This window comes from Paenibacillus donghaensis (genome assembly GCF_002192415.1).
Lineage (GTDB): Bacteria > Bacillota > Bacilli > Paenibacillales > Paenibacillaceae > Paenibacillus_AQ > Paenibacillus_AQ donghaensis.
The window spans coordinates 1,095,759-1,211,101 of record NZ_CP021780.1 but is presented as its reverse complement, the minus strand read 5'-3'; the positions used below and the strand labels follow the sequence as shown (position 1 = coordinate 1,211,101).

General features: G+C 48.2%; 110 protein-coding genes, 2 pseudogenes and 1 riboswitch (2 of these 113 cut by a window edge). Of the genes and pseudogenes, 33 read left to right on the top strand and 79 right to left on the bottom strand.

Features of this window, described 5'->3' with window-relative positions:
- Together yidC and B9T62_RS04965 are read right to left on the bottom strand one after the other, a co-directional pair.
- Positions 1 to 22 carry the beginning of a membrane protein insertase YidC gene (gene yidC / locus B9T62_RS04970; RefSeq protein WP_087920136.1) on the bottom strand. The gene continues 821 nt to the left of window position 1, outside the view, so 22 of the gene's 843 nt are visible here — the first part of the coding sequence; its start codon is at positions 20 to 22; the stop codon falls past the left edge of the window.
- Positions 23 to 395: 373 nt separating this feature from the next.
- A complete protein-coding gene (locus B9T62_RS04965; RefSeq protein ID WP_087914249.1) occupies positions 396 to 851 on the bottom strand; it encodes a helix-turn-helix domain-containing protein in 456 nt (151 codons plus the stop codon).
- A gap of 101 nt (positions 852 to 952) precedes the next feature.
- Here B9T62_RS04965 and B9T62_RS04960 point away from each other — a divergent pair, with 101 nt between their 5' ends.
- The 5 genes from B9T62_RS04960 (at position 953) to B9T62_RS04940 (ending at position 4,914) form a co-directional block, all read left to right on the top strand.
- Entirely contained in the window at positions 953 to 2,515 is a 1,563-nt protein-coding gene (locus B9T62_RS04960) for a recombinase family protein (protein ID WP_245864343.1), read from the top strand.
- 13 nt (positions 2,516 to 2,528) lie between these two features.
- Positions 2,529 to 3,539 carry a YheC/YheD family endospore coat-associated protein gene (locus B9T62_RS04955; protein ID WP_245864342.1) on the top strand — a complete coding sequence of 337 codons (1,011 nt, stop codon included), beginning with the start codon at positions 2,529 to 2,531 and terminating at the stop codon, positions 3,537 to 3,539.
- 201 nt (positions 3,540 to 3,740) lie between these two features.
- Positions 3,741 to 4,031: a hypothetical protein gene (locus tag B9T62_RS04950; protein WP_087914247.1), complete on the top strand. Its 291-nt coding sequence runs from the start codon at positions 3,741 to 3,743 to the stop codon at positions 4,029 to 4,031.
- A gap of 109 nt (positions 4,032 to 4,140) precedes the next feature.
- Positions 4,141 to 4,452 carry a hypothetical protein gene (locus B9T62_RS04945; RefSeq protein ID WP_087914246.1) on the top strand — a complete coding sequence of 104 codons (312 nt, stop codon included), beginning with the start codon at positions 4,141 to 4,143 and terminating at the stop codon, positions 4,450 to 4,452.
- A 228-nt stretch (positions 4,453 to 4,680) separates the two neighbouring features.
- Complete coding sequence (locus tag B9T62_RS04940) at positions 4,681 to 4,914, top strand: ferredoxin (protein ID WP_087914245.1); 234 nt, start codon at positions 4,681 to 4,683, stop codon at positions 4,912 to 4,914.
- 206 nt (positions 4,915 to 5,120) lie between these two features.
- Here the strand turns inward: B9T62_RS04940 and B9T62_RS04935 are convergent, their stop codons facing one another.
- The 9 genes and pseudogenes from B9T62_RS04935 to B9T62_RS04895 all read right to left on the bottom strand — a co-directional run bounded on the left by B9T62_RS04935 (position 5,121) and on the right by B9T62_RS04895 (position 16,309).
- Positions 5,121 to 6,023 (bottom strand): M56 family metallopeptidase, encoded by a 903-nt coding sequence (locus B9T62_RS04935; RefSeq protein WP_245864544.1) that lies wholly within the window; start codon positions 6,021 to 6,023, stop codon positions 5,121 to 5,123.
- 37 nt (positions 6,024 to 6,060) lie between these two features.
- Positions 6,061 to 6,399, bottom strand: a pseudogene (locus B9T62_RS04930) (BlaI/MecI/CopY family transcriptional regulator); the annotation flags it as partial.
- 334 nt (positions 6,400 to 6,733) lie between these two features.
- Entirely contained in the window at positions 6,734 to 7,447 is a 714-nt protein-coding gene (locus B9T62_RS04925) for an HAD family hydrolase (protein ID WP_087914243.1), read from the bottom strand.
- 192 nt (positions 7,448 to 7,639) lie between these two features.
- Positions 7,640 to 7,897 carry an AbrB/MazE/SpoVT family DNA-binding domain-containing protein gene (locus B9T62_RS04920; protein ID WP_169834328.1) on the bottom strand — a complete coding sequence of 86 codons (258 nt, stop codon included), beginning with the start codon at positions 7,895 to 7,897 and terminating at the stop codon, positions 7,640 to 7,642.
- Positions 7,898 to 8,190: 293 nt separating this feature from the next.
- Positions 8,191 to 10,305, bottom strand: a complete 2,115-nt coding sequence (locus B9T62_RS04915; RefSeq protein WP_087914242.1) for a glycoside hydrolase family 36 protein — start codon at positions 10,303 to 10,305, stop codon at positions 8,191 to 8,193.
- A 380-nt stretch (positions 10,306 to 10,685) separates the two neighbouring features.
- Positions 10,686 to 11,045 (bottom strand): helix-turn-helix domain-containing protein, encoded by a 360-nt coding sequence (locus tag B9T62_RS04910; protein ID WP_087914241.1) that lies wholly within the window; start codon positions 11,043 to 11,045, stop codon positions 10,686 to 10,688.
- 341 nt (positions 11,046 to 11,386) lie between these two features.
- Complete coding sequence (locus tag B9T62_RS04905; protein ID WP_087914240.1) at positions 11,387 to 12,703, bottom strand: ABC transporter substrate-binding protein; 1,317 nt, start codon at positions 12,701 to 12,703, stop codon at positions 11,387 to 11,389.
- A gap of 122 nt (positions 12,704 to 12,825) precedes the next feature.
- Positions 12,826 to 14,487, bottom strand: coding sequence for a response regulator transcription factor (locus B9T62_RS04900; RefSeq protein ID WP_087914239.1), 1,662 nt, complete (start codon positions 14,485 to 14,487; stop codon positions 12,826 to 12,828).
- Entirely contained in the window at positions 14,480 to 16,309 is a 1,830-nt protein-coding gene (locus B9T62_RS04895; protein WP_087914238.1) for a sensor histidine kinase, read from the bottom strand. Before B9T62_RS04895 ends, B9T62_RS04900 begins: the two co-directional genes overlap by 8 nt.
- A 186-nt stretch (positions 16,310 to 16,495) precedes the next feature.
- Here B9T62_RS04895 and B9T62_RS04890 point away from each other — a divergent pair, with 186 nt between their 5' ends.
- On the top strand, positions 16,496 to 17,386 hold the full coding sequence (locus tag B9T62_RS04890; RefSeq protein ID WP_087914237.1) for a carbohydrate ABC transporter permease: 891 nt from the start codon (positions 16,496 to 16,498) through the stop codon (positions 17,384 to 17,386).
- Between the two features lie 8 nt (positions 17,387 to 17,394).
- Positions 17,395 to 18,222 (top strand): carbohydrate ABC transporter permease, encoded by an 828-nt coding sequence (locus tag B9T62_RS04885; RefSeq protein WP_425436677.1) that lies wholly within the window; start codon positions 17,395 to 17,397, stop codon positions 18,220 to 18,222.
- A gap of 425 nt (positions 18,223 to 18,647) precedes the next feature.
- Here the strand turns inward: B9T62_RS04885 and B9T62_RS38685 are convergent, their stop codons facing one another.
- From B9T62_RS38685 to B9T62_RS04860, 6 genes are all read right to left on the bottom strand, one after another.
- Complete coding sequence (locus B9T62_RS38685) at positions 18,648 to 18,968, bottom strand: hypothetical protein (RefSeq protein ID WP_157685446.1); 321 nt, start codon at positions 18,966 to 18,968, stop codon at positions 18,648 to 18,650.
- A gap of 53 nt (positions 18,969 to 19,021) precedes the next feature.
- Complete coding sequence (locus B9T62_RS04880; protein ID WP_245864542.1) at positions 19,022 to 20,068, bottom strand: CapA family protein; 1,047 nt, start codon at positions 20,066 to 20,068, stop codon at positions 19,022 to 19,024.
- Between the two features lie 42 nt (positions 20,069 to 20,110).
- A complete protein-coding gene (locus B9T62_RS04875; RefSeq protein ID WP_087914235.1) occupies positions 20,111 to 20,578 on the bottom strand; it encodes a YfbM family protein in 468 nt (155 codons plus the stop codon).
- Positions 20,579 to 20,656: 78 nt separating this feature from the next.
- Positions 20,657 to 21,316: a class I SAM-dependent methyltransferase gene (locus B9T62_RS04870; protein WP_087914234.1), complete on the bottom strand. Its 660-nt coding sequence runs from the start codon at positions 21,314 to 21,316 to the stop codon at positions 20,657 to 20,659.
- 99 nt (positions 21,317 to 21,415) lie between these two features.
- Complete coding sequence (locus B9T62_RS04865) at positions 21,416 to 22,354, bottom strand: aldo/keto reductase family protein (protein ID WP_087914233.1); 939 nt, start codon at positions 22,352 to 22,354, stop codon at positions 21,416 to 21,418.
- Positions 22,355 to 22,493: 139 nt separating this feature from the next.
- A complete protein-coding gene (locus B9T62_RS04860; RefSeq protein ID WP_245864341.1) occupies positions 22,494 to 22,694 on the bottom strand; it encodes a DUF4177 domain-containing protein in 201 nt (66 codons plus the stop codon).
- Positions 22,695 to 23,139: 445 nt separating this feature from the next.
- On the opposite strand from B9T62_RS04860, the gene B9T62_RS04855 reads away from it, so the two are divergent.
- Positions 23,140 to 23,484, top strand: coding sequence for a PadR family transcriptional regulator (locus B9T62_RS04855; RefSeq protein WP_087914231.1), 345 nt, complete (start codon positions 23,140 to 23,142; stop codon positions 23,482 to 23,484).
- Positions 23,481 to 24,425, top strand: a complete 945-nt coding sequence (locus B9T62_RS04850; protein ID WP_087914230.1) for a permease prefix domain 1-containing protein — start codon at positions 23,481 to 23,483, stop codon at positions 24,423 to 24,425. Before B9T62_RS04855 ends, B9T62_RS04850 begins: the two co-directional genes overlap by 4 nt.
- A gap of 370 nt (positions 24,426 to 24,795) precedes the next feature.
- Here B9T62_RS04850 and B9T62_RS04845 read toward each other — a convergent pair whose 3' ends face one another.
- A complete protein-coding gene (locus tag B9T62_RS04845; protein WP_087914229.1) occupies positions 24,796 to 25,260 on the bottom strand; it encodes a ferritin-like domain-containing protein in 465 nt (154 codons plus the stop codon).
- Positions 25,261 to 25,438: 178 nt separating this feature from the next.
- On the opposite strand from B9T62_RS04845, the gene B9T62_RS04840 reads away from it, so the two are divergent.
- Positions 25,439 to 25,969: an MATE family efflux transporter gene (locus B9T62_RS04840; protein WP_087914228.1), complete on the top strand. Its 531-nt coding sequence runs from the start codon at positions 25,439 to 25,441 to the stop codon at positions 25,967 to 25,969.
- On the opposite strand, the gene B9T62_RS04835 is transcribed toward B9T62_RS04840, so the two are convergent.
- The 3 genes from B9T62_RS04835 to uxuA all read right to left on the bottom strand — a co-directional run bounded on the left by B9T62_RS04835 (position 25,930) and on the right by uxuA (position 29,725).
- Entirely contained in the window at positions 25,930 to 26,502 is a 573-nt protein-coding gene (locus tag B9T62_RS04835; protein ID WP_087914227.1) for a TetR/AcrR family transcriptional regulator, read from the bottom strand. The genes B9T62_RS04840 and B9T62_RS04835 overlap by 40 nt on opposite strands.
- Before the next feature lie 527 nt (positions 26,503 to 27,029).
- Complete coding sequence (locus tag B9T62_RS04830) at positions 27,030 to 28,649, bottom strand: mannitol dehydrogenase family protein (protein ID WP_087914226.1); 1,620 nt, start codon at positions 28,647 to 28,649, stop codon at positions 27,030 to 27,032.
- A complete protein-coding gene (uxuA, locus tag B9T62_RS04825; RefSeq protein ID WP_087914225.1) occupies positions 28,646 to 29,725 on the bottom strand; it encodes a mannonate dehydratase in 1,080 nt (359 codons plus the stop codon). Before uxuA ends, B9T62_RS04830 begins: the two co-directional genes overlap by 4 nt.
- A gap of 175 nt (positions 29,726 to 29,900) precedes the next feature.
- Here uxuA and B9T62_RS04820 point away from each other — a divergent pair, with 175 nt between their 5' ends.
- On the top strand, positions 29,901 to 30,554 hold the full coding sequence (locus tag B9T62_RS04820; RefSeq protein ID WP_087914224.1) for a GntR family transcriptional regulator: 654 nt from the start codon (positions 29,901 to 29,903) through the stop codon (positions 30,552 to 30,554).
- 253 nt (positions 30,555 to 30,807) lie between these two features.
- On the opposite strand, the gene B9T62_RS04815 is transcribed toward B9T62_RS04820, so the two are convergent.
- The 13 genes from B9T62_RS04815 to B9T62_RS04755 all read right to left on the bottom strand — a co-directional run bounded on the left by B9T62_RS04815 (position 30,808) and on the right by B9T62_RS04755 (position 43,200).
- The gene (locus tag B9T62_RS04815) at positions 30,808 to 31,848 is read right to left on the bottom strand and encodes a hypothetical protein (protein WP_087914223.1); all 1,041 of its coding nucleotides are present in this window, start codon (positions 31,846 to 31,848) and stop codon (positions 30,808 to 30,810) included.
- A gap of 1 nt (position 31,849) precedes the next feature.
- Positions 31,850 to 33,061, bottom strand: coding sequence for a zinc metalloprotease (locus B9T62_RS04810; protein ID WP_087914222.1), 1,212 nt, complete (start codon positions 33,059 to 33,061; stop codon positions 31,850 to 31,852).
- A gap of 27 nt (positions 33,062 to 33,088) precedes the next feature.
- Entirely contained in the window at positions 33,089 to 34,441 is a 1,353-nt protein-coding gene (locus B9T62_RS04805) for a radical SAM/SPASM domain-containing protein (RefSeq protein ID WP_087914221.1), read from the bottom strand.
- Positions 34,438 to 35,103 (bottom strand): ABC transporter ATP-binding protein, encoded by a 666-nt coding sequence (locus tag B9T62_RS04800; RefSeq protein ID WP_157685445.1) that lies wholly within the window; start codon positions 35,101 to 35,103, stop codon positions 34,438 to 34,440. Before B9T62_RS04800 ends, B9T62_RS04805 begins: the two co-directional genes overlap by 4 nt.
- Before the next feature lie 2 nt (positions 35,104 to 35,105).
- Entirely contained in the window at positions 35,106 to 36,953 is a 1,848-nt protein-coding gene (locus tag B9T62_RS04795; RefSeq protein WP_087914219.1) for an ABC transporter permease, read from the bottom strand.
- 21 nt (positions 36,954 to 36,974) lie between these two features.
- Complete coding sequence (locus tag B9T62_RS04790) at positions 36,975 to 38,462, bottom strand: phytoene desaturase family protein (protein WP_087914218.1); 1,488 nt, start codon at positions 38,460 to 38,462, stop codon at positions 36,975 to 36,977.
- A gap of 16 nt (positions 38,463 to 38,478) precedes the next feature.
- Entirely contained in the window at positions 38,479 to 39,228 is a 750-nt protein-coding gene (fabG, locus tag B9T62_RS04785) for a 3-oxoacyl-[acyl-carrier-protein] reductase (protein WP_087914217.1), read from the bottom strand.
- Positions 39,221 to 40,306 carry a beta-ketoacyl synthase N-terminal-like domain-containing protein gene (locus B9T62_RS04780; protein WP_087914216.1) on the bottom strand — a complete coding sequence of 362 codons (1,086 nt, stop codon included), beginning with the start codon at positions 40,304 to 40,306 and terminating at the stop codon, positions 39,221 to 39,223. The genes fabG and B9T62_RS04780 overlap by 8 nt, the downstream gene beginning before the upstream one ends.
- Positions 40,303 to 40,743 carry a 3-hydroxyacyl-ACP dehydratase FabZ gene (fabZ, locus tag B9T62_RS04775; protein ID WP_087914215.1) on the bottom strand — a complete coding sequence of 147 codons (441 nt, stop codon included), beginning with the start codon at positions 40,741 to 40,743 and terminating at the stop codon, positions 40,303 to 40,305. Before fabZ ends, B9T62_RS04780 begins: the two co-directional genes overlap by 4 nt.
- 38 nt (positions 40,744 to 40,781) lie before the next feature.
- Positions 40,782 to 41,228, bottom strand: coding sequence for an acyl-CoA thioesterase (locus tag B9T62_RS04770; RefSeq protein WP_087914214.1), 447 nt, complete (start codon positions 41,226 to 41,228; stop codon positions 40,782 to 40,784).
- Positions 41,221 to 42,429 carry a beta-ketoacyl-[acyl-carrier-protein] synthase family protein gene (locus B9T62_RS04765; RefSeq protein WP_087914213.1) on the bottom strand — a complete coding sequence of 403 codons (1,209 nt, stop codon included), beginning with the start codon at positions 42,427 to 42,429 and terminating at the stop codon, positions 41,221 to 41,223. Before B9T62_RS04765 ends, B9T62_RS04770 begins: the two co-directional genes overlap by 8 nt.
- Positions 42,422 to 42,712 carry an acyl carrier protein gene (locus B9T62_RS04760; RefSeq protein ID WP_087914212.1) on the bottom strand — a complete coding sequence of 97 codons (291 nt, stop codon included), beginning with the start codon at positions 42,710 to 42,712 and terminating at the stop codon, positions 42,422 to 42,424. Before B9T62_RS04760 ends, B9T62_RS04765 begins: the two co-directional genes overlap by 8 nt.
- A 101-nt stretch (positions 42,713 to 42,813) precedes the next feature.
- Positions 42,814 to 43,200 (bottom strand): DUF6608 family protein, encoded by a 387-nt coding sequence (locus tag B9T62_RS04755; RefSeq protein WP_157685443.1) that lies wholly within the window; start codon positions 43,198 to 43,200, stop codon positions 42,814 to 42,816.
- 220 nt (positions 43,201 to 43,420) lie between these two features.
- Between B9T62_RS04755 and B9T62_RS04750 the strand changes: the two genes are divergently transcribed.
- Complete coding sequence (locus B9T62_RS04750; protein ID WP_087914210.1) at positions 43,421 to 43,747, top strand: hypothetical protein; 327 nt, start codon at positions 43,421 to 43,423, stop codon at positions 43,745 to 43,747.
- A 63-nt stretch (positions 43,748 to 43,810) separates the two neighbouring features.
- On the opposite strand, the gene B9T62_RS04745 is transcribed toward B9T62_RS04750, so the two are convergent.
- Positions 43,811 to 44,749, bottom strand: a complete 939-nt coding sequence (locus B9T62_RS04745) for a ketopantoate reductase family protein (protein WP_087914209.1) — start codon at positions 44,747 to 44,749, stop codon at positions 43,811 to 43,813.
- 175 nt (positions 44,750 to 44,924) lie between these two features.
- Between B9T62_RS04745 and B9T62_RS04740 the strand changes: the two genes are divergently transcribed.
- Positions 44,925 to 45,518: a TetR/AcrR family transcriptional regulator gene (locus B9T62_RS04740; RefSeq protein ID WP_087914208.1), complete on the top strand. Its 594-nt coding sequence runs from the start codon at positions 44,925 to 44,927 to the stop codon at positions 45,516 to 45,518.
- A gap of 41 nt (positions 45,519 to 45,559) precedes the next feature.
- On the opposite strand, the gene B9T62_RS04735 is transcribed toward B9T62_RS04740, so the two are convergent.
- Positions 45,560 to 47,056 (bottom strand): MFS transporter, encoded by a 1,497-nt coding sequence (locus tag B9T62_RS04735; RefSeq protein ID WP_087914207.1) that lies wholly within the window; start codon positions 47,054 to 47,056, stop codon positions 45,560 to 45,562.
- Positions 47,057 to 47,190: 134 nt separating this feature from the next.
- Between B9T62_RS04735 and B9T62_RS04730 the strand changes: the two genes are divergently transcribed.
- Positions 47,191 to 48,042, top strand: coding sequence for a MerR family transcriptional regulator (locus tag B9T62_RS04730; protein ID WP_087914206.1), 852 nt, complete (start codon positions 47,191 to 47,193; stop codon positions 48,040 to 48,042).
- Here the strand turns inward: B9T62_RS04730 and B9T62_RS04725 are convergent.
- The gene (locus B9T62_RS04725) at positions 47,945 to 48,733 is read right to left on the bottom strand and encodes a hypothetical protein (protein WP_087914205.1); all 789 of its coding nucleotides are present in this window, start codon (positions 48,731 to 48,733) and stop codon (positions 47,945 to 47,947) included. The genes B9T62_RS04730 and B9T62_RS04725 overlap by 98 nt on opposite strands.
- 254 nt (positions 48,734 to 48,987) lie before the next feature.
- Between B9T62_RS04725 and B9T62_RS04720 the strand changes: the two genes are divergently transcribed.
- Entirely contained in the window at positions 48,988 to 50,655 is a 1,668-nt protein-coding gene (locus B9T62_RS04720) for a ribonuclease J (protein ID WP_087914204.1), read from the top strand.
- Positions 50,656 to 50,791: 136 nt separating this feature from the next.
- Positions 50,792 to 51,424, top strand: a complete 633-nt coding sequence (locus tag B9T62_RS04715) for a LysE family transporter (RefSeq protein WP_087920132.1) — start codon at positions 50,792 to 50,794, stop codon at positions 51,422 to 51,424.
- A gap of 389 nt (positions 51,425 to 51,813) precedes the next feature.
- On the opposite strand, the gene B9T62_RS04705 is transcribed toward B9T62_RS04715, so the two are convergent.
- Entirely contained in the window at positions 51,814 to 52,032 is a 219-nt protein-coding gene (locus B9T62_RS04705; protein ID WP_087914202.1) for a hypothetical protein, read from the bottom strand.
- A gap of 293 nt (positions 52,033 to 52,325) precedes the next feature.
- Here B9T62_RS04705 and B9T62_RS04700 point away from each other — a divergent pair, with 293 nt between their 5' ends.
- Positions 52,326 to 54,110: a glycoside hydrolase family 13 protein gene (locus B9T62_RS04700; protein ID WP_245864340.1), complete on the top strand. Its 1,785-nt coding sequence runs from the start codon at positions 52,326 to 52,328 to the stop codon at positions 54,108 to 54,110.
- Positions 54,111 to 54,213: 103 nt separating this feature from the next.
- A complete protein-coding gene (locus B9T62_RS04695; protein ID WP_087914201.1) occupies positions 54,214 to 54,735 on the top strand; it encodes a DUF3231 family protein in 522 nt (173 codons plus the stop codon).
- Between the two features lie 113 nt (positions 54,736 to 54,848).
- Here B9T62_RS04695 and B9T62_RS04690 read toward each other — a convergent pair whose 3' ends face one another.
- On the bottom strand, positions 54,849 to 56,237 hold the full coding sequence (locus B9T62_RS04690) for an amino acid permease (protein ID WP_087914200.1): 1,389 nt from the start codon (positions 56,235 to 56,237) through the stop codon (positions 54,849 to 54,851).
- A 329-nt stretch (positions 56,238 to 56,566) separates the two neighbouring features.
- On the opposite strand from B9T62_RS04690, the gene B9T62_RS04685 reads away from it, so the two are divergent.
- Positions 56,567 to 57,151, top strand: coding sequence for a sugar O-acetyltransferase (locus tag B9T62_RS04685; protein ID WP_087914199.1), 585 nt, complete (start codon positions 56,567 to 56,569; stop codon positions 57,149 to 57,151).
- Between the two features lie 84 nt (positions 57,152 to 57,235).
- Here the strand turns inward: B9T62_RS04685 and B9T62_RS04680 are convergent, their stop codons facing one another.
- Entirely contained in the window at positions 57,236 to 58,642 is a 1,407-nt protein-coding gene (locus B9T62_RS04680) for a PTS transporter subunit EIIC (protein ID WP_087914198.1), read from the bottom strand.
- A gap of 256 nt (positions 58,643 to 58,898) precedes the next feature.
- On the opposite strand from B9T62_RS04680, the gene B9T62_RS04675 reads away from it, so the two are divergent.
- Positions 58,899 to 60,098 (top strand): enolase C-terminal domain-like protein, encoded by a 1,200-nt coding sequence (locus B9T62_RS04675; protein WP_087914197.1) that lies wholly within the window; start codon positions 58,899 to 58,901, stop codon positions 60,096 to 60,098.
- A gap of 17 nt (positions 60,099 to 60,115) precedes the next feature.
- On the opposite strand, the gene B9T62_RS04670 is transcribed toward B9T62_RS04675, so the two are convergent.
- Positions 60,116 to 60,823: a GntR family transcriptional regulator gene (locus B9T62_RS04670; protein WP_087914196.1), complete on the bottom strand. Its 708-nt coding sequence runs from the start codon at positions 60,821 to 60,823 to the stop codon at positions 60,116 to 60,118.
- 119 nt (positions 60,824 to 60,942) lie between these two features.
- Here B9T62_RS04670 and B9T62_RS04665 point away from each other — a divergent pair, with 119 nt between their 5' ends.
- The gene (locus tag B9T62_RS04665; protein ID WP_087914195.1) at positions 60,943 to 61,425 is read left to right on the top strand and encodes a PTS sugar transporter subunit IIA; all 483 of its coding nucleotides are present in this window, start codon (positions 60,943 to 60,945) and stop codon (positions 61,423 to 61,425) included.
- An 83-nt stretch (positions 61,426 to 61,508) separates the two neighbouring features.
- Here the strand turns inward: B9T62_RS04665 and rpsN are convergent, their stop codons facing one another.
- Together rpsN and B9T62_RS04655 are read right to left on the bottom strand one after the other, a co-directional pair.
- Positions 61,509 to 61,778: a 30S ribosomal protein S14 gene (gene rpsN / locus B9T62_RS04660; RefSeq protein ID WP_087914194.1), complete on the bottom strand. Its 270-nt coding sequence runs from the start codon at positions 61,776 to 61,778 to the stop codon at positions 61,509 to 61,511.
- Between the two features lie 85 nt (positions 61,779 to 61,863).
- Positions 61,864 to 62,208 (bottom strand): annotated as a pseudogene (locus tag B9T62_RS04655) (metal ABC transporter ATP-binding protein); the annotation flags it as partial.
- 233 nt (positions 62,209 to 62,441) lie between these two features.
- Between B9T62_RS04655 and B9T62_RS04650 the strand changes: the two are divergent.
- A complete protein-coding gene (locus tag B9T62_RS04650) occupies positions 62,442 to 63,428 on the top strand; it encodes a permease (RefSeq protein WP_087914192.1) in 987 nt (328 codons plus the stop codon).
- A gap of 27 nt (positions 63,429 to 63,455) precedes the next feature.
- Here the strand turns inward: B9T62_RS04650 and B9T62_RS04645 are convergent, their stop codons facing one another.
- From B9T62_RS04645 to B9T62_RS04595, 11 genes are all read right to left on the bottom strand, one after another.
- A complete protein-coding gene (locus tag B9T62_RS04645) occupies positions 63,456 to 64,958 on the bottom strand; it encodes an ABC transporter ATP-binding protein (protein ID WP_087914191.1) in 1,503 nt (500 codons plus the stop codon).
- Complete coding sequence (locus B9T62_RS04640; RefSeq protein WP_245864339.1) at positions 64,955 to 65,665, bottom strand: energy-coupling factor transporter transmembrane component T family protein; 711 nt, start codon at positions 65,663 to 65,665, stop codon at positions 64,955 to 64,957. Before B9T62_RS04640 ends, B9T62_RS04645 begins: the two co-directional genes overlap by 4 nt.
- Complete coding sequence (locus B9T62_RS04635) at positions 65,650 to 67,389, bottom strand: ABC transporter ATP-binding protein (protein ID WP_087914189.1); 1,740 nt, start codon at positions 67,387 to 67,389, stop codon at positions 65,650 to 65,652. Before B9T62_RS04635 ends, B9T62_RS04640 begins: the two co-directional genes overlap by 16 nt.
- Positions 67,382 to 69,217, bottom strand: a complete 1,836-nt coding sequence (locus B9T62_RS04630; RefSeq protein ID WP_087914188.1) for an ABC transporter ATP-binding protein — start codon at positions 69,215 to 69,217, stop codon at positions 67,382 to 67,384. The genes B9T62_RS04635 and B9T62_RS04630 overlap by 8 nt, the downstream gene beginning before the upstream one ends.
- A gap of 24 nt (positions 69,218 to 69,241) precedes the next feature.
- Positions 69,242 to 69,841, bottom strand: coding sequence for an MptD family putative ECF transporter S component (locus B9T62_RS04625; protein ID WP_087914187.1), 600 nt, complete (start codon positions 69,839 to 69,841; stop codon positions 69,242 to 69,244).
- A 179-nt stretch (positions 69,842 to 70,020) separates the two neighbouring features.
- Positions 70,021 to 71,013, bottom strand: a complete 993-nt coding sequence (locus B9T62_RS40490; protein WP_087914186.1) for an AraC family transcriptional regulator — start codon at positions 71,011 to 71,013, stop codon at positions 70,021 to 70,023.
- 249 nt (positions 71,014 to 71,262) lie between these two features.
- Positions 71,263 to 71,868, bottom strand: coding sequence for an ABC transporter ATP-binding protein (locus B9T62_RS04615; protein WP_087914185.1), 606 nt, complete (start codon positions 71,866 to 71,868; stop codon positions 71,263 to 71,265).
- Positions 71,859 to 72,686 carry an ATP-binding cassette domain-containing protein gene (locus B9T62_RS04610; RefSeq protein WP_087914184.1) on the bottom strand — a complete coding sequence of 276 codons (828 nt, stop codon included), beginning with the start codon at positions 72,684 to 72,686 and terminating at the stop codon, positions 71,859 to 71,861. Before B9T62_RS04610 ends, B9T62_RS04615 begins: the two co-directional genes overlap by 10 nt.
- 11 nt (positions 72,687 to 72,697) lie before the next feature.
- Complete coding sequence (locus tag B9T62_RS04605; RefSeq protein WP_087914183.1) at positions 72,698 to 73,534, bottom strand: ABC transporter permease; 837 nt, start codon at positions 73,532 to 73,534, stop codon at positions 72,698 to 72,700.
- Position 73,535: 1 nt separating this feature from the next.
- Complete coding sequence (locus tag B9T62_RS04600) at positions 73,536 to 74,504, bottom strand: ABC transporter permease (RefSeq protein ID WP_087914182.1); 969 nt, start codon at positions 74,502 to 74,504, stop codon at positions 73,536 to 73,538.
- Between the two features lie 24 nt (positions 74,505 to 74,528).
- Positions 74,529 to 76,181 (bottom strand): ABC transporter substrate-binding protein, encoded by a 1,653-nt coding sequence (locus B9T62_RS04595; protein WP_087914181.1) that lies wholly within the window; start codon positions 76,179 to 76,181, stop codon positions 74,529 to 74,531.
- A 239-nt stretch (positions 76,182 to 76,420) separates the two neighbouring features.
- On the opposite strand from B9T62_RS04595, the gene B9T62_RS04590 reads away from it, so the two are divergent.
- A complete protein-coding gene (locus B9T62_RS04590) occupies positions 76,421 to 77,335 on the top strand; it encodes a TIGR03943 family putative permease subunit (protein WP_087914180.1) in 915 nt (304 codons plus the stop codon).
- 130 nt (positions 77,336 to 77,465) lie between these two features.
- Here B9T62_RS04590 and B9T62_RS04585 read toward each other — a convergent pair whose 3' ends face one another.
- Positions 77,466 to 78,368, bottom strand: coding sequence for an ArsR/SmtB family transcription factor (locus tag B9T62_RS04585; RefSeq protein WP_087920130.1), 903 nt, complete (start codon positions 78,366 to 78,368; stop codon positions 77,466 to 77,468).
- 151 nt (positions 78,369 to 78,519) lie between these two features.
- Here B9T62_RS04585 and arfA point away from each other — a divergent pair, with 151 nt between their 5' ends.
- Positions 78,520 to 80,028 (top strand): arabinosylfuranosidase ArfA, encoded by a 1,509-nt coding sequence (gene arfA, locus B9T62_RS04580; protein WP_211296412.1) that lies wholly within the window; start codon positions 78,520 to 78,522, stop codon positions 80,026 to 80,028.
- A 160-nt stretch (positions 80,029 to 80,188) separates the two neighbouring features.
- Here arfA and B9T62_RS04575 read toward each other — a convergent pair whose 3' ends face one another.
- The 3 genes from B9T62_RS04575 to B9T62_RS04565 all read right to left on the bottom strand — a co-directional run bounded on the left by B9T62_RS04575 (position 80,189) and on the right by B9T62_RS04565 (position 85,070).
- Positions 80,189 to 82,030 carry an ABC transporter substrate-binding protein gene (locus B9T62_RS04575; protein ID WP_087914178.1) on the bottom strand — a complete coding sequence of 614 codons (1,842 nt, stop codon included), beginning with the start codon at positions 82,028 to 82,030 and terminating at the stop codon, positions 80,189 to 80,191.
- A gap of 75 nt (positions 82,031 to 82,105) precedes the next feature.
- The gene (locus B9T62_RS04570; RefSeq protein ID WP_087914177.1) at positions 82,106 to 83,614 is read right to left on the bottom strand and encodes an ABC transporter permease; all 1,509 of its coding nucleotides are present in this window, start codon (positions 83,612 to 83,614) and stop codon (positions 82,106 to 82,108) included.
- A 16-nt stretch (positions 83,615 to 83,630) separates the two neighbouring features.
- The gene (locus B9T62_RS04565; RefSeq protein ID WP_087914176.1) at positions 83,631 to 85,070 is read right to left on the bottom strand and encodes an ABC transporter permease; all 1,440 of its coding nucleotides are present in this window, start codon (positions 85,068 to 85,070) and stop codon (positions 83,631 to 83,633) included.
- Between the two features lie 137 nt (positions 85,071 to 85,207).
- Here B9T62_RS04565 and B9T62_RS04560 point away from each other — a divergent pair, with 137 nt between their 5' ends.
- The 3 genes from B9T62_RS04560 to B9T62_RS04555 all read left to right on the top strand — a co-directional run bounded on the left by B9T62_RS04560 (position 85,208) and on the right by B9T62_RS04555 (position 87,915).
- Positions 85,208 to 86,950 (top strand): ABC transporter ATP-binding protein, encoded by a 1,743-nt coding sequence (locus B9T62_RS04560; protein ID WP_087914175.1) that lies wholly within the window; start codon positions 85,208 to 85,210, stop codon positions 86,948 to 86,950.
- Positions 86,951 to 87,335: 385 nt separating this feature from the next.
- Positions 87,336 to 87,485, top strand: coding sequence for a hypothetical protein (locus B9T62_RS38680; RefSeq protein WP_157685442.1), 150 nt, complete (start codon positions 87,336 to 87,338; stop codon positions 87,483 to 87,485).
- On the top strand, positions 87,478 to 87,915 hold the full coding sequence (locus tag B9T62_RS04555) for a hypothetical protein (RefSeq protein WP_087914174.1): 438 nt from the start codon (positions 87,478 to 87,480) through the stop codon (positions 87,913 to 87,915). The genes B9T62_RS38680 and B9T62_RS04555 overlap by 8 nt, the downstream gene beginning before the upstream one ends.
- Here the strand turns inward: B9T62_RS04555 and B9T62_RS04550 are convergent.
- The 6 genes from B9T62_RS04550 to B9T62_RS04525 form a co-directional block, all read right to left on the bottom strand.
- Positions 87,885 to 88,379 (bottom strand): DedA family protein, encoded by a 495-nt coding sequence (locus B9T62_RS04550; protein ID WP_087914173.1) that lies wholly within the window; start codon positions 88,377 to 88,379, stop codon positions 87,885 to 87,887. The two genes, B9T62_RS04555 and B9T62_RS04550, sit on opposite strands and share 31 nt — an antisense overlap.
- A 7-nt stretch (positions 88,380 to 88,386) precedes the next feature.
- Positions 88,387 to 88,911: a CDP-diacylglycerol--serine O-phosphatidyltransferase gene (pssA, locus tag B9T62_RS04545; RefSeq protein WP_087914172.1), complete on the bottom strand. Its 525-nt coding sequence runs from the start codon at positions 88,909 to 88,911 to the stop codon at positions 88,387 to 88,389.
- Between the two features lie 35 nt (positions 88,912 to 88,946).
- A complete protein-coding gene (locus B9T62_RS04540) occupies positions 88,947 to 90,698 on the bottom strand; it encodes a sensor histidine kinase (RefSeq protein ID WP_087914171.1) in 1,752 nt (583 codons plus the stop codon).
- A complete protein-coding gene (locus B9T62_RS04535; RefSeq protein ID WP_087914170.1) occupies positions 90,695 to 91,378 on the bottom strand; it encodes a response regulator transcription factor in 684 nt (227 codons plus the stop codon). The genes B9T62_RS04540 and B9T62_RS04535 overlap by 4 nt, the downstream gene beginning before the upstream one ends.
- A gap of 218 nt (positions 91,379 to 91,596) precedes the next feature.
- Positions 91,597 to 92,700 (bottom strand): GerAB/ArcD/ProY family transporter, encoded by a 1,104-nt coding sequence (locus B9T62_RS04530; protein WP_087914169.1) that lies wholly within the window; start codon positions 92,698 to 92,700, stop codon positions 91,597 to 91,599.
- 115 nt (positions 92,701 to 92,815) lie between these two features.
- Positions 92,816 to 93,682 (bottom strand): NADPH-dependent F420 reductase, encoded by an 867-nt coding sequence (locus B9T62_RS04525; protein ID WP_087914168.1) that lies wholly within the window; start codon positions 93,680 to 93,682, stop codon positions 92,816 to 92,818.
- Between the two features lie 207 nt (positions 93,683 to 93,889).
- On the opposite strand from B9T62_RS04525, the gene B9T62_RS04520 reads away from it, so the two are divergent.
- Positions 93,890 to 94,501 carry a TetR/AcrR family transcriptional regulator gene (locus B9T62_RS04520; RefSeq protein WP_087914167.1) on the top strand — a complete coding sequence of 204 codons (612 nt, stop codon included), beginning with the start codon at positions 93,890 to 93,892 and terminating at the stop codon, positions 94,499 to 94,501.
- A 237-nt stretch (positions 94,502 to 94,738) separates the two neighbouring features.
- On the opposite strand, the gene B9T62_RS04515 is transcribed toward B9T62_RS04520, so the two are convergent.
- Positions 94,739 to 95,629 carry a LysR family transcriptional regulator gene (locus tag B9T62_RS04515; protein ID WP_087914166.1) on the bottom strand — a complete coding sequence of 297 codons (891 nt, stop codon included), beginning with the start codon at positions 95,627 to 95,629 and terminating at the stop codon, positions 94,739 to 94,741.
- A 172-nt stretch (positions 95,630 to 95,801) separates the two neighbouring features.
- On the opposite strand from B9T62_RS04515, the gene B9T62_RS04510 reads away from it, so the two are divergent.
- The gene (locus B9T62_RS04510; RefSeq protein ID WP_087914165.1) at positions 95,802 to 96,596 is read left to right on the top strand and encodes an SDR family oxidoreductase; all 795 of its coding nucleotides are present in this window, start codon (positions 95,802 to 95,804) and stop codon (positions 96,594 to 96,596) included.
- Positions 96,597 to 96,625: 29 nt separating this feature from the next.
- Complete coding sequence (locus tag B9T62_RS04505) at positions 96,626 to 96,982, top strand: nuclear transport factor 2 family protein (protein WP_087914164.1); 357 nt, start codon at positions 96,626 to 96,628, stop codon at positions 96,980 to 96,982.
- A 193-nt stretch (positions 96,983 to 97,175) separates the two neighbouring features.
- On the opposite strand, the gene B9T62_RS04500 is transcribed toward B9T62_RS04505, so the two are convergent.
- The 5 genes from B9T62_RS04500 to tnpA form a co-directional block, all read right to left on the bottom strand.
- Positions 97,176 to 97,745 carry a manganese catalase family protein gene (locus B9T62_RS04500; RefSeq protein WP_087914163.1) on the bottom strand — a complete coding sequence of 190 codons (570 nt, stop codon included), beginning with the start codon at positions 97,743 to 97,745 and terminating at the stop codon, positions 97,176 to 97,178.
- 59 nt (positions 97,746 to 97,804) lie between these two features.
- The gene (locus B9T62_RS04495) at positions 97,805 to 98,071 is read right to left on the bottom strand and encodes a spore coat protein CotJB (RefSeq protein ID WP_087914162.1); all 267 of its coding nucleotides are present in this window, start codon (positions 98,069 to 98,071) and stop codon (positions 97,805 to 97,807) included.
- Positions 98,052 to 98,300, bottom strand: a complete 249-nt coding sequence (locus B9T62_RS04490; RefSeq protein WP_087914161.1) for a spore coat associated protein CotJA — start codon at positions 98,298 to 98,300, stop codon at positions 98,052 to 98,054. Before B9T62_RS04490 ends, B9T62_RS04495 begins: the two co-directional genes overlap by 20 nt.
- A gap of 207 nt (positions 98,301 to 98,507) precedes the next feature.
- A riboswitch (guanidine-I (ykkC/yxkD leader) is annotated at positions 98,508 to 98,607 on the top strand.
- 225 nt (positions 98,608 to 98,832) lie between these two features.
- Positions 98,833 to 99,888 (bottom strand): RNA-guided endonuclease InsQ/TnpB family protein, encoded by a 1,056-nt coding sequence (locus tag B9T62_RS04485; protein WP_087914160.1) that lies wholly within the window; start codon positions 99,886 to 99,888, stop codon positions 98,833 to 98,835.
- Positions 99,889 to 100,044: 156 nt separating this feature from the next.
- Positions 100,045 to 100,443 carry an IS200/IS605 family transposase gene (tnpA, locus tag B9T62_RS04480; RefSeq protein WP_087914159.1) on the bottom strand — a complete coding sequence of 133 codons (399 nt, stop codon included), beginning with the start codon at positions 100,441 to 100,443 and terminating at the stop codon, positions 100,045 to 100,047.
- A 109-nt stretch (positions 100,444 to 100,552) separates the two neighbouring features.
- Between tnpA and B9T62_RS04475 the strand changes: the two genes are divergently transcribed.
- The gene (locus B9T62_RS04475; RefSeq protein ID WP_087914158.1) at positions 100,553 to 100,867 is read left to right on the top strand and encodes a DMT family transporter; all 315 of its coding nucleotides are present in this window, start codon (positions 100,553 to 100,555) and stop codon (positions 100,865 to 100,867) included.
- A gap of 214 nt (positions 100,868 to 101,081) precedes the next feature.
- Here the strand turns inward: B9T62_RS04475 and B9T62_RS04470 are convergent, their stop codons facing one another.
- The 5 genes from B9T62_RS04470 to B9T62_RS04450 all read right to left on the bottom strand — a co-directional run bounded on the left by B9T62_RS04470 (position 101,082) and on the right by B9T62_RS04450 (position 107,311).
- Entirely contained in the window at positions 101,082 to 102,443 is a 1,362-nt protein-coding gene (locus tag B9T62_RS04470; protein WP_425436636.1) for a hemolysin family protein, read from the bottom strand.
- A gap of 18 nt (positions 102,444 to 102,461) precedes the next feature.
- Positions 102,462 to 103,598, bottom strand: coding sequence for a radical SAM/CxCxxxxC motif protein YfkAB (gene yfkAB / locus B9T62_RS04465; protein WP_087914156.1), 1,137 nt, complete (start codon positions 103,596 to 103,598; stop codon positions 102,462 to 102,464).
- Positions 103,599 to 103,767: 169 nt separating this feature from the next.
- On the bottom strand, positions 103,768 to 104,871 hold the full coding sequence (locus tag B9T62_RS04460) for an HD-GYP domain-containing protein (RefSeq protein ID WP_087914155.1): 1,104 nt from the start codon (positions 104,869 to 104,871) through the stop codon (positions 103,768 to 103,770).
- A 102-nt stretch (positions 104,872 to 104,973) separates the two neighbouring features.
- Positions 104,974 to 105,801, bottom strand: a complete 828-nt coding sequence (locus tag B9T62_RS04455) for an undecaprenyl-diphosphate phosphatase (RefSeq protein ID WP_087914154.1) — start codon at positions 105,799 to 105,801, stop codon at positions 104,974 to 104,976.
- Between the two features lie 70 nt (positions 105,802 to 105,871).
- Positions 105,872 to 107,311: a bifunctional metallophosphatase/5'-nucleotidase gene (locus B9T62_RS04450; RefSeq protein WP_087914153.1), complete on the bottom strand. Its 1,440-nt coding sequence runs from the start codon at positions 107,309 to 107,311 to the stop codon at positions 105,872 to 105,874.
- Positions 107,312 to 107,481: 170 nt separating this feature from the next.
- Between B9T62_RS04450 and B9T62_RS04445 the strand changes: the two genes are divergently transcribed.
- Positions 107,482 to 108,186: a molybdenum cofactor biosynthesis protein MoaE gene (locus tag B9T62_RS04445; protein WP_087914152.1), complete on the top strand. Its 705-nt coding sequence runs from the start codon at positions 107,482 to 107,484 to the stop codon at positions 108,184 to 108,186.
- 86 nt (positions 108,187 to 108,272) lie between these two features.
- Complete coding sequence (locus B9T62_RS04440) at positions 108,273 to 109,307, top strand: HD-GYP domain-containing protein (protein ID WP_087914151.1); 1,035 nt, start codon at positions 108,273 to 108,275, stop codon at positions 109,305 to 109,307.
- Positions 109,308 to 110,222: 915 nt separating this feature from the next.
- Here B9T62_RS04440 and B9T62_RS04435 read toward each other — a convergent pair.
- The 4 genes from B9T62_RS04435 to B9T62_RS04420 form a co-directional block, all read right to left on the bottom strand.
- Positions 110,223 to 111,515: an ABC transporter substrate-binding protein gene (locus B9T62_RS04435; RefSeq protein ID WP_087914150.1), complete on the bottom strand. Its 1,293-nt coding sequence runs from the start codon at positions 111,513 to 111,515 to the stop codon at positions 110,223 to 110,225.
- A gap of 3 nt (positions 111,516 to 111,518) precedes the next feature.
- Complete coding sequence (locus B9T62_RS04430; protein ID WP_087914149.1) at positions 111,519 to 113,261, bottom strand: sensor histidine kinase; 1,743 nt, start codon at positions 113,259 to 113,261, stop codon at positions 111,519 to 111,521.
- Between the two features lie 85 nt (positions 113,262 to 113,346).
- Entirely contained in the window at positions 113,347 to 115,005 is a 1,659-nt protein-coding gene (locus B9T62_RS04425) for a type 2 periplasmic-binding domain-containing protein (RefSeq protein ID WP_087914148.1), read from the bottom strand.
- A gap of 29 nt (positions 115,006 to 115,034) precedes the next feature.
- Positions 115,035 to 115,343, bottom strand: the 3' end of a protein-coding gene (locus B9T62_RS04420; RefSeq protein WP_087914147.1) for a carbohydrate ABC transporter permease. The gene runs 561 nt beyond the window's last position; 309 of the gene's 870 nt are visible here — the last part of the coding sequence; its start codon lies off the right edge, out of view; it ends in the stop codon at positions 115,035 to 115,037.

Below are 115,343 nucleotides of genomic sequence, written 5' to 3'. Positions count from 1 at the left end.
GGAGCAACAAAATCTTTTTCATCGTTGTCCTCCCTAATTGAAAGTATGGAATATCAATGTGGGGAAGGACCATTGTCGTCTTCATCAGGTGCTTCTCTTCGTCTGGCGATACGTACTATCCACCGCTGAATGCTGTTGGGTTGCGACAGTCTTACAGCCACAAACCAAGTTGAACCGACTGCAGCAATTTCATGACCCCAGTGTATCTCTTGTAAAGAAAAATAGGTGAATGGAATTAACACTAAGGAAGAAATGAGAGCGATCGAGAATGCCAATTGGACCAAGTCATAAAAATGCTCCAGTCAAGTTCACCTCCGCATGAGCCCTATTGGAAAAATTTGAATAATGATCATACGTTAGAAAAACTGTGTGGTTTCACTAAAGTAGCTATCAATTTAATCGCGGTATAGATCATTACGATTAACGAGTTCCATTTCAACAGCATCGTTGAATATAGATTTTTCCAGAATTGAGGCCTCGGCTTTGGCAGGAGGACTTTTAAATTGATTTTTGGGAATACGGATGTCCCTACTATTTTGACTGGTCCGTTCCCACACAATTTTATTTTGTTTAATCCATTTGTAGACTGCTTTATCCGTCACATTGAAGCGCTCAGCAACCTCTTGGACTGTGTAGTACTCGTTAGATTGGAGCATATCTTTTAAGGCTGGAGTGATTTCAACACGATGTTTCAAGCGAATTTCCGTGCTTCCTTTTCTCAGTACACTGCTTGACGGAATAATGACAGAAGACTTTAAAATGGACTGTGCATTGTGAATGTCTTGAGCAGTAACATCACCCGACTCAACCTTCTTCAGAAAGTGAAGCAAATTATCTTTAACCTTTGACATAAGACCATAATTCAACCTATTGGAAAGTAGTATTTAGTGGTTTTTTCATGCCCATCCCCGTATAATACATCCATAAATATTATCCTTATAACCTAAAGGGGATGTACATATTGGATGTAGCTCTATACTTGCGAAAATCCAGATCAGATGAAGACGCCGAACGGCGCGGCGAAGGTGAAACCCTGGCCAAACATAAGGCAGCCCTACTCAAACTTGCCAAGCAACTAAAATTAAATATCATTCGCATCCGCGAAGAGATTGTCAGCGGTGAAACCTTAGTCCACCGTCCAGAAATGCTGCAGTTATTAAAAGAGGTCGAATCTGGCGAATATGATGCTGTCCTGGTTATGGATATTGACCGTTTGGGGCGCGGCAATATGCAAGAGCAAGGATTGATCCTGGAGACGTTCCGCTCAGCCAAGACTAAGATTATAACTCCACGGAAGACCTATGATTTGATGGATGAATTTGATGAGGAATACAGTGAATTTGAAGCCTTTATGGCCCGTAAAGAACTCAAGATCATTACCCGCCGTATGCAAGGAGGCCGGAAGCGTGCTGCAGAGGAAGGAAATTTCTTGGGAACTCGTCCTCCATACGGATACTTAATTGAGAATCTCGCTGATGGCCGTGGTCGCACTTTAACCCCCCATCCGGAACAAGCTGATATTGTAAGACAAATCTTCTCTTGGTATACCCATGAAGACCCGGAGCAACAAAAGGGGGGCAGTAAAATCGCCTCAGAATTAGAACGACTAAAAATCCCCTCTTATAAAGGGGGTAGTTGGTCAGCGTCTTCTGTCTTAACCATTCTTAAAAACGAAGTATACATCGGAAGAATTCAATGGGGAAAGAAAGAACTTAAGAAAAGCAAGGATGGAAGCAAACGCCGCACCTCACGGCATAGGAGCCGCGATGAGTGGATTGACGTCCAAGGTAAGCATAAACCTATTATCGAAAACGAAACCTTCCTAAAGGCTAACCAGAGGCTCTCAGAGCATCATCATTCCCCACATCAATTCGATATGGACGGCAAACCACGCATGACCTCGGCATTGGCTGGCCTTGTAAAGTGCTCCGAGTGTGGAATGACCATGGTTTATCGCTCATACACCAATCAAACTGCTCATTTTCGCTGCAGTACCGTTGGTTGTCCTACACGCAGCAGCCGTTATGATTCAGTGGAGGCCAGAATCGTTGAAGGACTTGAGATTTGGCTGAACGATTATAAGATCAAATGGGGAAAACGAAATCATACCACACCGCAGAGCGAGCTCAAGCTAAAAGAACGAGCGATAGCCTCATTACAAATCGAGCTGAGAGAACTGGAAAACCAAAGAGGGAAATTGTTCGATTTCTTAGAAAGAGGAATTTATACCGAAGAGGTATTTATGGAGAGATCACAAGATGTCTCCACACGAATAACAGTAACCAGTGAAGAAATCAGCAAGATTCAAAAGGATCTGGATCTGGAACTGACCCGGAAAGAAGCAAGAAGCAAAATTATCCCTATTGCAGAATCTGTAGTGAAGTCGTACTACCAGACAGACAATCCCATGAGCAGAAATGCATTATTGAAATCCGTACTGAACAAAGTAATTTATAAAAAAGGACCCGGCCAGTATAAAGAGCAGTTTGAGCTGTTCCTGCACCCACGTCTATGATGCATGTGTTATTGTGTTCACCCCAGCTGATGTCCATCCTAGCAAAGAGCAGATCCATGCGCTGATATATGATCCGAAGAGCGGCAAATGGTCGCGCAAGTGGCGCTCCTTCCCGCATATGATCTATGACCGCTGCCGCATCCAGCGCAGCTCGCGTTTCCAGCAACTGCTGCGGTTCCGCGAGCGCTACAAGGATCTGGTGTTTCTGAACCGGCCGCTGCGCAACAAATGGACGATACACCAGACCTTCTCGCAGAAGACCCGTTTCCGCCAGCATATGCCGGAGACGCTGCTCTACCATTCCTCTGTCGATCTGCAGCGGATGCTGAAGGCCTATCCTGTGATCTATATCAAGCCGATCAACGGCACCGGCGGACGCGGCATTCTGCGGATTGAACGGCTGCGAGTGGGCAAGGGCGGCTATGACATCCAGGGCCGCCGTCAGGACCGCCGGATCATCGCGCCGCGCAAGGTGTCGCAGGCCCGGCTGGAGGGCATAGTGCGGCAGTGGTGCATCGGCGGACGTTTCCTGGTCCAGCAGGGCATCCCGCTGCGACTGCCGGGCGGGCGGTTCCACGACTACCGCATGCTGGTGCAGAAGAACGGCCACGGAGTATGGGAATTCACCGGAATGGCAGGACGGGTCGGCGCTGCCCGCAGCGTTACCTCCAATCTGCATGGCGGCGGCCATGCCGTTCGGGCCGAGATTCTGCTGAAGAAATGGCTGGGCAGCGCCGAGAAGTCGGACCGGGTCATCAAGAACGCCGAGAAGCTGGGGCTGGAGGCCGCTGCTTATCTGGAGGACAGCTTCAGCGCCTTATGCGAGCTGGCGCTTGACCTTGCGATCGACCGCGAGGGACGGATCTACGTGCTGGAGGTAAACCCCAAGCCAGCCCGCGAGGTCTTCGCCCGCGCCGGCGATGGCGGCACCTACCACAAAGCGTTGATCCGACCGCTGGAATATGCGCTGTGGATGTACAACAACAAGAACACACCGAGCTCTGCCAAAACGACCGAGGAATAACACGGGATATGCTTCTATTCCTACTGCGGCACTGGTTAGATTGCAAGCTATACTGCAGCGAAGAATACAGTTGGCAGCGGCTACGCCGCAACAATAAATAACCCACTCCTGCTTAAGGAGTGGGTTATTTATATATACGCTGGACCCTTCACCAGTAATGGATTATATTAGATTCCAAATATACCCACTGGAGGTTGTGACATGTTTTTCTTTCTGATTGTTGTAGTCGTCCTATTCTCAGTCCTCTTTATCTTCAAAGATGAGAAGCAGGAGCTATTGAGAAATTTCTCGCTCTTGTCCGCCGCACTCTCCATTATCCTATCAATCCTGCTGCTCAATTCAGCTCTTTCCAGTCAAGGCGCTTCCGGCTTTCAATATTTAGACTATTTGGAAGTAGACGCGGTCAATGTATTCAAGTTGATTCAGAGCTTCATGTGCGTAACCTTAATCTCACTCGTGATTTATTTCTACACACTTACCAGAAGGCCATAACTCTACTCACCCGCTTGTTGGCAACTATCCCATCCCTTTTGGTTGCGAACATCAATTAGATGCGAAAGTGCATCTAATTAGCGGTTTTTCTCCGTTTTGGAGGAAATAGATGCAAAAAGGCATCTATTTTCGGCATATGAGCGAATCAGGCTTGGTTTACTCGAAATTAGTTGCAGAATTGCACTTATTCGCCTGCTTACGGGAGTTTCAGCTGAATTTAGTTGCACTTTCGCATCTAATTGCTCCGACGTTCCAGGACAACCCACCAAATCCTTGCTGGACTGCGGCAGGCTTCCTCTACTTCCTCTGTGCGCATAGGTTAATCAGGACACGGATTGCTGAGCTGCTGCCCGCATGGAATCCAGAAGCTCTTGCGATTATCGAGCTTTATTTCCGAACATCACAACAGTTGGCCATGTAAAAGCATAATCAATCCATTCATGTAACCGTCAACAGATTTTATATGTTAGATTACATGACGCGATTCGTGAATCAATTGTTAAATCGCACATTTTTCATTGAATTTAAAGAGCTGAGAGATGTAAAATAGCACCAGACGATATCAACCTCTTCGCGGAAAGTCATGTTAGTTAAAAACAATCAATCGAGGGTATTCGTATGTTCATCCATATTGCAGAGGAGAGATCCAATGAATAACTATGCCAGTGTTAACCAGGACGACTGCATCTCATGCGGCGCCTGCAACTCCGCAGCACCCGACATTTTCGATCTGGACAACAGCGGGATTGCCGGAGTCATTTATGAAGGGGACAGCAACCGTGGTGTCACCGCCATTGCGGCAGACCTGCAGGAGGAGTTGCAGGAAGCCTACGACAATTGCCCTACCCAGTGTATCCAGCTCGCTGCAGCACCTTTCGCCTAAAACGTTACCGTTGCTCTCCACAGGGCAGGTCTATCTCAGCACACACAAACGGATGCCGTCCTCTGGAAGAGGCGACATCCGTTTCTGCAAAAAATAGAAGGATGAACTATGGTGCGAAACATAAAATTCTTATATTTGCAATAAGCACCCCTCCGTAAGGACAAGAAGGTCGCTTTTTACGTTTATACCATTGGAAAGATCGTTCATTACACTCGCTTGAAGTTGAGGCTGTTGTATTCGTTTCCAATCCTAAGGCATATTGAACGTTGCTGTCCTTGTTGTTTTATCCCACCCGACTTTAACGCCAAGTACTTCAGCAAGCTCTCTGACGTTTCACCGTACAATCTTCGGTTTTCCGTATCCATTTCCTGAACGACTTTTTCATCACAAGACAGTTCACAAAGCGTATTTATCTGTTTACTGAGCGCATAAGCTGCCGGATTAAACCAGTGAACCGAATTCACAATAAGTACCAGAAGCTTCACAAGCAGATCACCGCGCTTTAAATGAACGAGCTCGTGGGATAGGATCATGGAAAGCTCTTTTTCCCCAAGCTTCGTATCCGGCAGTACAACTATTGGTTTCCACAAACCCATAACCATTGGCGTTGTTGCATTAGCACTTACAATAACCTTTGCAGGGCATTGCAACGTATCACATATCCGGCTTTCTTGTAAGAGCGAACGTTTAAATGCCCGATACTTATTGATATTTACAACAAGAAAGATAGTGGTTCCAACAGCCCAAATTATAGTTGAAAACACAATAACTTCCTTTATGTTATCAAGCCGTAACAGATAGTCAAACTGTTGTTTCATAAATGAGCTGCTTGTTGCCGTTGGCTCCATTGAAGTGCCGTGTACATATGGTTCCGCAATCGTTCCTGATTCCAGACTTGTGCCTGTGTGAGGCAAGACAGAACGTATCAAAGGGATAAGCCTGATTATAATCTCTGAACCGCCAAGAAGAAAAAATACAGAAATCAAGCCAGTATAATAATGCCATGTCTGAGAAAACACTTTTTGCGTGACAGGCTTTATACTGTTTTGCAAAATCCAAATGATCGTTCCTACGAATGACGCAATGACAAGGGACAAGACTAAGGCCATCATTACTTACCTTGCGGACAAACCACTCTTTTAATTCCGCTATGTCATCAGGGCTGAGTTCAGCATCATCAACCAGAGCAGCAATTAAATTTTTTACTTTCCCATTGTATAAGCGACTAAGAAAAGTTTGGGTTTCGCACTTCTTGTACTCAAGTAATGTCAAAACAGGAACGTAATAGTTCACCTTACCGCTCATTGATTTTGTCAAAAAACCTTTTTCAATCAGGCGTTTTAGCATGGTCGACAAGGTTGACGTTTTCCAGCCTTTGCTTTTGAAAATATCCAGGAGCTGGTTAACCGTTACGGACGTTGCTAATCCCCATATCACCTCCATGACTTCCATTTCTGTTTCAGACAGTCTTCCTAATTTTTTCATTGGGCGCGCACCTCTGATCATCATTGCGACAACTTGTCGTACGTAAAATATACGACATGTTGTCGCAACAGTCAATAAGTGATTATCTCTTCTCATCTTTGTATGCTTAAGCTCCAAGATTTGCAGTGAATTTGAAATCGATTTCGAAGCTTTTGAACTAAACGTCGCTCACCTGAAGGAAGTGATACACCCAAAAAAAACGACATTTCATTCGGAAATCTTAGAATGAATGTCGTCTTTTTTGATGTGTTCACTTCCTGCTATCTGTGAAGACCATGTTTTTCAGTGACCGTACCTAAGGAGAGGTGCTTCCTCAATGCTCTCTCAGCCAAGATTACTCCGCGTTGTCATACAACTCAATCAGCTGATCAAAAGCGGTAATGATCCGGTCTGAACCCTTCAGCTCATCCTGGCGGCCGAAGCCGGCATAGGCGCAGCCGATCACCGTCTGGGCGTTCCCTTTGCCTGCCTCTACGTCAGAGGAGCGGTCGCCGACCATCCAGGCATTGGAGATGCCGTGGTTATCCAGCAGCAGCCGCACCAGTTCTGTTTTGGTTGCTGTGCCCTGGCCTCCGGCACTGTACAATCCCTCGAACAGCTCCTTCAGCTCATGTACTACCACAATGCTGTGGATATAATCCTCCAACCCATTGCTGGCTACGAACAATTTCACCCCGCGTTCCTTCAGTGCGCTCAGCGTCTCGACAACCTGCGGATACAGCAGCGTACCGCCTGCTTCCAGCCCTTCTACCTCCAGCTTCAGCAGCAGCTCGTCCGCCCGGCGGTGTACCGCTTCATCTGCCTCAGGCATCACATTCTTCCAGATGTCCGCCAGCAGCATTCCGAGACTGCCCAGAATCCGTTCTTCCGGCGGCGTTGGCCCTTCATAGAGCTTCTCCTCGCGCAGTACATCGAACATTTTGTGATAAGCAGGCAACAGCAGGCTTTCGGTCTGGAACAGCGTTCCATCCATATCAAAAATAATAGCCTGCGGCTTCTTAAGCTCTGAAGTATTGCCAGGTGCAACGTATCCTATCCCATGATTCATCTGTGAATCCCTCCCGTTTATGGTTCTGTCACATCCACTATGATATATGATACCTCTTTGCCATGTCCATGCCGCGGATTCCAATAGGATTTCTCCTGAACCCAGGATATGACAAAGGACCGTACGGCAAACACGTAATGTGTATGCTGTACGGTCCTTTATTCATGTACTCCAGAATTCGGCGTTTGAAAATTATATCTGGTCGAAGCTGGAAATCAGCTCATCCAGGACATCCTTGCTGACCATTTTGCCTTTGAAGCTGATCAGGTTCTCTGCGCTTCCGGAGAAGATACAGGTAGGTTCATATTTTCTGAGAATGATCTTCTCTCCATCCACAAAAATCTCGAGCGGGTCTTTTATGTCAATTCCCATCGTTCTGCGCAGCTCAATCGGAATTACGATACGTCCCAGTTCATCCACTTTTCTTACAATACCTGTTGCTTTCATCATTGTACATCCTCCCTTGAAATAATGCTTATATGCTCATTCGTGTTAAATGATATAAAAGCTTCTATAAAGTAGTAATGATTACCTCATATCTGCATTGTAAAGTGCTATTTCTTTCCTGTCAATTTTATTTCTACAGATTATGATATTAATCGACAATATTTTCAGGCATAAAGAGTCCTAATTCGACAAAAAAACCACCCTTATTCAGATGCCCGGTAAGACTTGGCATCCTATAAGAGCGGTATTCCGAACCAGATGCACAGAAACTTCTGCACAGACGCACACTCCTGTAACTAAAGCTGCAGTTCAAACATCCTGGCCACCCGGCCCGGAGGCAGCGACACCGTCAGCACGCCTTCATCCTGGCTCCATGACCATTCCGAGTCATGCGCCTGCGGATACGCACAGCTGACGGTCGGCATCTGCCCCTGCAGCTCCGGCAGCGGCAGCCGGAGGCCCGCCGCTTCGCCTGCCGCGCGCCAGACGGCTACGTAGCGCTTCTTGCCGCGGCGCAGGCCGAAGCTGACCCATTCGTCGCCGCTGCCCGGCAGGCCCAGCGGCCAGAACGGCATCGCCTTGGGAATGTCGCCGCGAATGCGGCGGTAGACGTCCAAGGCTTCCTTGACCAGGGCCCGGCGCTGCGGGCTCAGCTCGGCCAGATGCCCGCTCTGATGCACGCGCAGCAGCAGGGCATTGACCATGTTGAAGATGACCTCCTCGTCATCTCCTTCACGCAGCGGGTAGGACCACACCGCTGACTGCTCCGGCGTCAGCGCAGCAGGTGATGCCGCTGCAATCGCCGCATACTTCACATAGTCCTCCTGATCGCTGGTGGACTGGATGCTGTGGCGGCTGAGCATGGCATAATCCATCCGCATGCCACCGCTGGAGCAGTTCTCGATCACTAAGTCGGGATAACGGGCGAAGATGCTGTCCAGCCAGGCCAAGTAGGCGCGGTTATGCTGCAGCAGCCCGTCGCCGAAGCTGTCCGCAGCGGTTTCCGTGCCGATTCCGGCGTTGATGTTATAATCCATCTTAATATATCCGACACCATACTCCTCCACCAGCCGCTGGATTACACCGTTGGCATGCCGGATGACTTGCGGATTGCGGAAGTCCAGCTGGTAGCGGCTGCGGTCCTTGACCCGGACGCCATGGCGCATGAAGAACCAGCTGTCATCCGTCTCCGCCAGCTTGGGACTGTTGATGCCCATCACCTCCAGCTCCAGCCACAGTCCCGGAATCATTCCCTTGACGCGGATGATATCCAGCACATATTTGATGCCTTCCGGGAATCGCTCCAACGACGGCTCCCATTCTCCTACACCGTCCCACCAGTCTCCCGGCGCATACCAGCCCGCATCAATGCAGAAATACTCACAGCCCACCTCAGCGGCGGCATCAATCAGCGGCAGCAGCTTCTCCGTAGTCGGCTTGCCCCACAGGCAGTTCATGTAGTCGTTGAAAATAATCCGCAGCAGCTCGTTGTCCTCATTCGGCCTGCGGATGAGCCGGCGGTAGGCGGTCAGCTGTTCCGCCGCCTGCTGGAAGCCTCCTTCCACCGCTCCGACAGCTACCGGCACGGCTGTGAACACAGCGCCGGGGGCCAGCTTCAGCCACCAATGGTTGTCATGCTCGGTGGGGCCGCTGGCCAGCAGCGTCAGCTGGTCATACTGGTCCGTCAGCTCCCAGTGCCAGGAGCCGTTATGCTCGATCTGCCAGAACAGGCTTGTCCCCTGCTCCTTGTTGCTGAGCACTGCCATCGGCAGCAGCTCTGCCGCCGACCAGGAGCCGGTATTGCTGCAGGCAATCCGTTTGGACCCGCGGTCCGACAGATGGGACATGCCCAGCTCCGGCAGGCTGTACGTCTTCCACTGCAGCTCGCTCTGCCAGCCGCTGTGGGCCAAGGTCACCTCAATCTTGCTGCTGCGGTCAGCGCTGCCCTCCTTGTCTACACCGGTCAGGGCAAAGGAGGAAATATACTCCACCGCTACCGCAGTCTCCCCTTCATTGCGCAGCTCCGTCCAGCAGCGGACCAGCTGTACGCCGCTGTAGAACTGGAAATGCTGCACAGCCGTGATCCCGGTGAGCGGATCACTCAGCGCCACCTCCAGCTTGCGGCCGAGCGTGTTCCTTCCGTCGCTGTGCCCGGTGTATCTCATTCGCAGCCCCGGGTAGGACGCCCGGTGCGTGCGGCCGTGGTATTCGTCGCGGTCCTCCCCGGACAGCTGCAGCTCCAGCAGCCGGAACCCCGGCTTGTTTTTGTCCGCAATGTGCGCTGCGACCAGTGGCTGCGCAGCGAAATGCAGCAAGCGCACATCCTGCTCTCCGGTCACCTCTATAACCAGATACAGCCCATTCTCGGCAATTTCGATCCATTGTACCTTTTCCTGCTTCCCATTATTCATCTGTTCGGCCTCCTGCCATCAATTCATTGTAGAGTCAAACAAGGTTACTGTTTAAGTCCCCGAGAGGAGTTAGACGGACGCGCTTGTTACGTTCGGAGCAATTAGATGCGAAACTGCAACTAAATTCAGCCGAAACGTCCATTAGCAGGCAAATAAGTGCAAATCTGCAACTAATTTCGAGTAAATCACCCCTGGAACGCTCAAAAGTCTAAAATAGATGCGTATTCGCACTTATTTCCTCCAAAACGGAAAAAATCGGTTAAATAGATGCAGTTTCGCAACTAATTGTTCGGCTCCCTAAAGATGGAACAGAATCTGCGTAAATCTTTTTATAAGGAGTCCAAGTGCTGCCGAATACCCCCGCTTTATGCTTTCATCGGCTAGTTCGATTTGGTCCTGTAAGCGGGGTTGGCTTTTTTTAAGAGTTCACGCAGCAGTTCGATCTCCAGATCCTTTTCGCCCAGTAGCTTAATGGCGGTATCCATCTTCGTCTCCAGGTCTTGTACGCGTTTGGCGTCTTCAATCTGTTCATGGACGGACAAGGGGGCTTCTTCCCCAAAACGTTCCTTGTAGAACTTCACCCAATTCGTAATCGTGCTGGGGGAGACGGAATACTTTCGGGCCAGGTAAGAGAGTTTGATTCCATTCATCGCTTCTTGGGCAACTTTGATCCTCTGTTCGTCGTATAACTTGTTGCTTTTCATCGGCTCCACTCCCTCTTCTTTAGTGTCCTCTTGCATGTCAAGGACTCCACTTCGATTAGGGGCTTAAGAGAAAACAGAAAAAATCTGCCAATTAGATGCACTTTCGGTTACTACTTAGAACCCGGGTCATTCCATATAGATTGGAGCGTTCTAAGTCCAAACGTAGGTGGCTATGGGGAAAATCTACCGTTAACTCCTAGCTTGTGTTCGGTTTTCATGACGTATAGGGTTCCAATTAGAACTTATCAAACCAACCCCGGCGCTGAGTGCTCTAGTGCTCGAGTCTTCCCCTCATGCCACAGCGTAAGCAGTAACCTAAAAAGGCGGCTCTCCAGTAATCTTACTCTGGAGACCGCCCGGAATCTATACAGATTATCTTATTGTGTAGCCGATCCGAACTGAATCCAGGCCTTTTGAATCTCATCGATGGCCTGTGCCTTGGTTTTGCTGCCGCCGATGTAAGCCTGCATCAGCTCACCAAACTTCTGGTGGAACGTATCCAGCGAATAGTTAACGGACAGATCGCCAGATTTCTCCGTCTTCAGCAGCTCCTCCATTTCCTTCGGCATCTGCAGGTCAGGCATCGGGGCATCCTTGATCGGAGGAATGACCTTCGCTACCGCAGAGAACCAGTTCTTGCCGTACTCGGAGGTATAGAGCCAGTTGAAGAATTCAATCGTTTCCGCAGCCACGGCGGAATCCTTGTTGATCCGGAGCGCCTGGTCGGCACCGGTAATAATCTGCGACTGCTCGGCCTTCTCGCTGACAGGGTAGCCCATGATGCCCAGGTCAAAGTCGGGAGTGATCTTTTTGATCGCTTCTTCATCCCATGCGCCTTTGCCCGTCATAAATGCGGTTTTGCCAAGCGCAAAGTCACTGACCTCTGCATTGCTGTCGCGCTCCAGCGGTTTGTCGGTTCCGTATTTGACGGTAGTGTCAATGAAGCTGAAGAAGTTATCGTTCAGCACCGGATGATCCTGGAACGTGGTTTTTCCGGCGATGAAATCCGCCACCAGTGTCTTGGCGTCTGATCCTGCATCTGCTGCCGCCGCATCCACAAAGTGCTGGAAGATATGCTTCCAGACCCACCACTCTTTATAAGCGTTCGCGAACGGGGTGATCCCCTTGGCTTCAAGCTTCGCAATGGTATCGTCCAGTTGAGCTGTAGTCTTCGGCAGCTCGCTGATTCCGGCGTCCGTCAGCAGCTTCTTATTGTACATCAGTACGAACAGGTTGCCCTTAATCGGCAGTCCCAGCACTTTGCCGTCACTGGAGCTCATGTTGGCGCGGACCGCGTCGGTCATGGCCGCCGCCAGCGGCTCATTCGTCAGATCGGCGCTGTATTCGGCGAAGGTATCAATATCTCCGCCCGCCGTGGTCTGGAACACATCAGGCGTGCTGCCTGCAGCAATTTTCGATTTCAGCACCGTATTATAGTCAGCCTGCATAATCTCCAGATTGATCGACACATTGGGTTTGACCTTCTTGTATTCGGCAATATACGCATTAAATGCATCCGTGTATTCGGGAGAAGCCGTGAACATATTAATTGTGACTGGTTTGCCTTCCTCCGCCGCACCGCCCGCAGCTGCGTTGCCACCGGCTGCCGGCTCCGCATTATTGCCGCCGCAGCCTGCCAATAACCCGCCGAATAGCACCAGGCTTGCAGACAAGGCCATAACTCTTTTCAACATGGTGTTGCCCCCTTTTTTTCCTGTATCATGTGGTCCTGGTGCTATTCTAAATAAATTGTATCCGGATAAAAATGTACATAAGTAATCATGTAAGGGTAAAAAAGTGTGCTGATGTAATCGCTTTATTCTCCGTTCTTCGGCAGCTGGCTGCGGTATTCGGAGGGAGAGCATTCATAATAGTTGCGGAACGCCTTGCTGAAATAATTCTTGTCCTTGTAGCCCAGCCGCTCGGAGATATCCTGAATCTTCAGGCCGGGGTCGGCCAACAGCTCCTTGGCCTTGTCCATTCTGACCTTCTGCACATACTCATGGATGCCGTAGCCATATTTCCCTTTGAACAGTTTCATTAGGTATTCCCGGCTGAGGAAATATTTATCCGTGAACATCGATATTCTAATATTCTCGAAATAACGGTTGTCTATATATGCCTTGATGTTCTCCAGCGTACCTCCCCGGCTACCCGCCAGCGATCTGCCGATTTCTGCACCACAGCGCTCCAGCCGCTCCAACAGCCGGACCTCAAACTGCCTGAAGTCGGCAAAATCGTCCAGCAGCACCCCCTCCGGTGCGCTGCGCGATCCGGGCTCTTCCCCATCCCGCAGTCCGCCTGCGCCGGCATTCAGCTCTGCCACCACATCCTTCAGCAGCAGGCTCATTTCTCGCAGCACCCTATCGGCTTCTGCCAGGCTGAAATAACCTGAGCTGCTCCACTTGCGTGTAATTTCGCCCAGAATGCTCTTGGCATGACTGATATTTCCGTTCTCCAGAGCGCTGCGGAGCATCGGCAGCCACACATTCAGCGCCGTTGTATCCTTAAGCTGAGCCGGTGGACTGCCGCTGCCTGCAGCAGCGACAGAACCTCCCTTCAGCTCCAGCAGATCCAGCGCACTAAGCAGGGCATGTGCCTGCTCATAAGAATCGGCAAGCTTCATCATATCGCCGGAGGGCTGACCCAGCCCGGCTGCGGCCTCAATGCCAAACAGCTCGCGGAGGGTGGATACACTCTTGCGCAACTGATGGACCGACAGAAAGGCAGCATCCTGTTCGTACCCGCCTTTTTGGGTAAATATCGCGATATATTCCCGCTGGCTGCGGGGGCTGGGGAAGCTGAAGGCTTCGAAGTGGCCGTCGCTGTTCTCGTTAATGACATTGGTCAGCGCAAAATGCAGCAATTCGCGGTCCTCATGGAACCTGTCCCGCCGCACCTGCTCCAGATTAAGCACACGCCATACGCCTACCGCGAAGAAATTACCCGGACTACCAGCCCCGATCAAGGGCAGCAGTGCCTCATTAGACTGGTGTTTGAAGCTGCGCTCAATGATCGAGAGATATAGCTTCTCTTTCAGCTTGGGCAGCGACATATTCAGCGTAATGTTCGTGCTGATGAAATCGCTCGCCTGCTTGCGTCTGGCCTCCAGCACATCCATCGCCTTGCGCAGCGCGGCATTCAGGTCGGTCCGGTTGACCGGCTTCAGCAAATAATCCACCACTCTGGAGCGGATCGCCTGCCTTGTATATTCGAAATCATTGTAGCCGCTAATGACGATGGTCAGCAGTTCCGGAAATTCCGTCTCCAGCTGCTGCAGCAGCTGCACCCCGTTCAGCTCCGGCATCTTCATGTCCACCAGGGCAAGGTCGATACGATGCTGGCGCAGCAGTTCAAGTCCCGCAAGGCCGTTTGTAGCCTCCAGCACCTCCGATACACCAAGCCCCTGCCAGTCTCCGAGAATCTGGATCGCCTCGCGCAGTGGTTCTTCATCATCGATAATCAGTACTTTATACATTACTTGTTCCCCCCTGCGGTATGCGCATCTCCATGATGGTTCCCCTGCCGCCGCTGATAATAACAAGGCCTGCTTCCTGCCCGTACAGCAGCTTCAGCCGGGTATTTAAATTCACCAGCCCAATGCTCTCTTGCCCTTCCTCACGGATGAAGGCGTCGCCCGCACCCTGATCCTCCCACTGAATCTGCAGCGATTCCAGCACCTGCTCCAGTCTTGCGCTGCTGAATCCAGGTCCATTGTCCTGTACGGAGATCACCGCATGACCAGCCGCCAGATGGGCACCAATGACAATCGTGACCGGGCTGGCGACCTTCTCCAGCCCATGCTTGATGCAGTTCTCCACCAGCGTCTGAATCGACAGCTTGGGAAGCTTCAGCTCCATCAGCGACTCGTCCCACTCATAGTCAACCAGCATTCTGCTGCCGAACCGCGCCTTCTGCAGCGCCAGATAACGTTCAATATGACGCAGCTCCTCTCTGGCCGGCACGACGTCCTTGCCGCTGATGCAGTACCTCAGGGTCAGCGCCAGATTATCCACCATCTCCACCACATCCTCATTGCCCTGCTTCAGCGCCTTGGTAGATATCGCCTGCAGCGCATTATACAGAAAATGCGGGTTAATCTCGGCCTCCAGCGCTTTGAGCACGGCATTTTTCTCAACGATCTTCATCTTGTAGCGTTCGTTGATCAGCTCATTGGTATTCTCGACCATTTTGTTGAAATGGCGGGACAGGTAAGCGATCTCATCTCTGCCCTCCACCTGTGCCTTCGCGTCGAAGCCGCCCGTACTGAAGCGCTTCATCTGCAGCGAGAGATTCTTCAAGGGATTCGTAATCCGGTTGGAGGTGAAGCTGACCAGCACCACGGATACGATCAGGAACAGCAGACCAATCAGCAGGCTCAGCCGTCGCGTCGTTGTCGCGGCTTCATAAATTTCCTTGTAGGGAATCGGCTTGATCAGCTTCCAGCCCTCTTTGTGTCCAATATTGTAGATCACCAGATATTTCTGCTCGCCGTCGGACCAGGTAGCGCGGCCCTCAGGGCTCTCCACCAGCTGTTCCAGCAGCCCGGCCCCCGCACTGTGCTGATAGAATCCGGCGTCATCGACCACAAACGGCTCATTGTCCGGACTGACCACCATCAGATGCTGGCCGCCGCTGAGCGGAATGTCCTTCATAATCTCATCCGTAACCGTGGTATTAAAATAAAGCGACAGCACTGCCTGCGGTTCTCTGGACACAATCGAGCGCAGCAGCCGGTGATAGCCCATGAAGCTCTGTTCGCTATTGATGGGATAATCTGCGCTGTCTGCCTTCACGCCAGCTCCCTGCACAAAGGACTGGTACGAACGGTTAAACGGGCTGGCAAGCGCCTTGCGGTACCAGGGCAGCTGCTCGATGGACGGATGCTCGGCTGACCGGACGGTAATATTGTAATTTTCTTTGGTCACATAATAGTATTTATGCTCCTTGATAATGTACAGATAGGCCGATTCCAGATCCTTGCGCGAGAAATACAGATTCTTGAGATAATCCTCGACATACATCCGGGAAGCATAGTCTGTGGATTCGTGCAGGATCGCATAGGTAAATTCGTCGTAGGCGATTTGCGGCAGCGACAGCTGCTCAATGCCCTGCAGATAGCTCTCCAGATTGCGCCCCACCAGCAGCAGATTACTGCTGGTACTGGCAATGCTGTTGTTGACCGATTCCTTGCGCAGCATCCCGTAGGAGATGAAGGTCAGCGAGGTCACAACCAGGATAATAATAATCGTGAACAGGAGAATCAGCTTGTTCGCCAGCCTCCGCGATACACGGTCCATCAGCGGACCAAGCAGCCTGAGCCTTATTTTTCTGATGATAACGTCAGCCTCCCTTGCGCCATTTCAGTTCACCTTTTTACCCTTAACTGTACTCTTAAATCCATTTAGACGTATAAGAGACTGCCCTATAATACACAATATAGCCTAACATACTCCCTTCACTCAAAAAGATAAAGAGGTGCAGCCATGTTCAAAAATCCTGGAAAAAGATGGCGCGTGAAAGCAGAATTCGGATTATTTACATTTCCGGTTCTCCTGTGCATCGCCGTGGCCTTCTACATTCCGTTCGCCATGACCATCCGTTATTCACTGACCAAATGGAATGGAATCTCGAAGAATCCCGTATTTGTCGGGCTGGATAATTTCAAGCAGATTCTGATGGGCGATGCCAACTTCGCCAGCTCTGCCTGGTTCACGATTAAGTACGCCCTGCTCTACATTGTGATCGTCAACGTGCTGGCCATCCTGCTGGCTCTGGTGCTGGACATGAAGCTGAAGACGACCCCGTGGCTGAGAGCCGCCTTTTTCATTCCTTATATCCTCAGTCTGGTGATTGTCGGCTTCATCTGGAAATTCATCTTCATGCAGGGCTTCAATTCACTTGGCGAAAGCACCGGCTGGTCCGTCTTTGCCTTAAGCTGGCTGGGGACGCCGGGGCTGGCGTTCATCTCCATCCTGGCCGTTTCGATCTGGCAATCGATTGGTTTCTACCTTGTCATTTATATCGCCGGGCTACAGTCGGTACCCGATGATCTCAAGGAAGCCGCTACCGTAGACGGCGCTGGGGCCTTCCGCAAATTCTTCAGCATCACGCTGCCGCTGCTCGCCCCGTCGATAACCATTTCGGTATTTATGGCTCTGACCAACTCGATCAAGGTGTTCGATGTCATCCTGTCTCTGACCGGCGGCGGTCCCGGCGGCACAACCTACAGTATTGCTTATGATATCTACCGCGATACCTTCCAGAACAATCTGTACGGCTATGGCACCGCCAAAGCGCTGATCCTGTTCCTTGCTGTGCTTGTGGTGACGATCCTGCAGCTGGCCTTCTTCAAACGCAGAGAGGTGGAAGCCTAATGACAAGAATGAAATGGAGTCCGGGCCGGATCATCACGGAAGTAGTTATGGTGCTTCTCTCCCTGCTGTTCCTGTACCCGCTGTTCCTGACGATTATCAACTCTTTCAAAAGCTTCGGCGAGGTCATGACCGACGTCATCGCCCTCCCCAAGTCGCTGACCTTCAGCAATTACACTTATGTATGGGAGTTCATTAACTATCCCCGTCTGTTCATGAACAACCTGGTCATTACCGTTGTCGGTCTGGTAGGAATTGTGCTAATCTCCTCGATCGCAGCCTATAAGCTGGCCCGCACCAAGTCGAAGCTGAGCGGCATTCTCTACTTCATCTGCATCATGCCGATGCTGATTCCGTTCCAATCGATTATGCTGACCGTGCTGCAAATCTCCAAGAGCTTTCATCTGTCCGAGAGCACCTGGGGACTGGGCCTGCTCTACTGGGGTTTCGGCGCTCCGCTGGCTGTGTTCATCTACCATGGGTTCGTCAAGGGGATTCCGGCAGAGATTGATGAGAGCGCTACAATCGACGGAGCTTCCGGCTTCCGGCTGTTCTTCAGTGTCATCTTCCCGCTGCTGAAGTCCGTGACCACCACCATCGTCATTATCGATGTGATGTGGATCTGGAATGACTTCCTGTTGCCGCTGCTGATGGTTAATGGCTCACCTGATACCAAAACACTGACGCTGGTCGCCTATACCTTTGTCGGCCAATATACCTCGGATTGGCAATATGCAATGACCGCCATGGTGATGGCTGTGCTGCCTTCCATCGTAGTGTTCATCTTCCTGCAGAAATATATCGTCAAGGGAGTTGTCGCCGGGGCGGTTAAGGGCTGACGTATGTGAGAGCCTGTTCGCCTGGCTCCACAATAAGAAGAAACGGCATCGCCGACCTCTGCGAGAGGCGGCATCCGTTTCTGCGAGAAATAGAAGGATAATTTATAGCGTAGAATCTATACATTCTGCTCTGTAATCACGCGATGGCACGCGCAATTACATTGCTCAGTGGTGCCGCGCAGCGGCATGGGGGTCTTATATTTCCACATAAACCGGCAGGCCCCACATTGGCGGACCTGCCGGTTTTATCGTTAAATGTAGCGCCTGGTTGTCCGTTTCATAAGTTCCTTCCCCGTTCCCGCGTTTCGAAGAACCCACCCAAACCCTCCCTTCCAAGGGCGGGCTGCTCCTGCGGAATGCGCAAGACCTGAATTTCATGCACTGGATACATGCTTTATCCGCAGAATTAAGAAAATTATAATTTCCTAAAAAATAAAAAATACAGTTCCAAGGCCGCAACACGGGCTTGGAACTGTATTAATTCTTCCTCTGGATCTAAGGATAAGAGCACGTAAGTCTGATCGCCACATCTGTCCAATCCACTGAATTAGTTGCGAATCTGCATCTAATTTTCCGTTTTTTTCCGTTTTGGAGTAAATAAGTGCGATAACGCACTTAATATCCGATTCTGAGCGAGAAACAAGCAATTTACTCGAAAATAGTTGCAGATTCGCACTTCTTTGCCCAATAACAGGAAATCCAGCTGAAATTAAATGCACTTTTGCATCTAATTCCTCTGGAAGCACCCATGTAGCCTTCTACATCATCAGAGAGACCTAAGTAGTAGCGCTTCATGCATTTATTTCTGCGTCACCTTGCCGTCCGCAGCAATGCGTGCGTTGAAGGAAAGCTTGTTCAGCAGCTGGATCGTCTGCTTATTGTACGCTTCGCCCATGAAGTTCGGCTGTCCGCCGATGATTTTGACTGGTGTGATCCGGCTGGTGATCTTGGAACCGTCCAGCTCGAAATCGACCAGCATGGAATTCAGCGTCTTGTCGCCGCCGCGCGTCGAGCGGTTGAACACAAAGTTGCCGAGCGAATAGTAAATCGGTTTGTTTTTGTAATATTCAATCCCCATCAGACAATGGCTGTGTGAGCCGATAATAATGTCGGCCCCGCTGTCGATCATCTGTTTGGCCATCGTACGGGCATATTTCTCCGGGTAATCCTTAAACTCCTGGTTCCAGTGGATATACACCACCGTGTAGTCATTGACCTTGGCCGACTGCTTAATCACGCTCAGCATAGGCTCCAGGGTGTATGCCGAAGCTGCACCGGGTTTGTTCTTGCCTGCATACCAGTCCGGACTGGACAGTACCCGGCTGACACCAAGTACGGCAACGGTTTTGCCTTTGATGGTCTGGGTGTAAGGCTTAAACGCCTCGTCCAGATTCTTGCCCGCGCCTGTGCGACCAATCTTGTATTGATCCAGATAAGTCAGTGTATCCAGCATCGCATTCCGGCCATAGTCGAGAATATGATTGTTGGCAACGGTAACACCGTCAATCCCGGCATACTGCAGACCGGCAAGTGCCGACGGCTTCGAGCGGAATGCAAAGGCCTTCTGGGCAGCACTGCCTCTATTGGAGACCGGCGTCTCCAGATTGGCGAAGGCCATATCGGCCTGCTTCAGCACAGGGGTCACCTTGGCAAACGGGAAATTCACCCCGTATTTGGCAATCTGGTCCCCCACGAATCCATCCAGCAGGATATCACCGGCAAAGGTAAGCTTGATGTTGTCCTTAACCGCCGGCGTCGCACTGGAAGCCACCGAAGGTTCAGTGCTAAATGCAGCTGGAAGCAGCAGGAGCAACGCCAAGGTAAACATAAGAAATTTGCGCAAAATCAATAAACTCCTTCTGGGCTATTGCCTAAGCTGTAGTTGTACTCAAAAGATATAAAATAAAATTTGCTTGCCTTCAGCAGTCACTTTAGCGTAGAAATCGCGGATGGCTGTAAAGTGCTCATAAATATACTCAAAAAACGCTTCCGGGTCCTCATCCTCCATCACAGGATACACCCCTTGCTCGAGCAGATCGGCAAAATCATATTGCTCCTTCAGCTCTGCCGCCGTGATCTTCTCTACCGCAGACAGGGCTTCCTCCACTTCAGTTGGACTCAGTGCGAACACATCCATGTCTGACAGATGCCCGATATAATGGCTGCCCGACATCGGCACAATCAACCCAAGCGGCGGCTCGCCGTCGGCAATCGTTCCACAGAGCACATAATGCAGCGCTTGCCACGATTTATCGATATCCAGACCCGTTTCCAGACTGTGGATGCTAACCTCCTCACTCCGAATGGACTGAAGCACCTCTGAAGTCACCGCCAAATATTGTCCTGTCATTCCCATCAGAATACCCTCCTGTCATCAGTACGTTCCACCCTATTCTACTATAACTGGAGGCCCTATCCAAATGAGAGGCTGGTACTATTCCTCAGCTTTTTTGAGCACAGCTCTGAAACAGTTGAGCCCGCCCCACAGGTCTGTTCCTACCGCATCTGCCGGCAGTTCAAAATCCGTCTCGCCCCAATACACGAACCCCGCTTCCAGCAGCAGTTGGTTCATAACTGGCAGATTTACTGTCGGGTAGTCGAAGGTCAGCACCAGCAGCCCCTCGCCATTCAGGGTCCGGTGGAACTCCCGCAATGTGCCTACGGTGTCCTCATGGGTCAGATGCTCCAGTACAGAGATGCAGAAAATAGTATCAAAGCTCTCATCCTCATAAGGAAGCTCGGTCAGATTGGCCTGCTGCAGCTTCAGATTGCCTGTTCTTGACGTTTTGACCTGCCGGGCAGCTTCCGGTCCTATATCATCACTGACCTCCTGTATCACGGCATCCCAGGAAGCGATTCGAGCATCCATATCACAGGCGTGAACCTCGGCACAGACGCTGGCCAGATGAAATTTGAGCGGATGGGATATCCCGCAAGCCGCATCCAGCACCGCACCGTGCGGAGAAATAAAATTGAGGCTCCATTCGTATTCATAAGGACGGCTCCACCAGCTTGGCGGCAAATCGTAGATCAGCGACTCACAGCGCGCATCGGTATTCACAAAAAACCGGGAAACAAAGGGATGTGTAGGCATGGCCAGGACTCCTTTTTTACTATGATTTAGGTAGTAGAGTATATTCAGAATAACCTGAATCATACCACAACCTTTCATAGGCCTTGCCGTTACACAGGTTCAGACCAGAATATCTTCAATCTGCTTCAGCACTTCGGCGCTCAGCTCGATCCCCGAGGCCTTGACATTCTCTTCAACCTGCTCCGGCTTGCTGGCACCCACCAGCGCGCTGGCGACATTTCCCTGACGCAGAATCCAGGCCAAGGCCAGATTGGAGGTGGAGATGTCCAGCCCCGCAGCGATTTCACCTAATTGGCGAACCTTCGCCAGCTTCTCCTCGGTAATGCCTTTGCGCATTCCGTCCAGCTTGGCCGCCCGGCTGTCCTCCGGGAAGTCGGAGACCGAGCTGTATTTGCCGGTCAGCAGACCCTGGGCCAGCGGAGAGAAGACCACTTGTCCGATACCGCAGCGTTCGCCAAGCGGAAGAATCTCTTTCTCAATATAGCGATTGAACATATTGTATACCGGCTGGTTCACAACGATCCGGTCCAGCAGATAGCGATCCGCTGTAGCCAGCGCGTCTACCATTTGAGCGGCGGTCCACTCGCTTACCCCTATATAATAGATTTTGCCCTGGCGGATAAGATCATCCAGTGCACGCAGTGTTTCGAGCAGCGGCGTTTCGGGATCATAGCGGTGGCAATACATAATATCGACATATTCCACACCCAGCCGCTTCAAGCTGGCATGGCATTGCTCGGTAATATGCTTGCGGGACAGGCCTCTGTCATTGGGACCTTCGCCCATCGTGCCGTATACCTTGGTCGCCAGCACATAAGAATCCCGGGGATAGCCGCGCAGCGTCTCGCCCAGCACCTTCTCGGCCGCCCCTCTCTCATATACATTGGCTGTATCGAAAAAGTTGACTCCGAGCCCATAGGCCGTCTCGATCGCCCGCACGGCATTCTCCCGTTCCACATAACCTCCATACGTCAGCCAGCTGCCAAGACTGATTTCACTGACCTTCAATCCGGTTCCACCCAGTTTGCGGAATTTCATCCTGTAATCTCTCCTCTCGATTGTCCTGTCGAATGGTCAAGATAAGCTAATCCATACGCTTCTATTCTAAAATAATCTCTGTGGAATAGCCATCTGTTTCCATGGATGAAATTGTCGCAAGGGCAGTTGCTGATGTAACCTAGCTGCCGCTACGCTCCAGAATAATCTGATAATGATCCGCAATCAACAGTCCATCTCCCATCGGAGCGAAGATTTGCACCAGTCTCCAGCCTTCGGCGGCATGGCTCCGGATCAGCTCCTGATAATCAGCCTCCGTCACGATCAACGCTTTCTTGGATTTCTTGAGGGGAATGTCTATAAATTTGTATTCGTACATCATGTACCTCCCGGATTATAATCAATTTCAAACCACTGTTAATTATAACCAATATCTTCCATAATGCTTGTGAGTTATGCCACTCAGGGAAAATTACGTAAAGTCGGGTGCACAGAGTATTTGGGGGAGTATTCACCTGTATTGATTTCTCTCACGTCTATACGGACTCCAGTACCCTTATTTGCCCCATTTCCCGTCATTTGCGAGATTAGCGGACTCCAGCGCCCTTATTTACTCCAAACCCGTCTCTTTTGACACGTATATTCTGCAATAAGAGCCATGCAGTCCGTGTAACCCGCCAAAAATGGCCAAAATACCCAAATAAGAGCTATGGAGTCCGTTAATTCACGTGCGTGGGGTAATTCGGTGCCGTTGGCTTGCAATCTATCCCAGAACATAATATGATGTACTTAATAATACGAAGTAGTCAGACAGGGGGAATAGTTACTTGGATTTCGATAAGGAGATGTTGAAGGGTTATATCGATGTCATTCTGCTGAGTCTCCTTCAGGACAAGCCGATGTATGGGTATGAAATTGCCAAGAAAGTACGCGAGGTCAGCGGCGGCGCAATGGATATTAAAGAAGCTACGCTGTATATGGCGCTGAAACGGCTGGAGAAACAAGGCTTGCTGGAGGCCTTCTGGGGAGAAGACGATGAATCCAGCGGCGGCGGGCGGCGCAAATATTACCGGCTGCTGCCAGAGGGTGAAACACGGCTGCAGGACAGCCAGCGAAGCTGGTCCGTATTCCGCGGCATTATTGATACTTTATTGGGAGGGAAACCATCATGAGAACGAAGAGCTTAACCCCTGAATCTACCCGCCGGATTACAGACTATGTCGACCGGCTGTGCAGACAAATGAATGAACCGGCTGCAGAAATCAATGATTTCCGCGAGGAGATGACAGCCAATCTGATCTCGGGAGCGCTGGAGCATATGCAGGCCGGGAACAGCGAACAGCAGGCGGTATCGCTAGCGTTATCACAGTTTGGCGGTGCCGGGGAAGTGAAACGGGAACTCGAGCAAATCTACACGATTAAAAGAAGGTTTGCAACCGGTGTGCTCCGAGGTGCCCTTACCCTGCTGGTGTTGTCCGCAGTCTGTCTGGGCCTGATCATCGGTGTCTGGAATGAACGGATGATAGATGTATTCTCCGCAGAGGCCTATCAGCTGGTTGAGCAAGAGGCAGGGCTTCCCGGCACTACCACTCTATCCGAGCCGCTTCAGGCTAAATTGAAGGACTGGGTGGATGACACCTGGGGGGTAAAGGGAATTCTCGTGGAGCCTGCTCAACAGTCCAGCGTAGCACCTGTGAGACAGTTTATGTATGCAGCCGATTCCACTACAGAACAATGGCTCAATTTCAACTCGCATTATATGGAAATGAAGGGGGAAGCTCACACCCGGCCGGAGTCAAATTTCTTCATCAAAACAACGATCCTAAATATATCCAGCTATACAACTACTGACACTAAGCAGCCTGAGATTATTAACGAAAACTCCTTCATTGTCAGCGTGGCGGCCACCTATTTCAACTACACCTTTTTCTATAGTCTGGGATTGTTCCTGCTGGGCGGCTACTGCCTGCTGTTTACGGTCTGGGCAAGCATGAACGCTTATTATGAAGGCAACGGTAATATTGGCTGGGTCGCACTGTTCCTGCTGACCAATGTCATTGGATACATGCTGTATCTACTATCACGCAGAGGCAAGAAGCCGGGTATAGCTTAATTATATGTATAATATTTCTATTTATCCTGAAATTAACTATACGCAGTGACGAAGTGATTGAAATTATGTTGGTCAAGGAAACGGTAAGGGATATGGCTCGAGGTTGCTAGAGGAATGTATCAATGAGGCGGTTGATCAAAAGAAATCAGGAATTACTATATTAAGGTCAGACCAATGCCCTTACAATGACAATGCTGTCCAGACAAGTTTCTTACATACCACCCTATCACGAAACGAGAGCTTTTGAAACTTCTTCAAGAAGCAACATAATAGATGATTAGTGCCAGAAAGCCAGCGGAAAACCGCTGGCTTTTCGTAAATCCTAGTTTGCCGAAAGGGAACCCGCTCCTCTTGCAGGAGCAGCCTTTTTTTATTTATTTTTGGCGTACAGCCAATTGTAGTAACTCGCGTGTTTGATCTCGTCGGTCATGATTTCAAAGATCCAGTCGCGGTATTGCGGATTGATGTGCAGATAGATCTTGCGGTATTTCTCGAATGCCTTCAACTCTCCCAGCAGCGCCTGCTCCAGACCGGGTATATAACTGTCCGGAAGCAGTTCTGCGGGTTCTTCCGCGACGGAGGGAGCGCGACCTGTCAGTTGGGTATACAGCGTTCTGAACATCTGACGATGTTTTCGTTCATCATTGCGGATGCCGGTAATGACCTCTTGTTCCTGCAGGGTTGGGGCCAGCTTGATCAGGAAATCATAGAATACTTCATCGTTGCGTTCTCCCTGAATGGATTGCTGAATCATCTGAACTACCGCATCGTCGCTGCGTTGAAACGCCCAGTTCACTTGCATCGGAGCAGGAGCGTAATAGTATCCTGAATACATGTAATCAACACACCGCCTTGACTAAGGATAAACCACTTGGTTACAGGGTATTCACCCATTGCCAATGTGTTCCTTCCGAATCTGATCTTCTTCTGAGAGATACTTGTCACTGATGAACCCTTAGTCCATTGCTATAATTTCCAGATGAGATGCTTTTTGGAGGTTATTTATATTTATTATGCTTAAACAGTGGATACATCACCATAGACCGGACATCCGGTCCATCAACAGCCTGGTCCTTCCCATGCTGCTCACCCAGATTCTGCAGCTTCTCTTTCAACTGGGCGATCAGGCCATTGTGGGCAGGCTTGGCATTCAAGAATTTGCCGCGGTTGGCATTGCTTCCTCATTCATCTATCTGATTACGGGAACCATTGGGATTTTGGCCATTTCATTTACTATTATTGGGGGCAGATACCTGGGGCAGAACGATACGGACAGCTTTGGACAGGCTTTTAATTCAGGGATGACCTTGTCCATCGTCATCGGGATCATCAGCGAAGTCGTTATTCTATTGGGCGGCAGATGGATTCTGGGTACGCTTTACGACATGGACCACAGCGTAGTTACCTGCTCAAATTATCAAGTGGTACTACAAGTCAAGCCTCAACCCATCCCCCGCATCAATAAACAGCCAGCCTCTGTATGTCAGAATGCCGGCTGTTTGAGCTATTTCGTCAAGCCATCTACTATAAACTCCGCCAGGTGATCCAGTATCTGTGGAAAATGCTGCACCCCAATTTCCGCTTTGTGCATATCCACCTGGATCAGCGAGGCGAACATCGCCATAATCAACTCCGCATCCATATCTGCTCTCATCTTGCCTTGCGCCTGCCAGCTTCTGACCAACTGGATGGAGCTTCCATATACAAAATCTACAGCTTCGGTACCGTTGTCTTCAATGTATTGCTGTTCGATTCTACTGAATACGTCACGGTTGTACCATTCCCGCAGGATCGGATGCGCGCTCATTCCACTGAGATTAGCCGCCATCAGTGCCTTAATGGTCGTTAACGGATCAGCATTCAGATCAATGGAACCCATCACCTGTTCTTTCAGCTTCGCGTTCTCCTCCAGGAAGATTTCCATAAAGAGCTTCTCTTTGGAGGAATAATAGTTGTAGAAGGTGCCTACGCTGACCCCGGCCAGCTGGGTAATGCCAGCCACATTGGTATCCTTGAAGCCATGTTCGCTGAACAGGGTTTTGCCGCTCTGATAGATTGCCGTTTTTTTATCTTCCATGTATAGATCCTCCGCCGGTTTGAGTGAATACTATTTTTTTCATTCACAACATAGCGTAGATACAGGTACATGTCAATCCGCTGACGACAGCGGAACGCTGGACCCTGGAGAGGCTGGATCTTGGAGACAGTGGGCTTAGCGGACTCAACAGCCCTTATTTTACTTATATACGGCTATTTCTGCAGCTTGCGGACTGAGGAGCCTCTATTTGCACAGAATCACTGCCTTTGGCGCACAGAAACACATAATAGAGGCTATAGAGTCCGCAAAACCAGTTATGGGCGCAAAAAATGCGCAACAGGGGCTATACAGTCCGTTAGCCACCCATTACGCACGCCAACCATCTATTACACACACGCCTGCCAACTATTACATATGTTAGCCACCTATTGCGCACGCCAGCCAACTATTACGCATTTTGCCACACATTAACACGCCAACCATCTATTACTCACACGCCCGCAACCTATTACGCATGCCAGCTCCCCGTTAGAGCGGCGTAATGAATATGTTGGACACAGCCTACACTACTGCCGCGCTTCCAAATGTTTCTCCAGCGTGCGGCGCACCGCACCGGGTCCGGCCAGCATCTCGTAGAACATACCTTCGATTTTGCTGCCCAGTCCTACTTCATACAGATTCACGCCGAAGATGCGTTCATCTCCCAGGATACCCTGTATATTGGAAGAAGCCCTGCCTCCTAGAACCACCCCCTGCAGGTGAGCCTGCAGCGGCTCCAGCAGTGGATCAGGACTAAGCTGGAACGCTTCACCCTTGTCATCGATCCCCACCAGGTAGCGGCACCAGGCCGCAATGGCCAGCGGAATCGCTGTCAGCTCCGCAGGATTCAGATCGTCTCTCTTCACATACGACTTGATCGTTTCACCGAAACGGATACCCACCTTCTGTGAGGTATCTGTAGCGATCCGCTGCGGCGTATCGGGAATATACGGATTGGCGAACCGTTCGTTCAGCACCTCATCCAGGAATTGTCGGGGACTCATAATCAGCGGATCAACCACCACCGGCAGCCCTTCATCATAGCCAATCACCTCGACTAATTTCCGCAGCGTGGGGTCGCCCATCTCATCGGCGATCAGCGTATAGCCCAACAGACAGCCACACACAGCGAGCGCAGTATGCAGCGGGTTCAAACAGGTGGTGACCTTCATCGTCTCGATGTTGTTGACCGTATCCCGGTCTGTGAAGATGATGCCTGCCGCTTCCAGGGCCGGTCTGCCATTCGTGAACTTATCTTCAATCACCAGATATTCGCTGATCTCCGCATTCACAAAAGGCGCAGTATAGGTATTCTTGGCAGTGACAATCAGCTCCATGTCCGATAATCCTTCAGCAAGCAGCGCTTCTCTGACCGACTCGGAGGGTCTTGGCGTAATCTTGTCGATCATGGACAGCGGGAACGTAATCTTACGCTCATCCTCCAGATAAGCCACGAAATCTTCGCCCACGAACCCCTGCCCGGCCCATTCCCTGGCCATCGTCACGACACCGTTCTTCAGCTTGTCACCATTATGTGAGCAATTGTCCATACTGACCAGGGTCATCGGATAGGCTCCTTGGCAAAAGCGCTTGTAAGCCAGCGAAGCCACAATACCCATAACATGCACCGCCTGCTCAGGCCCCTTTGCAATGTCCTGCTGCACAATGCCCAGATATTGCCCGTCAGGCCCTTTAAGAGAATAGCCCTTCTCCGTAATGGTGAAGCTGGCCAGCTGCAGGCCCGGATGCTCAAACACCTCAACCAGCCGGTTGTAATCCTCACTTCTGCTGCGGTCCGCCGTAATGGCTTCCACAATACTGCCGATGAGAGTCTGCTCAAATTCGCCTTTTGCGTTCATCAGCACTAGCAGGGTCAGATTATCGTATGGCTTGTATACTCGATCTATCATTTCGAAATCAAACGACTCCACCGCGATAATTCCCGTATCTGCCTTGCCACTGTTCAGCAGCTTCTGATGGGCATTCGCCACGAAACCTCTGAAGATATTGCCGGCACCAAAATGAATCCACTCCGGCTTCTCTGCCGTAGCACGGGTTACCTGTCCGATGTTAAACTGCGGCAGCGCGATCCCTGCCTGCTCCCACGCCGATTCGTTCTGTAGGCTGCTTCTGCTTAAACGCATCATCGATTCCCCCTGCTGCCATTGTCCAGGCTGTCCCACACGCCCAGCAGATACATAATGCCCATCGCCCTATCGTAGAGTCCGTATCCGGGTCTGCAGTTTGCCTCTTCTCCCCACAGATGCCGCCCATGATCGGGGCGGACATACCCCTGGAACCCGCATTCATGATAGGCTCTGACCACTTCGGCTACATCGACGCTTCCATCCTGCCCGCGATGCGAGACCTCAATGAAATCGCCATTGTCAAACCGCTTCACATTGCGGATATGGGCGAAATGAATCCGGTCATGGAATTCGCGGATCATCGCCGGCAGATCATTCTCCGCACTTGTGCCCAGAGAACCTGTACAGAAGGTCAAGCCATTGTAGGGACTGTCCACAAGCGCAAGGAATTTGCGGATATGCTCCCGGCTGCGGATAATGCGCGGCAATCCAAAGATCGGCCAGGCCGGGTCATCCGGATGAATCGCCATCTTGACGTCCACCTCTTCACATACCGGAATGATCCGCTCCAGGAAATATTTCAGATTCTCCAGGAGAACATCCTCGGTTACCGGCTTGTACGCTGCGAACAGCTCATCCAGCTTCGCCAGCCGTTCCGGCTCCCAGCCCGGCATAGTGAAGCCCTTGGACCCGCTGAGAATCCGGTCCACCATCGCTTGCGGATTATCGGTAATGGCTGCTTTTTCATAAAAAAGCGCATTGGAGCCGTCCGGCAGCTCTTTATACAGCTCAGTGCGCGTCCAGTCGAATATAGGCATGAAATTATAGCAGATCACCTTGACCCCAACCTTGCTCAGCTTGCGGATGGTATCGATATAAATGTCGATGTATTTGTCTCTTGTGGGCAGGCCAATTTTGATATCATCATGGATGTTAACGCTCTCAACAACGGCAGGACTGAAGCCCTTGGCTGTAATCTGATCGGCAGCTTGCTGAATCCGTTCCATCTCCCAGACCTCTCCAGCCACCTTGTCGTGCAGCGACCACACAATGCCCATTACTCCCGGAATCTGCCGCACATGGTCAAGGGTGATATTGTCATTCCCTTCCCCATACCATCTCCATGTCATCTTCATGCCTGAATCCTCCTTCAGCTTCTCCATCTATCTTGTATACAAGATTTGAATCGATCATAGAATATTAACATCACCTTGTCAACAAGAAACTTACGGATTCTAATAACCCTGATGCATCTTCGCTTCATTTCATGTATACTAGTTTCCAGAATAGCTAAGAAGCGAGTTGAACGATATGTCCCTAAAAGATGAGATTATGAATGAGCTGAAGCAGGATATCCTCTCCCTGCAATTGAAACCGGGCACCATCATCAGCGAAACGGCTCTGTCCGAGCGTTTCAAGCTGTCGCGCACCCCTATCCGTGACATTCTGAAGCAGCTGTCGCTGGAAGACTATATCAATATCTATCCCAAAAAGGGGAATATCGTCTCTTACATTGATCTGGACTCCGTAGAGCAGATTATTTATCTGCGCAGTGCGCTGGAGAAGCAGCTGTTCAAGGATCTGGCAGGGCAGCTTCCGCTCAAAGCTGTCCATGAGCTGAATCAGCTGCTTGCGCTGCAGGAACAGGCTATACATAGCGATCAGGCTTCACAGCATTTTTTGAAGTTGGACGACGCTTTTCACCAGACCTTGTTCCGCTGGGCGGGGCGCGAATTCCTCTGGGGTCTGCTTCAGCAGTTTAATGTGCATTATGTAAGATACCGCAACCTCTGTATGTTGAAGAAGGACAAGCTGCTGGATATCCATAAAGAGCATCAGGCCATGGTTCAGATTATTCTCCAGGGTGAGACCCTGAAGATCGACGACTCTGTTCACCACCATCTGCGTGCGGATATGGATTCACTGGACTTTCAAGAGCCTTATAGCCACTATATTAAGAAGTGAATTTAAGGCATAGACATAACAAGAGGACCCCACGCTGCCATTGCCCTGGCACAGGAGTCCCCTTATGTTTGTGAATGTTACTTAAAGTACCGGATGGGGCAGCTTAAACCCCAGAGGGCATGTCACGTTGTTACGCGCAGCAACCTGCTGTTCCCACAAATACCGGCGTTGCAATTTCTTCAAGCTTCTCTACATCAGAGAAATCCAATTCTTCAATAATGAGTTCTTCAACGAATTTTTGTTCCATCTTGTCTCACCTCCCTTCAAGCGATTGATACAGCTCCTTCATCCCTTGCATTTCCAGCTCACGAAGCTGTTCCAGCTGCAGAATCAGACCATCCAGCCTGACTGGATCAAGCTTGTAGTACAGCTGTAACAGGTTTCTGCCGATTCTTCTCCAGATATTCGCTGCTTTCTGCCAGCATTTCGTATGCATGTCCAGTTGGAAGCCCGGATCGCAGACGGCCAGCTGACGCAAGCTGTCGATGAATTCCCCTCTGTAGAAATGATCTGTCCCGGACATAATGAACGTGCGCAGGTAAGAACACTGTATTCTGTAATATTTCATGGCCTGCTCATAATGAGGCGGGTGGTCCGGCTGTTCCAAAAGCTGCTTCAGCTGCCCGAAATGGCGAATCATCAGCCCATAAGCCTCCTCGCCCCGCACTCCCTTATATTTCTCGGGAACCTCCAGCCCGTGAATCACGTTGCTGAGGTTCTCAAGCACAAGCTCCCGGAACGGGCGATCAATACACGCGGCCAAGACCGGGTTGGTGTACAGCTCTTTTTTGGCTATCCGGTACACCACATAACGTCCCATCAGCTCATTACTGAACTCATTCATCGTCAGGAGAGCGGCGACGTCCAACCAATCCTTGTCACTTTCTCCAAGATGGGGTAGATACAGCCTCTGTTCCTCCCGGTTATACTCGCCGATCATGGCGAACGAGCAGCCTAGGAAGCTTGTATCCACATGAGAGAAGGAACGACTGTTCAGCATCTCGGCAGTGATAGGCAGGATATAGAAATATTGTTCGAAATCCGCCGGCTCGCTCAGAAATTGTTCAATATCCAGCTTGTGGGGATCTAATGCGAATTGGTCAAAAAAATTCTCGATCCGCAGCTTCTCTGAGGCCCCTGCCATGATATACAGCTTCAGCTTGTGAATAGGATACATGTACACAGAGGTAGTGATCCCGCCCAGAATCTGAAAGACCTCACTCTGCTTAATATCAGGTTTGACCTCCTGGAACAAGGTATAGGCGGCCCGGAAACGGCATTCCCTGTATAACATCTTATTCTCCTCCTACTCTTGCACGGCTCTGCTCGGGAACGTTCTGCTCAGGCACATTCTGCAAGGGAAAGCTGCTGTGCTGAATGTTTAGCCTGAACCGGTTGAAGCTGAACAGGAAATAGCCGCCGCACAGCAGCAGACCTACAGGCCGGATGTACGGATAATCCGCGAACAACCCGCCAATCAGAGTCAGGAACAGATACAGGCTGAAGAATCGGTACACATAACCGGCCAGCAGATACAGATTGCCCCATATCCCAGCTCTGGAGAAGAAGAAGGCCGACGGCTTCAGGGTCCGGTTCAGGCAAGCCCCCAGCCGCTCCAGCGCCTTCAGCTTGAAAGATCTAAGCCCAAAGAGCTCACACAGCACATAATAGAAATCCGTATTATTAATAATGGACAGATTCTCCACGATCAGAAAAAAGTTAACAGCTATGAATACCCCGTAAATCCATGATCCGGTATGGATCAGCAAGGCCAGGCTGGCGTTGATGGTCAGCAGGTTGAACAGAAACCCGGCCAGATAGATCATGATCTTCACCTTGCGGCCGGCGGCCAGCATATTTCTGTACTTGACGAACACAACAGGCTGAAACCCCATGAACAGAAACAAGCTGACCGAACGGACGGAAACACCCAGCGCACTGGCGACCAGAATATGCCCTGCTTCGTGGATCAGAATACCGGCCAGGATGATAGGCAGCACGATTAGTGCATAATAGGGACGATCCAGCTCAAAACTGCGGTAACCGGCGATGATCTCCCTCATGATGCTGCCGTTTGCCAGCGATATCCCATTCAGCATCATCATTGCCGCACTTGCCGCCAGCAGTCCGAACAGGAGGAACCGAAGCCAGCGCTGTGCGCTTTTGTATTCCCTTACTCCAATCTCAGCAAGCCGGTGGCCGAGCATTTCCGTCTCCAGTGTAGTCCGCCTCTTTGGTCTTTCATCGCCCTCATACACCAGTGCATGCTGCTTCAGAAACCGCAAGCCTTCGTTATATTTGTCCTCTACTGCCTGGGTTGTGCATTCCTTACGGATATAATCATCCAGATTCTGCCCGCTGCGGATAACCGTAACCAGATGGCTGAGAAACAGGAACAACGGCTGCTTGACCTTCAGATAACTGCCTGCCTCATCGCTCGAAATATAACAATCTCCCCGGGAATCTGTCAGCAGCTCCAGGTCGGGAGTGACCGTATATTCACCCATACCCGTTGTCACTTCCTTACACTTAACTTAACTTCTGACCTTCAAGGATTCATAGAGCTTCCCGATCAGCTTGCTGGAGGTGCTGTCCTTCTGTGTCTTGATCTGCGCCAGCAGCTTAATATTCTCTTCTACAACCGCCTTCTGAAACACACAGCGTTCAGGCAAGACGTGACTCTCTTCCCCATGTGTCATCAGCTGCAGCCCCTTGCACCACATGGCGCATAAATTCTGGGCGATACATTCCGAGCAAGGATCGTTATGAATACGCTTATATGTGTTGTTATTCGTAGTTAACATCTGATAATCGGTCTGCACACTTCCCAGCAGATACTCGTCATTATTACAGTACATCTGGCAAGGATAGACCGCACCATCCGTATCCACCAGCACCATAGATTCACCGGCAGCGCAGCTTCTGGCAACCTTGCCGTTAAGAATAAATACCATCGGAGAAACAAAAATGGAAGCCAGTCTCTCCGGGTGGTCTTTGCTGTATTCCTTGTAATAGTAATGCACCATTTCTCTGGCCATTAAGTCCAGAATGGCATAATCCCGTTCCCCCGAAATTTGAAATTCCGGATCGTCCGTAGTGACAGGGCAGACTGTAATATTCGTCTTGATCACATCGCCCATCTCATCGAACCATTCTTTCACAATGCCTTCGCGGTATGCATTAATATGGTGTTTGTTCAGTGTGATCTGTACTTTATAATCGATCTGATGTTCCCGCAGCTGGGCGGCTACCTGCAAGACCTGGTCATATACGCTGATTCTGTTCTTGTCTTTGCCTTTGCAGGTTCTGCCCAGGTCGTTCAGGGCTTTGGGCCCGTCAAGACTAAGCCCCACCTCAATCCGGTGTTCCTTCACAAATTCCAGTACCGGCTCCCGGAACAACATGCCATTGGTGCTGATGCATATCCTCGGAAGCGGAATCCCGGCCTGTTCAAACTTGTTTTCCGTGAGCAGGACCGTTTCTTTAATCGTCTTGAAGTCCAGCAGAGGTTCTCCGCCAAAAAAACTGATATATTCCAAGCCTTGCGGATACTTGGCTATCATGCTGTCCAGCGTCTTCGCGTAAATATCCGGTGCGATGAATTTCGGTTTGATCTCGCTGCTGCTGTATTCTCCTTCGCCTGCAAAACAATATTTGCAGCCCAAATTGCAGGTTCTGGAGGACATGAAATTAATCGAAGGCTTCTTATGCTCGTTCATCGGCATTTCAAGCAATTCCGGCAAGGTTGGCTGGGCAGGAAGCGCAGCAAAAACAGCTTCATCCTGGAGCTTCATACGCGCGGAAGAGTTCAACTTGTACACCTTATGGCTGCTGGAGTGGTACACAATATCATAGTTCTCGCTTGGAATGACGAAAAACTCCTTCATGCCGGACTTCTCCTTTCATCTTTGCCGAGATGAATAACCCGGTCACAATAGTTCGCCACTTCCCTATCATGTGTGACCAGAATGCAGCTTACCTTCTTCTGCTTCACCAGTGCAAGCAGCAACTCCATGAATTGGATGGTATTGTCGTAATCCAGGCTGCCGGTAGGCTCATCGGCCAGCAGCACCCCCGGGCTCATAATGAACGCCCTCGCAATGGCGACCCGCTGCTGCTCACCGCCGGACAGCTCTGCAACGGGAGACTTCGCTTTGTGTTCCATATTCAGGCTCTCCAGCAGCCGCAGCGCCTCCTGCTTATATTGCCGCCTGTCCGCTTTCAGCAAGGTGACCGGAAGCATAATATTATCCAGCACGTTCAGGAAAGGAATCAGATTAAATCTCTGAAAAATATAGCCGATGTTCGCCAGCTTGAACTTCTCAAAGGGGCGTTCCTTCATCCCGAAGATATCGATTCCGTTCAGGGTAACCCGTCCTGCATCAGGCTTCAGGATTCCACCGGCAATATTAAGCAGTGTGCTCTTACCGCTCCCCGATGCCCCGGTTACCCCAATCAATTCTCCGCCAGAGAGGGTCAGGTTAAAATCTTGCAGGACCGGCGGGCACTGCGGATAGGCATGTTGCAGTTGTGCAAGCTCTATACTCACGTTTATTCCTCCTTGTCCACCAGCAGCATTTGTCTGCCGTTCATTGAAATGACGCCAAGCAGCGCAGGAAAAGCAATGGTCAGAAGCTGGGCAGCTCCGAAGACAATCAGCAGCAGCGGCAGCGGTTCCGAAATTGACACTCTAACTCCAAAGGACGATTCTACAAAGGACGGCACGCCACTGTTCAGCAGCCAGCCGATAATAGCACCGGCCACACTGCCTGCAACAATCAAGAGGGCAGCTTCAAAGACATTCATCCAGATCAGCCGGCTCTTACGCACCCCCAGCACACGCAGCCCGGCATGCACCCGGCTTCTCTCCTCCATCGACATGACGAACATGTTGATAATCAGGAACACACTGATCACCAGATACACATATAGAAAGGTCTCTACCATCTCCGTGCCGTTCAGAATCCCTTCACGGTATCCTTCCAGCAGCTCATCCTTAGGCAGAAGCTGATATCCTCCGGGGGCTCCATTCTTCAAAGCTGCTTCCGCCTCGGGCAGTGGCCCTTGTACGTACAGCAGATTGCTCTGCCCGCCGCCGGTTGCCAGTTGACCTGCCAGCTGCTCTTTATCCACATAAATCTGATTGAGGTTGTAGCTATAGAATGTCCCGGCTACTGTGAGCGTTACTAGGCGGTCCTGAACCTTGAGATTCAGTGTATCGCCAATGTCCAGCCCTGCATTAATGGACAAGGATTCCGGGATCACCGCCGCTGTCTGCTTGTCTCCGGCTGATTTCCACAGGTCATCCAAGCTGCCGGATTTGAAATCAAGCGTCTGACTGGCGGTAAACGTCTTCGAGATGCCCGTCAGGGTGATCGATCTGCCGGAAGGCTCTACCCCAGCAGTATAGGCCAGCGTGCCTTCCAGCCCTTTCTGCTCCTGAAGCCAGGTATCCTGTACGGGCTGATTCAGCTGTGCCACAGCATCATATTGCATCTGCCGGGCTGAATATTCAACCGCACTGCTTTCAAGGGAATGATACAGGCTGAACATCATCACGATGAGCGCCAGGGAGACCGCTACGTTGGCTACAAGCGAGCTGATTTTGTTGAAATTGAACCTCATCTGCTGGACGGCCAACAACAGACTGGAAGCCCGCAAGGAATGCAGCAACTGCTCCAAACCATATAACAGCAGGCCGATCAGCGGTTTAATTAGAATCATGACACCGATCAGCGTGAACGCATCCTGCAGTCTCGGATAAGCTATTGAAGACAAGCCCAAGCCTACGAAGACACAGCCTGTTACGAGCCTTGCGGTCAGCTTGTTTCCTGCCTGACCCTTGGTTCGGCGGGCGCGGCCCTTCTTGACGCCGTCTATCTCCCTCAGCACTTTGGTGAACTGACGGTAAGCCATTGACAGGAATACCGCATTGGATAGCAGGAAGAAGATCAGCACAACCCTTCCGTCCCACACATAGCTTTCTTGATAATAGGTAAAAAACACCGCTGTAATCGCACTGCCACACAGGAAGCTGATCAAGCTGATGATCAGGCTCAGCAATGACATCTCGATAAGATAAGTCCGGTTCAGGGTGGCCCGCGAGGCACCCAAGGTCCGCAGCACCTTCATTTCAGGCTTGCGCATGGTATAGAACATGTAGAACACAGTCGAAATGACCATGCTAACGGAAAGGGTAAAAATCACTACAAACCCAATCATCAGCACGAGAAAACTCTGCTGCGCCTCTTCAGCAAAACCATCTGCGGACGGGCTGATCAAAAGCCCAAGCACCGCCAGGATGAAATAGATAAAACCAAAGGCCAGCACACTGAGAAGCGATAATAGGATATATTTGTTTCTGTTATAGATAAGACTGCGAAAACTGTATGAGAGCATAGGCCCCTCCCGTTCTGCACATTATTGATGGAGCATGGCGCGTGGCTCCCGTTCTGTAATCAGTCTCGCAACCTCGGCGGCAGAATACAAGGAACCAAATAATCCGAAGCTTGGCCCCCAGTTCCCGGCAACATACAAATTGTCCAGGAAGCTCCTTGGGCCGATCGCATTCGCGTGGATCACATCACTGCCGCCCCTGCGCCAGCCGAATACCGAGCCGCCGATTCCTCCTGTACGCCGCTCCAGATCTCCCGGCGTCATTAACCAGCTCTGCTGCAGATCCAGCCGCAGATCAGGGAATTGCCGGTGAATCGTTCCGGTCAGGATAGCTTTGTTGGCTTCCCTGGCCTCTGGCCCTCCCTGAACCGTCTGCCCGGGCAAGGTGAGCACGGTCAACAGCAAATGATGTTCTCCCGCAGGGGATAGGGTTGCATCAACCTTGGTCGGAAAAGATATCATCGAAATAGATTGTTCTCCTTCGGCGGCTGTTTTGCTGTTGTAGAACATGGCAGCCGGCCAGTCCTCCGTTCGCCAGGAGGGGAGCACAATATAATCACTACTGCCTGGCACCCTACCGGAAGGAGGCAGGCACATCAACAGCCGGAGGGCAGCCGGTCCCGGTGTCATCGAGGCAATTTTGGTATCCAGACGGCGATTGTTCAGCCCGCTCTTCAGCTCCTGATAGAGCGGCAGGAAATTACCTGCGGAGATAAACATGGACCCCGACAGCTGCAGCAGTTGTCCATCCTTGCGGGCAAATACGCTGCTTAACGTTCTGCCCTCCATTCCAGCATACTCCATTCGGGTACCCGTCAGAACGGTTCCACCGTGCTTAAGAATGGACTGGTGCAGCAATTCGGCCAGCCTGTACATGCCCCCTTTGACGTAATAAGCCCCGGAGCCATAGGTGGCCATCATACTCAGCATCGTGAAGGCGTTGCCCTCCGGCGTGATCGCTCCATAGGCGGGTCCAAGCACGCTGAGGTAGACATGAATCTCCGGATGATCAAAAAACGATCGCAAATATTGAGCATACGTCATACGGCTCCAGCGCTGGAAATAACCCAGGACAAGCTCCCGGTCATTGCTGTTCAGCGCAGCCCGGAATTGAACCAATTCCCGGAAGAAGTCGGACAGACGGGGCGATTCCCCCGGGAACGCTGCCTGCAGTTCCCTGTGCAGCTCCTCCAGCACAAACGGGACGGATATTTGATCATCACCTATCCTGGCCTGCAGCGGGGGACTCTGCAGAAACAGCTCGGGATCATACAGTCCCAGCTCGCTTAGAAGACTGTGTACAAGCTCACCATCAGCCATCCCGCCGATATGGTGAGGGCCGCCTTGCAGCCGATGCCCGCTGCGTTCCAAGGTGTACAGGCTGCCGCCTACCGTATCTTCCTTCTCCAGCAGACAAGTGCTGTATCCTCTGCTAGATAACAGAGCTGCTGCCGCAAGCCCGGCTATTCCGGCTCCGATGACAATAACCTCATAAGATTCTGAACCCTTCATCTCCGCGCCTCCAGATTTAAGTAAGTCCCCCGTCTACAACCAGCACTTGGCCGGAGATGTAGGCGGCTTCGGCCGAGGCGAGAAACGCAACGGCGTTCGCGACTTCTTCCGCTTTCCCCCATCTGCGCATCGGAATCCGCTGCAGGAACGCGGTGCGGTTGTTCTCATTTAGCGCGCTAACCATGTCCGTATCAATGTAGCCTGGAGCTACGGCATTGACCCGGATGTTCTTGACGGCGATTTCTTTGGACAACGCCTGGGTCAAGCCGATGATTCCCGCTTTGGCCGCGCAGTAATTCGTCTGGCCGGCTACACCATGGAGCCCGGCGACCGAGGTCAGATTAACAATGCTGCCGGCACGTTTGGCTATCATTAGCGGAAGCACCTGTCTGATCATATAGAACATACTGCTCAGGTTCGTATCCAGCACATTCTGCCAGTTCTCGTCGTCCATCAGCATCAGGAAGCCGTCTGCCGTAATGCCCGCGTTGTTGACCAGAATATCGATGCCGCCGAAATCTTGCTTCACCTGCAGGACAAGGGAAGCTATCGCTTCCTTGTCCCTGACGTCCAGAGAATAGGCGGTCACCAAGCTGCCTGTCTTGACAAGCTCCGCTGCAAGCCGCTCCGCCGATTCTTCCGAGGTCCGGTAAGTAAAGGCGACCTGTGCTCCCAGACGGGACAGCTTCTCCACGACGGCTTGGCCTATTCCCCGCCCGCCGCCTGTTACAAGTGCTACCTGTCCTGCCAGCGGCCCGTTATTCATGGGCACGCCCCAGAACCAGGCTGGTCAAATTCCCGCTCACATCATAAGCGTTGACCAGCACATAATGCAGCTCGGCGGATGCGGCAGAACCGAGGACGGGCTGCGGAACCTCCTGCTTCTGCAAGCATAACGCACCAATCGCTGTGTTCATTGCCAAGGATGCCCCAAGCGTCTCCCCGAGTGCATGTTTGGGAGCGCAGGTCTGAACCTTGTCCACGAACAGTCGGTCCAGCGCTTCAGCTTCTGCCTCATCGCAGCTGGCCGTTCCGCTGGCTGCCTTAATGACAAGCTGGATTCTATCCGGCGTGAGGCCGGCTTGCTCCAAGGCATTGCTCATCACCATCAGGAAGCCTGCACTACTTAAGATCAGCTCCGGCTCCACCAACGGATGTCCTCCAAGATTGCCTTCGCTGTAGGCCAGCACCTCGCATAGTACGGAAGGGACTCTGTCCGAACTGACATGACTGCTCCGCTCCAGCAGCAGCGTGGCTGCTCCTTCCGAGAGCGGCACCTGTGTACTGCCGGACTGGCCAATGCTCTTGAAGGAGCGGAAGAGAGGTTCGCAATATTCCTCCACGCCACCTGTAAGGATCGCATCCGCACGATTGTCCAGCAGAAGGTCGAGGGAATACCCGATGTGATTGCTGCCCATCAGAACTGTGCTCACACCTTTGAGTCCCAACTGAATGGCTACATGGCCCACGCAGGCGTTGGAAACGGTGCTTGAGAACAACATCGGACTGGCACAGTCGGGATCTCCCATAGCGACACTCTCTCCAAAAGCCAAGTTAGTGTTCAGCGGCCCATAGCCAGTATTGAAGATGGTTCCTGTCCGCTCGGGCCGGAAATTCTCCAGACCGGCTTCATCTGCAATGATCTGACTCGTATAGACGGTCATATAAGCATAGCGGTCCATTCTTCTCATCTTGGCGCGCGGGAGCAGCTCAGGGATGGCAACAGGACCTGTCTGCCCGTGAACGCCTTCCACAGCAGGATTACACAGGCCTTCCCAAATTTGCGGCAGCGTACAGCCGAGCCTGCTGATCATCCCGATTCCGGTAATCCATACAGCGCTCACTGTTGACCTCCTTCTACACTGAAATAATAGGTGATTACAGCTTCGCTCACGGTCTCATCCGCAACCTTAGCGCAACAGCTCACTCGGGCAAAATTGCCAAATTCACTGATGAACCTGCCCTCGCAAGTCAGCGTTTGGCCCGGACGCACCTTCCTGACAAATTTAACCTTCTCCACTTGTGCCAAATAGGAGTCCAGTCCGTGAGCAGCTGATAATTCGTTATAGAATACAAAGCTTCCGATCTGTGCCATCGTCTCGATGAGCAGGACGCCCGGAAAGACGGGATCTCCCGGAAAATGTCCCGCAGCCCACGGCTCATCCGCCTTCACCTGTCTAATGCCAATCACCTTCTGCTTGTGCTGAATCTCCAGAATGTCATCCACGAACAAAAAAGGGTCGCGGTGTGGAAGGAACTTCAGAATTCGCTGCTTGTCCATACTTCACCTCACCCTATTTCGGATCTGTTCCTGTCAGCCTATACCTGCAGGGCAGCCTCTGCCCGTTGCTGTAGCCATTCCGGGATATTGAGCAGAATACGGTTCTCCCTATCGGAGAATACATGAACGGTGTAGCCTTCCGCACAGATCTTCCCGCTCTGTTCGTTAAAGGCCTTATACTCAAATTTGATTCTGGCCGCACTGCCAAGCTCAAAAACAAGGCCAAGCTTAATTGAATCGCCATACCTGACCGGAGACTTGTACCGGCAGCAGCTCTCGATCACAGGAAACCGGACCTCTTCACCTTGCAATAAAGGATCTTGGAATTGAAGAATCTCTCTGGCAAATTGAAATCTGGCCTCTTCAAACCAGACGTAGTAGCTTGAGTGGTGCATAACACCATAAGCATCTGTATCTTGGAATCTTGGGACGATGATGCAGGAATACGGGAGTCTTATCCGGCTGTGTTCAGCAGGGCTAACCATTGCATTTGCCTATGACTATACTTGAGGTGTTGCCTGAGAAGGCAAATGAATTGGAGAGAATATACGTAAGATCGGCCTTGACCGGCGAGTCCTTCACTAGCCACAAGGATTGATGTTCTGCCTCCACTTCGGCGAGGCGACTGGTTGGGGGAATGAAGCCTTCATGCAGTGCAATGAAACAGGCGGCAAGCTCAATGCTTCCGGCTGCACCCAGGCAATGGCCTGTCATTGATTTCGTAGACGATACAGCTACCTGGCCTCTCTGCTCACCGAGCAGCTCACCGATGGCCTTAAGCTCCATGGCATCATTCATCGGTGTCGAGGTGCCATGTGCATTGATATAGTCGAGCTGGTCTGCCCGCAGTCCGGCTTGGTCCAGCGCATGCCGCATCGAAGCCAGCGCACCTGCCCCGGAGGGGTCCGGACTTGTGATATGATGCGCTTCGTTGCCGATGCTGTAGCCCAGAATCTCACCATAGATCCGGGCTTTGCGGCTGCGGGCATGCTCCAGGCTCTCCACTACGAAGAAGGCACTGCCTTCGCCAATAGATATCCCGTTTCGGGCGGCATCAAACGGCCTGCATTCATCCGGGCTGAGTGCCTTCAAGGCGTGAAATCCATAACAGGAAAAAGCGGCAAGCGGATCAGCTCCGCCGGCAATCATCACATCCGCCTTCCCCCCGGCAATCTGGTCGAAGGCTATTCCCATGGCAGCGGTTCCGGCTGCGCACGCAGACATGGTTGTGTATACGGGACCGCTGATCTCCAGATGCCGCACCAGGTGCTGGAGGAACGCCGGAATCCGGGTCAGCCAATACGGATTAGCCTCACCGGCGGATTGATGATCATGTATGTATCGCATCATTCTGTCATTACTTCCAAGTGACGTCGAGAGAGACAGGCCTGCACGCTGTTTCAGACTCCGCAGCTCGCTTCTGCGCAGTCCGCTGTCCTGCAGTGCTTCGTTCAGGGCATCCTTGGCCAGCCAGACGACCCTCTCCTCATCCTGAACCCCCTCAATTTCGGGGATGTGCTTATTCACGGCTCCCGCCTCGGATGAGCGCAAGCTGCTCAGATCAAATGGCGTATCCTTGCGGAGGCCGCTCCTGCCAGCCTTCAGAGCATCTCCGAATTGGGCGATATTGTTGCCGTTCGCAGCAATAACGCCCATCCCGGTAACTACAACCTTGGATTTAGACAAGTTCCTCAGCTCTTTTCTTGCGGATATGATCGGCTATGGTTCGAATACTGCGGAAGATTTCCATGTCTTTGTCAGACACCTTGACACCAAATTGCTCCTTCAGTCCAACTACGATCTCCAATGCATCGACCGAATCCAGGCCAAGTCCGGTTCCTTCCTCATCTGCAGCTATAAAGAGAGGGTCATCCACACCGACAGCTTCCACCTCCGCAGCTTCCAGATCCAGGCGGCTCCGAATCATGTTCTTGATGCTGTCTTCAAGCTCCAGATCAAGCTTGTCCATTGATCACATCAACTCCCATTTACGATTTCATACTTAGAATAATGGCGTTTTCATTCTCCTACAATAGAGAGATTTGAACACTCTGTTAACAATTGATATTATTATCTTTTATTCCATATTCTGATATAATTCGCAGCCACACATAAACTATAGAACAGACTATAATTCCAGATCACATCCCGGTAAGCATATTTCGCCAGTGGCAGAAACCATGAACATGCCCATACCAGCAGCAGCACACCCAACAACGTAATGAAATAATGCAGGGTAAGTCCCCAATTATGTTCGCAATGCCAAGCATAGGCCAGTCCACCCGCAGATCCGACGCCTATCAGACAGATCACAAATCTGAGCAGCTGATGTGCATGATATTCAATGACCTCCGCACCGACAGCTTGTCTACTACACAGCCCCCATAAGGCAGAAGCCAATGTAATGACCGTATACAAGATACATACCGCAGCCAATATCTTTTTGATCGTCCTCATCCCTTCCACTGCTCCACATTCTCCACTTCCCTGCATCAGCTTGACTGAAATACTATATGCGGGCAGAAACACTGCGTATTCGATTAGGAGATGAACAATGTACGACACCTATCAGATTCCGCACTGCATTTACATGTTTAGAATACAACTGTCATAGCATACAATGTATAATCCTAATTAGTAATCGTTTACAATTAAAGGCAAAGAAAGGATGGGAAGAATGAAACGGAGGATTTTCAGCGCAAAAACACTTTTCTTATTAATTGTTCTGCTATTCTTTATGGGAATATACTTTGTATTCTTTGGACTGCCATGGAAGTCTGTGTCTTTCAAAAAGCAATTTGAAGTCTATTTGGAAGATAAATATCAAATCGATTTCAAGATGAAGAAGATGAGTTTTGATTTTATGCACCTGATTTACAGTTCTCACGCCTATCCGGTGAATGATCCCACCCTGATTTTTTATGTTGGCCAGGATATGCAAACCAATGAGTTTCATGATCTTTATCAATATGTAATAGAGAAACGGAATTCCGGCAGAAAGTAGCTTCACTCGAATCACTTCCTGTTCACTTCATACAGACAATAACTTCACAGACACAGGCTTCCTTCACAGGAAGCCTTCTAGTTTAGAAATAGACCTTGCTTGGAGTTCATCCCAATGGGGGGTTGGCAGGTTTGCTTGTCTTTTTAACTCCTCGAACGAATCATACAGGGCTTTGATTTCACTAAAAGAGCCGTCCACCCATTTCATAAATCGTAAGTTATGAATTAGTTTCAGACCATAATATACACCTTGTCTGTGTTTACGGATCAAAGTAACCTGGCTTGCAGGAGTAACTGTATAATTTAATTTTTCCAATACCTGAAATCCCTCGTCCATTACTGAAACAGCTTTTTTCAATAACGCCTTGTCCTTAGAGGCCCTTCTCAAATCACCGTCATACAGGTAACTTATCGAGTTCAAAGCCACAATAGGAACAATATGACTCTTCAGCCAAGCGTCCATATCTTGATGATAAGCTAATTTATACTTCACTTTCTTGAAAGCCTCCTCCAGTAAAGCTTTAAACGGAATCTCACCGGATAAACTGCCAAGAACCATTTGTCCACCTCCACGTATGCAGATGATACGGCCACTCTCTTCTCTGAGTCCTCCGCTAACCTGAAAGCCGAAGGCTATATTTTTGCTCACAAGGCTGTTTCTCTCCAAGAAGTCCTGCATCCCATGCGCATCGGCATTATTACCCACAAGAATAATATTAGTGCTCTGATTATCTGCCAGAATAGAAAGCACGGACGGGAAATCATTATATTTCATCACCACAAAAATGAGATCATAGCTATCCTCTTTTTGAAGCGCATGGATTACCTTGACTTCATCCACAGTGTTTCTACGTTGAAAATAATGGCGAATCACAATTCCATCTTTCTCCAGCTGCTCCGCACGCTTCCCTCTTGCAAGCACTGTAACCTCATGGCCTCCACGAACTAACGTATGAGCAAGATAACTGCCTAGAACTCCTGCACCAAACACTAATATTCTCATAGCCAAACCCCCTTTTTAATTTCGACAATCGTTGTTTTTTCAACATATGTTCAATATAATGAGATTACCAGTCTGCGATAGTTGCATCAATGGCTAAATGGATCTGATTTGTTGTTTTTTCAACATATTGCAGTAAATTGCCTAATTTTCAGGGGTATGCATAAGGAGTGTCTATATGGACAGAAGAATTAGAAAAAATCAGGAAGCTATTATGAATGCATTAATTAGCCTGCTGACCGAAAAGGATTTTGCAAAAATAACCATTAACGAAATCGCTGAACGCGCTAATGTAAACCGGGGCACCGTCTACTCGCATTATTCGGACAAATATGATTTATTTGATAAATGCTTGGAGAGTCATTTTGAACAATTAATAGAAAGCTGCCAGATCGTAGATGAACAAGAAGCTTACCCCTCTAAGGCTTCATTGCTGCGTACGTTTGAAACCATGGAGAAGAATGCTCTCTTCTATCGTGCTTTATTGACGAACAAAGGTGTTCCTCCGTTCAGAGCCCATCTGCAAGAAATGATGAAACAGGGCATTCAGACTCAAATCATGGAACAGAATCGAAGCCTGGATGACTTGCAAAAGGATATAAAACTGCAATTTCTGAGTTCAGCTACCGTCGGTGTCATTGAGTGGTGGTTAACCCATAAGAGTCCTTATTCTGTCAAAGACATTACTGATGAGCTGTGGACACTTCTTGAGCTGAATCAAATGATCCCTAAGCCCGATTCCTTAGCACAGAAAATAGGACAGCCTCTTTAAGAGACTGTCCTGGGTATTGTTGTTCCCACAAGAACACCTGATTATTTGGCAGCAGCCTTTTCTCTGGAACGTCCTCCTGCCAAACCGATTACCAGCGAAGCTACCAACAAGAATACCGTTACGCCCGCTATGATAACGAAAAAGGACTGGTCAAAAGCAGCACGGCCAGCCTCTTGTAATGCCTCGGCAGCCGGTGCAGGCAAGCTCTCTGCCACCAGCAAGGCTTCATCCAGACTGTCTCTCACAACAGCAGGAACATTCAGTCCCGACGGAACTTTGATAGCCAGGGAATATACCAGAGCTGACATGCTTCCGATAATCGCAATCCCCGTTGCTCCCCCCATCTCATAGGCCACTTCCTCAATAGATGCAGCCATTCCTGCCTTGTAAGGCGGGGCATAGTTCATAATGGAATGAGATGCTGCTGTCATACCAGCTCCCAAGCCTGCCCCAAGTAGAGCCAGTCCAACAATCTGCCCGGCAATGCCTGCATTAAATTGCGTAAGATAGACACCCATTCCCACACCCGCAATGAGCAGAGACAGGGTCTTAATATGAATAACATCATAACGGTGCAAGATGGACCCCGTTATCGGACCGGCAATGAGCGCTGCAACTGGTATACTTATCGTGAACAGCCCTGCTTGCAGCGGGGACATACCCTCCACTAGTTGAAGACGCTGGGTCACAATGTATTGAATCCCCATCTGGGCAAATGCACCTACCAGAGCGGTCATAAATCCGGTGCTGAATCTTGTGATTTTGAATAAAGAAAGGTCAATAAGCGGGCTGGAACTTTGCTTCTGACGACGGATAAAGATGATCAGGGCCAAGACGCCAATAGCCGCACCTGCTACAGCCAACGTTGGCGAACCGCCACGCCGGGTAAACTCTTTGATTGAATAGATGAGTCCGACCATAGCGATCATGATTTGGATGGAACCGATGAGATCCCATTTCTTCGCTTTATTCCCTTCATGCCGTGGAACATAAATCAAAGTTAATGCCAGGGCTATGATAGCAATCGGCAGGTTAATCAAAAATACAGCACCCCACCAAAAATGCTCCAGCAGAAGTCCACCGACGATAGGCCCCAGTCCTGCGCCCCCGGAGGCGATGGAACCCCATATGCCTATCGCCAATGCAAGCTCACGCTCATTTGTAAAGGTAACCCTGATGATGGACAAGGTAGCAGGCATCATCATGGAAGCTCCGACTGCAAGAAGTACGCGGGCTGCCACCAGGATTAGCGGGACGGGAGAAAAGGCGGCAGTCAATGAAGCTGCAGTAAATACCACTAAACCCAGACTGAAGATTTTTTTATAACCCAAGCGATCCCCCAGCGTACCCATTGCCGGAAGCAGACCCGCCATGACAAGCGAATAGCCGTTTAGAATCCATAATTTCTCCGATGCTGACGCACCGAGGTCATGGGTTAAGCTCGGCAGAGCCGTATACAGAATCGTCATATCCATCACAATAAGCAAAAGTGCGCTAGATACAATCGCCAGTACCATCCAACGTTTAAAAGTAGACATGTTATTCCTCCGTTAATACAATTTAATCTATTGCACTTCAAACCTTAAACTATAGGGTTACCCTATAGTCAAACATTAGTTCTCCAAGTACAATAAAATACAACAGCTCTAAGCTGCGAACGGAGGACAAATCGATGTCAGACCATCATAGCCAATACCTTACTACCAGTGAGTTCGCCAGAACTTGCGGGGTCACCAAACATACCCTGTTTCACTATGACGAGATTGGACTTTTGAAGCCGGAATTCACAAACTCGAAGGGCTACCGTTATTACTCCATACAGCAATGTTACGTGCTTGATATTATTAACGTGCTAAAGAGGGCAGGCAGCTCATTGCAGGAAATCAAGGGGTTTATACAGAATCAGAACACGCCTGTGCTCATAAAGTTACTCAAAGAGAAGCTGCATGATCTGGAGGTGGAACAAAATAAAATAAAACGGATGCAAAGCTTTTTGAGAGGCGCCATTGAGATGACAGAACTGGCCAAGGAAACGATGTACGACATACCGTCGCTGGAGGAATATGAAGAGGAATATTTCATTACCACCCCGTTGGAGCAAGGCGATGGTGACAGGGAATTCGCGCATAAATTAAACGAACATCGAGAATATTGCGAGCGTCATTTTATGGATTGCGAGGGTCCGATTTGGACCATTTTAGCCAAGGATTCATTTGAGTCATGCGATTATTATCCGGACTATATTGCTAACAAGCTCAGGGCACCGTTTCAAGGGGAGCGAATCATGGTCAAACCCAAAGGACTCTATGCTGTTATCCATCACAAAGGGTCCTATGAAACGATGCCTGAAACCTACTCTCTTCTCAAAACATACATCGCAAGTAAAGATATGCAGGTATGCGGAAACACGTATGCGGTAGATATGCTCAGCTATTTCGCAGAAAAAAATCCCGACGACTATGTACTCCGGATATCAGTGGAATGCCATAAGCAATGTAATCAAGTGGTAATGAAGCAGCTGTAACCTGTTCCAATGGAAAAGGCACCGGTATCTGCTGGTGCTGGCTTAACGGCTGCTGTTCTTTTCCCTTTTTCTTCGCGGCAGTCTCCTTGTCACCGGATGGCTGTGCCGAAGGCCCGTCACAAACCGTAACATGCAGTCCGATTTGTCCATCTTCTGTAATACTAACGGCTTGTGACATATGTTTAACAGATTCGGGATCAATGGCTTTGTTGATCTTGATGTCGTTTTCAAAATACTTTTCGATCTTATCTACAACCCGTTTCGCGTATTCGGGATCTTGATCCATCTTCTCCTGTGCAGCAGGATGAATAAAGACTACATGAAGCCCTTTTTGTATTTTTTCAAGATCACGCTGCACCCACGGTTCATAGCCTGTCGCAGTTACGGTGTTTGGTTTCCAGGATTGTAATGCCTTAACATCAACAGCATCTTCAAAAAGCTTGGAATCGGGAAAGTCCAGCCTGTTCCAATACGTAAATTGAGACGAATCCAGCACATGATATTTCAAGTCAGGATAGGTTTCTTGCAGACTCTGCTTCGCACTCATGAACGTGTTGCTCTGTTTCACATTTTGTTCTGCAGCATTTAATATGTTCTTGAAGTCAGACATCGCTACTTTGCTATTGTGTTGTTTACTATTTGTAAGGAACAGTCTGAAATCATCCAATCCTGTAACACCTTGCACACCCATCACCCTTTCTCCTCTATTTGAATAGGATACCATTTTCTTGAAAATGAAGTCTAGTAATTCCTTTGTGCATTGAGGCATTCGCGGTGAACTTCCAGAAGATGGATACCGTCTATATCGTTATCCTCTTTCTATGGTTGTATGTAATCAGTGTATTAAGGCAGAAGCATTTTGCCTCTGCAAATGACCTTTCTAGAAAAATGGATAGTTTTTCACAACTCTAAACATAATATAGAAGACTTTAAAAGAGGAGGTTTATGAACATGCCAGAGGATCGGTTGACTATTGCAGCATTGGGAGGCGTGAATGAAATTGGGAAAAACATGTACTTCCTACAATATGCCGATGATATTATTGTTATTGATTGCGGATCCAAATTTCCGGACGAAAGTTTGCTTGGCATTGACCTTATCATTCCAGATGTTACTTACTTATTGAACAATGTAGATAAGTTAAGGGCACTGATTGTTACTCATGGGCATGAAGACCATATTGGAGGTATTCCCTACCTTCTTAAACAATTAGACATTCCGCTGTATGCCTCCCGTCTCACTCTGGGCTTAATTGAAAATAAGCTTAAGGAACACAATCTTCTCCGTCAAACCAGTCTACATTGCATCGATGGGGAATCCATCCTCACCTTCGGTTCCATTACAACTACCTTCTTTAAGACCAATCATAGCATTCCTGATTGCCTCGGGGTCGTTTTCGATACCCCCGAAGGAACCGTTGTCCATACAGGCGATTTCAAATTCGACATGACTCCTGTTAATAACCAGTATCCGGATATACATAAAATGGCCGACATCGGCAAGAATGGCGTTAAATTTCTGCTCTCGGAGAGTACGAATGCCGAACGCCCCGGATTCACTCCCTCAGAGAGGCTTGTGGGTGCCCACATGGAGGAAGCTTTTCAAAAAGCAGAGCAAAGAATATTCGTATCCACCTTTGCCTCTAATGTAGCTCGTCTGCAGCAAATTGTGGATGCTGCCATTAAAACCGGACGTAAGCTCACCTTGCTTGGCCGCAGTATGGTGAACGTGGTTGGCGTGTCTCAAGAGTTGGGGTATTTGAGCATTCCGGACGGAATGTTGGTTGAACCGGCGGATGCGGCTAAGCTGCCTTCCCATGAAATAGCCGTCCTGTGCACGGGAAGCCAAGGCGAACCCATGGCGGCATTATCCCGTTTGGCTAACTCTAGCCATAGAATCATGGAAATTGGGGCGGGAGATACCGTGCTCCTCGCAGCAAATCCCATACCAGGCAATGAACGCAACGTGTCTCGGATTATTGATAATCTTTATCTTCTTGGAGCACGTGTCATTTATGGATCACGAAGCGAACTCCATGTTTCAGGACATGGCAGCCAGGAGGAATTAAAGCTAATGCTGACCTTGATGAAACCTGAATATTTCATTCCAATTCATGGGGAATACCGCATGCTTCATCATCACCGTCTATTGGCAGAAGCTGTCGGAGTCGATGAGGATCATATTTTCATTCTAAAAAATGGAGAGTTGGTTGAATCGAAAGCCGGAGTTGTCCGCCAATCAGGCTCGGTGCCAGCTGGGCAAATTTTTGTGGATGGCCTTGGAATCGGCGACATTGGGAATGTGGTATTGCGAGATCGCCGTCAATTGTCCGCAGATGGTGTCCTGATCACTGTCATCACCTTAAGCCAAACAGATGGTAGAATGTTGAATGAACCCGATACTATCTCCCGAGGATTCGTTTACATCAGGAACTCGGACAAGCTAATGGAAGAAATCAATCAAATGGTAACAGATACCCTTCACAATATGAGCCATGCGGATCTGAGACAGTGGAATATTATGAAACAGACTCTCAAGATTGCTCTAGGGAAGTTTCTTTATGAAAAAACGAAACGTCGCCCTATGATCCTTCCCATCATTATTGAAGTGTGAAAATGAAGGCGATATCTCTAAAATTTCACAATAAGACAAAGCCCCCTGGCTTTTCAAGGAGCTTTGTCTTTTTTGTTTGTCCTGCAAACCGATATTTCTGAATAGGCTAGTACTAAACGTTAAAGGGGGGAGTCTAATCAACATTTTTATAGGTTATATTTTTCTTGGCCTCTCACTTTCCGCACCTATAGGGCCGATTAATGCCGCACAACTGGACCAAGGTATCCGTAAAGGCTTCTGGCATGCCTGGGCAGTGGGACTTGGAGCGATAAGTGCAGATATTATCTTCATGTTACTCGTTTATTTTGGCGTTATCCATTTGCTTGAATCTCCATTTATTAAAGTATTCTTATGGTTGTTCGGTTTCTTTGTGCTGGTGTATACGGGTGTGGAAAGCATCAAAAATGCAGGCTTAATCTCAGGATCCGGAATGAGAAACAGTGAAACCTCTTTAGGCAAATCTTATACGTCCGGATTGCTCCTGTCCCTATTTAATCCACTCTCCATCCTGTTTTGGTTAGGCATTTATGGGTCCATCCTGGCCAAAGCAGCCACGGAATATCCGATGCAGCAGTTATTGATTTATAGCGGAGCCATTGTACTTGGAATTCTGCTCTGGGATGTGTCTATGGCCGCTGCCTCTAGCATCTTCCGTAAATTATTGACACCGGGAGTTTTGAAATCCATCTCCGTGCTGTCAGGCCTTTCTCTTGTTGGATTTGGTTTTTATTTTGGAGTCCAAGCCATCCGGCTGCTGTTTATTCATTAATATATTTCAGGGTGAGAATCTTCAATAAACATATTCCATTAATGACGATGTCCTTAAGTCCAAGCGGTAACCGCTGTGAACACGTCCAGCAGAAATCCATCTATTCTGTTCGTATAATATATCACGTTCACGACACCAGCTAGCGGATTAACGTCAATTGCGGGGAAGAAATTCTGAGAACCCTCGGGAGCACCCGTTATAGGATCAGCTGTCGACCAGGTTAAGCCCTGATCGTTATACCGGGAAATGAAAATGTCGAGTACCCTTGACGAAAGTCCTGCCATACGGCGTACACTCTTCCACTGGTTGCTAATGTCGTCCGATCCACCCCAAGGTTAGGAAATGTCAGGACCCGAAAGCCGTATGCCGGCCAAAGTTGGTTGCAGCCACTATACATTCCCGAGAAACGGGCTGGACTGCGAGTTATCAATCTCTATGACAGGTTCATCATTATTGATATAGACACCATATCCAGACGAGACGACAACTGGAGGCTCGAAGGTAAAGCCGTTATCGAAGGAACGATACACGACCGTCGTACCGTTAATCCCATCCGATGTGAAGGCATGGGCTGCAATGAAAAAGTTCGTCGGGAATCCGTAAGCCACGTACTGGGCTTCTGCGCCCGCATAACCAGCGGGCAAAGACAAAAAAAGAAACCCAAGTTTTGGTGTCTTGGATTTCTTTGCATTTCACAATTTTAATGGCGGTCCAGATTGGAATAGTTTCCAAAGGATTGTCCAGGAGAACCAAAACCAGCAGGATTGATGTTCTGATGGTCCAGATAAGACACTTGTGGAGAAGCAGTACTCACCCTCATTTCATGGAGGTGCATCATATTATTTGGAATGATTTCAGTCATAATAGGTGATTATATTAAATACTCTGGAGGGATTTCCGAATGAAACCTAACCATGAATTGAAACCCACTACACTTTCGACACAAATCCATCTGGAATGTTTGCATCATGCTCCTCACAGCAATTGGGCTTATCTTTATGAGAAAGAGACCTTCCATCTACGCGTTCGGACTTCAAAGCAGAATGTAGATCGGGTCTATGCTATAACTGGAGATAAATATGACTGGGAAACTTATCATCACGAACATAAGATGCCAAAAGTCGCGAACGACCGCTTTTTCGATTATTGGCAGGTGGCAGTAAAACCTGAACATCGCCGTTTTTCCTACGGATTCCGTTTTCACTCCGGCAAGGAGACGGCATGGATGATTGAAACCGGCATCTTTACGGAGGAGCCAGAAGCGCCTAACGGCTATTATGATAGGCCCTTTCTTCATGAGATCGATCTTTTTGAAGCACCGGAATGGGCAAAGTCCGCAATATTCTACCAGATTATGCCTGACCGCTTCGCAAATGGAGACCCGACTAACGATCCTGAAGAGATTATGCGGTGGGGCACAGAGCCTACTAGAGAGAGCTTCTTTGGTGGTGACTTGCAAGGCATTATCAATCGTTTAGATTATTTGACTGACCTTGGAATTACGGCGATATATCTGACCCCGATCTTTGAGGCTCCAACTTATCATAAATACGATACAACAAATTATAAAAAAGTAGATCCTCATTTTGGAGATTTGGAGCTTTTAAAAAAACTAGTGAATGAGGCCCATGCCAAGGGAATACGCATTGTGCTGGATGCGGCATTTAACCATATCAGCGCTAATTCCCAGCAATTCACGGACGTGATTGAAAACGGAGCACATTCCAGATATGTCAACTGGTTTCATATTCATGAGTTCCCCGTCAAGGTCAGAGAAGGAAACCCTAATTACGATTCCTTTGGCTTCTTTGCACAGATGCCTAAGCTAAATACGGCCAATCCGGAAACCCGGGAGTATCTGCTGGATATAGCCGAATATTGGCTGAAAGAGGTTGGTATAGACGGATGGAGGCTGGATGTGGCGAATGAAATCGACCATGCCTTTTGGAAAGATTTTCGAAGGCGCATCAAAGCGATCAACCCAGAGGCTTATCTTATTGGTGAGGTCTGGAATGACTCCCTGCGTTGGCTGCAGGGGGACCAATTTGATTCCGTAATGAATTATCCATTGTCAGACCGTTTAATTGACTTTTTACAGACGGATGACATGGATGCGGCTACTTTTGCAGCTCATATCGGCGGCCTGCTGATGCGTTATCCGCAACAGGCCAATGAAGTGCTGTTCAACCTGATGGCGAGCCACGACACACCACGTGTCCTGACCCAGCTCGGAGGAGACAAGCGAAAACTCAAGTTAGCTATCGCTTTCCTGCTGACCTTCACCGGGACTCCCTGCATCTATTACGGCGATGAGATCGGGCTGGAGGGCGAAGCAGATCCAGATTGCCGTAAATGCATGATCTGGGAGGAGGATAAACAGGACAGTGATCTGTATCAAAGCTATAAGCAGCTGATTCAGCTCCGCAAGAAACATCCAGTACTTCGTACTGGACAGTTCGGGTTTCTAAAGGCAGATATGCATAAACGCCCGATTATCTACGAACGGTACGACGAGCAAGGTCATTTCACTATTTGGATGAATGCTTCGGAGGAGCTTGCATTGCTTACTCATACGCTGGAAGGAAACTGGCGGGATGCGCTAACTGGAGAAAAGGCCGTGGAGGAAGAATGGCAGGTATGGATCCATCTTAACCCATTTGGTTATAAAATTTTACTCAAAGATTAAGCTTCAGCTTCAAAAAATCCGAAAGGCATAAAAAGGTTAGGGAAATAGGAGAACATATGGGCATGCTATAGCTGTCAAAACTTCAAATCAAAGGAGCGTTTTTATGACAGGGATTCTAGGCGGTAACCCAAATGAGGAACCGATGCATTATGGAGAAATATTTAGTGTATGGCAAGCTTCAACGGTAGCGAAGGGTGCACTCTCATGTTACCGGGCCTATTTGTATCACGCAGGTGACCAGGATCTCAAAAAAGTATTAAATGCTTTAATTGATCAAACCGAGCTGGAGATTAGTGAGTGTGATACCTTACTCGCAGATAATGGTATTGCTTCTGCACCAGCAATGCCGAATAGACCCGAAGCCAAGCTTGAGGATATCCCTGTAGGTGCACGATTCTCAGATCCGGAAATTGCTGCTAAAATTGCAGCCGATAACGCTGCCGGACTGGTAGCTTGCAGCCAGGTTATGGGGCAATCCATCAGAGAAGATATTGGTGCTTTATTTGCCAAATATCATCTTACAAAAGCAGCAATCGGCACTAAAATTCTACATTTGAACAAGAAAAAAGGCTGGTTGATTCCTCCGCCTCTTCAGGTAAAAAGACCAGACACCGTCAAGGCCTAAATGTGTTGATGAGTTGAGGCTTCCATCCTTGTTGGCGCGGAGCCTCACTCTTCTGTTTCGTCGTACGAGACGAAGACCCTTAACTCTTTAAGGGTCTTTGTCTTTTTTTTGTTTTAAAATCTATTCGGCTTAGCGTAGTTTGCTGCGTCTGCATGAGAGTCTTTATCCAAGTTAGACGTGTGTTTTTTGCGGAAATGAAGCACGATCCAGTCACTTACTGCGATGAGGGCAACAAGCAGTAAGCTAATATATAAACCCGGACGACTGAGCGAATGAAACAGAGTACCCGTGACCGCCAGTCCAATGAGCAGCAACCCGATCCATCGTTTAACAGTACTTAATCTGCTCGACTTCAGTAACTTCCCTGATGACAGCAAAATGAAGGACCAGTTATACAGCAGCATTAAACCGGCGGCCGTAGTGATATACTCATATACCTTCCCTGGCAATAAAAGAGACATCACAACGGCCGCCGTAATTCCTGCGGTGATTAAGGTCAGCGCATAGAATGGATACTTGTCCTTCCACTTCCGGGAGAACAACTTCGGTGCATCTCCCTCCTGTGCAAGAGTAATCATCATCGAAGTTACAGCATATAGGGACGCTGTCATGGTGGAGAAGCCAGCGACTATCAGAACTCCGTTAAATAGATGCGGCACAAAGACGAGGTGATCACTGCTCAGAGCCAGCACAAACGGGCTCTCCTTAGGGTTAAATACATCAAGCGGGACCATAGTCACAGCCAGACCGATGGACAGAATGTATACCGTGACCAGCGTCAACAGCATGATTTTCCCTGCTTTTGGCGCATCCTCCGGTTTTTGAAGCCGATAGGACATGATGCCCAGCACCTCAATCCCTCCGTATGCGTAAAAGGCAAACAAAAAGGCAGACCATAAACCCAGACCCCCTTTCGGGAATAAGGCCGGGTAATCCAGCGGGAGCTTAGGAGCATACTTGCCTCCGCCTATCCAACCAGCCAAAAGGGCAACCGCTATCACCAGGAACATGAGAATTGCAGCCATTTTAATCACTGCCAGCACATTTTCAACTCGGTCAAACCCCTTGTTTCCAAAGAAAACGATAACAATGCCCAGCAAGGCAAAGCCGGCAGCAAATACCCACATAGGCACCCCCGGGAACCAGAAGCGGGAAAAAATAGATAATGCTGTGAGCTGACTTCCCATAATTAGAAGCTCCGAAAACCAATAGACCCATCCACTGCCGAAACCCGCCCAGCTCCCAAATGCTTTTTTGGCATAGGAACGGAAAGACCCCTGCTCCGGATGGTCGGCGGTCATACGTGACAGAGCATCAAAGACAACATAAGTTCCAACCGCTGCCAGAACGTAAACAATTAGTACAGCAGGGCCGCCTATAGAAATTGCAAGACCCGAACCCAGGAAATACCCGGTTCCAATCGTGCCCGCCACTCCTAATAAGCTAAGCTGCCACCATTTCAATTTCTGTTCATTGTTCGAATCACTTGAAGATCGGTTCATACACTCAGTCCTCTTTATTTAGATCTGCATCCTTCTCATAGGCTCTCCCAAATTCTTGAACTACATGCGCACTTGGGCTTCATATGCAAATAATCAATCTATATAAGATGAACTTAAGAATGGAGTAGTGGAGTTGCCAGAAAGCCTGATGCATAGCACTTCCTGGAAACTCCGTATGTCACATTCTTAAGTTCACGTTCTATATCTTATGTTTCTTCTCTCCTCTTACTTGTGGTGTATTATGAAAGACAGGTATCATAGGAGAGAATGAATTTACTGGTGGCACACAAAATAGACCGTTGATTATTCTTTGGAGCAGGAGGATTCTTATGAACGAGAAGGAAAAAGCAAAAAAAGGGTTGTTGTATGATGCGAATTACGATGCTTCACTGATTAAAGAACGGACATGGGCTCAGGATATCTGCTATGAGTACAATCAAATTCGTCCCTCTAACATGAACGAACGTAAGACGCTCATTGAGAAATTGATCGCGAAAACCGGCAAGAGCTTTCTGATTGAACAGCCGTTCTGGTGTGATTACGGGTATAACGTAGAGTTTGGTGAGAATTTTTATGCAAACCATAATTTCATCATCCTCGATGGAGCCAAAGTAACGTTTGGAGATAACGTATTTATTGCTCCAAACTGCGGTTTTTACACCGCTGGGCATCCACTGGACGTTGAACAGCGGAACCAGGGTTTAGAATATGCCTACCCGATTACAGTCGGAAACAATGTCTGGTTTGGTGCCAATGTCACGGTTTTGCCCGGTGTAACCATCGGTGATAACTCCGTTATCGGGGCAGGCAGCGTGGTCAACCGGGACATCCCCGCAGGCGTGATCGCAGCAGGAAATCCTTGTAAGGTAGTACGATCCATTACCGAAGAAGACAAGAAAAAATATTGGAAGTAGTAAAGCCAGAAATGGACTAGCACTTATTAGGGAGCACATAACAAAACAGCGCCTAATGGCGCTGTTTTTGTCTGCCACTATTCCCTACTTGTCATCTAAAGCTAACTTAAGGTTCTTGTTCATTTTATCGGCTGCTGTAATGTCATCTTTGCTCAGGAACAGAGTACACAAGGTAAAGGATATTACAATGGCCATTACCATTCCCGAGATCGCGTACACAAAGTAAGGCCCGATATACGCAGGGATACTAAATATGCTTGATAGAACATACCCATACAGTCTGACACCAAAGAAACTGATAAATGCTGAAGCTACTGAACTAGCGATTGTGGCCGCCAGGAACGCTTTTTTGTATTTTGCAAGTACACCAAACAGAGCAGGTTCAGTGATTCCCAACAGACCGGAAATAGCGGCTGAAATGACGATTGACTTCTCCTTCTGTGTATTAACCTTGTAATATACTGCGAAAGTAGCACCAACAATAGAGAAGTTAGCCATGCACATCATTGGCATCAGCATATCATAGCCTTGTGTGGCGAAATTTTGCAGAGCGATCGGTGTCATTGCATGGTGCATGCCGGTCAAGACTGCGAGAGGACGGATGGCCCCAACAATAATACCTGCAAGAATAGGAGATATCTCAAACAATCCTTGAACAATCCAAGCCAACCCATTACCCAGGTATATACCTATTGGGCCAATCACAGAAAGGGCAAGGAAACCTGAAATAAAAAGTGTCAATGTTGGGGTAACTACTGTTTTAAGCACTTCCGGAATGAACTTGTTCACTAGTCTTTGGATATAGCTCATGGCCCATACCGCAAAGATAATTGGAATTACTGTTCCCGTATAGTTAAAGACAGGAATGGGGACAAGATCCAGGAAATGATATGCCGATATTTCTCCGGCTTTGGCGGCATCAATCATCGTAGGAAACATAATCGTAGCAGCAATGGCGATCGCAAGATACTCATTCGTTTTGAATATTTTAGCTGCCGAAGCTGCTAGGAAGAATGGTAAAAAGGTGAACACGCCGCTTGCCATCATATTGATGATTTGAATGGTCTGGCTTTGATCGGAAATGATATGAAGAGCGGTCAAACCGGCAATAAGTCCTTTAATTAGACCAGCGCCGGCAATAGCCGGAACAATGGGTCCAAAAACCCCGGACACAATATTCATAAATATAGTGACAAAATCTCTTTTTTTCTCATCGGCTCCGTCCGATGCAGCATTGGTGTCGGAAATCTTTAATTCACTAGCCAGGACGTTATAGTACTCATTGACTTTTGGACCCAGAACAATCTGAAATTGATCATTGCTAAATTGCGCTCCCAAAATAGGGTCCAATTCTTTAATTTTCTCAATATCCACTTTGCTTTTGTCCTTTAAATCAAATCTGAGTCGGGTCATACAATGCCACGCATTATCAATGTTGTTCTCCCCGCCGACCCCGGCAATAATGTCTTGTACGATTAATTCTTTACTCATCCGAAATTCTCCTATCCTAAGAAATGAATGTTGGTTACGTTTACAAGCTGAATAGTATCACAAAGCATCTTTGAATTAAAGCAGTCCAAAATCAATCCTAACTATCAAAAAAGCCTTGATTTAACAAGGTTTTTTAAATAAAACCTATAAAATTGGACTGATAATTATTGTGTATGGGTGTGTTTTGCCGACCAAATTGATTCTCCGAATTAAACATGATTAAATGGTTTTAGAATTTACAGAAAAGAGGAATAATATGATCCCTTCCATCATTACAGACGTGGAGTGTTTTGTACTTAAGCCAGATCGGCACAATTTGGTGGTCGTCAAGGTAACTACAAACAGAAATATAACCGGATATGGTTGCGCTACCTTTCAACAACGTCCCAAAGCGGTTCAGGTCATAGTGGAGGAGTACCTCAGACCCATACTAGTGGGGAAAGACGCCAACCATATTGAGGACTTATGGCATATGATGATGGTCAATTCATATTGGCGTAATGGGCCAGTGATAAATAATGCTATTTCAGGGGTGGATATGGCATTGTGGGATATTAAAGGGCAAATTGCTGGTATGCCCTTGTACCAGCTGTTTGGAGGGAAATCAAGAGACGCAATTCCCGCATATACTCATGCGGTCGCAGATACTATTGAGGGATTATATGAAGAGATTGACCGTATTCTGGAACAAGGATATAAACATATCCGCTGTCAACTTGGGTTTTATGGCGGAAATCCTTCACAGCTCCACTCTCCGGAACAATCCACTGAAGGGTCGTATTACGATCAAGACGAGTATATGGAGACAACAATAAAGATGTTTTCTTTGATAAGACAAAAATATGGCAACCAATTTCACATTCTGCACGATGTGCATGAACGGCTTTTTCCTAATCAGGCTGTACAATTTGCAAAAGAAGTCGAACCCTACAAGCCTTATTTTATAGAGGACCTCTTGCCGCCCGATCAGAATGAATGGTTAAGCCAAATTCGCTCCCAAACCTCAACGGCCCTTGCAACCGGTGAATTATTTAATAACCCGCTAGAATGGAAGAGCCTTATTGTTAACAGACAAATTGATTTTATTCGCTGCCATGTCTCTCAAATCGGGGGAATCACGCCTGCGCTAAAACTTGGAGCTCTATGTGAATCTTTCGGGGTCAGAATCGCTTGGCATACTCCGTCGGATATAACTCCTATTGGCATTGCCGTCAATACACATCTCAACATTCACCTGCACAATGCCGCCATTCAAGAAAATATTCCAATTCAGGAGAATACACGAAGTGTCTTTTCTCCAATTGTGGATGCTAAATGCGGTTATATCTATCCTATCGATCTTCCGGGAATTGGTGTGACATTCGATGAACAAATGGCTGGCAGATACCCTCTTGCTTACAGGATGCATGAATGGACCCAAGCGAGAATACCAGACGGGACACTAATTACCCCTTAACCCAGGTTAAGAATAATTCAATGATTCCTTCTTTTATGGTGTTCATTGTTAAAAGCCGTCAGGTATGTACATCTGTAGTCAATGGCTATGATCTCGCTGGTCTCAAAAATGGTTCCATTATTTAGAATGCCACGACTTGAGATTTTCATTGCGGGGCTTTTCCTTTTTTGCTGTAAAAGTGTTGCTTGTTGCTGGTTAAGCGCAATGGCCTCATAGGTATTCAGATAATGAGAGATGGTATATTTATGTTTTTTCACATACGACTGTATAGATTGTTCCGCATCCTGATACGTCAGTATTGGGAAAAGTGTAACCGGCAACCTGGATAACTCGATCTGCGTGGTTTGATAATTCACGATTCTTAATCTTTGATATACCCATACTTCATCTTGGCTTGTAACGCCAAAAATTTGTTGGTCTTCTGTACCAGCCGGGACTTTTTGCAGTTCGATTACTTTGGATTTTATACTTGAGTAGGGATTTTCAGTTAAAGAATTATAAATCAACGGGCTTGCTTGCAGATTTTTGTTAATAAAAATGCCCGAACCTTGAACGACTTTAACCATTCCTATATTTTTCAGCTTTTTGATCGATTCTTGAATCGTGTATCTTGAAACTCTGTATAGTGCCGCCAGCTCTCTCTCTGTTGGAAGTTTCCCATCCCGAAAATGATTTTGGTATATTTTGCTCAATAAATCGTTTATGATAAATTCCTTTTTATTCATTAACGGAACCTCCAAATGGTATTCGGGTATACAGTTGATATTGTAACATACCGTTCCGCTTGCTTATTCATTTATTCTTTTTATAACTTATTAATTTGTTATTCAGGAGGGAAACTCAAATGTTTGGACGTAAGAAAAAAACTGCAGCGCCTTCGTATCTTGATCTTCTGCCACCCCTATCAGGAAAAATAATACCTCTTGAAGAAGTTGAGGATGAAGCATTTTCCAGTAAAGCTATGGGTGAGGGATTTGCCATTCTTCCCGACCTCGGTAAAGTTACAGCTCCTTTTGACGGCATCATTGCCCACATCATGGAGAAGAGCAAGCATGCCATCTTGATTGAGCACACCTCCGGAACCCAGGTTTTAATTCATGTTGGTATGAATACCGTAGCGCTCAAAGGCGAGGGATTCAAAGCGCATGTACGCAGTGGCGAAAAGGTGAAGAAAGGGCAACTTTTGCTTGAATTTGATATGGATACGATTTGTCGGGCAGGCTATTCCATAATTACTCCCATCGTTGTTCCTGCGGGGCAAGAGTGTGTACAGAGCGTGGAACCGCTTGAAGGAGAAGCAATCCTGCGAATACACTACCACAACTAATATTTACAAGGAAAGCCAAACAATCCCGGGTTCCTTACGGACATCGGGATTGTTTCTTCTGCTTCTGGGCAGTCCCATTCACTTTACCAACTAGATTTCGTGATCCCAGGAATCTGCCCTTTATGGGCTAATTCACGGAACACAATACGAGATACCTTGAACTTTCCAATATAACCTCTTGGTCTACCCGAAATAGCGCAACGATTGTGAAGTCTGGTTGGTGAAGAGTCACGGGGGAGTTTCTGCAGAGCTGCATAATCCCCATTTTCTTTAAGTTCCTTACGCTTTTGGGCATACTTTTCTACAATCGCTTGTCTTTTTAGTTCTTTTACCACTTTTGACTTTTTAGCCATGATCTATTACCACCTTTAGTTATTATTTTTTTGGGCATCATTTATTATCTGCCATAGCTTTTTTTCGGAACATTCCCCACATATACTTCTGCCCCCCCGATAGTTCTCCAATCTTACGATTGCGGTATTCCCACATATCCACCTGTTTCAAACTTCGCTCTACAATATGTTCATGCCGGGATGTAAAGCGTCTGAACAATCCTAATTCCGAATAGCACCCGGAACGCACCAGTTCAATCACCTTGCTGGGAAATCCCGCATTAAAAGAAGCCACTTGCTGAGGGACATAGCCGACAGTAGCCTTGGTCCCGTCACTAAGCACATGATTGAATTGAATGGATCCCCTCCAAGGCTTAATTAAGCCAAGCATCAATTTTAATAAGGTTGACTTGGCCGCACCATTGGAACCTGTAATACTAATAAATTCTCCCACGGTTACCCGTTTGCAGTCGCAAAATCTTCAACCGGCCAATCCACTACCGTTACTCTCAATGGGTTCAACTCCTATTTATTCGTAATTATTACGATTTATTCATTCTACATCTTGCCATTTCAAGTGTCAACCTCGCTATTCAAAAGTCTAATGCTCCAATGAGTTCTTTTAATCGTTACAGTTACGTATAAATAAAAATATGAAAATATGAAAGCATGGAGGAAGATAACATGATCCGTATATCACCACTTAAGATTCTCCCACTACTCTTACCCATTTCGTTTCTTGTTGTCTGCGCAGTTTTGTGGATTCCACATAGTAATCATCTGATAAACAACATCTATTTGAATACATTTAAAAGCCGTTTTATGGGTATATTGCTTGAGGCATTACCATTCGTTCTTGCAGGTTCTCTACTCTCCTCCTTCTTGAATGTGTATGTTCCTGATTCTCTCATTACCCGGTGGATCCCGCGAGCCCCCCTACCAGCGATATTACTTGGCTGTCTACTCGGAATTATCTTTTCAGTATGTGAATGTGGCATGATACCCCTCGTCCGGAGGTTGCTGCGTAAGGGAATGCCACTTCATGTTGCCGTTGCATTCATTCTGTCAGGACCGATTCTGAATCCTGTCGTTTACAGTGCAACCTTCACTGCCTTTCGAACACGTTCAGAAATAGCCTACAGCAGAATGGCCCTGGCTTTTGCCGTTTCCATATGCATCGGTTTGCTGGTATGGGCTACTGTCAGAGAGTCTCCATTACGCCTTTCCATTAGGAATGGGACTAGTGATGCACACGTAACCCGTGGTGGCAAATTTGCCGCCTTATTCGTACATGCCGCTGACGAATTTTTTGAAATGGGAAAATATCTTATTACCGGATGTCTACTTACTGCCTGCATTCAAACATTCATGAGCTCCGATAGTTTAGCTACAATTGGGAATAAGCCGGTTGGTTCGTATCTATTCATGATGGGACTCGCCTTTATACTCTCTCTGTGCTCCACGTCGGATGCCTTTGTAGCTTCCACTTTCGTTCATTCTTTTCCTGCAGGAGCATTGCTGGCCTTTATGGTATTTGGCCCGATGCTTGATTTCAAAAATGCTTTGATGCTGTTGTCCCTGTTCAAAACCAAATTTGCTATATTGCTGTTCTTCCTCATTTTCTGTACTGTGTTCATTGGTTCGGTTTTGATAGGTAAAGTGCTTCTCTGAATCCATTTCCATCAAATTCCGCTCGCTTCATGATCCTGCATCCAACGTTTCCATTAGCTCTATAATGGCGGAGATATTTTCTTCATTGACAAGCAGTTCATTCTGAAGCCTTCTATTCTGGAAAAAAAGCAATCTTTCGCAGGCGCCGTATACTAATTCGTAATCATGCGTAATCAGCAGCACTGTCACGCCAGTGTCAGCCATCTTCCGGATCAGCTTGATCACACGGCGCAGATTTTCCCCGTCCAATCCGGAGGTTGGCTCATCCAGAATCAGAATGTCGGGCTGATTCATGAGACCAACGGCAAAGGTCAAACGCTGTTTCTGACCACCTGATAAAGCCGCCGGATGATGCTCACGAAAGCTCCATAAATCCAGCTCTTTCAATAAAATCTCGGCCCGACCGAAAGCTGTTTCTTCTTGCTCATGGGACAACATCAGTTCATTCATCACACTGTCTGAGAATAATTGATAGTCGCTGTCCTGCATCACAAACCATATTTTTCCCAGACGTTGCTTCGCCGTTGTGTTCTCCCCGTCAATTTGAATAGAGCCTTTCCGTTCCCTTATCAATCCGCATAAGGTGCGGGCCAATGTAGTTTTCCCCACTCCATTTGCTCCTGTAATGGCGACAACCTCTCCTTTTCGCAGGGAAAAGCTTACATCCTCCAATACAGCATGCTTGAATCTTCCGGGTGAGATCGTTAGATTGTCCAGTACTACACATTCATCTCCCTTGTCTTTTTCGGCTTCCGCTGCAGGTAAATAGCCTTTAACAATAGGTGATCTTAATCCGTAGGAGATTAATTGCTGCGTTTTAAGGGCCAGAAGCTCTTGGGGTGTCCATTCAGCAGCAATTTCTCCCTGGCTCATATAAATGATCCGATCTGCAATCGGCAGCAAATAATATAGCCTGTGCTCGGCTATGAGGATCGTTTTCCCGTTCTGCTTCAGCGTGGCCAGACTGCCGGCCAATTCCTTGGTCGCTACCATATCCAAATTTGCCGAAGGCTCATCCATGACAAAAAGCTCAGGGTCTGCCATTCGCGCAGAGGCAACTGCTACCTTTTGCTTCTCTCCGCTGGACAATTGATGGACTTGCGCCTTCAATAGATGGGACAAACGGATTTCTTCGCCCAAGCTTGCAACACGTTCGCGAATACGGTCCGGCTCCATTCCATAGTTTTCTGCGCTAAAGGCTATTTCGTCCTGTACAATAGAGGCAAAAAACTGGCTTCTGGAGTCCTGGAACACACTTCCTACGATTCTACCAAAATCCCAGGGCTCCACGGCATTTACATTCATATCCTTCAAAACCACAGTCCCGGTAAGTCGTCCTTCGTAAAAATTTGGAATTAACCCATTGATCAACCGGGTAAGAGTTGTTTTACCGCTTCCGGATGGCCCGGTAACCACGACACACTCCCCCTCGTAAAGAGTCAGATTAATGTTCTTCAGCTGTTCATAGGAATCATCATATTGGAAAGAGACATTGCTGAGCTTCACAATCGCTTTCTTCCGCCTCGTCATCTAGCACCCCCAAATCGAAATACCACAATCAGCCAGCCGGCATAAGCAATCAGCACAGCCATATCCCTTCCTTTGAAGGCGATGGTATAGATACTCGTTTTTTTGCCCGGAAAATCTATGCCTTTTGTTGTTGCCGAAGCCGCCAGTTCATCGGAGATTTTCAAGCTTCTCATCAAAAGAGGAACGATAGTATACTCAAATGTGCGAAGGGGACGCAGCCAATTTCTTGGTGAGGTAATGGATATTCCTCTTAATTTGGCTGATACCTGAATAGCTTCATACTCACGCTTCAGCACAGGTATAAATCGTGAGCTTACCGTTATCGCAATAAGAATCCCCATAGGCAGTCTTAACTTCTGCAGTGCCGCCATCAGTTTGCCGGATGGGACCCTGCCAAGTGAAAGAGTGGCCATAAATACGGGTATAAACCGCAACCCTAAAAAAGTGATAAACCCTAAGAACCTAATCATTTCCAGTTCCACCTGGGAGATCCAGCCTTGAAGCAAATACAGCAGCAGTACCAAGATTAGATATAGAACGGTTTGCTTGTAAATTCCCTGTATTACCAGATAGACCGCCATAAAACCAATAATCCATGGCAGACTGCTTAAATCCGCCAAAAAAACGGCCAAGCTGGTAAGGAGCACCATTAGCAGCTGGGAGCGAGGATCAAATTCGATACGTGGTCTTATCATTTTAATCTCCATCCGTCCGAGTCCTGCTGCAGGCTCCATAAATGGGCGTACAGACCCTTTTTGCTTATCAGCAGATCATGCGTCCCTTCTTCAACAAGCTTTCCCTGGTCGAGCACAACAATATTATCGGCATTCTGTATTGTCTTTAGGCGGTGGGCAATAAGGATCACCGTTTTGTCTGCGACCAGTTCGTTGATCGCTTGTTGCACAGCTGCTTCATTTTCTGGATCTAGCGAAGCCGTTGCTTCATCCAAGAGCACAATGGAAGCATTTTTGAGCAATGCGCGGGCGATAGAAATACGCTGCTTTTCTCCGCCTGACAGTGTGGAACCGCCTTCTCCTACAGGGGTATCATATCCCTGTGGTAGACTAGCAATAAATTCGTGACAGCAGGCACGGCTCGCCGCATCCTCAATCTCTTCCTGAGTTGCATCCATTTTTCCAATGCGAATGTTGTTGCCGATCGTATCCTGAAATAAGTACACATCCTGAAATACCATGGAAATATCCTTCAACAGCTTCTCCGGGTCTGCATTCCGGACAGGGATGCCTCCTATAGTAATCCGGCCCTGCTCCACCTCCCAGAATCTTGCAATCAAACGGGTTATGGTGCTTTTCCCACTGCCTGAAGGTCCTACCAATGCCGTTATGGTCTTGGGCTTAATCTGGAATGACAACTCCTTCAGCACAGGTATATGGGTATCATATCCAAACGTAACATTGTCAAAAATAATGGGACCGGAAGCCTGAATGCTCTCCGAACCCTGCATAGGTTCTTCGCCTTGCACGTCCATGATTCGCTGGGCGCTGTATGCCGAATAACGCAATTCTCCATAGTTCATCAGCACGACGGTCAAGGGTTCAAACACTTTACTCCCTATCAGAAGAAATAGCAGAAATACCGGGAGTGACAGCGTTCCACCGACAAGCAGAAAGCTTCCGGTACAAATCATCAGCGTCAAGCCAGAACGGGTCAGCAGCATGGCCCCCATAATCATTGGCCCCATGACACCTTCAAGGCGAATGGAGGCTCGCATAAGGTTATCAAAGGCAATGCGCAGCCGTTCAAAGCGTTGTCCGCCCATATTATATGCCTTAATCTCCCGAATCCCGGACAGATATTCCTGCAGTCGGCTGGCTGCTTCATTTTTGGCTCTGACATGCTTCTCGCTTAGACTCGCTTGAATGGAGTCAGTCAGCCACAGCAGCAATGCTCCTAGTGGAATAGCCGCGAACATGGCCAACGCCATTCGATAGTCCAGAAAAATCAGTCCAAGCAGTGCCAGAACCGGCAGCATCACAGCGCTGATGAGTTGGGGAAGATTGTGAGATATCGTATGCTCAACTTGTCCATAATCACTGAGCAATAGGTTGGTTAAATCCCCGGGATCGCGTTTTCCGAAGAACCCCAAGGATAATTTACGAATATGCTCCGCGAGCGATAAACGCCCTGTAGCAGCCAAACTGTAGGCTGCCTTATAGGTTTTATCATAGAGCGAAGCATAAGCTGCATATTCTACTGCCATCCACAGCAAAAGAATGATGCTGACGATCCACATCCTTGCAGTATTGAGCGCAACTGCCGGCTCTGCAAAAGATCTATAAATGCTATTAAAAAGATCGACGAGCAGCGCTGCTGGAATAACTTTGGCAATACCATCCAGGATTGCCGCTACAGCAGCAGACCATAAGTTCCTCGGGTTGCCACCGGATATGTTAAATAGATACTTATTCAATTCCCGCACCCTCCTTTGCCGCCTCTGATTGCAGGTTACCAACTCCCAGCTTCCATGAAGCTGCGCGAATATGCGCTTGCCACATCTGATCATACAACCCTTGTTGACACCGCAGTTCCTCATGTGTTCCCCGTTCTACAATTCGTCCCTGTTTCAGAACGAGAATCTGCTCAGCCGCACGAATCGTCGATAGACGATGGGCAATAATAAGTACGGTTTTTCCTTTGACCAGTTCTACCAGGCCCTGTTGGATTTTATGTTCGTTCTCGGCGTCCGCATAAGCCGTTGCTTCGTCCAATACTAATATGGGCGCATTTTTGAGCAACGCACGAGCAATCGCAATTCGCTGAGCTTCTCCACCTGACAGATACGTTCCGCCTTCACCGATTTTCGTAGCATATCCATGCTCCAGCTGCTCAATAAATTCATGGCAGCAGGCTATTTTGGCTGCAGCAATCACATCCTCTCCGGATGCCACTGTATTCCCCATTCGGATGTTTTCTTCAATCGAATCGTAGAACAGATGCACATCCTGAAAGACGAATGAAACAGTATCCATCAGTTGCTCTGTCCCCATCTCTTGAACAGGCACCCCCCCGATTGTAATCATGCCTTCCTGCACATCCCAAAAACGCAGCAGCAAGCTGGCAATGGTTGATTTCCCTCCGCCCGATGGACCTACGAGTGCGGTCATTTCGCCCGATTGTGCCAAAAAGCTGATGTTCTCCAACACAGGCTTGTAATCCTTGCTTTCTACAGTTTCATAGGCGAAAGATACCTGGTGAAACTGAATATCATAAGACTCAGGAATTTGTGGTTTCTGCGGTTCTTCCACCGCCTTTTGCGACAATATGGCATCTATCCGTTTATTACCTTCTATGATCTCCCGCAGTCCGCTCCCCACATGCAGCAGTTTCAGCAGAGGAGCAGACAGACTTGGAGTAATAACCAGAAATAGAATAAAAGTAATCGCAAATGCCTGGTTTCCGGCATTTTCACTGAGTAGCAGAATACCTACCGGTACCACAAAGACAAACAACGAGCCCATGAGAACAAAAAACAGACTGTAGGAAGTTTTGCACAGATTAGTAATCCGCAGTGAGATATCCCTGTACTTGACCACTGCCGTTTTAAAGGTTAGAAATGAATCAGCCGTAATGCCAAATACCTTTACCGCAGGCATTCCCCTGATATATTCCACTCCTGTAGCGTTCATTTCTTCTACGGCATATTGGAATTCACGATAAGCCGTTTGGCCTTCAGCGCTTGCGAACATTCGAGCCTGTAGCCAGAAGCCACAGCCAATGGGGATCAGCAGAATCAGAGCCAGGCGCCAGTCCAGCCAGCACAAGTATCCGACAAGAAGAACAGGAATCACTGCGGCACTCACCAGATCCGGCAGTTGGTGGGCGATAAATTTCTCGATTTTTTCAACACTGACTTCAATGATCTTTTTCAACTCTCCTGTGGCTGTTTTAGAATGGTAGCCCATCGGTACTTTGGCCACATGCTCAGCAAGCCGCAGGCGCAACTGATAGAGAATATGAAAAGCCGCAATGTGGGAAGATATCCCGCTGATGTAGAAGGTAACTAACGCAACAATCATCGCGGCAAACACGAATACACCCCAATAAAGAATAAGATCTTTATCAATCGTTTCAGGATTTCCTGCATGCATCAATAATTCGGCAATGATCTTATAGACCGCTATAAAAGGAACAATCTGCAACAAGCTCGAAATAACGGAGAAAATGCTTGCTACGATAAGCAAGCCCTTTTTTTCACCGGCTATTCTAATCAATCCTGTCATTTCAGTTCTGGAATCCATCTCATTCCCCCCTGATTAATCTACTTATTTAATCATTCCCGCTTTGATGAAGTGCTTGTTCAACAGTTTGGCGGCAAATACACAACCCAGCAATGTCAGCACGAAGGAAAAGATTAGACTTCCGATCATCCATGACGGAGAATAGGCAAAGTTAAACATGCTTTCACTCATCTCTGGGGAATACATCGTATCCAGATAGTCGCTGCCATACACATAAACGGTGACATACCCTCCCAGACCAAATACCGCACCATACGCGGCATAGGCCAGAGATTGGCGGGTAATTCGGCGGTACTGACCTCCATCGCCTTTTAATAATATAGATTCACCTAACAAACCTGCTAAAGTAAAGAAAGGAAGCAAGAGCGGGACGCCCATAATGGTATAAACAATTCCCGTAACCAGTCCAAGGAGCAGCAATACTCCTCTTTTACCTATCTTCATTGCCATGATCAAATAGACAATAGCGGAGAAAAACAAGCAGGCTCCCGAAATCAAAGGCATGGCTGATACCATGAACGGTGTCAACAACGTGCCTATTACAGAGTTAACGACGAAGACCAGAATACTGAAGATACCTGCCAGTATGTAATCCTTGGTTTTAAGTTTCTTGTTCTTATTCATTAAATATCTCTCCTTCTATTTGAAAAAATTTAAATATCAGATAAAGATTATCATTCTCAATCACTTATGACACAGACTCCTTTCTCATTCTTTCTCATCATTAAATAATTGCATATCTTCTATTACAAGAGACACCCTTATCGGTATCCTCTTGACCCCAAAACGGATTATTTGCCGAATCAGCAATTTTCTCTAAAATACCGGGATGGATTGGCTCCATATTTCCGTCTAAACTTCTCGGCAAAATAACTCGGTTTGTTAAATCCAGACAACTCCGCAGCTGCCGTCACATTCAAAGAACCGCTCTCTAGTAATCTATATGCAGTTTCCAGCCTGCGATCTATCACATAGGCGTGTACTGATGCTCCGTATAGCTGTTTAAAACCCTTTTTTAACTTGAATTCGTTTAAACAGATTTGTCTCGATAGCTCGGCTATGCTTGGAGTAGATTGCAGATTTCGATCTAATATTTCTTTGGCCAGCATTAAAGCCTTTATATCAGTCTTAGACATACCCGAAGAGACTGGTCTTTCACGAGCATTTTCCTGCAATAGAATAGCAGTCAGTTCCAGTACTTTTCCTTCCAAGTACATTTTTCTGATGCCGCCTTCATAGTCGCATCGCAGTATGTCCAGAAGAGTGCGGTTAATTGCTGGACTGGTCGTGTTTTTGTGAAAGGGAGTATCAGCGGAACCGAGATAATTATGCCAACCCTTAGCGCCGGAATGTCCCTGAAGTGCGTTCAAGTAATTTGGATCCTGCTTTATAGTAATGCCGCGATACTGTCTGTTCGCTTGAAAGTAGCCTATGCTACTGGTCAAATGACGTCCAAAAACCGAGGTTTCACCAGATTCCAAGTAATAGTTTTGGCTCGAATGCTTGAGCATCCACTCTATCGGTTCTCCGAGACAAAAACTCCATTTGATATGGTCGTCTTCTTCCTTGCTGCCAATTACCATTGCCTCGTGAAAGCTCATATCGCAAATTAAAATTTCAACTGAAGCACTCACCTGTATCCTCTCCCAGAATCCAGTACCCATTGGCTCAGGAACTTGAAGTTTTTCCTGTTGGAAAGTCTGCAGGCCATAAAGCTCATTTAACCCTCTGGTTAAGCAACAGTTCGGAGCATTCATGTTAACAACCTCATACCACCCCGCCTTGTTCTTACTCATCGTCGTTCCTCCTGATACCCTAATTAATGATATATGCCATTTAATCGTAATAATTACTATTAATAATGTCAATCATTATTTGTTTACCATTTTTCACAAGTGGAAACGGCTTTGCCGTCCTTTTATAAGGACGGTACCGTTTCAGCGAGAAATAGAAGGATAAGTTATCGTGTGAAACATATAAATTCTTATATTTTTAAAAAAAGGACAGTCTTAAGGATCACCTTAATAGACTGCCTTTTGTTGGCTTTATTTCTCAGCACAAATCATAAAGATAGTATCGCATAACCGGTTGAGAAGGCTGGTCTCATGGCTGACCACAATAACGCCGATATCTCTACTTTTACAGATGCGGAGAAACGCATTCCAAATTTGCGCCTGTGTAATAGCGTCCAGCATCGTAGTCATCTCGTCAGCAATAATATATCTTGTAGCGGGATTAAGGGAACGGACGATGCAGAAGCGCTGCTTCTCCCCTCCTGAAAGCTCAATCGGCCAACGATCCATCCATTCCTTTCGTATCTCGAAAGCGTCTAGAATGTCCTGGGAAGGAGTATAGGACTCAGTCACAACCTCCCGCATACGCCACTTGGGGTTAATTGCTTTTTCCGGATGCTGGTAGATTAATTGGACAGGCCGAAAATCATGCTCCTTTATAGCTTTCTGATCTGTAGTTACCTGCCCTTCACGGGGAGAGAGATACCCGGCCAATATTCTGGCCAGTGTAGTCTTTCCGCATCCGCTGTAACCGGATAAACCAAGAACCTCGCCCGGGGCTACTGAAAGGTTGATATCCTTGAATATCCAGCGTTCCTTTTGATAATAGTGACTTAAGTTTTCTCCAATCAGAGACATGACTCCTCCGCCTTTCTCTTGAATTCCAAATCAAAATCATTCTGCGGCAAGGCCCGCCACAACCTTCGAGTGTAATCGGTTATCAAACGATCGCCTTGGCCTTCAAAAGCTGACACGTCGGAGATTTCCACCGTAGTTCCATCCTTGATCACGGCCACCCGGTCTGCAATTTCCAGCGCCGACATAATATCATGAGTAATCAGCATGACCCCGGCACCATCTTTCGCAAATTGCTTAAGTTGCCGCAAGATTTCGGAGAGTGCTTCCGGATGAATTCCAGGGGTCGGCTCATCGGCAATGACCAGCTTCACCCCTTCTCTGACACTTGTCGCAAACAACACCCTGCGCAGCATTCCGCCCGATAATTCAAACGGAAACAGTCTTCCATCACTCTTTTTCAGGTCGTACCGTGCAAACAGATCATCTTGTTGTACCTGTGCGGTTGTCCGATCCAGCCCGATCTGTACCTGCTTCCCGACACGCATGAGAGGATCAAGATAATTAACGGACTGTGGAATGAAGGAGATTTCCCGTCCTCGGAGCTGTTCCTTTCTCTTTTGTGTCAACTCTTCTCCTTGGTACAGGATACTCCCGCTGGTGATGGCATTGCCTGGCAAGATCCCCAGCACAGCGTGTGCCAACAGACTTTTCCCTGAACCGCTGGCTCCTACCACTGCTACAATTTCACCTTCATCTATGTTCACATGCATATCAGCTATGGGGTGGATCATACGTTTTTGCGTACCCTTAAAATATTGTGAGAAGCCAATGGACAGGTTCTCTACCTGTAACAGCCGTTTTTTCTGTGAGTTACTCATTGTCCATCCCTCTATTCATTGGAGCTGGCAGGTTCCATCAGAATGCGAAGCTGCTCGCCAATACTGTCAAAGCTTTTAACCACTACAACCAGGAGTAGTCCCGGAAACACCACCAACCACCATTTGCCGGTAGAAATATGATTCATCGCCTCAGATAATATGATGCCGATAGCCGGAGTTTGCGGAGAAAGCCCAAAACCCAGGAAAGTCAATGCTGCTTCATGCAAAATCACATGTGGAAACATCAGCAGGAAACCAATCATAATCTGAGGAAAAATTGAGGGTAATATATGCTTTGTTGCGATGTACCATGCAGATTTCCCATAGCTTTTTGATATTTGAATGTATTCCGCACCTTTAATCTGCAGTACTTCGGAGCGAACCACCCGTGCCAGCCCCGTCCAATGCGTAAGAGAAACGCCAAGTACGATTCCATGTATTCCGCCACCTACTATGAAGCAGATCAATACCATAAAAACGAGATGGGGCATACCAATAAACAAATCGATTATCCAGGAAATAACTGCATCTACCGTTTTGCCAAAGGTCGCCGCACAAATCCCCATTACAGTTGCGATTAAGACACTGAGAATAGAGGCAAAGGCTCCCACCGCCAGTGACAGGCGCAGTCCTTTAATGGTACGTGTAAACATATCGCGCCCGAGCCAATCCGTTCCGAATATATATTGAAGATTTGGAGCAAGATTTTTGTTCGCAGCGCTTAATCGAAGATTGTCATTGCTGAGCCAAAAGCTGAGAATCAGTATAGTCAACAGAAAGCCGGAAGATATCGCAAGCAGCAAAATCATTTTCTTGCGCACATTCATTCCCTCTTGTATGGTCAGCATCTCAGGCCTCCCCCTTCATACGCGGATCCACAACCTTATTCAAAATATCGGCAACCAGATTCCCTGCAAAAACAAACAGGGAGCTAATCAGAATAATTCCCACCATTAAAGGGAGATCACCCTTTAAACCCGCAGTGGTCAAGGTGCTGCCCAACCCAGGATAAGCAAACACCTGCTCCGCCAGCATAGAGCCCCCGAAAAGTTCGCCAAAGTAAGCGAATTGTAGGGAAATTGCGGGAATGATAGAATTTCGAACCCCATGATTTTTGAATATCTGCCACTTGCTTTCGCCTCTGGCTCTAGCAAAAATGACATACTCTGTGTTTAAAATATCAATCATTTTCTCGCGGGTATGCATCGCTACATTGGCGACTCCCAGAATACTTAATGTCAGAGCCGGCAACACAAAATGATGAATCCGGTCTACGAACCGCACCTCGCTCTCCATCATCCCCCCCGGCATGGCCAAACCCACGGGAAACCATTTGAGCCAGACAGCAAAAACAATTAAAAGAATGAGTCCCATCCAAAAGATTGGAGTGGATACCAGAGTATAGCTGTACCATTTAATGATTTTGTCAATCCATTTGCCCCGGTTTATCGCGGCTGTCATTCCAAGCACATATCCAATCACTCCCGATAAAATCCACGCTGTTCCCATTAAGGCAAGTGATGTTAAAAAACGGCTTTGAATAATATCGATGACAGGGCTGCGATAAAGCTTTGAAATCCCGAAATTGCCCTGCAGCAGTGCTTTTGCCCAGGAAATATATTGTTCCACCGGGCTTTTATCTACACCCCAATATTCTTTGATTTTTTCAATTTGCTCTGGCGACGCTGAGCTGTCCCCCCCGATATATGCATTGACCGGGTCCATTGGAGACAGATGAATAAGAGAAAAGGTCAGAATGGATAATCCAATCAGCAGAGTTACCACGCGAATCAGCCTAATAACGATGTTTTTTGCCACAATATCTCCCCTCCTCCCAGACAATCACTTGCCCCATGACCATTCGGTCACATTGCCGAACAATGCCCACTCATGGCCGTGCGAGTGAATCGGCTGTTTGCCAAGATCCAGCTTCTCATTTGCCAAGTACAAGTGGTCTACGCGCACCAGCCAAACTATCGGAGCATCCCCGATACCACTAAACCCCGTTTCTCCATCCCATTGAGCAAGCTTCCAATATGTATTGGCCTCTTCAAGTGAGGAAGACGTGAGTGCCTGATGCAGATACTCATCCACCTTGGGATTATGGTAATTAGACATATTGCCGATGCCCTTGTCAATCTGCTCCGAGGAATTCATCGTATACAGTTGGTAAGGGTGATGTCTACCGCCTCCCCATGCCACTGCTGCTGTCTTACCTTTTAGATAAATCTCGTCCCATGTAACCCCAATGAGATTAATCTTGATGCCGAAGGCACTCGCTTGATCTGCAGCAGCCAGGGAAAGGTCACTGCGAAGCTGATCACTGGAGCTGAAGTACATGTCAAACTCTGCTTTAAGACCGTCTTTTTCCACAATACCGTCCTTGTTCGTATCTACCCAGCCGCCGTCGGCGAGGATTTTTGTTGCAGCTTCAATCTTCCCGTCCTCAATTACCGTTTCTTCATTAAACCATGGCAAGCCATCTGCCAGGGAATATGCTTTTTTACCGTGTCCATCGAGTGCGACATCCAGAAGCTTCTGGCGATCCAATCCAATATTGAGCGCCTGGCGGATTGCGAGATCTGAAGTCACGTCGTTGCCCACCTCAACTTCCTTGCCGTTGGTCAGGCCTTTACCTCCGCTGGGCACGGCAGGCAGCATGATCCCACGGGAATCGATACTCTCATAGGTGCGAAGGGTCATTCCCTCTACCTTTTGTTCTGCGAACGTCGGCGGAACGTATACAATGTCGGCTTGACTAGCCTTTGCAGCTGCAAGGGCAGCATCTTCTTCGAGAAGAAGGAAGGTCAATTTTTTGAACTGGGGTTCTTTGCCATACCAATAAGGATTGTACTGCATGATGACTTGTTGTCCCTCATTGTACTGGACCACCTGATAAGGACCGGAGCCAATCGGGTTTTCGGAATAATGTTCATCGTAGTGGGCTTTAGGTACGATTCCGATCTCTGTGAGTTGGCTTACAAATGTTGAACGAGGCTCGTTAAGAGTAATCGCAATGGTATTGTCTTCTACTACATCTATGGATTTAACGAAAGACAAATCGAATTTAATGCCGTCTTCTTTAAGCATTTCGTATGTAAACTTGACATCTTCCGGAGTAACCTGCTCACCATTAGAGAATTTGGCGTCTTCGCGAAGCGGGAAAGTCCACGTAAGGGCATCCTCACTGATGGTATAAGATTTCGCAAGATCCCCAATAAAGTTAAGATCAGAGTCAATAGCCAGCAGTGAGCTATGGGTCAGACGGATTTGTGTCATCCCCCAACCCTTTTTGGGATCAAACTGCCCGCCGTCCATAATCCCTACGGCAAGTACCAAATCTTCCTTAACGGTTGTTGAATTCTGTGAACGGGATGAATTCACCAATTCATTAGAACTGGATGCACAGCCTGTCAATAAAATAAGCAGAGATAATGCTATTGCTAAATAAGATATAGTCAAACTTTTACTGATTCCGTTTCTATTCTTCTTCATAAAACCCCTCCTTAATAGTAATGATTACGTTTATCACTGGCTGAGCATTATTTTAATGGTATAGATTTACATTGTCAATCTATATTTTTTACTGCTTAATTTGTATAAGGAATGCTGATTTGGTCTTTTCGAGTGGCAAATGACGTATAGATGGAATTATAAAACTATGATTCTTTCATTTTCAGAAATATTAGAGGAGGTACAGACCATATAATGAATAACCTCAAGGAGGCTGCCCAATGAACGATTCCCTGGGTTTACGTCTGCATTATGTACTCAGAGCGGTTATTCTGCTGGTCTTTGCTCTGTATATCGGGCATCTGGTTCAGCAGGATGCTCTCCACTATTATGTTGCACCCAAGCTGGCACGATGGATCAGGCTTTGTCCGGTCCCGCTTGTGCTGATGGCTCTAAGCTTGACGCTGCAAGCATTGTTCGGCTTGGGCAGCACCTTCTGCAACTGTGACCACCGTCTCCCCTCTCGGGGCTTCCGCGGCGCCGCTCTTTACGGATTGTTTCTCTTTCCACTGCTGCTCGGTTTCCTTCTGCCCGATCGAGCACTTGGTAGCATGGTGGCAGCCCAAAAGGGACTCGCCCTGACCTATACCGTCTCGGACTCCAAAAACAACGTCAATTTCGAGCCTTCCAGTCCCTATAACGAAGAATTTTCCTTGCTGGCCAAACGGTTATTCGAACAACCCGTAATTACTGTACATCCCGAGCTTTTCTCCGAAACCTTCGGGGCTATTGACATGTATAAAGAATCTTTTGAAGGCAAGGAGATTGCCGTCTCCGGGTTTTTATACCGTGATCCAGCCGATAGCCTGGAAAGAACCTTTGCCGTAAGCCGGTTTCTCGTGCAATGCTGCACCGCCGACGCCACCCCTTTTGGTATTATGGTTGACCCCAAAACAACTATAAATCTGCCAGCGGATACTTGGATAGAAGTCCGGGGCAAATTGCATGTGCTTCAATACAAGGGAGCGGAAATCATGCAAATTGCCGCCGATTCAGTAACACCGGTTTCTCAGCCCTCCACCCCCTATATTTACACCAGTCCAGACTCTATTGCAGCTTGGAACCAGCTGCAGAACGGGACACGGAATGCAGGTGGCTTGGCCCCTCCTTTGGTTGGACTTTCACCAACTAGATAATGCGTGACTCTGGGCACGCCAAACAGAAAAAGGCAATCTCCTCAAAAAGGAGATTGCCTTTTTATTCAGGAAGATTGCGTCTCTCAAAAAAAACCTTCTTCGTCTCCCGGTCATCGATCACTGGTAACTGCTACTCATAATACACCCTGATTACAATGTCCTGGTCGTAATTACCGAAACCTCTTCCAAAAACTGTAAGACCCCCCCGCCTTCGAGCCGCTGGCTCTGCAGTGATCCGAAAACTCCATTGATCCGTATTCCACTTAACATCCTTTAATGTGATGTCCGAGATTTGCTGACCATCCATATAAGTACCAGCTGAATTAATACGCAATACCTTCATCAACCCGTACTGGTTGACATCGGAATGCCACCAGGAAGGTGTATACCGCCCTTTATTTTCTCCGAAATCACCCGGACTGGTCCATATCCCCAAGATTACACCGTTTAGAGTAAACATAATATCCGAAGGCCATTTTTCATTAATGTGTGGAGCCTCCGAACTGATTTCCATAGAGATTTCAATCTCTATGGCGAGTTGATCTTCAAACAAATAATTGGGTATTTTATACTCCACAAACCCTTTTGAGAACCAGAAAATGCCCGCATGAACACGTTCGGGATCAAGAAAGTACCGGGGATCATCATAATAGCCAATCATCCGTTCTCTTGTGGCGATACCGCAAGTAGGCTCCGCTTCATAATCCGTATAATGCCCTATTGGCATTGAAAGTTCCATGACCCTACTAGCCATGTTTTTGGAATTAGAGAGCCTGATCTGCAGAAAGTTGGCGGATAATGAACAATATTTGTAAGTTGCCCCCTCTATCCTTTGCATACGGCTGCTAACCAGCCCGGCTTTTTGCAATTTGGAAACGTGTGAGCTTACCATTGCGCTGCTGAGATACAATTCGGCAGCCATTTCCTTAATGTGCATTTGCCGCTTGTCCAACAACTCAATTATTCTTAACCGTACATCGCTTGCCAGCGCCTCATATACAAGGAGCGATTCAGCATCGGTAGTTAGATACATAATGTCCCCACCTTCCGTCAACCTTTGAATAATCATTTATATTAATCCTAAATATAATTATTGTCTATATAAGTAGATGAAATTATAATTCAAAGAGAAATCACTTCTATTTAATTAATATAAACATTAAACAAGACAAGGAGGATTTATCATGTCAAATCAGGCATCAATGATTGTAGATAAGGATTTCACTATTGCTCAAGTGGATGAACGCATTTATGGTTCATTCATTGAACATCTGGGAAGAGCGGTGTATGGTGGCATTTATGAGCCCAGTCATCCGACAGCTGACGAGAACGGCTTTCGGCTTGATGTGCTGGAGGCTGTACGCCAATTGAAGGTGCCGATTATTCGCTATCCGGGAGGAAATTTTGTATCGGGATACAACTGGGAAGATGGAGTAGGTCCGCGTGATGCGAGAAAGCACAAACTGGAATTGGCTTGGTGGACAACGGAGACAAACGAAATAGGAACCAATGAATTTGCCGAATGGACCAAGAAAGTTGGTTCTGAAGTAATGATGGCAGTCAACCTCGGAACACGTGGCGTCGATGCAGCGAGAAATTTGGTGGAATACTGCAACCATCCCTCGGGAACCTACTGGAGTGACTTAAGAGTATCCCATGGCTTCAAGGATCCTCACGCCTTCAGAACTTGGTGTCTTGGCAATGAGATGGATGGCCCTTGGCAGATCGGTGCAAAGACAGCCGTTGAATACGGGCGTTTGGCCAATGAAACCGCCAAAGCCATGCGCTGGGTTGACCCCAGTCTTGAACTAGTCGCTTGTGGCAGCTCCGGTAGCGGAATGGACACCTTCGCCGAATGGGAAGCCACGGTGTTGGATCATTGCTATGACAATGTAGATCTTCTGTCTCTGCACACGTATTACAACAATAATAACGGCGATACAGCCAATTTCTTGGCCAGTTCACTCGATTTAGATCATTTCATCAACAGCGTCGCAGCCATTTGTGACTATGTTCAGGCCAAGAAAAAGAGCAAAAAAAAGTTGTATCTCTCCCTGGACGAATGGAATGTGTGGAAATCACAAGGAAGCAGTCGGGCCGAACAACGCTGGCAAATCGGGCCGCCTGAATTCGAGGATGTCTATAATTTGGAGGACGCCCTTGTCGTCGGCTGTTGCCTGATTTCTTTACTCAAGCATGCGGATAGGGTTAAGGTGGCCTGTCTCGCCCAGCTGGTTAACGTAATTGCACCAATCTCTACGGAGAACGGCGGCCCGCTGTGGCTCCAGACGACGTACTTTCCATACCTCCATGCTTCACTTTACGGAAGAGGAGTTGTCCTTCATCCCATGATCTCTTCTCCGAAATACGATTCCAAAGACTTCACGGATGTTCCTTATCTTGAGGCCGTAAGCGTTTATAATGAGGAAACAGAAGAAGTTACCGTGTTCGCCGTAAATCGTCACTTAACTGAAGGACTAGACCTGCGCATTGATTTGCGTAGCTTTGGAGAGGTAAGAATTCTGGAGCATATCGTACTAGAGAGTGAAGATATCAAAGCCGTTAACACTAAAGATCATCCCGAAAATATCCGTCCTCACAACCAAGGAAATGCCATGCAGGATAATGGGCATATCCGTTCCCTTCTGAGTAAGGCTTCTTGGAACGTTATTCGGTTGAAGGTTGAACATTAGCTCGGTAAGCTGGCTCATTCTTGGCATTAACAGCTATATGAATCACAGTTCCTTTAAGCTTTTCTTCTTCTTCACTCAGGAAGAACATGCAAAAGACCTGAAGCTCCCAGCTTCAGGTCTTCCTTAAAATATAAGAATTTAGATGTTGTACGTTATGAAATTACTTGGAAGTTTGGTATTGGGTCAGAAATTCTTTAACCTTGGCCGGATCGGCCTTCAGTTCATTCCCGGTATCGACCAGCGGGCTGACTGTGGAGACCGCTTTAAGCTTATTATTTTTGTAGAAGGCCAGAATTTCGTCCTGATTGATGGAGTAGAGTACAGCTTTGCGAAGATCCACGCTGCTCGCTACATCACGGCTCTTAGTATTGAACAACAGGTAGCTCACACCATTGCTCGGGATGCTCTTAAGCTGCAGCTTGCTGTCGCCTTCGACTACTTCATATTTGGTTTCCGGCACACCGTAATATACATAAATTTCGCCGCTGCGCAGGGCAGACAAAGTGCTGTCGGCGTCTGCAATAAAGCGTACATTTACCTGGTTGATATGAGCCTCGTTGTCTGTGCCTTTTTGATAGCCCGGATTCTTCAGGAAGATCCCTTCATAGTCGTTCTTGGAGGACAGAATGTAAGGGCCGCTGGCATACAACGTATTGTTGTATTTGTCGCCCTCTGTTACCGTGCTCTGGTCACCGTAAGGAATATCCTTGTTGACGTCGAACTTGGCCACATCATAGGTGTTGATGCTCTCTACTTGCTTCTTGGAGACAATACCGGCAGATTGATGCGCCAGATAGTTCAGCACTTGCGGAAAGGGCTCGGTAGTAGTCAGTTTCACCACTTGATATTTGCCTTGCTTGTTGTTGGCTTGTTTCTTGTCCGCTACCAATTCGGAGATTGGCGCTTCAAGATCTCGTTCCAAGGCTTCCTTAACCGTGCCATTTCCGCCTGCCTGCTGGATGGAACCCAGTGCGTTCAGGTCGGTGAACACTTCGACAGTCTTGATGTGCTCATGCAGGCTGTAGGTGCGGTGATCCGGCACAGAATCCTTGTTCTTGGCACGGTCCAGAGCGAACACGACATCATCGCCGCCTACACGTTCCCCGGTATCTACTGCCTTTTTATTCTCAATTTTGGCAAAATTGATGTCGTCCCGGAGAATGAAATAATAGTCCTGGTTGCCGTCCGCAATGCTGAAATTGCGGGACAGCGAAGCGTCGGAAGTGATCTTGTCATCATCGGTCAGGTTGACCAGGCGCACATACATATTCGTATTGAGCTGGTTGATCGAACCATCATTGCCTTTAATCGGATCCAAAGAGGTCAGATTGGAGGCTGGCTGGGCTAAAATCAACGGATCAGTTGCACGTTTGGCACTGTCGTTGAAATCAATGTCTTCCCAGGCGAGCGCCCGCGATTTGGACAATCTTACAGAATCCGGCTTCAGAATCTCCTTGTTGATCGCTTGGCTCTTCAAGGAAATATACAGCGGGGCAATGCGAGCCTCATCGAACACCAGGCGTTGCTCCAAATCCTTGTAGGTCTGTACATACTCTTCCGGAGTTTGCGTAGCCGCTTTATCGATCAGCGCATCAAGCTCAGGATCGGACTGGATACTATAGTCGCCTCCGGTCTTGAACAGCGATCTGACCGCGTAGTCGGGGTTGCCGGTAACCGTTGTCCAGCCGGACATGGAAACATCATAGTTGCCTGCATCCTCCTGGGCTTTGAAGCTGGCATAATCGGGTTGAATATTCAGTTTCACCGTGAAGCCGTTCTTGGTCAGTTGATCTCTGACAATGTTCAGATCAGACTCATTGCTGCTCTGGCCGAGCACTTCAATCTCAACCGGCTCAGTAGCAGCCGTAGTATCTGCAGCCGGCGCTTCGGAAGAAGTCGGTTCGGTGGTACTGCTGGCTGTATTGGATTTGGTTGCTACCGAGCATCCGCTAAGGATGAGCATCAGAGTCAGCAGCAGAGCCAGTGTAGATCTTGTTTTCATTACAATTTCCTCCCCAGAATATAAATATGTTCTCTATGAAAAACGTCAGCAAGGACGCATTTTCCGGTAATTCCGTTAATCCATCTTGGGGTCAAGCGCATCGCGCAGCCCATCTCCCAGGAAGTTGAAGGATAGGACGAGTGCAATAATCGCCAGCCCCGGGAAAATCGCCAGATAGGAGTTCGTCTCCAGGTACGTGCTTCCCAGCTTGAGAATATTGCCCCATTCCGGGATATGCGGTTCGATGCCCAGCCCCAGAAAGCTGAGACTGCTGGTGGAAATGACCGCGCCGCCAATGGTTAGGGTGGACTTGACGATCATCGGAGCCAGTGAATTCGGAACAATATGCTTGAAAATAATTGCTGCATTGCTGGAGCCAAAGGCCCGCGCGGCATCAACGAATTCATAAGTGGATACTTGCAGCACATTGGCCCGCATAGTTCGTGCGTAGGTCGGGATCGCCCCGACGCTAAGCGCAAGAATCAGATTAACTGTATTGGCGCCAAAGGCAGCAATAATCGCAATGGCCAGCAGGATGCCTGGAATAGCATACAGAACATCGAGCGCACGCATGATAATGTTGTCGGTATAGCGGCCATAGTAGCCGGAAATGGCCCCGAGTGTACCTCCGAGAAGAAGCGGCAGAACGGTGGACATTACACCGACAATCAGGGAAATCCGGGCTCCAAAGATAATCCGTGTAAACAGACAACGTCCGAAATTATCGGTGCCCAGCGGATACGCCAGTGACGGCGGCTGCAAAATCAGTGAGTAGTTGTTATCCACAGCCATGCCGTAATCAAAGGTGACGTAACTGCAGACAGAGATGGAGAATAGAAAGGCAATGAACAGCAGTCCCAGCATCGCTGTCGTGTTGCGGGTCAACCGTTCCAGTACATCCTCCCAACCGGCTACCGCTGGATTATCTCTTTCCCGGATACGAACCAGCAGGATGATGCCCAGCGCCAGCGCGAATAAATTACCGGTCAGCGAGGTCAGCAGCAGCGGATAGGCCACCCAGGCCAGCCGGCGGGGAACTTGGCGCCGCCGCACGAATCTAGCGGTGAGCACGACCAAGAACAGATCAAAAGCGGCTACAGCCAGCAGGATAAACATTCCTGTAAGAAATGTATCCGCTACGTAGGGCTTGTACAGGTTGATTGCAGAGATTCCAATTACGGCTATCTGTGTCAGCAGCGTATACACCGCAAGAGTGTACTCCGGTGACTTGCGCTTCTGGATCAGCTGAAAAGCTGCCGGAACGAGGAACAGATTGCCTGTGACCAGGCTTAGGATCTGGATATAGCCCAAAGCGCGGGTTACGCCGTGAATTTCTCCCCGGACCCTGATATCTCGACGAATCAGCAGGGTGAGCAGAACTTGCAGTAATGTAAAGACGCCATAGATGATGCAGGCAACCCCTACATAAGGTTTAATGGCTTGCGTCTCCCAATCGTAGCTGCTCATTAGCAAGGCCAGTGTTACGATGAGGGAGCCGACCCAGGCAAAACCTGCCTGACGGTACTCCTGGGAGGTTTTGAGCTTAAGCTGTGTTTCGCGCCTTGCGGCGCTTGAGTTGACCATGAATGTTCACCTGCTATCAGTATTGTTTCATTTTGGAACGGATACGCGGGTCCAGAAAGGCATACAGAATGTCGATAGTGGCGTTGATCAAGGAAATGGTAATCGCCGTATAGACTACGCCGCCCATAATGGCCGGAATGTCGGGAATAAACTGCTTATCCACGATATAACTGCCCAGCCCGCTGATGTTGAATACTTTTTCCGTAACGGCTGCCCCGCCCAGCATGGCTCCGAACTGGAGGCCAATGACGGTTACGATCGGGATCAGCGCATTGCGAACGCCGTGCTTCAGCAGCACTTTCCGTTTGCTGAGGCCTTTGGCGGTAGCCGTAATAATGTAATCTTCATGAATGACCTCAAGCGTGGAAGCCCGGGTCATTCGGGCAATGGCTGCAGTCAGGCCTGTGCCCAGCACCACCACCGGCATAATGAAGGTCATCCAGTTGCTTGGGTTAAAGGTAGCCGGAAGCCACTGCAGCTTAATGGAGAAGCCCAGGATAAAGACCAGCCCCTGCCAGAAGCTCGGGATCGACAAACCTATCAGCGCAATGAGCATAAAGGTATAGTCGAACCAGGAGTTTGGTTTGGCGGCAGAAATAATTCCGATGGGAATGGCAATAACGATCGCCATCAGCAGCGACAGCAGCGTCAGATTCAGCGTAACCGGAAATTTGCGGCCAATCGCCGTCACAACGTCTTCGTTCCCCGCAAAGGCTTTTCCCAGATCGAACATAGCAATGCCTTTAACATGGTCCCATAGCTGCACAAGGTACGGCTGATCCAGTCCGTATACCCGATTGAACTCGCTGATCTGCGCGTCCGTGGCCGTCTGGCCGAGGATATTGACCGCAGGATCAAACGGTGAAATATACAAGATTGTAAATACAAGAACTGCTACTCCGAAAATAACGAATACCGTCATTACCAATCTTTCAAATATGTATTTGAGATAAGGGCTGCTATACAAAAAAATTAATAGATATAATGGAAAGCCTGGAATAATAGATAACGGTAAAAACAACGGATGCCGCAGCAGCTCTTGAAAGGTGCTGATAAACGTTGACCTGGCGAGTCCTTTCTCTCGCAGCCTGCTGTCCACACGTTCGGCAGCAATCTGCTCAAAGCGTTCTGTAGCCAGCTGCCTAGCTTGCCGCTCAAGCTCCGCTTCACTTGCCTGCTGTCCGAAGAACCTGATCTTACTGTGCAATTGTTCAGCGAACTCGGTCTGGAGTTGCTCCAGAAGTCCTGAAGCCAGCAGCTCCTGCCGCGTCTCCCGCTCAAGGGAAGTATGAATATCCCCGGCTCTTTGAACACGGTGGACGAGCAACGTGAACAGATTAACAGGTGCGCCCAACACAAGGGCGAAGTACCGGTAAGAGGAATTCTGCAGCAGTTTGCCATAAGTATCACCAATTGCTCCGGCGAAGTTTATTCCCCCACTTTTTGCCGCCTCCATATTGCATGTTCCTCCTAAAATTTTCATTTCATTTTTTTAAATTGTACTATTCCGATAGATAAGGTATATTTTATAATAGATTTTAATAATGTCAAGAATTGATATATTTGAATAAGGAAAACTGGCAGGTGGATAAAATGCAACCGATTTTGAAAGTGAATAATTTACATGTCTCTTTCCAGAGCCATGATGAAGAGCGTTCTGCCGTACGCGGCGTGAGCTTTGAAGTTTATAAAGGGGAGACGCTGGGGATTGTCGGAGAGTCGGGCAGTGGCAAAAGTGTCACCGCTCGTTCCATTATGAGATTGCTGCCTTCTCCCCCCGCACATCTAAAAGAAGGAGAGGTTATCTTTCTGGGGGATAACCTTGCAGCCAAGTCAGAGAAGCAGATGGAGCATATCCGGGGGCGGGAGATCGGGATGATCTTCCAGGACCCGATGAGCTCACTTAACCCGACGATCCGGATTGGAGAACAGATCACTGAAAGTCTGGTTAAGCACCGTAAGCTGTCCCGGAAGGCGGCCAGACAGGAGACGCTGGAGATGCTGAAGCAGGTCGGCATCCGCGACAGCGAGATGCGATACCGGCAGTATCCGCATGAATTCTCGGGCGGCATGCGGCAGCGGGTGATGATCGCGATAGCCTTGGTCTGCCAGCCGGCGCTGCTTATTGCCGACGAACCAACCACGGCGCTGGATGTGACCATTCAGGCCCAGATTCTCAATCTGATGAAGCATATGCAGGAGCGGCTCGGCACCTCCATTATTCTGATTACGCATGATCTGGGCGTTGTCGCCGGGATGTGCGACCGTGTAGCGGTTATGAAGGACGGAGAAATTGTAGAGACGGGCACGACTGAGGACATTTTCGCCCGCCCTCAGCATCCTTATACACAGCGGCTGCTGAACGCTTTGCCCCGTCTGGACGAAAAAAAGAAGCCCAAAGCACCTGGGCTGATTATCCAGGGAGCGGGAGAAGCGAAACGTCCGCTGCTGGAGGTGAGATCGCTGAAGCAGCATTTTGACCTTGGTAAAGGTAGAGTACTGCGTGCAGTCAATGATATCAGCTTCCATATCCGTGAAGGGGAGACGTTGGGCATGGTCGGTGAATCGGGCAGCGGCAAGTCTACAACCGGCCGTTCTATTCTGCGCCTGCATGAACCAACCGGTGGGGATGTGCTCTTCCAGGGCATGGCAGTTAACCGGCTGAATGCCCATGAGATGAAGACGATGCGGCGCCATATGCAGATGATCTTCCAGGACCCGTACGCTTCGCTGAATCCGCGCTTTAAGGTGCTGGATATCATCGGGGAGGCACTGGATGTCCATAACTTGGCCGGCAGTAAGAGCGAGCGGAAGAAACGTGTCGAGGAGTTGCTGGACTTGGTCGGGCTTGATCCGGCCTTCGCCATCCGCTATCCGCATGAATTCTCTGGCGGGCAGCGGCAGCGGATTGGCATCGCCCGCGCCCTCGCGGTCGAGCCCAAGTTCATCGTCTGCGATGAACCGCTGTCTGCGCTGGATATGTCCATTCAGGCGCAGGTCGTCAAGCTGCTGGAAGAACTGCAGCAGCGCCTCGGCCTGACGTATCTGTTCATTGCTCATGACTTGTCCATGGTCAAGCATATCAGCGACCGGGTTGCCGTGATGTATATGGGCCGGATCGTTGAGCTGGCCGAAAGCGAAGAGCTGTACACCAACCCACAGCATGATTATACGAAATCGCTGCTGGCGGCCATCCCGGTGCCCGATCCGAAGATCGAAGCACTCAAGAAAAGAGTGCTGCTGGAGGAACAAGGCGGCGGCGACAAATATAATCTGGAGCAATCGAGCCTGGTAGAGGTCTCTGCAGGCCACTGGGTCGCTAGTCATTTTAATTAATCTTTCTTCTACTTGACTACGTAGTTCCTCGTCTAATTTCCTTAAGAACTCATAAGAATGTTATACAGTCAGTTAAGATCCTGTTAAGAACGTAAGAAATCCGCGTATTCAGTAGAAAACAAAGCTGAGAATGAGCTTTAGCCAAATTTTTTTTATTTTCTACTCGAATATGCTCTACTGCTAACTTTTAAGGGGAGGCTGGCTTTTTTACAAACCAAGGAACTACGTGTATGATTCCCGCAAGCGACTGGAGAGAATCTTGTTTTGCCACGCTTTTGCAGCGGGTTTGTTTCTGCCCGCAACCGCAAAACCCGCAGCAGAAGGATCTACTCCGGCTGCGGGTTTTGTCTGCCCGCAGTTTACATCCCAGTAAGGAGTGGCAGACATGTATGAGCTGAACAAGGTATGGCTGGAGCATGCGGCGGTGTGTGAGAGTGAAGCCGAACTTGCGGATTACCTAGCCAAAGCCAAGCAAACCCATCATCTGCGGTCACTTGAGTCTACCAATATTCAAGGAGGCAGCATCTATGAATAGCGCCAGGCTCTCACGAATTGAGCTCTTTGCTTTTGATAACCGTCCTTCATTTGCTCACAGGTCTATTCAAAACGGATGTTGGTATCTGGTCTTACGACTTACCAGTGGAGAACATATCAGTTACGGGGAATGTGTGGTTCCAATGAATGGGGAAGCAATCGATTTAATTAAATGGGGCGCTTTCTTGAGAAGCATCCACCGATCTACACTGGAAGAAGCGTTTCAGACCATGCAGCAGATGAAGCAAGAATGGACATCAAGTCAGCTCTCTTTGCTTCAATCCGCTCTATCTGGAATGCTTAATGCCCAGTACCCTCGGTTAACCGTCGCCGCTGGGTCAGCAAGGCATGTACATCAAGTATTCAGCAAAGGGAATATTATTTACTATCACTTTAAGAATTACGCAAAGGACATGTTCTTGCCTAAGTAAAAACCAACAGAAATAAAAAGCACGGACCAAGTTGAGGCCCCAACCAGGGATACATAAAAATATTTTTTAAAAGGCATGTCAATAATACCTGAAACGTAACTGGTGATATGCCTTACTCCAGGAATAAAATAACCGATCAGGACCGTCCATTTCCCAAATCGTTCAAACCAGCGTTTAACTCTCCCAACCCGTTTAGGGGTTAGTCCAATCCACTTTCCGTACTTATCAACCATCGGCTGCCCCAGTCTTCTACCAATGGTATAACTGATCATCATCCCTGTTATCGATCCGGCAAATCCCACCAGCACTGAAATCGAATAATCCAGAATCATAATAGAAGTCAGGTATCCAACAAACATCATTAATACCTCATCCGGAACAGGAAGACCAAGAATTCCCAGAGTCAAAAGTGTAAAAATCCCTATGTACCCGTACTGTGAAATCATCTCCATGGCCCAATGCATGATTACATCACTTCCTGCTCGTGAATTTTTTGAATGACGGGAACGGAATGCGGCTAACCATCAGTACCGCCAAAAGCCCCATCAATGCCAGTATCAACTCCGGCTTCAAACGCTCATCTGCCAAAGACATAACAGAGAGGATTACTCCTGCAGCAGTGATTGGCATCCCCACAAAACCTTTAGCTGGAGCAGATAAATTGAATCTGGCCAGCCGAAGTGCTCCGCAAATCATGAACATAACTGCAGCCGCCGGGCCCAGCCAATCAACACTCTCCAGCTTGTATAACAAAATGAGGAACGCAGGAGCCGCTCCAAACGAAATCATATCCGCCAGCGAGTCCAATTGTTTACCGAAATCGCTGCTGCAATGCAGCAATCTGGCCAGTAATCCGTCTAATACATCGCTAAATGCCGCAAGCAAAATCAGCAGCAGTGCCATGTTATATTGCTCCCTAATAGTGAACAGCAGGGACAATGACCCTGCACCTAAATTTGAAATGGTGAACATTGTAGGCAACCAGGCCAATTTCATAGGTGTTAACTCCTCGTAATGATTCTTTACTCCTCTTAATTTTCAAAAATAACAGTAAACTTTACACCATCCTCCATATTCTCTACTGCATAACGGTAACCGTGCATATCTAAAATGTATTTAGCGATTGACAGCCCCAGTCCTATACCGCCTGTCTGACGATTCCGGGATGGTTCAACTCGGTAAAATCGCTCCCAGACCTGCTCCAATTGGTCCGCAGGGATTATTTCCCCTCTATTTCGAATAGAGAATACGGTGGTCCGTTCATGGCCCGTAATCTCAATAGTAATTGTGCTTCCCTCTTCAGCATGTCGGATAGCATTAGCCATGAAGTTAAGTAGAACCTGTTCGATCCACCCGATATCGGCATACAATAATAATTCGTTAGAAGGAATAATCACAGCTTCCAGCTGTTTTTTCTTCAGAAGGGGAAATAGCTTGTCCGTAACCTTTTCTGTAAGCTCACTCAGAACAAACCAGCTTCTACGAAGGTTAGCCTCCCCTGACTCCAGCTTGGCCAGATCCAGCATATTCTTGAGGAGCTCCTCCATTCTCCCGGCTTCCTCAATAATGACGCTGACATAATGCTCCTGCTTACCGGCACTCACACCATCCTCCAGCCCTTCAGCAAAACCTTTAATGATACTGAGGGGAGTCTTCAACTCGTGAGATGCGTTCGCAAAAAAGTCCTGCTGCACAATCTTCATCCTTTGCTTCTCTTCCACATCCTCAACCAGTTGCCGATTAGCCCCCTTCAGCTCACGGAGAGCTTTATCGAGATTTCTCGACAATGTGAACATACTGTTGGACAGACTACCCAACTCATCTTTTTGCCGGATAAGTGTATGGCCTGTAAAGTCGAAGCGGAGCATCCGTTTAGCCATCTCGTTCAGCGTAATTAGCGGCCGTGCCACCATTTTTGAGAAGACAAGGGAAAGGATCAGGATTAGGATGAGCCCTCCTATTCCCAGGTACAAGTAGAACCAACGCAAGGCTTGGTTCATATCCTTCACCTCCTGCAAGGAAGTGACTGCGAACAAGAGTTCAATCTCCCCTGTACGTTGCTGTACAGGCTGAATCATAATGACGTTTCGATTACCGCTCCATGAATCTGTCCATTCCTCTTTTTGCAGCTCGAGCCCTTTCAACTGCTCAGTCCGTGCCTCAGCTAGAGGGAACCACTCTTCAAGTGCTTCAAACAATATGCCTTGCCGCAGATTCAATACTTTCAGATCAGGCAAAAAGACCTCTGTAACGATACCCGACAGTTCAATCATTTCTTCGTACTGTGTACCTCCAACCCTTTCAGAATCCATCTTCTTAATGTTTACGGGATACATTAGGACCGAAGAGGATTGTCCAACTGTTACTTCTCCTTGAACAGTCAATAAGTCACCTTGTTGTATATCAGCAGCTTTGAGCTCCTCGCCGTACTGATTCATGAATAGAGATAAGGAGATGATGACAACCTTACCGTCATCTTGCCGCATCTTAATATGGAACGGATCATCCAACTTCATCTTCCCATCCAGCGTTATGATGGCTAACTGAGTCTTATTCCGCAGCATGAACCGGGCTGCCTCCCTGGAGATTCGACTGCTTCCCCACTTTTCGTTCACATACTTTAAGCCAAAGCTCTTTAAGTGTTTCTCCACACCGCTGACCTTCTGTTGCTGATAGAAGCTGTCGAAGAACAGTAACTGACTCAGGATCACCGCGCCATAAAAACAAATAAAAAAAATGGCGGTCATAACAAACAGCTTAAAGGTGATCCCGCGATTCCTCATGTTTCCTCCTCAAATTTATAGCCTGTACCAATCACTGTGCGAATGTGACGGGAATCATACCCAAGCTTACTTCTCAGTTTCTTGATGTGTGTATCCACTACACGGGAGTCTCCCTCAAATTCAATCCCCCAAATCCGATTGAGGATGGTATCCCGCGAAATGACAACACCCTTATTAGATACTAATAGCAATAGCAAATCATACTCCTTGGGCGTAAGCTCCACCTCAGTATGATTTACCTCCAGACGATGAGCTAATGTGTTAAGAACCGCCGAGCCAAATTTTCTCATATGTGTCTCTACCGGCCAATGGTTCCCTTCCACCCGTTTCATTAAGGTATTCGCCCGAGCGACTAGAACCTTGGGACTAAAAGGCTTAGTGACATAATCGTCAGCGCCGAGTTCAAATCCGTAGAGCTTGTCATGTTCACCGGATTTCGCTGTAAGCAAAATGATAGGAACCGCAGAACGGCTGCGGATTTGTCGACACACCTCAAACCCATCCAATTTAGGCATCATAATATCCAGAATCAGCAGATCTGGCTGAACGAAATCAAACCAAGTCAAGGCATCCTTTCCATTATCCGCCTCATGTACCTCCCAATCGTTCTGTATGAAATAATCCGCAATGACTTCACGAATACGTTGCTCATCTTCAACGAGAAGAACCTTCCTATTCATCCTGCTCCCCTCTTTCAACCCATATGTAATAACCAGCTTAACCGATCAGTATGTCCTTTATGTGTCCTTGTTCTACGGTATGAGGAGAGCAAAGAACCTGTTTTTGACAAAAAAGAAGCAGTCTATAAAGCACTGCTTCCAGTATCGTATCATATCATTCCATTCTATGAACCCCCAAGAAACCTATCAACACACCGGGCATGTCTGTTATTAAGATATCACATAATTTGCCCTGCTCGTTTCCTGATATGATAAACAATTATCATCAATAACGGGAAAACGAAGGCATAGGTGAAGTTCCAGTCTACCCAGTACGCTGGGACTTCCTTGATGTAGAAGATCATATCTTTAGCAATCAGATGTGACAGACCGTAAATCAGAAACGCCACCGGAAAAATCAGAGGGCGGTACGTTTTCAGCTTTAGCAGTTGGGCTGTCCCCAACACAAATGCGTAGAAGTAAAGCGCTGTTTTGAAATAAGTGCTGATGATCCAAGCGGTGGCCATTAACGCTTCAAGCCGCTGCAGAAAGTTAGCAATATTGATTCTTTGGGCAAGAATATAGGCTGCATAGAAATTATGCTCGGAGAAATAGGCTCCAAGTACCGTCAGAGAAAGGAACAAAATGAGGTTAAGTGCAAGTGCTCCGATAAACAGAGCAATGAATATATCACGGCTCGTATTGCTTTGTTTCTGGACATACGGATATACCATGAAAAAAACACACAATTCTCCAAACGGATAAAATACACCGTACATAATGGTATGCAGCATGTCAGGAAACGGCGTGTTCAACATAGGATAGATCCGCTCCAAGCGGACATCGGGAAACAGCAGAACAAGCAGACAGATCAGAAAAACGGCAAATAAAGGGAAAAAAATCTGTGCTGCTCTGCCTAGTGTTTCAAGACCCAGCCGCAAACCGTAGACCAGCAGAACAATTGCCATAAAGCCGATAACCCCACTCGGTGTACCCTCATAAATCTGTGTACACATGAAGTCTTCGATCTCCCTGACATATGTAGAGGCTGCAATCAGGAAAAAGAATAAATAACTCAGCGCTACAGCTCCACCCACCCATTTCCCTAAAATTTGCAATGAAAGCTCAATAATAGTTTTATTTGAATCGATATTTGCTGCGGATAACATCAGTTTTACGGTTGCGAGACCCAGGGGAATACTAATCAAGGCGGCAATCCAACCATCCTCGTGGGCTCCCGCTGACATTATCGAGGGATAGATAAGCGCCATATCTCCGATAAGAGTGAAAAGCCCGAGTATTATCATTTGAGACGTACTGAGTCGGTCTTTTTCAAGACTCATAAGATCCCTCTCTCTGCTTCAAAATGCTAATCAGGAAAATCTTCTTCCTTAGCATGTAATTACTCTTCCATAAATATGTACCCGAAAATAAAAAAGGAAATTAGAAGGAATAATATCAATCAAGTTGTTGCTGTTCCAATACCAAGTTCAAAATATCGTCTGGGGACTTGTCGCCTTTCTCAAATCGCACATGCACGGCCTTAGTCGCTTTTGCTTCCGTCCAATCGTTCGCTGCCGCGAGCAGTAGGCAGGCTTTGAAGTATTTCTCGTAAAACGCGCTTTGCTGCTCGTGCGCGGCTTGAATCACTTCCTTGCTAAGGTGGGCCGCTGTAAATTCGGGACCGCGTTCCGGGCTCGCTGCGGCGAGTGCTTGTTCCACCCCTGGTACATCAAGGTCGACGCAATAGACCGGCTTGCCGGGTTGCAGACGCCAAGACTCATTCAAAACGCCGGCATCGACGGGGTCGAATCCTACCTGATCGACCAGTTTGAACACAATGGCTTTCGCTGCGGAATCGTCCCCGGCGACAGGCAGAGCCAAACGGCTCGGGGTTCCTGCTGGCACACCCCAGGTCAAGTTATACCACGGGGTCGCATTGAACGCCTTAATGACCGGGCGTTTGATTTGCTGCTCCACCCAACGACTTTCGGGAAGGCCATTATCGATCTCATCGATCACGCCGTCGCGATGCATAAATGGATAATAGTTGCTCGTATCGATGACGACCACGCTTGGAGCGGCCTTGTCCAGAAATCCGGACGGCAGGCTCAGAATGCGTTTTATCGGAATGGAGATGATCACGACCTCAGCACCTTCGGCGACGTCTTGAATCGTTGCCGGCTTAGCTCCTGTTTCTTGGGCCAAATCGCGCAGGGCCTCTGCATTACCGGAATTGCTGATGGCAACGTCATGCCCCCATTTCGTAAATACTCTGGCGAGGTTACCCCCGATACGTCCTGTTCCGATGATAGCGATCTTCATATTGTTGAACCTTCCTTTCGTCTACTTTGGATTATTTTCGTCTCTCAAATAAAAGTGACTACAGTCAGTGTACTTTAGTCACTTTTATATGTCAATTATTCTTTGCCAAGCCCCATTCTTTGACATCGACAAAAAACATGCATTATAGTTATAGATGTTCATTGGACGAATGGGAAGTTGACCTTGAACATACGGAGGAGAGAAGACATGAAAACGGCGGAAACGAAGCGGTACCTCAAAGGGAAACAAACGAAAAAGAAAATATTTGATGTAGCCAAAGAGCTCATACTAGCCAAAGGCTACAATCAGGTTACAGTAGATGAAATTTGCGAGAAATGTGGCCTTTCTAAAGGGGCATTTTACATTCACTACAAGTCGAAAGAGGCTATCGTCAAACAATTATACCGTGATGATATCAACGAATATATAAACGATCAATTCAAGAAGTATGCGGACGAACATCCAGGAGCTGCCCCGGTAGACAAGCTTAAAGCTTTTGTTTTCATTGCTTTAAGCTTTTCGTCGGTCGCGGGAGCAGAATTGACAAAACTGGCGCATATCGTCATTTTGTCCTCGACATCGCCGAACGGCTCCTCCTATTTGGCGGACTGCTTGAAGCCGGAGTTGCTGTATGAAATCGTGGACGAAGGGCTAGCCCGAGCGTTGTTCACCGGCGAACTGTCCAGAGAAGAAATCGCAAATTATTTATACACCTATATCACGGGAGCTTTGATCACCTGGTGCCAATCCGACTTTGCCTACGATATTGTGAAAATGGAGGAGAAATCGGTGGAAGTGCTTGTAAAAGGCCTCCAATGACCAGACATGCGGAGGGAATCTAATCGAACTATACCAGCATTTATTCCGTTTTCAGGAATCAAGCTTAGGATATTTAAAATCAAAATTGGAAAGCTCACAAGACTAGAAGACTCTTATCTTGTGAGCTTTTTTGGCGAACCTTACAGACTGACTCGTTTAAACTCCCCAGAGAGAATTTTTCATACAAGCACGCATTTCATCCACTTTCTCCATAATTGACATGATGAATCTGTGGGGTTATTTCAAATCATCCGACTGCTGCTCATTTTCAACATATGCAATAAACCGCTTGGCAGCTGGAGAAATTTGACGATCTTCTCTCCACTTTAAACCTATTTCCCAATACCAACCATCATCCGTAATCGGAATCCAAACAAGTTCATCTAACATCAACCCCATAGTCTTAGGCAGAACCGATACACCGAGATTTGACTTAACAAATCCGGCTACTGTGATTAAGTCCTCGGCTTCATACGCCGAATCAAGTACAAAACCAGTATGTTGGAAACGCGCCGTAATCGTCGCTTTTAATCCACAGTTATTTTTCAAACTAATGAATGCTTCACCCGACAGCTCTGCCAAACTCAAAGCTGGACGATTCGCTAAATCGTGCTGGGTGGATACAACAATATACAAAGGGATCTTCTGGATAATCATCCATTTATGATTCGCTAAAGTAGATTCCTTCGATGTAATCATAAGATCCGAGTGTCCTTGTTCCAAATGTTCATCTATATCTCCAAGATTCCCCTGAGTCAATTCAAAGCGAACTTTGGGGTAGACTAGTTGATAGCTGCGGACTAAATTGGGGATTAGATCAACACCAAGGATATTGAGATAGGATAAAGTAATAACCCCCGTATCCGGGTTAGACCATTCCTCGATTTCTTTTACACCGTTTTCAATGTTTTGCAATGCTTTACCGATCCATTTAGAGAACATGGCGCCATTACGGTTCAACTTCACATTTCGCCCATTACGCTCGAACAAGGGGGCGCCAATTTCGTTCTCAAGTTTGGCAATCGCATGACTTAGCGCTGGCTGGGTAATGCCAAGTTCCTTGGAAGCCATCGTCATATGTTCTAAGCGTGCAACCGTCATAAAGTATTCTAATTGTGTAAGCTCCATAACATAACATTACCTTTCTTTACATTAATATTATTCATGATTTTCATTATTATAATAGATTGGACGTTATAGAATAGTCAAGTGTAATATTATATCTAGCTCCTCTTGAACATCACATGAAAGTTTAAGGGACTGATTGTTGATTATTCATCATATAGGAGGATGTAATAGTATGAGTAGAACATTTGAGTACTCGGCAACAGAATTTAAAGGCAAGAAAGTGCTTGTAACTGGCGGAACAAAAGGCATGGGACAAGCTGTTGTGAATAGACTTGCAAGCAGCGGAGCCAGTGTCCTGACAACGGCCCGTTCCTTACCTGCTGACGTAGCACCTTCGGTTAAGTTTGTTCAAGCAGATATTACGTCACCTGAAGGCGTAGAGCTAGTGATTACAGCTGTGAAAGAACAGCTTGGCGGTCTCGATATTATGGTCCATTGTGTAGGCGGATCAACCACTCCACCTGGTGGTGCGCTTGTATTGAGCGATGAAGATTGGCTGCAGGCATTAAATTGGAATCTTCTCGCCGCAGTTCGGCTTGATCGCGGCTTGATCCCACTCATGCTGGAGAATAAATCAGGTGTTATTCTTCATTTCACCTCTATCCAAAGGAAATTGCCGCTCTATGAAACGACATTAGCTTATGCAGCAGCTAAAGCTGCTCTCGCTAATTACAGCAAGGGGCTGTCCAATGAATTTTCTCCCCGTGGTATTCGTATTAATTCATTGTCTCCTGGTTTCATTCAAACGGAGGCAGCAGATGCGTTGATTGATCGGATGGCAGCAGCAACAGGAAGCAGAGAAAGTGCGCTCCAGCAGCTTATGGATTCGCTTGGAGGTATTCCAATTGGCCGCCCAGGATTTCCTGAAGAAGTCGCTGAGTTGGTTGCCTTTTTGGTTTCTGAACGTGCAGCATCCATTACCGGAAGCGAATATGTCATTGATGGTGGAACCATTCCTACAGTTTAATTATTCAAACAAAATAAGGGGGAGAAACAATGGAAATCGCTCAAATTCCTACGGTCATCCGTAAATATATTGATGCAGCGAATAAGCCCGATCCGGCAGCATTTGTAAATTGCTTTTCAGAAGATGCCGTTGTGTTGGATGAAGGAAAAAAGCGGATTGGCCAAAAAGCGATTAAAAAATGGAGTGATCAAAACCATTTTGGAGCAAACGTAACGTTGGAGCCAAAAGCGGTAAAAGAAAATAAGGATGAGGTTGTTGTAACATGCAAGTTGGAAGGAACTTACGACAAAACAGGTTTACCCGATCCGTTATTGCTGGATTATCATTTCCGTATTGTTGATGATAAAATTGTGAGCTTATCCATTTTTCTAAACAACCACAGATGAGATGAGAGAAGCAATCGTACAACGTTTGGAACCGTGAACCGCGCTAGCGGTTTCTTTTTTGTTTATACTGCTAACTCCTCAAGTCTGATCGATAGGGGTTTCTCCATCTGCAAAACAAAAAGTCGCCAATATGGCGACTTCTGAATTGTGTATGCGTTTGTACAAATGAATTATAGTGCTCCGTTTCCTTTCCTTAGAACACCTTCTTCGTCTCCCGGTCATCAATCAGAATCTGCACCGATTCTTTAAATCTTAGCGCATGCACAATCTCCCGTTCCCGCAGGAACTTCAGGCTGTCCTGCAGATCCACGTCATCGGTCATGTCAATCAGCCACTGGTATGTAGCCCGTGCTTTTTCTTCAGCAGCGATATCCTCGTACAGATCCGCTAGTGGATCTCCTTTCGCTGCGATATAAGCTGCGGTGAAAGGAACACCGGCAGCGTTGTTATAGAACAGCGCATGATCCCGAGTCGCATAATTCGGGCCGAGCCCGGCGGCTTCCAGCTGCTCAATTGTGGCGTCCTTCGTCAGCTTGTAGATCATAGTGGCAATCATTTCCAGGTGGGCGAATTCTTCTGTCGATATATCCGTGAGCACACCAATGACTTTATCAGGAATTGAATACCTTTGGTTCATATAACGGAGTGCAGCTGCCAGCTCACCGTCTGCTCCCCCATATTGCTCCATCAGATAGCGGGCCATCCGTACGTCGCATTTGCCGACCCGTACCGGATATTGCAGCTTTTTCTCATAGATCCACATTCGGAAACTTCCCCCTCCTATTGATCAATCCTGTGTTACGGCATCCATCCACCTAAGTCTTAGACCTGCCACGGCCAAGGGCTCTGGCTCCATTCCCATGGACATTTGGAATAAGCCCGCCCGAAATTCTGCAAAGGGCCATACAGCTCCTGGAATTGCTTCGCCAGCCGGGTCCGTTCCTGGGTCAGTTGATTAAACTGCTGAATGCTCTGCAAATCCTGGGGGTGGGTATCGAGATACAGATTCAGCTCAACCAGCGCGAAATCCAGAATCTGCAGCTGCTCCAGCATTTCATAATACCGGGGTTCACACGGGTTGGCTGTCATCGTTTCGTTCCCTCCCACATCTGGATTCATACGGGCTGAACAGCGCCGGCCAGAGCGTTCCCGCTCTTAAGGCCTCCGGCAGAGTAAACTGCGGCAGACCCGGCGGCTGAAAGGTGATGAACTGATTCGGCGGTACAACATACGTCTTAAACGGCACCGGCGGGCACGGATCAAACGGTCCTCTGTAAGGTGTATGCTTTCGCACCTGTACATGAAGTAGCTGGTTCATAGAATTCCCCTCCTTCTATCCTTGGTTGATTCTCTTCGTAACTAATTTATGATGGCACTTCACATGTTAAAACACTATTCCAAAAAAACTCATAACTTTTCTGATAAGTAAAACACCAGAAAAAATAAATCCCATACTTAGATGATAATAAAAATAAGGGTTAGTTTTTTTAAATAAATGTGTATAATTTAAATGATTAATTAAATTATAAATGTTTTCTAGGGTTCCGCGATTTCTATATCGGCTGGTCCAAGAGAAAACTCACATCCTTTAGGACGTGTCACGGAGGGATAAAAGCCCGGGAGATAAACTGTTGACGAACAGTTTATTTCTCGGGCTTTTTTATATTTCTGCTATATGCATTAAATACTGCATGTAGCCAAATTCTATAAACAGGGGTGAAATTGACACTCCCACAGCTAAAGCAGTGGGATTCTTGGGTGATTAAGTCGAAGTGCATTTCTGCGATCGAAGTATGACCCCAAGATTGGGCTGTGCCATCAGCCCTCCTAAGACAGTGCGTTTTAGCATCTTAGGCTGATTGACTATTACCACCAATCACAGGTGCGTGAATAATATTCATTGCACCGACTTTATCACGATGAGTATGAAACCCACATAGACACGAATATTTTCTATCTATCGCTTTATTTAGCGTAGAGCAAGATGGACATTTTTGCGATGTATACGCAGGATTCACATATTCCACTTTGATCCCTGCCATATTTGCTTTGTATTCAATGAATTGTGCCAAGCGATTGAATGACCATGTGTGCAAATTCTTTTCGTTTTTACGACTTGTTCTTGTCGTTTTTCTGATGTTTGTCAGCTTCTCTAAGCGTATGACAGACACTTGATTCTCCATGGCAAAATTGACAATTTGTCTACTTACTTTGTGGTCCTTATCTTTCATCCATCTTTGTTCTTTATGATCCAGTTTACGAATAGCACGTAGCTTTTTCTTCTTTCCTAATCCTTTTCGTTCACTACGGAACTTGCGTTTCATATATTTGTTTTCTCTACCATTTCCAAAAAATCTCGTCTTTCCTTCGCTAGTCACAGCAACAGCAGGGACTTTTAATCCTAAATCAATGCCTATTGCCTGTTCGCCTGTTGTTGTCTCTGTAGGAATTTCAAGTGAAACTTGAGCAAACCATTTCCCTGATTTCTCAACGATTCTCATAAGACCACATTTTGCATTTTGAAGAAATTTTTTATCTCTTTCTGTTAAAAGGGCAGGAAAAATCGTCTTTTTCACTTTGTTGTCCACGATGATAGGAAAAGCAATAGAGGAATGGCCAATGGAATAGTTTTGGTTGTTGATATAGTAGGTTGGTTTCTTTAATATTGGACGCTTCATTTCCTTCTTCGTTTTCTTAAATACGCTTTTAGCATCACGAATCGCTTGATTAAGTACAGCAGAAGGGAGTTTAGCTTCTACATCTTTCGTTGTGAGTTTGGGGAATGAACCTTCTTTTTCTGCTTGTTCTGTTAATGAATTAATAGCTCGAATATATTCTCTACTTAATAACTTTAATTCGATTGAGTTACTTGGAAAGAATCTTATCTTTATAGTGACGGACTGCATAAGTTTTCACCTCTCTCCTTAATTTGTTTGGCTCTTTTGATTGATTTATACTCGTCAAATGTTGATTCTCTAATTAAAGACCAGCCACCTAGCCAAAATATTTGTCGTATATATCCCTTTGGCATTTTAATTGGAGACTTATCGCAATCGTTTCTATCACCCCCTTGTTTTTTGTTGTTCAACATATCTTTTGATCGTTTCACTAGACACATTTCCTGCGGTACTTACAAAGTATGAACGTGTCCAAAGTGAAGGCAAATGAGCTAGATGTTTAAACTCCTCTCTCAGTCGTTTAGATGTGACTCCTTTAATTTTTGCCATAATATCAGCAGGACTAAATGTCGGCAAAGCATTCAAAAATAGATGTGCGTGATCTTGATCTGTTTCGATTGCGATAATCTCTATTTTCAAATCATCACAAACATCTTTAATCAACTCCTTAAATCTACTTTCAACATCAAATTCAAGAAAGATTTTCTTTCGATATCGTGGACAAAAAACAAAGTGATAATTGATTAGCGATACGGTTGTGTTGGTTCTTCTATAATTATCCATACATTAATTGTATCAGTTTATATTTAAAACTGAAACATGATAACCAAAAAATTCTGTAATTGGGCTAAAAATGTTAAGCAAAGAGAAAAAAAAGGAGGTGGCATAACTCGTGAATTGGGTATTTCTTATTTTAGCTGGTATATTTGAAATGTTCGGAGTCCTTATGATCAATAAGATGAACAAAGACCGTAACATGGTCTCATTCCTGTTATTAGTAGTAGGCTTTGGATTAAGCTTTTTGTTCTTGTCCAGGGCAATGGTAACTCTGCCGATGGGAACAGCATATGCAGTATGGACAGGAATTGGTGCATCCAGAGGAGCTATTCTAGGTATGATATTTTACGGTGAGCCAAGAAATATCTTAAGAATTGTGTTCATTGCCATGGTACTCGGATCTGCAGTAGGTTTGAAGTTAGTAAGCTAAAGAAGTGTATTGAGGTATAAATACCGACCATGCAATTCAGGGTAATTCAATACGGATTCAACCGAAACTAAATAGCCAGTCACCGATAGATTTCCGGCGACTGGCTACTTAAACTTGCAAGGTGTTTTGATCCCTGTCACACAAACGGGGTGCAGTCCCTGCTCCTTGGGGAACGGCGGCTTTTTGCCAGTCTGTAATGGGATCTCAATGCTGGTTAATCTTTATCCTCACCCTGTTCCTCGTTGTCCTCTTCCTCTTCCGTCAACGGCGGCTCACGGTGAATATTAATCCGCGTAATCCGCAGACGGGTGGATTCCTCCACTTCAAAAATCACATCGCCCACCATGACCTTTTTGCCTTTGGCTGGGTTGCCTTCCAGCTCCTTGAACAGCCAGCCGCCGATGGAATCGACTTCATCATCCTCAATAACCACACCCGTAAGATCGTTGACATCTTCGATCAGCATGCGGCCTTCAACGGAAATAGATTCTCCATTGCGCTCCACGCTGGGCCGCTCATCCTCAAATTCATCATGCAGATCACCAACGATCTCTTCCAGGATCTCCTCGGCAGTGAGCAGTCCGGCTGTACCGCCGTATTCATCGACAACCAGCGTTAGCTGGGCCTTGTTCTTCTGCATCAGGCGCAGCGCATGGCTGATCTCCATCGATTCCGGCACATTCAGGATCGGACGGACCAGTGAAGCGAGATCATTCTGCTGCTCCAGCGGGGCAAACAGCAGATCGGTAATATGGATGAAACCAATAATACGGTCCTTGTCCTCCAGAGCGACCGGATACCGGGAATGTTTCGTTTCCGTAATGATCCGCATGTTCTCTTCCAGCGAAAGATTACTGTACAGCACATCCATATCAGTACGCGGCAGCATCACTTCACGGGCCAGCAGGTCCGAGAATTCAAAGATGTTGTCCATCAGCTTCATTTCGTCCTTGTCGATAACCCCGCTCTTGGCGCTCTGATTCATCAGAATGCGGATCTCTTCCTCCGAATGGGCCGCTTCGGCCTCACTCGCCGGTTCGACGCCCACCAGCCGCAGCAGCGCATTCGCCGATGCGTTCAGTACCCAGATAAACGGCAGGAACAGATTATAGAAGAACATCAGCGGTGCGGACAGCAGCAGAGCAGAACCTTCTGTTCTTTGGATGGCCAGGGACTTAGGTGCAAGCTCTCCCAGCACGATATGTAGAAAAGTAATGATCGAAAACCCGATAATCACAGATACCGTGGAGATCAGTGTTTGATCGGTAACTCCCAGCTGGAACATCAGCGGCTCGACCAGCAGCTCGGATATGGCGGGCTCCCCCACCCAGCCGAGACCCAGTGAAGCCAGCGTAATGCCAAACTGGGTGGCGGAGAGGTAAGAATCCAGCTTTTTGTTAACCTTGAGCGCATAGACTGCCATCTTATTGCCTTCACTGACCAGCTGGGTTAATCTGGACTGCCTAACCTTTACGAGTGAAAATTCTGCTGCAACAAAGATCCCGTTCAACAATACGAGCACCAGAACCAGCAAAAGATTGAGCAGCAATCTCCCTACTTCAAATTCCGTATGCACTATAATAACGCCTCATTTCTACAAGTTGATCGCTTTTCTTGCTTTGAAATCAACATTCGGATAATACATATCAGCCACCAGCAGATTAGGCCCACAGCACCCTGCCGCATCACAGAAGCAATTGACCTTCTGGTTCAGCGGGTGAGCGGTCTGCCACTCGGCAAAAATCTCATCCAGCTTATGGCTTTCGATGTTGCCGAAGGCGGCAATATCAGCAAAGTCTGTCACAAACACATCCCCGCTGAACATATTCACATTCACACGGTTGCGCCCGTCCGGGTCATTGCGCAGCGTAACATTCGGCTCGGTGCGCATTCTGCGCAGCAGCTGTTGATCCTGTTCCTCTGCGCTGCAGGCGAAGAATGGCAGGGTACCGAACAGCATCCACATCTCCGGGTCGCGGGCATCCAGCAGCTGGTGAATCGCCGCCATCATATCCTTAAGCGCCAGCACCGGCAAGGAGGAAGCGAAGCTGGAAGCATACATTGGGTGCACCTCATGGCGTCTTGCGCCCATCTGACGAATCAGCTCATGAATCTGCGGCAGCTTGCTATGTGTACGATAATTAATCATGGATTCTGCCGAGATAAACATCCCGTCAGCGCTTAAGCGGCGGGAATTCTCGATCATGGTGTCGTATAAACGATAGGCAGCTTCCCTGGACACCGGATGCCCGCTGTTGGCGAAGCCCACCTGATGGAAATCATCCCCGTTCTCATAGTTGAATGAGATATGCATGACATCCAGATAAGGGAGCAGCTGCTCGTAACGCGAATAAGGCATCGTCAGATTGGAATTGATCTGTGAGCGGATTCCCCGCTCGTGTGCATATTGGAGCAGCGGCACAATCATATTCTCGACGGTACCGGCTCTGAACATGGGCTCTCCGCCTGTTATGCTGATCGTCTCCAGATGTTCAACTTCTTCAAGCCGGTGCAGCATTTTCGTCAGCGGCAGCATCTCACCCTCCCTGGTGGTCAGCGCGTCGCCTACCGCACAGTGCTCACAGCGCATATTGCATAAATTGGTAACCGTCATCTCCACACTGGTCAGCACATGCCGTCCATGCTTGCGCAGAGAGGTGATCGGGTCCCACGGATCATAACTTGGCGACAACTCCTTCATTGAAGAGGATATAGGTTTCAGTACATTCATTGGCTGTAGCTCCTTCAAAGCTTTTGTAGCTTATTCCTTATTATTACCCACAATTTAGTCATGAGAACGACGTAATACTCTTTATCATACCACTCTTGCCGTAAAAACTGCAGTTCCCGGTGAAATGTAAAAGCAGAGCGCCAATTCAAGGGGCGCCCTGCCATTCATCCTAGCTTTGTTTGGCCGCAGGCTCATTCTGGTCCGCGACATCTGCTATTACAATCGAAAGGGCTGTGCGCAGATCGTATTCGAAAGGCACAACGGCCTCTCCCTCGACCCCATTCAGCACCCGTACCACTGGTCTGTGGGGAATGGTTGGGTCAATTCTGACCACTACACCACTCTCACCCGTACTCAGCTTCACCGTAAGACCAAGCGGATAAATGGCCACCCGGTCCCTGAACAGCTCCAACTGTTTCTGCTCATAAAGCGTCCCCGAACCGACGTATAGTGCTTCTACTGCCTGATGCGGCAGCATTGCTCTTTTGTAGATCCGGTTGGAGGTCATGGCATCATAAGAATCTGCTACCCCCAGCCATTTGGCATATTCATGAATCTGCGGGCCCTTCAGCCCGCGCGGGTAGCCGGACCCGTCGATCCGCTCATGATGCTGAAAGGCACAGTGGGCTGCAAGCAGGGGAATATTAGGCTCTTCCTTAAGAATCCGGTAACCGATCTCGGTATGGGCCTGCATGTGGTGGAATTCCTCATCGCTGAGCATACCGGGCTTTTGGACGATTTTGACCGGAATCTGGGTTTTGCCGATATCATGCAGCAGGGCTCCAAGTCCAATGACCCGCAGCTCCTCCTTGCTATAGCCATATGCAATGCCTAGCACTAATGTATACAGGCATACATTCAGGGAATGCACATACAAATAGCTGTCGGTGGTATGCATATCCAGCAGCATGATCATCGGGTCCTCCTGGGAGGATATATCATCGAGAATGGAGTCCATCAGACGCGAGAATTTCTTGTCGAGGTGATAGAATCCTTTGGTTATGCCAGACGCGCCGGACATCTGCTGGAACTCGCTTCGGATGACCTTCAGCGCCTGATTGCGCGTCTCGTCCTCCAGCATGCCGGTAATAATCACATCATCTGTAAGCGAATCCTCAATATAAATATAGCCGATGTCAATTCTGGCAAGACGTTTAATGAGCGTATCAGTAAGCTCCACTCCGTCTGCGAGCAGAATCATCCCGTCATCATTATATATTTTTTTGGCTAGCTTCATTCCCGCTTGAAGCTGGTTTACGGATACTAAACGCAACTTGGTTCACTCCTGCCTGTAACGGTAAAATACCTATTCTGTTTGAGAAGCTTGAGGGGGACACTATGTTTATACCGTTAACCCGATTAATCTGGCACTTGATTAATTCATAATGAACAACCAGAATACCGCGGCAAGAATGAAGCGGTAGATCGCGAAGTGAGTCAGGCGGATCTTCTGAATTAATTTCATGAACAAGAGTACCACACCGTAAGCCACTACGAAAGATACCAGGAATCCGATGACGAAATCACCGATGGTCTCACTGGTGAAATAACGGTAGGAATCAAGCAGTTCATATCCCGAAGCCGCACACATGATCGGAATGGCAATCAGAAAGGAGAAATCGGCGGAAGCCTTGTAGCTGACCCCGCTCAGCATCCCGCCCGAGATCGTGGAGCCGGAACGCGAGAAGCCCGGCCAGAGCACAGAGATAATCTGATAGAGGCCAATCGCCAGCGCCTGTCCATACGACAGGTCATCCAGCTCATGTGCGGTGATGCGGATCTTCCGGCGGTTAAACCATTCCGCGACAATCATCAATATCCCCCCGGCCACCAGGGCCCAGAGGACGGTAGTCGCTCCGAAGAGGCTTTTGATGAAATCGCGGGCAAAGAATGCCACAATAAGTGCAGGGGCAATCCCCAGGAATACATGAATCAGATTCAGCCGCGAAGCTGGCATCACACCGCCTCTTCCCCGGCTGCTGCGCCCGATTCCAAACAAGTTAAGCACCCGCTGGCGGTAGACCAGCGCAATGGCCAGGATCGCTCCCAATTGAATCACGATCTCATAAGTCTTCATAATTGAATCCTGCTCGTTATAGCCCAGCAGCTTGCTTGTCAATATCATGTGGCCTGTAGAAGATACCGGAATAAATTCGGTAATGCCTTCCACAATGGCCAGAATAATTGCTGTGATAGTGTCCATATGTTCCTCCTGATTAGTGATCCATTCCAACTACACAATAGTGATTCTGAATAATACGGTAGACATTCAGTTAAGGCGTGACAGCCTCCCACCGCCGAATCTCACACTGCTCCAGACTGCCGGGGGTCTGCAGTTCCATCCGCAGCAAATCCCGCAGGAAATGAGGCAGCAGAAACAAGGCTTCCCGCCCATTGGCAATGCTCTCATATCCCGCTCGGAAAGTGAACATATCGAGCGTGCCCACGTTGTACTCGCGTTCATCCTCCAGCCTGTCCCCACCGATCCAAATGGTCATACTGTTATCATACGGTATGGCCTTTGGATCGTACAAGATCTTTAGTCCGTCGACCGCCAGGCTGCCCAGGATATGTCCGCGGAACCCATACCCGTAGATGGCCTTGTCGCGAAATTCTGCAGTAACGCTCTGTTCCAGCGCTGTGCGGATATCAAGCCCAGTCAGCTTGACAATGCAGGGATTAATCGGTGAAGGGCATAAGCCATGCAGCATCCCGGTTGTAACGGTGCCCGCAGGCAGCGGGCCCAGCAGCTGTCCCGTGTTGACCAGAGCTAGCGGACTGCCTGTAAAACGGCGCACAGCCTGTGCGAGCAGGTTGCCAAAGGGCGATTCGCCCTGAACATCCAGCGGCAGTGCACGGTCTATAATTGCCACCGTCTCCTGCAGCACTTCACGTCCGCGCTCCAGATGTATCGCCGCTGCCGGTGCAATCAGTGTATCCCGTAGTGCCGGATCTACCGTAATGCATCCGCCTGAGAGAAACCTGAAAGAAGCCCCTTCCTGTTCCCGCCCGAAACGCAGCTGTCCCAGATAGCGGCCGAATTTACCGGCACCGCACACCGCAGTCCCGTTAATCATCAGCGGCTCTTCCAGCACATGATGGGTATGTCCGCCCAAGATGGCATGTACGCCTTCAAGCCGCTCAGCCAGCATACGGTCGGAAGGCAGCCCCAGGTGGGAAAGAACAATCAATATATCCACCTGAGGAGCCAGCAGCCGGCACTGCTTCTGTAGTTCAGCTTCAGGATCGAGGGCGTCCCAGCCAAGCAGTTCATAGAATGATGCGAACACTGCAGTAGCCCCTGTAATCCCGATCTTGATTCCTTGCTTCTCCAGAATGACATGCCTTTTCATCCACTTCGGAGGTCTGCCGGTTGCCTTCTCCACGAAATTGCAGCAGACGACCGGACAGAGCAGTCCCGAATAAGCCAACGCCAGCATTTCCGGGGTAAAGGTCAGTCCTTCATTGTTGCCGATCGTCACTGCATCATACGCAGTCAGATTAATCATGTCGATGTTGGCCTGGCCCATGGTGCCTTCCGTCTCCACGGCGGCACGGTCCATATGGTCGCCGATATCCAGCAGCAGCACCGGCTCTTCACCGGCTGCTTCACGCTGTGCCCCGATCTCTTGCGCCAGCGGACTCATCATCTCGAAATGGCTATGTATATCATTGGTGTGCAGTAGGGTCAAGCTGTTCGGCACATGCCCCATACGCAACATTCCTCCTGCCTGTTGTGCCGCTTGCCTTGCAGCGGCTGGTGCATGATCTTATAGAGCCTAGCATAACATTTTCAGGCTCATTATGGTATATTGTAGTCATTATTTGCAAGACATTATAGCATATCGACGCGTTTCCCATTTCTCCTAACGAGGTGACCATTATGCAACTTACCATTCGTCTTTTCGCCGGCCTGGCTGAAGTAATGGGTGCTTCTGCTCTGCCCTTTCATGCTGATGACAGGGCGCCACTAACTGCCGGCAGGCTGAAGGAGCTGCTCTCCGCCGCTTATCCCGCTGCCGCCTCGCAGATCAAGGTCTCTCTGGTTGCTGTTGATCATGAATACGCACCTGAGGATACCGTTATTACCGCAGCGGCAGAGGTGGCCTTGATTCCCCCGGTCTCGGGAGGCGAACCGGCTGTAGTCGAAGCTACGCCCGATGGCCTGTACAGCATCACTGAACTGCCGCTGAACGCAGAAGCCTTGCTGGAGCAGGTGCTGGATGTCAATCATGGCGCTTCCCTGCTGTTCGTCGGCACCACACGCGAGATGACCGGCCAGCAGCGCACTACGGCGCTGCAGTACGAAGCATATGTGCCGATGGCGCTGTCTAAGCTGCAGACCATCGGGCATGAGGTCCGCGAACGCTGGAACGCCAGCTGCGCCATTGCCCACCGGATCGGAGTCGTTGGCCTGAAGGAGGCCAGCGTGGTAATCGCCGTTTCCGCCCCTCACAGAGATACATGCTATGAAGCCAGCCGTTATGCCATTGAACAATTGAAGCAGACCGTTCCCGTGTGGAAAAAGGATATTGGCGAAAGCTCAGCCGAGTGGGGTGTTTCCGAGCAGATTATTCCGTTGGCTTGAGACTACAAACAGTATTCTAAGACCATTGAATATCCTGCGTTTTCTTGATATTCTGGATAAAATCGGTATATAAGGTGGCCATAGCATTGAGAGTACACGTTTCGGACCTAAAGCCCGGGAATTCCCTGAAATCGGACACCTTTAGTTCCAGAGGTCTTCATGTCCTCCCCAAGGGATCACAGCTCCAGATCGACGAGATTGCCAAGCTTATGCTGCATGGTGTCGATTATGTGGACATTGAAGATGAACCCCCTGCTCCCGTGAGCAGACCCGTGATCATACAGGAGGTAGCTTCAAGCCTGGATAACATGATGGACGGGTTCGAATCGCTCTATATGGAAGCGCTTATGAAGGGCAGCTTCAGCCAATCCGCGGTTGATGATATTCTTCAGCCATCGCTGCAGTCCCTGGACAAGCACAAGGATGTCGTTTCACTTCTGCTGCTGCTGGACCGCGAGGATAACTACACCTATAATCATTCCTTACAGGTCGGCATGTTATCCTATTACCTGGCTACCTGGCTGGGATACTCCAAGCAGGAATGCTACGATATTGGCCGGGCCGGCTATCTGATCGACATCGGCAAATGCCGGATCTCCCCTGCACTTCTGAATAAGCCCGGCAAGCTGACCCCGCATGAATTCACCGAGATTCAACTACATACTCAGTACGGCTATGAAATTATCAGCAATTCGATGCAGGACCCTTTCACCGCGCTCGTTGCCCTGCAGCATCATGAACGCGAGGATGGCTCCGGCTATCCGAACCGGCTCACAGGCTCACAGATTCACCCTTATGCCCAGATCGCTGCCGTGGCCGATATTTACAGCGCCATGACCTCGGAGCGTGTCTACCAGTCCAAGCAGGAGCTGATCACCGTGCTGCGCGAGATTAACAACCTCAGCTTCGGCAAGCTGAACGGCAAGCCGGTGCAGGCCTTTATCCAGCATCTGATGCCGAACTTCATCGGCAAACGTGTATTGCTGAGCACCGGCGACCTGGGCATCATTGTGATGAACAACCCGCTGGACGTGTTCCGCCCGCTTGTGCAGAGCGAAGGCCAGTTTCTTGACCTTGCCCGCGATCGCAAGATGGCGATTGTGGAGATTTATATGGAGTGAAGAGGGGGTATCCCAGACCCCTTTCCTAAAACCTTTTCGATCCCTCCCAAACCCTCCCTTCCAAGGGAGGGCTCCAAGGGCGCTGCCCTCTGGACTCCCGAAAAACCCAGGTGGAATTCTGCTGCGGCAGCGGACAGGGAGAGTACGGTTGGGGATAAGCCCGCCCTTGAGCCTCCTTGCTTTGCTCTGCAAAGTGGAGAGGCTCAAAGCTTTTGTTCGCTGGATAGCTCCGGGTGGTGTTACTTCGATCCCTACCAAACGCCCCCTTAGTGATTCATGAGTCGAACCATTAATTTAGTTGCGAAAGTGCAACTAATTGGTGTATTTTTTTAGTTTTGGAGGAAATAAGTGCTAAAAGGCATCTAATTTAGGGTTTGGAGCGTATGGAGCCAGATTTACTCGAAATTAGTTGCACATTCGCACTTAATCACCCGCTGGCGAACGAATCGGACAAATTTAGTTGCAGTTTCGCATCTATTTACTTCAGAACGTTCCATGACAACCCTCTAACTTCTCGCGAGACCTAAGAGGTAGGTAACCATGGGGAAGAGGAGTGAATGAAGCGGGCTTCCAGCAGCTAATTCAAGCCAAATGTTAGTTTCGGCCGAAATTAGATGCCTTAGCGCATCTAATTGGCCAGGGCCAGCTTATAGCGTCAGGCAAAAGTTGTGCTTTGGTTCATATGTCGCTGGGGGCATCCCATTCGATGAGAAAGAGAAAGATAATTAATAGCGTGGAGCCTATAGATTCATTAGCCGATATCCGTCTGTCACACAAAAAGAGTTGTTCCAGCAGCCATCACGGCTTCTGAAACAACCCCTGTGTGAATTAGAGACTACACGGTAACGGTGCCATCATCCTTGATCCGTGACAGGATAGCCACAGCGGCTGCGTGCACCGACTCTTATACTACATTCATTGTAGATTCTGTGACAAAATCCCGTTAGCCCGCAGCCGAAATTCCTCAGCTGCCTTCTGTGGTGTCATTTTGTTGAACATAATCAGATCATAAATTTCACGAAGGACACTTGTCACTTCTGCGGTGCCTATCGGTCCTGGCGGGTCCATCGGACTGCTGTGCTGCTCAACCCATTCCACATAATCAAACACCTGAGCAAGCTCCGGCTCTACGAAAGGCATGAGCTGTTCCTTGATTGCCGATGACACCGGGACGCCGCGCTCACCCTTCAGGAGCTTGTTGGCCTCCAAATCATTGACGAAGAAATTGATGAAGCGGGCTGCCTCCTCCTTATGCTTCGAGTTCTTGGCAACGGAGAAGAACATACTTGGCTTCAGAAAGAGCCCCCGCTCATTGTGAGGCCCCGGCATCGGCGCAATAGCCAACGGTTTGCCATACCGCTGCACGGTACTGATAAATTGGTTGGAATAACCCCAGCCAAACAACGCTTGCCCTTTGTAAAATGGGTCTTCATCCGGGTCATTGATATCCTGCGTCCAGATGTCAGGCTCAAACAGCAGCTTATCTTGCATCAGGCGCTGCATTCTGCCGAAATATTCGACAAACAGCCCATCGTCCTGATAACCCAGACTGCTCCCATCCTTGGTGAACAGTGATACTCCCTGCTGCCTCAGGGAATAAGCGAAGAATTGCTCCGGCGTCAAATAGGTTCCCAGATAGATTCCTGTTCCCTTCAGCTTCTGACCCATGGTTTCCAGATCGTCCCAAGTCCAAGAGGCATCCGGAGGCTGGAGTCCATAAGCCTTGAGCACTTCGGGATCATACATGCTGAACAAGGCATTCAGCCCAAGTGTAACTCCATACAGCTGCTCACCCAGCTTGCCTCCGGCAAGCTTGTCATCACTGATACTGCCGGTATCAATCCAACCGTTGTCCACATAAGGGGACAGATCCTCCAGCAAACCAAGCGTTCCATATTCGGACAGATACGACAGATCCATCTGTATAATATCCGGCAGGACGTTTCCGGCAGCACTGGGAGCTAGCTTTTTCCAATACTCATTAAAAGCGCTGTAATCATATTCGATGTTCACATGCGGATTCTGTTCCTCATACCTCTGGATGACCTGGATCGTGGCATTGTTCCTGTACTCGTTGCCCCACCAAGCGATCCTCAGGTTGACCTGCTCCGCTCCTGTCTGGTGCAGCCCGCTTTCTGTACGTCCCGCACAACCGCCAAGAATAGAAAGTAGACAGATCACTGCAAATTTCAACGCCCATCTCCACATCTGCTACACCTCCTGAGGAAACGGCAGAAGAACAATCACTCTGGTCCAAGCCCCCGCTACGCTCTCAACCCGTATGCCATAATCTTCTCCGAATGCCAGCTGAATCCGGTCCCGAATGTTCAACAACCCGATTCCCGTTCCCCTGGTCTGAACTTCTCCTCTGAGCACCCGCTGCAGGAATTCTTCTTCCATGCCCGGACCAAGGTCCTCTACGATAAGCGCAAATTTATCGTCCATCAGTTCTGCAGACAGGGTAATCCTGCACGGCTCAATCATCGTCTCGACTCCATATTGGATTGCATTCTCCAGTAAAGGCTGCAGCGTCAGCTTGGGAAGAGAGACTCCATAAAAGGTCTCAGGGACATTCATATGAAAATCAAGGCGGTGCTGAAATCGGTGCTTCTGAATGGTAATATAATGTTTGACAATCTCAAGCTCTTCAGCCACCGTGATCACATTCTGCTTCAGGCTAATCGATGAGCGCAGCAGATAGCCTAGTGAAATCACCATGCTTGAAATCTGGGTATGTTTACTTTTTTTAGCCAGCCAATGGATGGAATCCAGCGTGTTGTACAAGAAATGGGGGTTGATCTGAGCCTGCAGCGCTTTGAATTCCGTCTCTTTAATTACCAGCTGATTCGCATAATTCTCCTTGATCAAGGTGTTGATGCGGGCGATCATCAGACGGAAGGTGCGCTGCAGCAGCCCAACCTCATCCATCTGTTGAATGGCCGGGGCAGACAAATGACTGTCCATATGGTCCAGATCACCATATTGCACCTCTTTCATCTGGCTGATCAGCAGCCTGATCGGCTTGGTCAGATTACGGGCGAAGCCCATGCCCAGCGCGCACACAATCACGATCGCCAGCACAAAGACAACAATCATCGTATTCTTCAGCCACACAGTCTTCTCAAAAATATCATTATAGCGAACAAAATTATAATAGGTCCATCCGGTATAGGAAGAATGCTTCTGCGATACAAAAGCGATGTCTCCATTCATTTCCTTGATTTCGTAACCATCCCCCGCGTTCAGAGGCTGTAAGGCGGCGGCTACAGAAGGCAATACTTTTCCGTAGGGATAGACCAGCTCCTGGCCTGATTTCAGGATAATATCACTGTCCTCCGAGGCAACACCGGCGTAATCCTGAGCCAACCTCTCGATATTGATGCGCAGGTACAAGATCCCAATCTTCTCCAGTGTCATAGGCTCATAGCTCCGCACTTCCCGCACCATAATCAGCATCGGGTCAACATCGTCGGGATATAGCCAGCGGACCGCCCCGCCCCCCTCATGGGCAGCATCAATCATCCTTGCATATTTATCCTCAGGGATTGTAATCGTTTCCCCGTAACGATTGACTTTGCCCTTAGAATCAATCAACTGCACGGATTGCACATAACGCTCAGCCATACTGATATGAGACCATAATCGATCCACAATCGTCTGCCGGGTGAGATACGCCGAGTAGTCGGCATCCTCATTAAGCAGATCCTTGAGCGACTTCTGGATTTGTCGATCAGCAATAATCGCCAATGAGACCGCTTCCAGTTTCTTAAGTTCCAGATCAACAGTTGTCGATGACAAATTGAGCAGCCGGTAGGACTTGTTGTACAGCTGCCGATCATAGACCGAATAGGCATAATACAGCGAGCTGAAGGCAAGTGTTATGATCAGAATCATGATTAGAATAATCATCAGGAAGACCTTGGATTTGATGCTTAAATTCCGGTACAGCTTCATGCGGGGACACTCCCTTATTTCCATTGATATAATAGGTATATCATAACTATGGAGATTCAGGGTAGTGTCTCCGCAGAGTTATCTGCTATTTGGCCAAATAACGTACATAGGCTGCCTGATGAACCTTAATTACTTCATCAATGCCCATTCCCTGAATCGTAGTGACCATCTTATCGTATTCGGTAAGCGGCTTCTGTCCGCTAATGATTGCGGTCATCGTCTCGTTCAGATAGGTGTTGACCTGGCTCATAATGGATGTGCTCTTGCTGGCTTCATCCATCGTCAACCGGATCGGAGGAAGAGTCAGGTCCGAGCTGGCCTTCATCCAGACAGTATTGGCTTGCTTCTGCCCTTCGTTAAACAGCAGCGCGTCCAGATAGCGGCTATCCTGATTAATCGGACCGTCCATGATAGAGAGCGCATAAGAAGCCAGCGCCTGATCATAAGTCAAGCCTTGCGGATTATTAATGATGGTATCTGTGAACTTGATGGCTTCGCCTTCCTTCACATAACTTTCGCCTTCAATCCCGAAGTTGAACAGGTCACTGCCCTGCGGGCTGTAGTTGAAATCCATCCATTGCACGATATATTTAAGCTGATCCTTGTCGGCACTGGCGGTGATGGCTTCCCCGTAGGTCAGCACCTTGGCGTTCATGTTAAATGTTGCATAAGCTGTACCATTCGGAGAAACCGCCCACGGAACACCTGTCAGGTTAAAGTTCGGATCCTCGTCTTTCATCAGATTGAGATATTTGCCCATCCCGCTGAACACGCCGCCTTGATAGGCACCGGCCAGATTATTGGTTACCTTGTAATCGAAGGCTTTGCCGTCATTGGTCATAATTTCCGGATCAATCAAGCCTTCTGCATACCATTTGGACATGGTCTCCAGGTAGCTTCGGTACCCTGGCTGCAGCGGCCCGAATTCAACCTTGTCGCCGTTCATCTGGAATCCGCCGATCACTCCAAAAGCAGGCGCGAAATCATTCAGCTTCGTTAAATCGCCAGGTCCCCAGTTACCGGTGAACGGAAGCTCGTCTGCCTTGCCGTTGCCATTCGGGTCCTTCTCTTTAAACGCTTTCAGAACCGTATACCATTCATCGATGGTCGTTGGCGCCTTCAGCGCCAGCTTGTCCAGCCAATCCTGCCTCATAATCAGACCGGAGGTCGCATTCAATTTGAGCGCATCCAGCTTCATCAGCGGGAACATATAGATCGTGCCGTCATCCAGGGTAATTTGTTTTCGGACTTCGGGATCGGACTCAATAATCTTCTTAAGGTTCGGCGCATATTGGTCTACCAGCTCGTTCAAACGGATGATACGCCCGTCTTCAATCATTTTCTCCGGACCGCCTACTGCGTCTGCCCAGTTATAATAGATAACATCCGGCAGTTCCTTCGTAGCTACCAGCAGATTGAACTGATCCTTCTGTTGCCCCAGCGGAGGGTGAGTGAAATTAACCTTAATGCCTGTAAGCTCTTCTTTCTTCTTATAACTCGCCATCCCGGCAAAAGTCTCCATCGACGCCGTCAGCTTGGCGTCATTGGCCCGCCAGTATTCAATGGTCAGCGGCTCTGTGGTGATTGGGAGCGGAATTTCTGTCAATGCGGCTTCAGGAGTGCTCTCCGGATCTGATGAGGCTGTATTCTTACCTGCCCCATTCTCTGAATTACCTGAACATCCCGAGAGCAGTCCTGCAAGCATCATGGAAGATAACATCATAACCCCTATTTTTCTTTTCAACGTTATTCGCCTCCGTATAAGTAGTGTTTTTATTGTTTCACAGCGCCGATTAGAGCACCTTGAACAAAATATTTTTGGATAAACGGATAGACCAGCATGATCGGCAGCGTGGAGATAATAATGGTGGCGTATTTGATGTTCTCGCCAATCGCGAACCCTGTATCTGCTCCTGCCCCCATCGATTCCGTACTGCTGCTGATTAGAATATCCCGCATCACAATCTGAATCGGATACAGGTCTTGACTGCGCAGATACAGCATCGGACCGATATAGTCATTCCAGTGATCCACAGCATAATACAAGGTCATCACGGCAAGGATCGATTTGGACAAGGGAAG

What these genes read in the sequence shown, in the direction of transcription:
- B9T62_RS04965 (WP_087914249.1), bottom strand. Translation starts at nt 851, where the DNA reads ATGTCAAAGGTTAAAGATAATTTGCTTCACTTTCTGAAGAAGGTTGAG.
- B9T62_RS04960 (WP_245864343.1), top strand. Translation starts at nt 953, where the DNA reads ATGTACATATTGGATGTAGCTCTATACTTGCGAAAATCCAGATCAGAT.
- B9T62_RS04950 (WP_087914247.1), top strand. Translation starts at nt 3,741, where the DNA reads ATGTTTTTCTTTCTGATTGTTGTAGTCGTCCTATTCTCAGTCCTCTTT.
- B9T62_RS04945 (WP_087914246.1), top strand. Translation starts at nt 4,141, where the DNA reads ATGCAAAAAGGCATCTATTTTCGGCATATGAGCGAATCAGGCTTGGTT.
- B9T62_RS04940 (WP_087914245.1), top strand. Translation starts at nt 4,681, where the DNA reads ATGAATAACTATGCCAGTGTTAACCAGGACGACTGCATCTCATGCGGC.
- B9T62_RS04935 (WP_245864544.1), bottom strand. Translation starts at nt 6,023, where the DNA reads ATGGCCTTAGTCTTGTCCCTTGTCATTGCGTCATTCGTAGGAACGATC.
- B9T62_RS04925 (WP_087914243.1), bottom strand. Translation starts at nt 7,447, where the DNA reads ATGAATCATGGGATAGGATACGTTGCACCTGGCAATACTTCAGAGCTT.
- B9T62_RS04920 (WP_169834328.1), bottom strand. Translation starts at nt 7,897, where the DNA reads ATGATGAAAGCAACAGGTATTGTAAGAAAAGTGGATGAACTGGGACGT.
- B9T62_RS04915 (WP_087914242.1), bottom strand. Translation starts at nt 10,305, where the DNA reads ATGAATAATGGGAAGCAGGAAAAGGTACAATGGATCGAAATTGCCGAG.
- B9T62_RS04910 (WP_087914241.1), bottom strand. Translation starts at nt 11,045, where the DNA reads ATGCAAGAGGACACTAAAGAAGAGGGAGTGGAGCCGATGAAAAGCAAC.
- B9T62_RS04905 (WP_087914240.1), bottom strand. Translation starts at nt 12,703, where the DNA reads ATGTTGAAAAGAGTTATGGCCTTGTCTGCAAGCCTGGTGCTATTCGGC.
- B9T62_RS04900 (WP_087914239.1), bottom strand. Translation starts at nt 14,487, where the DNA reads ATGTATAAAGTACTGATTATCGATGATGAAGAACCACTGCGCGAGGCG.
- B9T62_RS04895 (WP_087914238.1), bottom strand. Translation starts at nt 16,309, where the DNA reads ATGGACCGTGTATCGCGGAGGCTGGCGAACAAGCTGATTCTCCTGTTC.
- B9T62_RS04890 (WP_087914237.1), top strand. Translation starts at nt 16,496, where the DNA reads ATGTTCAAAAATCCTGGAAAAAGATGGCGCGTGAAAGCAGAATTCGGA.
- B9T62_RS04885 (WP_425436677.1), top strand. Translation starts at nt 17,395, where the DNA reads ATGAAATGGAGTCCGGGCCGGATCATCACGGAAGTAGTTATGGTGCTT.
- B9T62_RS04875 (WP_087914235.1), bottom strand. Translation starts at nt 20,578, where the DNA reads ATGGGAATGACAGGACAATATTTGGCGGTGACTTCAGAGGTGCTTCAG.
- B9T62_RS04870 (WP_087914234.1), bottom strand. Translation starts at nt 21,316, where the DNA reads ATGCCTACACATCCCTTTGTTTCCCGGTTTTTTGTGAATACCGATGCG.
- B9T62_RS04865 (WP_087914233.1), bottom strand. Translation starts at nt 22,354, where the DNA reads ATGAAATTCCGCAAACTGGGTGGAACCGGATTGAAGGTCAGTGAAATC.
- B9T62_RS04860 (WP_245864341.1), bottom strand. Translation starts at nt 22,694, where the DNA reads ATGATGTACGAATACAAATTTATAGACATTCCCCTCAAGAAATCCAAG.
- B9T62_RS04850 (WP_087914230.1), top strand. Translation starts at nt 23,481, where the DNA reads ATGAGAACGAAGAGCTTAACCCCTGAATCTACCCGCCGGATTACAGAC.
- B9T62_RS04845 (WP_087914229.1), bottom strand. Translation starts at nt 25,260, where the DNA reads ATGTATTCAGGATACTATTACGCTCCTGCTCCGATGCAAGTGAACTGG.
- B9T62_RS04840 (WP_087914228.1), top strand. Translation starts at nt 25,439, where the DNA reads ATGCTTAAACAGTGGATACATCACCATAGACCGGACATCCGGTCCATC.
- B9T62_RS04835 (WP_087914227.1), bottom strand. Translation starts at nt 26,502, where the DNA reads ATGGAAGATAAAAAAACGGCAATCTATCAGAGCGGCAAAACCCTGTTC.
- B9T62_RS04830 (WP_087914226.1), bottom strand. Translation starts at nt 28,649, where the DNA reads ATGATGCGTTTAAGCAGAAGCAGCCTACAGAACGAATCGGCGTGGGAG.
- uxuA (WP_087914225.1), bottom strand. Translation starts at nt 29,725, where the DNA reads ATGAAGATGACATGGAGATGGTATGGGGAAGGGAATGACAATATCACC.
- B9T62_RS04820 (WP_087914224.1), top strand. Translation starts at nt 29,901, where the DNA reads ATGTCCCTAAAAGATGAGATTATGAATGAGCTGAAGCAGGATATCCTC.
- B9T62_RS04815 (WP_087914223.1), bottom strand. Translation starts at nt 31,848, where the DNA reads ATGTTATACAGGGAATGCCGTTTCCGGGCCGCCTATACCTTGTTCCAG.
- B9T62_RS04810 (WP_087914222.1), bottom strand. Translation starts at nt 33,061, where the DNA reads ATGGGTGAATATACGGTCACTCCCGACCTGGAGCTGCTGACAGATTCC.
- B9T62_RS04805 (WP_087914221.1), bottom strand. Translation starts at nt 34,441, where the DNA reads ATGAAGGAGTTTTTCGTCATTCCAAGCGAGAACTATGATATTGTGTAC.
- B9T62_RS04795 (WP_087914219.1), bottom strand. Translation starts at nt 36,953, where the DNA reads ATGCTCTCATACAGTTTTCGCAGTCTTATCTATAACAGAAACAAATAT.
- B9T62_RS04790 (WP_087914218.1), bottom strand. Translation starts at nt 38,462, where the DNA reads ATGAAGGGTTCAGAATCTTATGAGGTTATTGTCATCGGAGCCGGAATA.
- fabG (WP_087914217.1), bottom strand. Translation starts at nt 39,228, where the DNA reads ATGAATAACGGGCCGCTGGCAGGACAGGTAGCACTTGTAACAGGCGGC.
- fabZ (WP_087914215.1), bottom strand. Translation starts at nt 40,743, where the DNA reads ATGGACAAGCAGCGAATTCTGAAGTTCCTTCCACACCGCGACCCTTTT.
- B9T62_RS04770 (WP_087914214.1), bottom strand. Translation starts at nt 41,228, where the DNA reads ATGGTTAGCCCTGCTGAACACAGCCGGATAAGACTCCCGTATTCCTGC.
- B9T62_RS04760 (WP_087914212.1), bottom strand. Translation starts at nt 42,712, where the DNA reads ATGGACAAGCTTGATCTGGAGCTTGAAGACAGCATCAAGAACATGATT.
- B9T62_RS04755 (WP_157685443.1), bottom strand. Translation starts at nt 43,200, where the DNA reads ATGAGGACGATCAAAAAGATATTGGCTGCGGTATGTATCTTGTATACG.
- B9T62_RS04750 (WP_087914210.1), top strand. Translation starts at nt 43,421, where the DNA reads ATGAAACGGAGGATTTTCAGCGCAAAAACACTTTTCTTATTAATTGTT.
- B9T62_RS04745 (WP_087914209.1), bottom strand. Translation starts at nt 44,749, where the DNA reads ATGAGAATATTAGTGTTTGGTGCAGGAGTTCTAGGCAGTTATCTTGCT.
- B9T62_RS04740 (WP_087914208.1), top strand. Translation starts at nt 44,925, where the DNA reads ATGGACAGAAGAATTAGAAAAAATCAGGAAGCTATTATGAATGCATTA.
- B9T62_RS04735 (WP_087914207.1), bottom strand. Translation starts at nt 47,056, where the DNA reads ATGTCTACTTTTAAACGTTGGATGGTACTGGCGATTGTATCTAGCGCA.
- B9T62_RS04730 (WP_087914206.1), top strand. Translation starts at nt 47,191, where the DNA reads ATGTCAGACCATCATAGCCAATACCTTACTACCAGTGAGTTCGCCAGA.
- B9T62_RS04725 (WP_087914205.1), bottom strand. Translation starts at nt 48,733, where the DNA reads ATGGGTGTGCAAGGTGTTACAGGATTGGATGATTTCAGACTGTTCCTT.
- B9T62_RS04720 (WP_087914204.1), top strand. Translation starts at nt 48,988, where the DNA reads ATGAACATGCCAGAGGATCGGTTGACTATTGCAGCATTGGGAGGCGTG.
- B9T62_RS04700 (WP_245864340.1), top strand. Translation starts at nt 52,326, where the DNA reads ATGAAACCTAACCATGAATTGAAACCCACTACACTTTCGACACAAATC.
- B9T62_RS04695 (WP_087914201.1), top strand. Translation starts at nt 54,214, where the DNA reads ATGACAGGGATTCTAGGCGGTAACCCAAATGAGGAACCGATGCATTAT.
- B9T62_RS04690 (WP_087914200.1), bottom strand. Translation starts at nt 56,237, where the DNA reads ATGAACCGATCTTCAAGTGATTCGAACAATGAACAGAAATTGAAATGG.
- B9T62_RS04685 (WP_087914199.1), top strand. Translation starts at nt 56,567, where the DNA reads ATGAACGAGAAGGAAAAAGCAAAAAAAGGGTTGTTGTATGATGCGAAT.
- B9T62_RS04680 (WP_087914198.1), bottom strand. Translation starts at nt 58,642, where the DNA reads ATGAGTAAAGAATTAATCGTACAAGACATTATTGCCGGGGTCGGCGGG.
- B9T62_RS04675 (WP_087914197.1), top strand. Translation starts at nt 58,899, where the DNA reads ATGATCCCTTCCATCATTACAGACGTGGAGTGTTTTGTACTTAAGCCA.
- B9T62_RS04670 (WP_087914196.1), bottom strand. Translation starts at nt 60,823, where the DNA reads ATGAATAAAAAGGAATTTATCATAAACGATTTATTGAGCAAAATATAC.
- B9T62_RS04665 (WP_087914195.1), top strand. Translation starts at nt 60,943, where the DNA reads ATGTTTGGACGTAAGAAAAAAACTGCAGCGCCTTCGTATCTTGATCTT.
- rpsN (WP_087914194.1), bottom strand. Translation starts at nt 61,778, where the DNA reads ATGGCTAAAAAGTCAAAAGTGGTAAAAGAACTAAAAAGACAAGCGATT.
- B9T62_RS04650 (WP_087914192.1), top strand. Translation starts at nt 62,442, where the DNA reads ATGATCCGTATATCACCACTTAAGATTCTCCCACTACTCTTACCCATT.
- B9T62_RS04645 (WP_087914191.1), bottom strand. Translation starts at nt 64,958, where the DNA reads ATGACGAGGCGGAAGAAAGCGATTGTGAAGCTCAGCAATGTCTCTTTC.
- B9T62_RS04640 (WP_245864339.1), bottom strand. Translation starts at nt 65,665, where the DNA reads ATGGAGATTAAAATGATAAGACCACGTATCGAATTTGATCCTCGCTCC.
- B9T62_RS04630 (WP_087914188.1), bottom strand. Translation starts at nt 69,217, where the DNA reads ATGGATTCCAGAACTGAAATGACAGGATTGATTAGAATAGCCGGTGAA.
- B9T62_RS04625 (WP_087914187.1), bottom strand. Translation starts at nt 69,841, where the DNA reads ATGAATAAGAACAAGAAACTTAAAACCAAGGATTACATACTGGCAGGT.
- B9T62_RS40490 (WP_087914186.1), bottom strand. Translation starts at nt 71,013, where the DNA reads ATGAGTAAGAACAAGGCGGGGTGGTATGAGGTTGTTAACATGAATGCT.
- B9T62_RS04615 (WP_087914185.1), bottom strand. Translation starts at nt 71,868, where the DNA reads ATGTCTCTGATTGGAGAAAACTTAAGTCACTATTATCAAAAGGAACGC.
- B9T62_RS04610 (WP_087914184.1), bottom strand. Translation starts at nt 72,686, where the DNA reads ATGAGTAACTCACAGAAAAAACGGCTGTTACAGGTAGAGAACCTGTCC.
- B9T62_RS04605 (WP_087914183.1), bottom strand. Translation starts at nt 73,534, where the DNA reads ATGCTGACCATACAAGAGGGAATGAATGTGCGCAAGAAAATGATTTTG.
- B9T62_RS04595 (WP_087914181.1), bottom strand. Translation starts at nt 76,181, where the DNA reads ATGAAGAAGAATAGAAACGGAATCAGTAAAAGTTTGACTATATCTTAT.
- B9T62_RS04590 (WP_087914180.1), top strand. Translation starts at nt 76,421, where the DNA reads ATGAACGATTCCCTGGGTTTACGTCTGCATTATGTACTCAGAGCGGTT.
- B9T62_RS04585 (WP_087920130.1), bottom strand. Translation starts at nt 78,368, where the DNA reads ATGTATCTAACTACCGATGCTGAATCGCTCCTTGTATATGAGGCGCTG.
- arfA (WP_211296412.1), top strand. Translation starts at nt 78,520, where the DNA reads ATGTCAAATCAGGCATCAATGATTGTAGATAAGGATTTCACTATTGCT.
- B9T62_RS04575 (WP_087914178.1), bottom strand. Translation starts at nt 82,030, where the DNA reads ATGAAAACAAGATCTACACTGGCTCTGCTGCTGACTCTGATGCTCATC.
- B9T62_RS04570 (WP_087914177.1), bottom strand. Translation starts at nt 83,614, where the DNA reads ATGGTCAACTCAAGCGCCGCAAGGCGCGAAACACAGCTTAAGCTCAAA.
- B9T62_RS04565 (WP_087914176.1), bottom strand. Translation starts at nt 85,070, where the DNA reads ATGGAGGCGGCAAAAAGTGGGGGAATAAACTTCGCCGGAGCAATTGGT.
- B9T62_RS04560 (WP_087914175.1), top strand. Translation starts at nt 85,208, where the DNA reads ATGCAACCGATTTTGAAAGTGAATAATTTACATGTCTCTTTCCAGAGC.
- B9T62_RS38680 (WP_157685442.1), top strand. Translation starts at nt 87,336, where the DNA reads ATGTATGAGCTGAACAAGGTATGGCTGGAGCATGCGGCGGTGTGTGAG.
- B9T62_RS04555 (WP_087914174.1), top strand. Translation starts at nt 87,478, where the DNA reads ATGAATAGCGCCAGGCTCTCACGAATTGAGCTCTTTGCTTTTGATAAC.
- B9T62_RS04550 (WP_087914173.1), bottom strand. Translation starts at nt 88,379, where the DNA reads ATGCATTGGGCCATGGAGATGATTTCACAGTACGGGTACATAGGGATT.
- pssA (WP_087914172.1), bottom strand. Translation starts at nt 88,911, where the DNA reads ATGAAATTGGCCTGGTTGCCTACAATGTTCACCATTTCAAATTTAGGT.
- B9T62_RS04540 (WP_087914171.1), bottom strand. Translation starts at nt 90,698, where the DNA reads ATGAGGAATCGCGGGATCACCTTTAAGCTGTTTGTTATGACCGCCATT.
- B9T62_RS04535 (WP_087914170.1), bottom strand. Translation starts at nt 91,378, where the DNA reads ATGAATAGGAAGGTTCTTCTCGTTGAAGATGAGCAACGTATTCGTGAA.
- B9T62_RS04530 (WP_087914169.1), bottom strand. Translation starts at nt 92,700, where the DNA reads ATGAGTCTTGAAAAAGACCGACTCAGTACGTCTCAAATGATAATACTC.
- B9T62_RS04525 (WP_087914168.1), bottom strand. Translation starts at nt 93,682, where the DNA reads ATGAAGATCGCTATCATCGGAACAGGACGTATCGGGGGTAACCTCGCC.
- B9T62_RS04520 (WP_087914167.1), top strand. Translation starts at nt 93,890, where the DNA reads ATGAAAACGGCGGAAACGAAGCGGTACCTCAAAGGGAAACAAACGAAA.
- B9T62_RS04515 (WP_087914166.1), bottom strand. Translation starts at nt 95,629, where the DNA reads ATGGAGCTTACACAATTAGAATACTTTATGACGGTTGCACGCTTAGAA.
- B9T62_RS04510 (WP_087914165.1), top strand. Translation starts at nt 95,802, where the DNA reads ATGAGTAGAACATTTGAGTACTCGGCAACAGAATTTAAAGGCAAGAAA.
- B9T62_RS04505 (WP_087914164.1), top strand. Translation starts at nt 96,626, where the DNA reads ATGGAAATCGCTCAAATTCCTACGGTCATCCGTAAATATATTGATGCA.
- B9T62_RS04500 (WP_087914163.1), bottom strand. Translation starts at nt 97,745, where the DNA reads ATGTGGATCTATGAGAAAAAGCTGCAATATCCGGTACGGGTCGGCAAA.
- B9T62_RS04495 (WP_087914162.1), bottom strand. Translation starts at nt 98,071, where the DNA reads ATGACAGCCAACCCGTGTGAACCCCGGTATTATGAAATGCTGGAGCAG.
- B9T62_RS04490 (WP_087914161.1), bottom strand. Translation starts at nt 98,300, where the DNA reads ATGAACCAGCTACTTCATGTACAGGTGCGAAAGCATACACCTTACAGA.
- B9T62_RS04485 (WP_087914160.1), bottom strand. Translation starts at nt 99,888, where the DNA reads ATGCAGTCCGTCACTATAAAGATAAGATTCTTTCCAAGTAACTCAATC.
- tnpA (WP_087914159.1), bottom strand. Translation starts at nt 100,443, where the DNA reads ATGGATAATTATAGAAGAACCAACACAACCGTATCGCTAATCAATTAT.
- yfkAB (WP_087914156.1), bottom strand. Translation starts at nt 103,598, where the DNA reads ATGAATGTACTGAAACCTATATCCTCTTCAATGAAGGAGTTGTCGCCA.
- B9T62_RS04455 (WP_087914154.1), bottom strand. Translation starts at nt 105,801, where the DNA reads ATGGACACTATCACAGCAATTATTCTGGCCATTGTGGAAGGCATTACC.
- B9T62_RS04450 (WP_087914153.1), bottom strand. Translation starts at nt 107,311, where the DNA reads ATGGGGCATGTGCCGAACAGCTTGACCCTACTGCACACCAATGATATA.
- B9T62_RS04445 (WP_087914152.1), top strand. Translation starts at nt 107,482, where the DNA reads ATGCAACTTACCATTCGTCTTTTCGCCGGCCTGGCTGAAGTAATGGGT.
- B9T62_RS04435 (WP_087914150.1), bottom strand. Translation starts at nt 111,515, where the DNA reads ATGTGGAGATGGGCGTTGAAATTTGCAGTGATCTGTCTACTTTCTATT.
- B9T62_RS04430 (WP_087914149.1), bottom strand. Translation starts at nt 113,261, where the DNA reads ATGAAGCTGTACCGGAATTTAAGCATCAAATCCAAGGTCTTCCTGATG.